111 protein-coding genes, 1 tRNA gene, 1 pseudogene and 1 riboswitch are annotated in these 113,320 nt (G+C 58.7%); of the genes and pseudogenes, 79 read left to right on the forward strand and 34 right to left on the reverse strand.

Annotation, left to right across the window (positions count from 1 at the left end; all coding sequences use genetic code 11):
- Nucleotides 1-41: 41 nt before the first annotated feature.
- Nucleotides 42-2,228 (forward strand): thiamine pyrophosphate-dependent enzyme, encoded by a 2,187-nt coding sequence (locus tag RGAI101_RS16650; protein WP_008227816.1) that lies wholly within the window; start codon nt 42-44, stop codon nt 2,226-2,228.
- Here the strand turns inward: RGAI101_RS16650 and RGAI101_RS16655 are convergent.
- From RGAI101_RS16655 to RGAI101_RS16690, 8 genes are read right to left on the reverse strand one after another with little or no spacing between them, the layout of a single operon-like run.
- On the reverse strand, nt 2,218-3,450 hold the full coding sequence (locus RGAI101_RS16655; protein ID WP_008225014.1) for a mandelate racemase/muconate lactonizing enzyme family protein: 1,233 nt from the start codon (nt 3,448-3,450) through the stop codon (nt 2,218-2,220). The two genes, RGAI101_RS16650 and RGAI101_RS16655, sit on opposite strands and share 11 nt — an antisense overlap.
- A gap of 60 nt (nt 3,451-3,510) precedes the next feature.
- Entirely contained in the window at nt 3,511-4,749 is a 1,239-nt protein-coding gene (locus tag RGAI101_RS16660) for a TCR/Tet family MFS transporter (RefSeq protein WP_008228737.1), read from the reverse strand.
- 5 nt (nt 4,750-4,754) lie between these two features.
- Entirely contained in the window at nt 4,755-6,080 is a 1,326-nt protein-coding gene (locus RGAI101_RS16665) for a lyase family protein (protein WP_008225842.1), read from the reverse strand.
- A gap of 3 nt (nt 6,081-6,083) precedes the next feature.
- Nucleotides 6,084-6,794: an alpha/beta fold hydrolase gene (locus tag RGAI101_RS16670; protein ID WP_008229175.1), complete on the reverse strand. Its 711-nt coding sequence runs from the start codon at nt 6,792-6,794 to the stop codon at nt 6,084-6,086.
- The gene (pcaD, locus tag RGAI101_RS16675) at nt 6,787-7,575 is read right to left on the reverse strand and encodes a 3-oxoadipate enol-lactonase (RefSeq protein ID WP_008229011.1); all 789 of its coding nucleotides are present in this window, start codon (nt 7,573-7,575) and stop codon (nt 6,787-6,789) included. The genes RGAI101_RS16670 and pcaD overlap by 8 nt, the downstream gene beginning before the upstream one ends.
- Nucleotides 7,576-7,596: 21 nt before the next feature.
- A complete protein-coding gene (locus tag RGAI101_RS16680; protein ID WP_008228523.1) occupies nt 7,597-8,568 on the reverse strand; it encodes a threonine ammonia-lyase in 972 nt (323 codons plus the stop codon).
- A complete protein-coding gene (locus tag RGAI101_RS16685) occupies nt 8,565-9,389 on the reverse strand; it encodes an alpha/beta fold hydrolase (RefSeq protein WP_008225054.1) in 825 nt (274 codons plus the stop codon). Before RGAI101_RS16685 ends, RGAI101_RS16680 begins: the two co-directional genes overlap by 4 nt.
- Nucleotides 9,389-10,075 (reverse strand): haloacid dehalogenase type II, encoded by a 687-nt coding sequence (locus RGAI101_RS16690; protein ID WP_037229740.1) that lies wholly within the window; start codon nt 10,073-10,075, stop codon nt 9,389-9,391. The genes RGAI101_RS16685 and RGAI101_RS16690 overlap by 1 nt, the downstream gene beginning before the upstream one ends.
- A 186-nt stretch (nt 10,076-10,261) precedes the next feature.
- On the opposite strand from RGAI101_RS16690, the gene RGAI101_RS16695 reads away from it, so the two are divergent.
- Nucleotides 10,262-10,690, forward strand: a complete 429-nt coding sequence (locus RGAI101_RS16695; protein ID WP_008228536.1) for an FKBP-type peptidyl-prolyl cis-trans isomerase — start codon at nt 10,262-10,264, stop codon at nt 10,688-10,690.
- Nucleotides 10,691-10,828: 138 nt separating this feature from the next.
- The gene (locus RGAI101_RS16700) at nt 10,829-11,941 is read left to right on the forward strand and encodes a THUMP domain-containing class I SAM-dependent RNA methyltransferase (RefSeq protein WP_008224972.1); all 1,113 of its coding nucleotides are present in this window, start codon (nt 10,829-10,831) and stop codon (nt 11,939-11,941) included.
- A gap of 68 nt (nt 11,942-12,009) precedes the next feature.
- Here RGAI101_RS16700 and RGAI101_RS16705 read toward each other — a convergent pair whose 3' ends face one another.
- The 3 genes from RGAI101_RS16705 to fabA all read right to left on the reverse strand — a co-directional run bounded on the left by RGAI101_RS16705 (nt 12,010) and on the right by fabA (nt 14,682).
- Nucleotides 12,010-12,801, reverse strand: a complete 792-nt coding sequence (locus tag RGAI101_RS16705) for an enoyl-ACP reductase FabI (protein WP_008228585.1) — start codon at nt 12,799-12,801, stop codon at nt 12,010-12,012.
- A 9-nt stretch (nt 12,802-12,810) separates the two neighbouring features.
- Nucleotides 12,811-14,040 (reverse strand): beta-ketoacyl-ACP synthase I, encoded by a 1,230-nt coding sequence (gene fabB / locus RGAI101_RS16710; protein ID WP_037228601.1) that lies wholly within the window; start codon nt 14,038-14,040, stop codon nt 12,811-12,813.
- A gap of 132 nt (nt 14,041-14,172) precedes the next feature.
- Nucleotides 14,173-14,682: a bifunctional 3-hydroxydecanoyl-ACP dehydratase/trans-2-decenoyl-ACP isomerase gene (gene fabA / locus RGAI101_RS16715; RefSeq protein WP_008226152.1), complete on the reverse strand. Its 510-nt coding sequence runs from the start codon at nt 14,680-14,682 to the stop codon at nt 14,173-14,175.
- Between the two features lie 160 nt (nt 14,683-14,842).
- On the opposite strand from fabA, the gene irrA reads away from it, so the two are divergent.
- The 3 genes from irrA (at nt 14,843) to parA (ending at nt 16,935) form a co-directional block, all read left to right on the forward strand.
- Nucleotides 14,843-15,262: an iron response transcriptional regulator IrrA gene (gene irrA, locus RGAI101_RS16720; protein ID WP_008228397.1), complete on the forward strand. Its 420-nt coding sequence runs from the start codon at nt 14,843-14,845 to the stop codon at nt 15,260-15,262.
- Nucleotides 15,263-15,350: 88 nt separating this feature from the next.
- Nucleotides 15,351-16,139: a phytanoyl-CoA dioxygenase family protein gene (locus RGAI101_RS16725; RefSeq protein WP_008229369.1), complete on the forward strand. Its 789-nt coding sequence runs from the start codon at nt 15,351-15,353 to the stop codon at nt 16,137-16,139.
- A 157-nt stretch (nt 16,140-16,296) separates the two neighbouring features.
- Complete coding sequence (gene parA, locus RGAI101_RS16730; protein WP_008227899.1) at nt 16,297-16,935, forward strand: ParA family partition ATPase; 639 nt, start codon at nt 16,297-16,299, stop codon at nt 16,933-16,935.
- Nucleotides 16,936-17,122: 187 nt separating this feature from the next.
- Here parA and RGAI101_RS16735 read toward each other — a convergent pair whose 3' ends face one another.
- The gene (locus RGAI101_RS16735) at nt 17,123-17,992 is read right to left on the reverse strand and encodes a hypothetical protein (protein ID WP_008224989.1); all 870 of its coding nucleotides are present in this window, start codon (nt 17,990-17,992) and stop codon (nt 17,123-17,125) included.
- Between the two features lie 115 nt (nt 17,993-18,107).
- Here RGAI101_RS16735 and miaB point away from each other — a divergent pair, with 115 nt between their 5' ends.
- From miaB to metK, 8 genes are all read left to right on the forward strand, one after another.
- Nucleotides 18,108-19,427, forward strand: a complete 1,320-nt coding sequence (miaB, locus tag RGAI101_RS16740) for a tRNA (N6-isopentenyl adenosine(37)-C2)-methylthiotransferase MiaB (RefSeq protein WP_037228603.1) — start codon at nt 18,108-18,110, stop codon at nt 19,425-19,427.
- A 222-nt stretch (nt 19,428-19,649) separates the two neighbouring features.
- Nucleotides 19,650-20,225 (forward strand): OmpA family protein, encoded by a 576-nt coding sequence (locus RGAI101_RS16745; RefSeq protein ID WP_008226900.1) that lies wholly within the window; start codon nt 19,650-19,652, stop codon nt 20,223-20,225.
- A 33-nt stretch (nt 20,226-20,258) separates the two neighbouring features.
- A complete protein-coding gene (locus RGAI101_RS16750; RefSeq protein WP_037228605.1) occupies nt 20,259-20,555 on the forward strand; it encodes a hypothetical protein in 297 nt (98 codons plus the stop codon).
- A 150-nt stretch (nt 20,556-20,705) separates the two neighbouring features.
- Nucleotides 20,706-21,695: a PhoH family protein gene (locus RGAI101_RS16755; protein WP_008225513.1), complete on the forward strand. Its 990-nt coding sequence runs from the start codon at nt 20,706-20,708 to the stop codon at nt 21,693-21,695.
- 145 nt (nt 21,696-21,840) lie between these two features.
- Nucleotides 21,841-22,356, forward strand: a complete 516-nt coding sequence (ybeY, locus tag RGAI101_RS16760) for an rRNA maturation RNase YbeY (protein ID WP_008226332.1) — start codon at nt 21,841-21,843, stop codon at nt 22,354-22,356.
- Nucleotides 22,357-22,386: 30 nt separating this feature from the next.
- On the forward strand, nt 22,387-23,292 hold the full coding sequence (locus tag RGAI101_RS16765) for a hemolysin family protein (protein WP_008226136.1): 906 nt from the start codon (nt 22,387-22,389) through the stop codon (nt 23,290-23,292).
- The gene (lnt, locus tag RGAI101_RS16770; RefSeq protein ID WP_008225159.1) at nt 23,292-24,809 is read left to right on the forward strand and encodes an apolipoprotein N-acyltransferase; all 1,518 of its coding nucleotides are present in this window, start codon (nt 23,292-23,294) and stop codon (nt 24,807-24,809) included. The genes RGAI101_RS16765 and lnt overlap by 1 nt, the downstream gene beginning before the upstream one ends.
- Nucleotides 24,810-24,819: 10 nt before the next feature.
- Nucleotides 24,820-24,865: riboswitch (SAM-SAH riboswitch) on the forward strand.
- Nucleotides 24,866-24,869: 4 nt separating this feature from the next.
- Nucleotides 24,870-26,054, forward strand: a complete 1,185-nt coding sequence (gene metK / locus RGAI101_RS16775; RefSeq protein WP_008228797.1) for a methionine adenosyltransferase — start codon at nt 24,870-24,872, stop codon at nt 26,052-26,054.
- 129 nt (nt 26,055-26,183) lie between these two features.
- On the opposite strand, the gene RGAI101_RS16780 is transcribed toward metK, so the two are convergent.
- A complete protein-coding gene (locus RGAI101_RS16780; protein ID WP_008226973.1) occupies nt 26,184-26,912 on the reverse strand; it encodes a response regulator in 729 nt (242 codons plus the stop codon).
- 111 nt (nt 26,913-27,023) lie between these two features.
- Between RGAI101_RS16780 and trmB the strand changes: the two genes are divergently transcribed.
- From trmB to RGAI101_RS16820, 8 genes are all read left to right on the forward strand, one after another.
- Nucleotides 27,024-27,725 carry a tRNA (guanosine(46)-N7)-methyltransferase TrmB gene (gene trmB / locus RGAI101_RS16785; protein WP_008226533.1) on the forward strand — a complete coding sequence of 234 codons (702 nt, stop codon included), beginning with the start codon at nt 27,024-27,026 and terminating at the stop codon, nt 27,723-27,725.
- Between the two features lie 134 nt (nt 27,726-27,859).
- Nucleotides 27,860-29,212: a 3-phosphoshikimate 1-carboxyvinyltransferase gene (gene aroA, locus RGAI101_RS16790; protein ID WP_008229026.1), complete on the forward strand. Its 1,353-nt coding sequence runs from the start codon at nt 27,860-27,862 to the stop codon at nt 29,210-29,212.
- Complete coding sequence (locus RGAI101_RS16795; RefSeq protein ID WP_008226482.1) at nt 29,212-29,826, forward strand: (d)CMP kinase; 615 nt, start codon at nt 29,212-29,214, stop codon at nt 29,824-29,826. The genes aroA and RGAI101_RS16795 overlap by 1 nt, the downstream gene beginning before the upstream one ends.
- A gap of 139 nt (nt 29,827-29,965) precedes the next feature.
- Nucleotides 29,966-30,343, forward strand: coding sequence for a rhodanese-like domain-containing protein (locus RGAI101_RS16800; RefSeq protein ID WP_008226272.1), 378 nt, complete (start codon nt 29,966-29,968; stop codon nt 30,341-30,343).
- Between the two features lie 451 nt (nt 30,344-30,794).
- Nucleotides 30,795-32,471 (forward strand): 30S ribosomal protein S1, encoded by a 1,677-nt coding sequence (gene rpsA, locus RGAI101_RS16805; RefSeq protein ID WP_050763220.1) that lies wholly within the window; start codon nt 30,795-30,797, stop codon nt 32,469-32,471.
- 275 nt (nt 32,472-32,746) lie between these two features.
- Nucleotides 32,747-33,031 carry an integration host factor subunit beta gene (gene ihfB / locus RGAI101_RS16810; protein WP_008228660.1) on the forward strand — a complete coding sequence of 95 codons (285 nt, stop codon included), beginning with the start codon at nt 32,747-32,749 and terminating at the stop codon, nt 33,029-33,031.
- Complete coding sequence (locus RGAI101_RS16815; RefSeq protein ID WP_008228392.1) at nt 33,031-33,381, forward strand: LapA family protein; 351 nt, start codon at nt 33,031-33,033, stop codon at nt 33,379-33,381. Before ihfB ends, RGAI101_RS16815 begins: the two co-directional genes overlap by 1 nt.
- 38 nt (nt 33,382-33,419) lie before the next feature.
- On the forward strand, nt 33,420-34,064 hold the full coding sequence (locus RGAI101_RS16820; RefSeq protein WP_008225671.1) for a phosphoribosylanthranilate isomerase: 645 nt from the start codon (nt 33,420-33,422) through the stop codon (nt 34,062-34,064).
- Here the strand turns inward: RGAI101_RS16820 and kdsA are convergent.
- From kdsA to RGAI101_RS16845, 5 genes are all read right to left on the reverse strand, one after another.
- Nucleotides 34,061-34,894 (reverse strand): 3-deoxy-8-phosphooctulonate synthase, encoded by an 834-nt coding sequence (kdsA, locus tag RGAI101_RS16825; protein ID WP_008226500.1) that lies wholly within the window; start codon nt 34,892-34,894, stop codon nt 34,061-34,063. The two genes, RGAI101_RS16820 and kdsA, sit on opposite strands and share 4 nt — an antisense overlap.
- Nucleotides 34,891-36,600, reverse strand: coding sequence for a capsule biosynthesis protein (locus tag RGAI101_RS16830; protein WP_037228611.1), 1,710 nt, complete (start codon nt 36,598-36,600; stop codon nt 34,891-34,893). The genes kdsA and RGAI101_RS16830 overlap by 4 nt, the downstream gene beginning before the upstream one ends.
- Nucleotides 36,578-37,237, reverse strand: coding sequence for an ABC transporter ATP-binding protein (locus RGAI101_RS16835; RefSeq protein ID WP_008227769.1), 660 nt, complete (start codon nt 37,235-37,237; stop codon nt 36,578-36,580). Before RGAI101_RS16835 ends, RGAI101_RS16830 begins: the two co-directional genes overlap by 23 nt.
- 163 nt (nt 37,238-37,400) lie before the next feature.
- Nucleotides 37,401-38,300 carry a cation diffusion facilitator family transporter gene (locus tag RGAI101_RS16840; RefSeq protein WP_037228613.1) on the reverse strand — a complete coding sequence of 300 codons (900 nt, stop codon included), beginning with the start codon at nt 38,298-38,300 and terminating at the stop codon, nt 37,401-37,403.
- Between the two features lie 22 nt (nt 38,301-38,322).
- Nucleotides 38,323-38,667 carry an ArsR/SmtB family transcription factor gene (locus tag RGAI101_RS16845; protein ID WP_008228723.1) on the reverse strand — a complete coding sequence of 115 codons (345 nt, stop codon included), beginning with the start codon at nt 38,665-38,667 and terminating at the stop codon, nt 38,323-38,325.
- Nucleotides 38,668-38,777: 110 nt separating this feature from the next.
- Here RGAI101_RS16845 and RGAI101_RS16850 point away from each other — a divergent pair, with 110 nt between their 5' ends.
- A complete protein-coding gene (locus RGAI101_RS16850; RefSeq protein WP_008227647.1) occupies nt 38,778-39,365 on the forward strand; it encodes a uracil-DNA glycosylase family protein in 588 nt (195 codons plus the stop codon).
- On the forward strand, nt 39,358-40,143 hold the full coding sequence (locus RGAI101_RS16855; RefSeq protein ID WP_008226761.1) for an SseB family protein: 786 nt from the start codon (nt 39,358-39,360) through the stop codon (nt 40,141-40,143). Before RGAI101_RS16850 ends, RGAI101_RS16855 begins: the two co-directional genes overlap by 8 nt.
- A gap of 156 nt (nt 40,144-40,299) precedes the next feature.
- Here RGAI101_RS16855 and RGAI101_RS16860 read toward each other — a convergent pair whose 3' ends face one another.
- From RGAI101_RS16860 to ugpB, 4 genes are all read right to left on the reverse strand, one after another.
- A complete protein-coding gene (locus RGAI101_RS16860; RefSeq protein WP_008227109.1) occupies nt 40,300-41,355 on the reverse strand; it encodes an ABC transporter ATP-binding protein in 1,056 nt (351 codons plus the stop codon).
- A gap of 3 nt (nt 41,356-41,358) precedes the next feature.
- Entirely contained in the window at nt 41,359-42,195 is an 837-nt protein-coding gene (ugpE, locus tag RGAI101_RS16865; protein ID WP_037229743.1) for a sn-glycerol-3-phosphate ABC transporter permease UgpE, read from the reverse strand.
- A gap of 32 nt (nt 42,196-42,227) precedes the next feature.
- Nucleotides 42,228-43,109, reverse strand: coding sequence for a sn-glycerol-3-phosphate ABC transporter permease UgpA (gene ugpA, locus RGAI101_RS16870; RefSeq protein ID WP_008226503.1), 882 nt, complete (start codon nt 43,107-43,109; stop codon nt 42,228-42,230).
- A 75-nt stretch (nt 43,110-43,184) separates the two neighbouring features.
- Nucleotides 43,185-44,495: a sn-glycerol-3-phosphate ABC transporter substrate-binding protein UgpB gene (ugpB, locus tag RGAI101_RS16875; RefSeq protein ID WP_037228616.1), complete on the reverse strand. Its 1,311-nt coding sequence runs from the start codon at nt 44,493-44,495 to the stop codon at nt 43,185-43,187.
- Nucleotides 44,496-44,860: 365 nt separating this feature from the next.
- Here ugpB and RGAI101_RS16880 point away from each other — a divergent pair, with 365 nt between their 5' ends.
- Both RGAI101_RS16880 and RGAI101_RS16885 read left to right on the forward strand, forming a co-directional pair.
- Nucleotides 44,861-45,694, forward strand: a complete 834-nt coding sequence (locus RGAI101_RS16880; RefSeq protein ID WP_008225361.1) for an MBL fold metallo-hydrolase — start codon at nt 44,861-44,863, stop codon at nt 45,692-45,694.
- Between the two features lie 40 nt (nt 45,695-45,734).
- A complete protein-coding gene (locus RGAI101_RS16885) occupies nt 45,735-47,156 on the forward strand; it encodes an FAD-binding oxidoreductase (protein ID WP_008228572.1) in 1,422 nt (473 codons plus the stop codon).
- A 64-nt stretch (nt 47,157-47,220) separates the two neighbouring features.
- Here the strand turns inward: RGAI101_RS16885 and RGAI101_RS16890 are convergent, their stop codons facing one another.
- Together RGAI101_RS16890 and RGAI101_RS16895 are read right to left on the reverse strand one after the other, a co-directional pair.
- Complete coding sequence (locus RGAI101_RS16890; RefSeq protein WP_008228154.1) at nt 47,221-47,751, reverse strand: adenine phosphoribosyltransferase; 531 nt, start codon at nt 47,749-47,751, stop codon at nt 47,221-47,223.
- A gap of 127 nt (nt 47,752-47,878) precedes the next feature.
- The gene (locus RGAI101_RS16895; protein ID WP_008227140.1) at nt 47,879-48,751 is read right to left on the reverse strand and encodes an S-methyl-5'-thioadenosine phosphorylase; all 873 of its coding nucleotides are present in this window, start codon (nt 48,749-48,751) and stop codon (nt 47,879-47,881) included.
- Nucleotides 48,752-48,909: 158 nt separating this feature from the next.
- Here RGAI101_RS16895 and RGAI101_RS16900 point away from each other — a divergent pair, with 158 nt between their 5' ends.
- A complete protein-coding gene (locus tag RGAI101_RS16900; RefSeq protein WP_008227848.1) occupies nt 48,910-50,571 on the forward strand; it encodes a SulP family inorganic anion transporter in 1,662 nt (553 codons plus the stop codon).
- Between the two features lie 63 nt (nt 50,572-50,634).
- On the opposite strand, the gene RGAI101_RS16905 is transcribed toward RGAI101_RS16900, so the two are convergent.
- A complete protein-coding gene (locus RGAI101_RS16905; protein WP_037228619.1) occupies nt 50,635-51,240 on the reverse strand; it encodes a flavin reductase family protein in 606 nt (201 codons plus the stop codon).
- 94 nt (nt 51,241-51,334) lie between these two features.
- Between RGAI101_RS16905 and RGAI101_RS16910 the strand changes: the two genes are divergently transcribed.
- Nucleotides 51,335-51,814: a GNAT family N-acetyltransferase gene (locus tag RGAI101_RS16910; RefSeq protein WP_008225579.1), complete on the forward strand. Its 480-nt coding sequence runs from the start codon at nt 51,335-51,337 to the stop codon at nt 51,812-51,814.
- A gap of 64 nt (nt 51,815-51,878) precedes the next feature.
- Entirely contained in the window at nt 51,879-52,643 is a 765-nt protein-coding gene (locus RGAI101_RS16915; RefSeq protein WP_008225112.1) for an EcsC family protein, read from the forward strand.
- A 42-nt stretch (nt 52,644-52,685) separates the two neighbouring features.
- On the opposite strand, the gene modC is transcribed toward RGAI101_RS16915, so the two are convergent.
- Genes modC through modA form a run of 3 tightly spaced genes read right to left on the reverse strand, consistent with a single transcriptional unit; the run spans nt 52,686 to nt 55,185 of the window.
- Complete coding sequence (gene modC / locus RGAI101_RS16920; protein ID WP_008228935.1) at nt 52,686-53,774, reverse strand: molybdenum ABC transporter ATP-binding protein; 1,089 nt, start codon at nt 53,772-53,774, stop codon at nt 52,686-52,688.
- Entirely contained in the window at nt 53,771-54,460 is a 690-nt protein-coding gene (modB, locus tag RGAI101_RS16925; protein ID WP_008226677.1) for a molybdate ABC transporter permease subunit, read from the reverse strand. Before modB ends, modC begins: the two co-directional genes overlap by 4 nt.
- A complete protein-coding gene (modA, locus tag RGAI101_RS16930; protein ID WP_037229746.1) occupies nt 54,457-55,185 on the reverse strand; it encodes a molybdate ABC transporter substrate-binding protein in 729 nt (242 codons plus the stop codon). The genes modB and modA overlap by 4 nt, the downstream gene beginning before the upstream one ends.
- Before the next feature lie 108 nt (nt 55,186-55,293).
- Here modA and RGAI101_RS16935 point away from each other — a divergent pair, with 108 nt between their 5' ends.
- The 14 genes from RGAI101_RS16935 to RGAI101_RS21635 all read left to right on the forward strand — a co-directional run bounded on the left by RGAI101_RS16935 (nt 55,294) and on the right by RGAI101_RS21635 (nt 73,728).
- Entirely contained in the window at nt 55,294-55,779 is a 486-nt protein-coding gene (locus RGAI101_RS16935; RefSeq protein ID WP_008225792.1) for an NUDIX hydrolase, read from the forward strand.
- A 63-nt stretch (nt 55,780-55,842) separates the two neighbouring features.
- Nucleotides 55,843-56,307 (forward strand): DUF1178 family protein, encoded by a 465-nt coding sequence (locus tag RGAI101_RS16940; RefSeq protein ID WP_008225891.1) that lies wholly within the window; start codon nt 55,843-55,845, stop codon nt 56,305-56,307.
- A 50-nt stretch (nt 56,308-56,357) separates the two neighbouring features.
- Nucleotides 56,358-57,002: an SDR family NAD(P)-dependent oxidoreductase gene (locus tag RGAI101_RS16945; RefSeq protein ID WP_008228090.1), complete on the forward strand. Its 645-nt coding sequence runs from the start codon at nt 56,358-56,360 to the stop codon at nt 57,000-57,002.
- Nucleotides 57,003-57,230: 228 nt separating this feature from the next.
- The gene (locus RGAI101_RS16950) at nt 57,231-58,469 is read left to right on the forward strand and encodes an aspartate kinase (protein ID WP_008227292.1); all 1,239 of its coding nucleotides are present in this window, start codon (nt 57,231-57,233) and stop codon (nt 58,467-58,469) included.
- Nucleotides 58,470-58,629: 160 nt separating this feature from the next.
- The gene (gene ptsP, locus RGAI101_RS16955; protein WP_008229164.1) at nt 58,630-60,891 is read left to right on the forward strand and encodes a phosphoenolpyruvate--protein phosphotransferase; all 2,262 of its coding nucleotides are present in this window, start codon (nt 58,630-58,632) and stop codon (nt 60,889-60,891) included.
- Nucleotides 60,892-61,171: 280 nt separating this feature from the next.
- Nucleotides 61,172-62,335, forward strand: coding sequence for an efflux RND transporter periplasmic adaptor subunit (locus tag RGAI101_RS16960; RefSeq protein ID WP_198133710.1), 1,164 nt, complete (start codon nt 61,172-61,174; stop codon nt 62,333-62,335).
- Nucleotides 62,335-65,400 (forward strand): efflux RND transporter permease subunit, encoded by a 3,066-nt coding sequence (locus tag RGAI101_RS16965; protein WP_008228412.1) that lies wholly within the window; start codon nt 62,335-62,337, stop codon nt 65,398-65,400. The genes RGAI101_RS16960 and RGAI101_RS16965 overlap by 1 nt, the downstream gene beginning before the upstream one ends.
- 134 nt (nt 65,401-65,534) lie before the next feature.
- Nucleotides 65,535-66,695 (forward strand): iron-containing alcohol dehydrogenase, encoded by a 1,161-nt coding sequence (locus tag RGAI101_RS16970; RefSeq protein ID WP_008226523.1) that lies wholly within the window; start codon nt 65,535-65,537, stop codon nt 66,693-66,695.
- Nucleotides 66,695-67,135 carry an acyl-CoA thioesterase gene (locus tag RGAI101_RS16975; protein ID WP_008228578.1) on the forward strand — a complete coding sequence of 147 codons (441 nt, stop codon included), beginning with the start codon at nt 66,695-66,697 and terminating at the stop codon, nt 67,133-67,135. Before RGAI101_RS16970 ends, RGAI101_RS16975 begins: the two co-directional genes overlap by 1 nt.
- 240 nt (nt 67,136-67,375) lie before the next feature.
- Nucleotides 67,376-67,449, forward strand: a tRNA-Cys gene (locus RGAI101_RS16980).
- A 354-nt stretch (nt 67,450-67,803) separates the two neighbouring features.
- A complete protein-coding gene (locus RGAI101_RS16985; RefSeq protein ID WP_037228621.1) occupies nt 67,804-70,107 on the forward strand; it encodes a sensor histidine kinase in 2,304 nt (767 codons plus the stop codon).
- The gene (locus RGAI101_RS16990; protein WP_008228992.1) at nt 70,104-71,231 is read left to right on the forward strand and encodes a hypothetical protein; all 1,128 of its coding nucleotides are present in this window, start codon (nt 70,104-70,106) and stop codon (nt 71,229-71,231) included. Before RGAI101_RS16985 ends, RGAI101_RS16990 begins: the two co-directional genes overlap by 4 nt.
- Entirely contained in the window at nt 71,228-71,914 is a 687-nt protein-coding gene (locus tag RGAI101_RS16995) for a hypothetical protein (RefSeq protein ID WP_037228623.1), read from the forward strand. Before RGAI101_RS16990 ends, RGAI101_RS16995 begins: the two co-directional genes overlap by 4 nt.
- 152 nt (nt 71,915-72,066) lie before the next feature.
- The gene (locus RGAI101_RS21635; protein WP_008227089.1) at nt 72,067-73,728 is read left to right on the forward strand and encodes an N-6 DNA methylase; all 1,662 of its coding nucleotides are present in this window, start codon (nt 72,067-72,069) and stop codon (nt 73,726-73,728) included.
- 132 nt (nt 73,729-73,860) lie between these two features.
- On the opposite strand, the gene RGAI101_RS21640 is transcribed toward RGAI101_RS21635, so the two are convergent.
- On the reverse strand, nt 73,861-74,361 hold the full coding sequence (locus RGAI101_RS21640; protein ID WP_083792061.1) for a tyrosine-type recombinase/integrase: 501 nt from the start codon (nt 74,359-74,361) through the stop codon (nt 73,861-73,863).
- A gap of 99 nt (nt 74,362-74,460) precedes the next feature.
- On the opposite strand from RGAI101_RS21640, the pseudogene RGAI101_RS22450 reads away from it, so the two are divergent.
- Nucleotides 74,461-74,649, forward strand: a pseudogene (locus RGAI101_RS22450) (IS21 family transposase); the annotation flags it as partial.
- A gap of 141 nt (nt 74,650-74,790) precedes the next feature.
- Here the strand turns inward: RGAI101_RS22450 and istB are convergent.
- Together istB and istA are read right to left on the reverse strand one after the other, a co-directional pair.
- On the reverse strand, nt 74,791-75,549 hold the full coding sequence (gene istB, locus RGAI101_RS17005; protein WP_008225471.1) for an IS21-like element helper ATPase IstB: 759 nt from the start codon (nt 75,547-75,549) through the stop codon (nt 74,791-74,793).
- Nucleotides 75,546-77,045, reverse strand: coding sequence for an IS21 family transposase (gene istA, locus RGAI101_RS17010; protein ID WP_157044708.1), 1,500 nt, complete (start codon nt 77,043-77,045; stop codon nt 75,546-75,548). The genes istB and istA overlap by 4 nt, the downstream gene beginning before the upstream one ends.
- Nucleotides 77,046-77,125: 80 nt before the next feature.
- On the opposite strand from istA, the gene RGAI101_RS17015 reads away from it, so the two are divergent.
- The 27 genes from RGAI101_RS17015 (at nt 77,126) to RGAI101_RS21655 (ending at nt 100,611) form a co-directional block, all read left to right on the forward strand.
- Complete coding sequence (locus tag RGAI101_RS17015; protein ID WP_008228619.1) at nt 77,126-77,395, forward strand: hypothetical protein; 270 nt, start codon at nt 77,126-77,128, stop codon at nt 77,393-77,395.
- Nucleotides 77,388-77,777, forward strand: a complete 390-nt coding sequence (locus RGAI101_RS17020; protein WP_008228239.1) for a phage baseplate assembly protein — start codon at nt 77,388-77,390, stop codon at nt 77,775-77,777. Before RGAI101_RS17015 ends, RGAI101_RS17020 begins: the two co-directional genes overlap by 8 nt.
- 54 nt (nt 77,778-77,831) lie before the next feature.
- The gene (locus tag RGAI101_RS17025) at nt 77,832-78,170 is read left to right on the forward strand and encodes a GPW/gp25 family protein (protein ID WP_037228625.1); all 339 of its coding nucleotides are present in this window, start codon (nt 77,832-77,834) and stop codon (nt 78,168-78,170) included.
- On the forward strand, nt 78,167-79,069 hold the full coding sequence (locus RGAI101_RS17030; protein WP_008228759.1) for a baseplate assembly protein: 903 nt from the start codon (nt 78,167-78,169) through the stop codon (nt 79,067-79,069). The genes RGAI101_RS17025 and RGAI101_RS17030 overlap by 4 nt, the downstream gene beginning before the upstream one ends.
- Entirely contained in the window at nt 79,062-79,715 is a 654-nt protein-coding gene (locus tag RGAI101_RS21305; RefSeq protein WP_198133712.1) for a phage tail protein I, read from the forward strand. Before RGAI101_RS17030 ends, RGAI101_RS21305 begins: the two co-directional genes overlap by 8 nt.
- Nucleotides 79,715-80,227: a phage tail-collar fiber domain-containing protein gene (locus RGAI101_RS17040; RefSeq protein WP_050763223.1), complete on the forward strand. Its 513-nt coding sequence runs from the start codon at nt 79,715-79,717 to the stop codon at nt 80,225-80,227. The genes RGAI101_RS21305 and RGAI101_RS17040 overlap by 1 nt, the downstream gene beginning before the upstream one ends.
- A gap of 13 nt (nt 80,228-80,240) precedes the next feature.
- On the forward strand, nt 80,241-81,017 hold the full coding sequence (locus RGAI101_RS17045) for a hypothetical protein (protein WP_008228554.1): 777 nt from the start codon (nt 80,241-80,243) through the stop codon (nt 81,015-81,017).
- Between the two features lie 69 nt (nt 81,018-81,086).
- Nucleotides 81,087-81,887, forward strand: coding sequence for a hypothetical protein (locus RGAI101_RS17050; protein ID WP_008227706.1), 801 nt, complete (start codon nt 81,087-81,089; stop codon nt 81,885-81,887).
- Nucleotides 81,888-81,895: 8 nt separating this feature from the next.
- Nucleotides 81,896-82,297: a hypothetical protein gene (locus tag RGAI101_RS17055; protein WP_037228628.1), complete on the forward strand. Its 402-nt coding sequence runs from the start codon at nt 81,896-81,898 to the stop codon at nt 82,295-82,297.
- Nucleotides 82,266-82,793, forward strand: coding sequence for a hypothetical protein (locus RGAI101_RS17060; RefSeq protein WP_008225243.1), 528 nt, complete (start codon nt 82,266-82,268; stop codon nt 82,791-82,793). Before RGAI101_RS17055 ends, RGAI101_RS17060 begins: the two co-directional genes overlap by 32 nt.
- Nucleotides 82,794-82,849: 56 nt before the next feature.
- The gene (locus RGAI101_RS17065; protein ID WP_008225901.1) at nt 82,850-84,031 is read left to right on the forward strand and encodes a phage tail sheath C-terminal domain-containing protein; all 1,182 of its coding nucleotides are present in this window, start codon (nt 82,850-82,852) and stop codon (nt 84,029-84,031) included.
- The gene (locus RGAI101_RS17070) at nt 84,031-84,537 is read left to right on the forward strand and encodes a phage major tail tube protein (RefSeq protein WP_008226786.1); all 507 of its coding nucleotides are present in this window, start codon (nt 84,031-84,033) and stop codon (nt 84,535-84,537) included. Before RGAI101_RS17065 ends, RGAI101_RS17070 begins: the two co-directional genes overlap by 1 nt.
- 9 nt (nt 84,538-84,546) lie before the next feature.
- The gene (locus RGAI101_RS17075; RefSeq protein WP_008229043.1) at nt 84,547-84,837 is read left to right on the forward strand and encodes a phage tail assembly protein; all 291 of its coding nucleotides are present in this window, start codon (nt 84,547-84,549) and stop codon (nt 84,835-84,837) included.
- A 120-nt stretch (nt 84,838-84,957) separates the two neighbouring features.
- Complete coding sequence (locus RGAI101_RS17080; RefSeq protein ID WP_008229428.1) at nt 84,958-87,768, forward strand: hypothetical protein; 2,811 nt, start codon at nt 84,958-84,960, stop codon at nt 87,766-87,768.
- Between the two features lie 2 nt (nt 87,769-87,770).
- Nucleotides 87,771-88,184, forward strand: coding sequence for a phage tail protein (locus tag RGAI101_RS17085; protein WP_008228508.1), 414 nt, complete (start codon nt 87,771-87,773; stop codon nt 88,182-88,184).
- Nucleotides 88,147-88,371, forward strand: a complete 225-nt coding sequence (locus RGAI101_RS17090) for a tail protein X (protein ID WP_037228631.1) — start codon at nt 88,147-88,149, stop codon at nt 88,369-88,371. The genes RGAI101_RS17085 and RGAI101_RS17090 overlap by 38 nt, the downstream gene beginning before the upstream one ends.
- A gap of 23 nt (nt 88,372-88,394) precedes the next feature.
- Nucleotides 88,395-89,369 carry a phage late control D family protein gene (locus RGAI101_RS17095; protein WP_198133713.1) on the forward strand — a complete coding sequence of 325 codons (975 nt, stop codon included), beginning with the start codon at nt 88,395-88,397 and terminating at the stop codon, nt 89,367-89,369.
- Nucleotides 89,370-89,442: 73 nt separating this feature from the next.
- Nucleotides 89,443-90,054, forward strand: a complete 612-nt coding sequence (locus RGAI101_RS17100) for a hypothetical protein (protein ID WP_008225815.1) — start codon at nt 89,443-89,445, stop codon at nt 90,052-90,054.
- A gap of 181 nt (nt 90,055-90,235) precedes the next feature.
- Nucleotides 90,236-90,991: a DUF4145 domain-containing protein gene (locus tag RGAI101_RS21650; protein WP_083792063.1), complete on the forward strand. Its 756-nt coding sequence runs from the start codon at nt 90,236-90,238 to the stop codon at nt 90,989-90,991.
- A gap of 865 nt (nt 90,992-91,856) precedes the next feature.
- Nucleotides 91,857-92,687 (forward strand): hypothetical protein, encoded by an 831-nt coding sequence (locus tag RGAI101_RS17115; protein WP_198133714.1) that lies wholly within the window; start codon nt 91,857-91,859, stop codon nt 92,685-92,687.
- Between the two features lie 71 nt (nt 92,688-92,758).
- Nucleotides 92,759-93,190, forward strand: coding sequence for a hypothetical protein (locus tag RGAI101_RS17120; protein WP_157044691.1), 432 nt, complete (start codon nt 92,759-92,761; stop codon nt 93,188-93,190).
- A gap of 35 nt (nt 93,191-93,225) precedes the next feature.
- Nucleotides 93,226-94,005, forward strand: coding sequence for a sterol desaturase family protein (locus tag RGAI101_RS17125; RefSeq protein WP_050763224.1), 780 nt, complete (start codon nt 93,226-93,228; stop codon nt 94,003-94,005).
- A gap of 928 nt (nt 94,006-94,933) precedes the next feature.
- Nucleotides 94,934-95,794, forward strand: a complete 861-nt coding sequence (locus RGAI101_RS17130) for a MaoC/PaaZ C-terminal domain-containing protein (RefSeq protein ID WP_008228229.1) — start codon at nt 94,934-94,936, stop codon at nt 95,792-95,794.
- 30 nt (nt 95,795-95,824) lie between these two features.
- Nucleotides 95,825-96,235, forward strand: coding sequence for a Zn-ribbon domain-containing OB-fold protein (locus RGAI101_RS17135; RefSeq protein WP_008228481.1), 411 nt, complete (start codon nt 95,825-95,827; stop codon nt 96,233-96,235).
- A complete protein-coding gene (locus tag RGAI101_RS17140) occupies nt 96,232-97,377 on the forward strand; it encodes a thiolase C-terminal domain-containing protein (RefSeq protein ID WP_008227975.1) in 1,146 nt (381 codons plus the stop codon). The genes RGAI101_RS17135 and RGAI101_RS17140 overlap by 4 nt, the downstream gene beginning before the upstream one ends.
- Nucleotides 97,374-98,159, forward strand: a complete 786-nt coding sequence (locus tag RGAI101_RS17145) for an SDR family oxidoreductase (protein WP_008228853.1) — start codon at nt 97,374-97,376, stop codon at nt 98,157-98,159. The genes RGAI101_RS17140 and RGAI101_RS17145 overlap by 4 nt, the downstream gene beginning before the upstream one ends.
- On the forward strand, nt 98,152-100,611 hold the full coding sequence (locus RGAI101_RS21655) for a CaiB/BaiF CoA-transferase family protein (RefSeq protein ID WP_008226100.1): 2,460 nt from the start codon (nt 98,152-98,154) through the stop codon (nt 100,609-100,611). Before RGAI101_RS17145 ends, RGAI101_RS21655 begins: the two co-directional genes overlap by 8 nt.
- A 98-nt stretch (nt 100,612-100,709) precedes the next feature.
- On the opposite strand, the gene RGAI101_RS17160 is transcribed toward RGAI101_RS21655, so the two are convergent.
- From RGAI101_RS17160 to RGAI101_RS17170, 3 genes are read right to left on the reverse strand one after another with little or no spacing between them, the layout of a single operon-like run.
- On the reverse strand, nt 100,710-101,507 hold the full coding sequence (locus RGAI101_RS17160) for an enoyl-CoA hydratase/isomerase family protein (protein WP_008226765.1): 798 nt from the start codon (nt 101,505-101,507) through the stop codon (nt 100,710-100,712).
- Nucleotides 101,504-103,108: a long-chain-fatty-acid--CoA ligase gene (locus tag RGAI101_RS17165; protein WP_008228465.1), complete on the reverse strand. Its 1,605-nt coding sequence runs from the start codon at nt 103,106-103,108 to the stop codon at nt 101,504-101,506. Before RGAI101_RS17165 ends, RGAI101_RS17160 begins: the two co-directional genes overlap by 4 nt.
- The gene (locus RGAI101_RS17170; protein ID WP_008226050.1) at nt 103,105-104,259 is read right to left on the reverse strand and encodes an acyl-CoA dehydrogenase family protein; all 1,155 of its coding nucleotides are present in this window, start codon (nt 104,257-104,259) and stop codon (nt 103,105-103,107) included. The genes RGAI101_RS17165 and RGAI101_RS17170 overlap by 4 nt, the downstream gene beginning before the upstream one ends.
- 121 nt (nt 104,260-104,380) lie before the next feature.
- Between RGAI101_RS17170 and RGAI101_RS17175 the strand changes: the two genes are divergently transcribed.
- From RGAI101_RS17175 to RGAI101_RS17210, 8 genes are all read left to right on the forward strand, one after another.
- The gene (locus RGAI101_RS17175) at nt 104,381-105,283 is read left to right on the forward strand and encodes an SDR family NAD(P)-dependent oxidoreductase (protein WP_008226076.1); all 903 of its coding nucleotides are present in this window, start codon (nt 104,381-104,383) and stop codon (nt 105,281-105,283) included.
- A gap of 70 nt (nt 105,284-105,353) precedes the next feature.
- Nucleotides 105,354-105,833 (forward strand): MarR family winged helix-turn-helix transcriptional regulator, encoded by a 480-nt coding sequence (locus RGAI101_RS17180; protein WP_008228311.1) that lies wholly within the window; start codon nt 105,354-105,356, stop codon nt 105,831-105,833.
- A gap of 56 nt (nt 105,834-105,889) precedes the next feature.
- Complete coding sequence (locus tag RGAI101_RS17185; RefSeq protein WP_008227185.1) at nt 105,890-107,044, forward strand: CaiB/BaiF CoA transferase family protein; 1,155 nt, start codon at nt 105,890-105,892, stop codon at nt 107,042-107,044.
- A gap of 21 nt (nt 107,045-107,065) precedes the next feature.
- Nucleotides 107,066-108,043, forward strand: a complete 978-nt coding sequence (locus tag RGAI101_RS17190; protein WP_008229434.1) for an NAD(P)H-dependent flavin oxidoreductase — start codon at nt 107,066-107,068, stop codon at nt 108,041-108,043.
- A gap of 126 nt (nt 108,044-108,169) precedes the next feature.
- Nucleotides 108,170-109,231: a C4-dicarboxylate TRAP transporter substrate-binding protein gene (locus RGAI101_RS17195; RefSeq protein ID WP_008228877.1), complete on the forward strand. Its 1,062-nt coding sequence runs from the start codon at nt 108,170-108,172 to the stop codon at nt 109,229-109,231.
- Between the two features lie 80 nt (nt 109,232-109,311).
- Nucleotides 109,312-109,806, forward strand: a complete 495-nt coding sequence (locus tag RGAI101_RS17200) for a TRAP transporter small permease (protein ID WP_008226013.1) — start codon at nt 109,312-109,314, stop codon at nt 109,804-109,806.
- A 12-nt stretch (nt 109,807-109,818) separates the two neighbouring features.
- Entirely contained in the window at nt 109,819-111,159 is a 1,341-nt protein-coding gene (locus RGAI101_RS17205; protein ID WP_008229042.1) for a TRAP transporter large permease, read from the forward strand.
- A 10-nt stretch (nt 111,160-111,169) separates the two neighbouring features.
- Nucleotides 111,170-112,693, forward strand: coding sequence for a class I adenylate-forming enzyme family protein (locus tag RGAI101_RS17210; RefSeq protein ID WP_254655286.1), 1,524 nt, complete (start codon nt 111,170-111,172; stop codon nt 112,691-112,693).
- Nucleotides 112,694-113,320: the final 627 nt, after the last annotated feature.

Here is a 113,320-nt window from a genome sequence, read left to right on the forward strand (position 1 = left end):
GCATCTTTTGGTGCTTCCACAGATGAATTCGGAAGGGTGCAATGGACCGGGTACAGATCGTCCATGAGAATTTCCTGCGGCGTGTTGATGCGCAGGATTTTCCTGACGGGGGTGATGTCACCCCCGGTTTGGGTTTTGATGAAGCGACCGATCTGTTTCGGGCCCAGGTCCTGTCCCGTGCATTGGATCTGCAAAGCAGGGTGATGCAGAAGCAGGGTCAGGGTTTTTATACGATCGGTTCCAGCGGTCACGAGGGAATGGCGGCGATCGCTCATGCGCTGCGACCTGACGATATCGCATTTCTGCATTACAGAGACGCGGCCTTTCAGATCGCGCGGGCGGGTCAGGTCGACGGGCAGGATATGTTGCGCGACATGTTGTTGTCTTTCGCCTGTTCAGCCGAAGACCCAACCAGTGGCGGTCGGCACAAGGTGCTTGGCAGCCGGGCGCTGATGATCCCGCCGCAGACCTCGACCATTGCAAGCCATTTGCCCAAGGCAGTCGGTGCGGCTCACGCGATTGGTCTTGCCCGCCGCAATCCCCCCGAACACCGTATTCTGCCGCGTGACGGCATCGCGATGTGCAGCTTTGGCGATGCGTCAGCCAACCATTCGACGGCGCAAGGCGCGATCAACGCCGCATGTTGGACATCCGTTCAGGGCGTCCCGATGCCGCTGTTGTTTGTCTGCGAGGACAACGGCATCGGCATTTCGACCAAGACCCCCTTTGGCTGGATCAAGGCATCGATGTCTGCACGTCCCGGAATGGCCTATTTCGAAGCGGATGGTCTGGATCTCTTTGCGGCCTACGCCGCAGCCAAGGAAGCGGCTGATTTCGTCCGCACTCATCGCAAACCTGCTTTTCTGCATCTGCGTACCGTTCGCCTTTATGGCCATGCGGGGGCTGATGTTGCGACCTCTTATCTGCCCAAGGCCGAGGTCGAGGCGGATGAGGCGAATGATCCCTTGCTGCACAGCGCCCGTCTGCTGGCCGCAGCGGGTGCCTTGAGTGCCAAAGAAGCCTTGTCCATTTACACCCGGACGCTTGAACAAGTGGCGGAAGCCGCGCAAGATATCGTGACCCGCCCGCGTCTGAAGACCGCCCAAGACGTGATGGCCAGCATCGTTCCACCTGAACGGGCCTGTGCCCCGACGAACGGGCCAAGCGCGCAGGATCGGACGGACATGCTGGGGAATGAGATTGCCCAGATGGACAACCCGCAGCCTTTGTCCAAGATAATCAACTGGGCGCTTCACGATGTGATGCTGGCCCACCCCGAGACGTTGCTGATGGGCGAAGATGTCGGCCGCAAGGGGGGCGTCTACGGCGTGACCCAAAAGCTGCAATCGCGCTTTGGCCCCGCACGGGTGATCGATACGCTGCTGGACGAACAAAGCATTCTGGGCTTTGCCATCGGCGCGGCGCATAACGGTTTCATCCCGATGCCGGAAATCCAGTTCCTTGCCTATTTGCACAATGCCGAAGACCAACTGCGCGGCGAGGCGGCAACCTTGCCCTTCTTCAGCAACGGGCAATGGACCAACCCGATGGTGCTGCGTATTGCGGGTCTGGGATACCAGAAAGGGTTCGGCGGGCATTTCCACAATGACAACTCGCTGGCGGTTCTGCGCGATATCCCCGGGATCATCATTGCTTGCCCGTCGACTGGCGCAGATGCTGCGATGATGCTGCGCGAGGCGCATCGCCTTGCCCGCGAAGAGCAGCGTGTGGTGGTGTTCGTCGAGCCTATCGCGCTCTACCCGATGCGCGACTTGCTCGAGCCCGGCGATGGCGCTTGGATGACGACATATCCCGCACCTGACCGCAGGATTTCCCTGCAAGACATCGGCGTGCATGGCGACGGGGGCGACCTGGCGATCCTGACCTATGGCAACGGGCATTACCTCAGCAGGCAGGCGCAGGCCGATCTGTCGGGTCAAGGCATCGATGCGCGTGTGATTGACCTGCGCTGGCTGGCCCCCTTGGCCGAAGACGCGATCATCGACGCCATCGGGGACCGCCCGGTCTTGATCGTCGATGAATGCCGCCGCACGGGCGGGCAGGCCGAGGGGCTGATGGCCTTGCTGGCCGAGCGTGGGATTTCCCGCATCGCGCGGCTCACGGCCGAAGACAGCTTTATCGCCACAGGCCCTGCCTATGCTGCGACCTTGCCCTCACGCGAGGGCATCGTGGCCGCAGCATCGGATTTGCTGAACCCTAGCGTTTGACCGTTGGCGCGCCGCCCTCGAAGGCGTTGCCATTCACGTAATCGCAAGGGGCTTCCTGCATTTGCAGATGCAGGTAGCGCCCGTTGTACGGATGCGAACGCGCCAAAGCCTCGTCGACCTCGATCCCCAAACCCGGTGCCGTCGGTGCGGAAATATACCCGTCTTCCACCCGGATCGCCCCTTTGATCAGCTGATCATGAAACGGCGTTTCGATACATTCGCACATCAGGATATTGGGGATGGAAACGGCCAGATGGACATTCGCGGCCCACTCGACGGGTCCTGCATAAAGATGCGGTGCAATCTGCGCGTTATAGACTTCGGCCATGGCGGCGATCTTCTTGGTCTCCCAGATGCCGCCCGCCCGGCCCAGGGCAGGCTGCAAGATCGCAGCGGCACCGGCACGCAACACGGGTGCGAATTCCGCCTTCGTGGTCAGACGCTCTCCGGTCGCAATTGGAATGCGCACCGCCCTTGCGACGGCCGCCATCTGTTCCACGGCATCCGGCGGGATCGGCTCTTCGTACCAAAGCGGGCCGTAGGGCTCGATCGCCTGGCCCAAGCGGATGGCACCGGCCGTGGTGAACTGCCCATGGGTGCCAAACAGCAAATCGGCCTTGTCCCCGACAGCCGCACGGATGGCTTTGCAAAATGCGACCGACTGGCTGATATCGGTCATCGCAGGCATGTGCCCTCCGCGCATCGTGTAGGGGCCAGCGGGATCAAATTTGATCGCGGTAAACCCGCGCGCGACGCAATCGACCGCGGATTCGGCTGCCATTTCAGGCGACGTCCAAAAGGCACTGATGTCATGATGGGGCAAGGGATACAGATAGGTATAAGCGCGGACACGTTCGTTCATCCGCCCGCCCATCAGCGCATAGACCGGGCGGTCCCGATCCTTGCCCAGAATATCCCAACAGGCGATTTCAAGGCCTGAAAACGCGCCCATAACGGTCAAATCAGGACGTTGGGTAAACCCCGAGGAATAGACCCTGCGGAACATCAGCTCGATGTTCTCGGGGTTCTCGCCGTGCATATGACGGTCGAAAACATCGGCAATAACCGCACGCATCGCCTCCGGCCCGACAGAGGAAGCATAACACTCGCCCCAGCCCACGATGCCCGTGTCGGTCGTTACCTTGACCAATATCCAATAACGCCCGCCCCAGCCCGGAGCAGGCGGAGCCGTCACAATCACCTCAAGATCTTGTAATTTCATCGCACGTCCCTCTTTTCCAAATGGTTCAAAATCCCGGGGGTATGGGGGCTGGCCCCCATTCTACGGTTCGCATGGGGGGAGTCTCCCGTCTTCGGTCCCGCCGCTTGATGGCACCCGCCAGCGCAGGAAAACCGAAAGCGCCGCAAGCGTCAGCAGCATGGATAACAAAAACGGGGCCCCGGGAAAGTAGATCGCGCCTTGGGGCGCAGTGAACGCCGCAAAGGTTCCGGTCATCAGCAACGGCCCCACCACCATCGCAAGTGCTGATGCCGACGTCAGCACGCCTTGCAATTCCCCTTGGGCGTTCTGGGCGACCGCTTGCGACATGATCCCCTGCAAGGCGACAGGGATCACCCCGGCAAGCGCGGCCAAGGGCGTCAGTATCAGGATTGTCATGCTGGATGTGACGGTCGCAATCAGAAGATAGGTGCCGACGCTAAAGGCATAGCCGACCAGGACGGTGCCGCGTTCGCCAAAACACTTCAGGACTGGCCTGATCAGCACCCCCTGGACCAGCGCCATCGCAAGACCGAACAGCGCGAGCGACCCGCCGATCATCGCCGGGGACCAGTCGAACTGCGCCTTGCCAAAAAAGCTCCAGACTGACGGATAGACGGCAAAGGCAAGGTGATAGAGAAAATAAACCAGCAAAAGACGCCTGATGCCGGGCAAATCGCCCAGATGTCTGACCGCGCCGAACGGGTTGGCGCGTCTCAATGAAAGCGGGCGGCGGGTTTCGCGGCGGACGGTTTCCTTCAGCACAAACCAGCCAAAGGCAACGTTGCCGGTGGCCAGCGCCGCTGCGGCCCAAAACGGCGCGCGGGTCCCGAATTCTGCCAGAAATCCGCCGACAACGGGGCCCAGAACAAAGCCCGCTCCGAAACCGGCCCCGATCAACCCGAAGTGCGCGGACCGGTCTTCGGGGGCCGAGATGTCAGCCATATAGGCGCTTGCCGTGGCCCCGGTGGCAGCAGAAACCCCGCCCACGACACGGCCCAGCAACAGCAGCCAGATTGATCCGGCCACGGCCATCACCACATAATCCAACGCCATCACGGTCAAGGACATCAGCAATACCGGGCGGCGGCCAAAGCGGTCGGACAGGCTGCCGACCAGGGGGCTGAACAGGAACTGCATCACAGCGAAGGTCGTCGCCAGAACGCCGCCCCAAAGGGCTGCGCGCGACAGGTTCTTTCCTTGAACCTCAGCGATCAGATCGGGCATCACGGGGATGATCAGTCCAATGCCCATCGCGTCGATCATGACGGTCAGCACGATGAACACAACCGCCGGACGCATCCGGTCTAAAGCGCGTTCGCGCGTGTGATGAACGCCTCGGCGTCTTGGGGGGCATGGCCCATCTGGTGCATCGGGTCGAACAGGTCTTCAGGCAGGTCCGGATAATCGGCCCGTACCAGATCAGCCAAAGGCACCCGCTTATCTTGCGCATCGCGGCATAGCTGTTTGGTCACCTTCTGCGCTTCGGGGCGCGACATCGTCTCGGCCAATGCGAAACTCAGCGCCTCGGCGTGGATCAACCCAAGGCTTGCGGTCAACGCGTGGTGCATCTGTAGCGGATGGGGCGTCACACCGGCGACGAGGGTCTTGGCATGTTGAAGGGCCGCAGCAAGGCAAAGTGCCAGTTGCGGCACCGCCATCCATTCGGCGAACCATGCCGCGCCATCGCGCTGATGCTGATGGGCAGCGGCGGCTTGCAGGGCAGCCCTCTGGCCGGTGAACTGGTGGCCAAGGGCGATGATGGCCGACGGGCCAACGGGGTTTTGTTTTTGCGGCATGGTGGACGATGCGCCGGATGCCCCCAGGGCGATTTCCTCGATCCCCGTCATGGTCAGCCCGACCATGGACTGCCCGATATGCGACAGGGCAGCCATGACGCGACCTTGCCAATCGGCGATGCGCAGGATAGGGGCGCGGTCCACATGCCAGCTGCGTTTCGGGTCATTCAGGCCAAGCGCTTTTGCCAGCTGCGCCCGCGTTTCGGCAGCCTTCGGGCCCAAGGCCGATCCGGTACCGGCCGCCCCGGACAGGGACACAAACAGGGAAGAGGCGCGCAGGGCCTCAAGCTCTTCCACGGCATCACACAAGGGCATGCCCCATTCCGCCAGCGTCGCACCCCAACTGGTGGGGGTGGCGTGCTGCCCATAGGTGCGCGCGGGCAGGGGCAGGGTCTTGTGGTCCGTAGCCGCTGCCGCAAGCGATGCGATGATGGCGCGCAGATCGGCCTCGGCCAGGCCCAAGGCCTGACGCAGCCGCAGCATCAATGCGGTGTCGATGATGTCCTGGCTGGTGGCCCCCCAATGCACGTGCTGCGCAAATTCGGGGGCCTGCATTTCCGCGCGGAACTGCGCCAAAAGCCCCGGTACGCTGACCCCGTTTTCGCCCGTGGCCCTGGCAATCGCGCCGGGGTCGACCTGGATTTCCAGCGATGCACGGTGGATCGCGGCCGCGCTCATTTCCGGGATCACCCCAAGCGCGCCCTGCACCTTGGCCAGCGCCCCTTCAACCAGCAGCATCGCGCGGATAGCGGCGGTGTCTGAAAACAGGCGTCCGGCATCCCCCGTCGGGAAAAGTTGCGCATAAAGGGGGCTGTCGAAAACGCTGGCGGCCATGGCTTACCTCTTGAGGATCGTATCAATAATCTGCGCCAAACCCTTGGGGTCGGCGAAGAAAGGCGAATGTCCGGTGGACATCTCATAGACATCCGCGCTTGGCCAGTCCTTGGTCATTGTCACCTGATAGGCGGGTGGAATGGTCCGGTCGTCCATGCAGCGGATATAGCTGCGCCGCTTGGCGTCGGCGCGGGCAGTATCGGGCAAAGCGGCGGTGGTGGGGGCCACGGCCTGCGCGCACAGTTGCGGATTGGCGAACGCGGCAACGCCATCGGGGCAATCGTTGTAGAACAGCCCTTCGGTCATGGTCGGATCAAGGGTAAAGCTTTTGCCATCCTCTCGCAGCCGAACGGCTGGCATCAACGGCTGGCTGGGGGCCTGTTTGCGCATGTCCGCCAGCGACAGACCGGGGGCGGGAACATAGGCGCATAGATAAATCAGCTGCGCCATGGCATCGGGGTCTTTTTGTGCGGCAGCACTGATCGCAAAGCCGCCCATGGAATGCCCCAGCACAACCGTTTCAGGCGTCGATGCGGCCAGCACCGCATCGGCATAACTGTCCAGCGTGACGTCATTCACCGGCGTCTGATCTGCCCCGTGGCTGGGCAGGTCAATCGCGCGGGGACTGTGCCCAAGTGCAACAAGCGCAGGGATCAGATCGCGCCAACACCAGGCACCATGGCACGAGCCATGAACCAAAAGGATATCAGACATGCCCGACGCTTTTCAGGAAATCGGTCAGAACCTGCGCGTATTCTTCAGGGTTCTCGACGCAGGGCAGGTGGCCGGTCTTGCGGATCACATGGAACTTGGACCCCGGGATCAGATCAACGGTTTCGCGTACCAGGTCGGGCGGCGTCGATCCGTCTTCGGACCCGGCGATGCCTAGACAGGGCAGGCGGAGCGCGGCCGTCGGCGTATAGAAATCCGTGCCCGAAATCGCGGCAGAACATCCGGCATAGCCATTTCTTTCCTGACGGGTGACCATGTTGCGCCACAGCTCAAGCTCGGGCTTGGCGCGGAAATCGGCGGCAAACCAGCGTTCCATGATGGCGTCGGCAAGGCTTTCGATGCCGTCGTTCTGGACGGCCTTGATGCGATCCGCCCACATTTCGGGGGTGCCGATCTTGGCGGCGGTGTTGGACAGAACCATGGCGCGGATCAGGTCCAGACGCTTGGTCGCCAGCCCTTGGGCGATCATGCCGCCAATCGACAGGCCCACAAAGACGCAATCCTTGACCCCCAGAAAATCCATCAGCTTTTCGGTGTCCGTGACCAGCGACCCCATCGAATAGGGCGCAGGCGGGCAGGTGGACAGACCATGCCCGCGTTTATCGAACCGGATGATCCGCAACCCTTCGGGCAGCAGCGGCAGGATCGGATCCCACAGGCGCATGTCGGTGCCAAGCGAGTTGGCAAAGACCACGGGCGCGCCGTCATCGGGGCCATCCACACGGTAATGCAGGCGGACGTCGCCGGTATCAAAAAGCTTCATGGGGCAGGGTCCTTTTCGAGGTTATTTCAGGGTGGCAAGGGCGCGGGTGAACATGTCGGCATCCACATTCCCGCCGGATATCGTGACGATCACATCATCGCCTTCGATCTGGTCGCGCCGGAACAGGGCAGCGGCAAGGGCAATCGCGCCGCCGGGTTCCGCCACGACCTTGAGGCGGTTGAAGGCATGGGCCATGGCGCTTAGCGCTTCGTCATCGGTGGCGACTAACCCCAGCCCGCACAGCCGTTTCATGATCGGAAAGGTCAGGTCACCGGGTTGCGGCGTGACGATCGCATCGCAGATTGATCCGGTCAGCGCGGGATTGCGCGCGATGCTGCCCTGGGCCAGCGACCGCGCGACATCGTCAAACCCCTTCGGTTCTGCGGGACGGGCGCGCAGGCCTGGGGCGTCAGCCTCAAGTGCAAGCGCGATGCCCGAGGTCAGCCCGCCGCCACCGCAACACACGATCACGTCGGCGGATGTGATGCCCTGTTCCGCAGCTTGCTGCGCGATCTCGAGCCCCGTGGTGCCTTGGCCTGCGATCACCTGTGTATCGTCGAAAGGTTTGATCAGGGTCAATCCGCGTTCCGCTGCAAGGCGCGCACCGATGGCGTCGCGGTCTTCGGTCGCGCGGTCGTACAGCACCACCTCGGCCCCAAGGGCGCGGGTGTTTTCGATTTTCAAACGCGGGGCGTCAGCCGGCATGATAATGACCGACGGCACCCCGTGCAGCTTGGCGGCATAGGCCACGCCCTGGGCATGGTTCCCGCTGGAAAAGGCGATCACGCCCTTGGCGCGGGTGTCGGGATCAAGCGCCGATAGTGCCGACCAGCCGCCGCGAAACTTGAAACTGCCGGTGTGTTGCAGGCATTCGGGTTTCACCCAGACCCGGCGGCCTGCGATGTCGTCCAGAAACGGTGAATTCAACAGCGGCGTGCGGCGCACGTGCCCTTCAAGCCTGGCGGCGGCGGCGCGGATCATCTCGATGTTCATGACATTTCCTCGATCCATTTGTGCAACGCAGCGACGGCTTCGGGTTCATCCAGAAACGGGATGTGTCCGCGCCCGGGCACCCGGCCCACGATCATATCCGGGCGACGCCTTTCCATTTCTGCCAGGGTTTCTTCACTCAGCAGGTTGGAGTTCAGTCCCCGAATACAGGCGATCGGCAGCCCTGCAAGCGCATCGAAGAACGGCCAAAGATCGGGGGAAGGCGCGCTGAACGCCTTGGCGACCGCATCGCGCAGATGCTTGTCGTAGGTGATCGTCAGGCCGCTGTCGGTCTGGGTGTAATGCTTTACGGCTTCCTCCATCCAGCGGCTGTCGGGCACGCCTTCGAATTCGGGAAACACACGCGGCATGGCGGCTGCCGCTTCGGCGTGGGTCTTAGCGGCGGGGGTGCGGCCAATGTATTGCATGATGAAATCCAGCCCCTGCGGGTCGATGTATGGCCCTACATCGTTGAAGGCGACGCCCAGCAACCGGTCTTTGGCCCCCATCGCCAGCCCCATCGCGTTCAACCCCCCGCGCGAAGTGCCAAGGATCGCGACCTTGTCCAGCCCCAGATGGGCCAGCAGTTCCAACGCATCACGGCATTCGACGGGCGGGGAATAATGCGACCAGTCGGGGTCGAAATCCGATTGCCCGCGCCCGCGGTAGTCCATCTTGATCAGCCGGTTGCCTGCCAGATGCGGCGTGACATAATCGAAATCGGCGGTGGTGCGGGTCAGACCGGCAAGGCACAGGATCGGTAAACCCGCACCTTCGTCAGTGTAATACAGGTTCAGCCCGTCGGAGGATGTGAAATGTGGCATCAGGCACCTGCCAGCGCTGGAATTTCGGTAAGCTCTTGCAGCGTATGGACGGGCGTCCACGGCAGACGGTCGGTGGGGTCGCCGCTGCGGTTCACCCATGCCGTGGTAAAGCCATATCCCGTGGCCGCAGCGGCGTCCCAACCGTTTGACGACACGAACAGAACCTCGTCCTTGGCACATCCGAAATGCTGGCCGACCAGATCATAGACCCGCGCATCGGGCTTGAAGATTCCCACGCTTTCCACTGACAACAGCGCATCCAGACTGCCCCCGATACCGGCGGACGTCACGGCACCCTCCAACATCTCGGGCGACCCGTTGGACAAGATCGCAGTGTTCAACCCGGCCTCTTTCAAGCTGCGCAGCATTGTGGGAACCTCGGGGAACGCCTGCAATTCCCAATACAGCGCCAGCAGGCGCGCGCGCAGTGCGGGATCGCCGTCATGTCCGGTCTTCTCAAGCGCCCAGTCCAGGGCGTTTTGCGTGACTTCCCAGAAATCGGCATGGGCGTGCGTGACGGCGCGCAGCCAGGAATATCCCAACTGCTTTTGACGCCAGTGGTCGGCCACCTGCGGCCAGCTGTCCTTGAGGGCGGCGAAATCCGGCTCGCTGGCGGCTTGGCGCGCGGCGGCGGCCACGTCAAACAGCGTCCCGTAAGCGTCAAAGACGCAGGTGGTGATCGGCATGGAACCCTCCCAATGGTTGCTGAGGGACAGATTGTCACGGGCAGCGGCAACAGAAAAGGCCGAAAAACTTGCAAGACGGGGGTTTACGCCAGCGTGCTGGCTTGAAACACTGCGCCGCGAACCTTGGAGCACCCGCGCAGATACGTGGCCTCTTTTTATTTATTCCCGAACATACTGGAGATTCTCATGACGCAGGTTAAATCCGGCGATACCGTTGCAATTCATTATACCGGCACATTGCTGGACGGCAGCACCTTTGACAGCTCTGACGGCCGCGAGCCTCTGGAGTTTGTGGTCGGCTCCGGCCAGATCATTCCCGGCCTTGACGTGGCGCTGCCCGGCATGGAAGTCGGCGACAAGAAAGTCGTCAAGATTGGCAGCGAAGACGCCTATGGCCCGCTGAACCCGGAAATGCGCCAGGCCGTGCCACGCGAAGGCATCCCGGCCGATATCCCGCTTGAGATCGGTACGCAGTTGCAGATGCAAACGCCCGACGGCCAGGCCATGCCTGTCATGGTTGTCGAAGTAGACGACGCAACCGTGACGCTGGATGCCAACCACCCGCTGGCCGGCAAGGACCTTCAATTCGACATCGAGCTGATGAAAATCGCCTGATGCACCCAGCCAGTGCGGGGTTTCCCCGCGCTGGCCTACGGAAAATTCGAATTTTCCGAACCAGAGTTTTCGAAAACTCCGGCGACGTCCGACAAGAAAGCGCTCGAATAGCGCGGCGCGGCGCAGTAAGCAGCGTTCATGGACACTCAAAACACATTTGAAATCTTTCTTGTCGCCACACCGGGGCTCGAGGACATGCTGCTGGCCGAAGTCGTTGAAAAAGGCTTCGCCAATCCCACGCTATCGCCCGGTGGCATAGCGGTGCAGGGGGGCTGGTCCGAAGTCTGGCGCGCCAATCTGGAACTGCGCGGTGCCTCGCGTGTGTTGGCGCGGATCGGATCCTTCATGGCCTTCCATCTGGCGCAACTGGATAAACGCGCGCGCAAATTCCCGTGGGGCGATGTTTTGCGGGCCGATGTGCCCTTGCGTGTTCAGGTCACTACGAAATCATCCAAGATCTACCACGCCGGTGCCGCGACCCAGCGGATCGAGACCGCGTTGCGCGAAAGCCTGGGGGCTACACTCTCTCCCGACGCGGCGCTCGTCCTCAAGGTGCGCATCGACGACAACATGGTGACAATGAGCCTCGATACCTCGGGTGACTCCCTGCACAAGCGGGGCCACAAGGAAGCCGTCGGCAAAGCGCCGATGCGCGAAACGTTGGCGTCCATGCTGCTGCGGCAGGCGGGCTACACCGGCACAGAAACGGTCATCGACCCCATGTGCGGTTCGGGCACTTTCGTGATTGAGGCGGCAGAGATCGCCATGGGTCTGAACCCGGGCCGCTCGCGCAGTTTCGCGTTTGAAAGCCTCGCCAGTTTTGATGCGCAGGTGTGGGAAGAACTGCGCACCAAACCTCCACAGGCGACCGACCTGCGGTTTTACGGCTCGGACCGCGATGCCGGTGCCATCAGGATGAGCACGGCCAACGCCGAACGGGCAGGGGTCGCAGAAGCCGTGCATTTCGAAAACCACGCCGCGGGCGAGCTTACCCCGCCAGATGGCCCCCCCGGCCTTGTCATGGTAAACCCGCCTTACGGTGGTCGCATCGGCAATAAGAAACTACTCTACCCGCTCTACGGTACCTTGGGCCAAACGCTCCTGACCCGTTTCAAAGGATGGCGCGTCGGTCTTGTCACCTCAGAACCGCCCTTGGCAAAGGCCACAGGCCTGCCTTGGAAGCCGCAATGCCCTGCAATCGCCCACGGCGGCATGAAGGTCTGGTTCTACCAAACCCCGCCCTTGCGCTAAACTGACCTTCATTCTCTGGCTCTGAAATATCCCGGGGTCCGGGGCAGCGCCCCGGTCCGCGAGAAAAGTCAAAGATGCTCGGCCTGCGGCATGCCCAGCACATGGAAGCCGCCATCAACGCGAATAATCTCGCCCGTCGTGCAAGCCCCTGCATCCGACGCAAGATAAACCGCCGTCCCGCCCACAGCCTCAAGCGTCGCGTTGGCACGCATCGGCGCGTTCTGGTCCGTATGCTTGTAGGTCTTGCGGGCCCCGCCAATCGCGGCTCCGGCAAGGGTCTTCATCGGGCCGGGGCTGATCGCGTTGACGCGGATGCCTTCGGGGCCCAGATCATTCGCCAGATAGCGGGTCGCGGATTCCAGCGCCGCCTTGGCCACACCCATGACATTATAGTTGGGCACGACGCGGTTCGATCCCTGATAGGTCAGGGTGATCAAGGTGCCGCCATTATCCTTCATCAAAGGATACGCGCGACGGGCGATTTCGATGAACGAATACGCCGAGATATCGAGCGAATGTTTGAAATTCGCGCGTGAGGTGTTCAGGAAACGCCCCGTAAGTTCGGACTTGTCCGAAAATGCGATGGCATGGACCACGAAATCAATCGTGGGCCAACGCGCGCCAAGTTGATCGAATGCGGCATCCAGGGACGCATCATCGGTCACATCCACATCGACCATGAAATCCGACCCGACGCTTTCGGCCAGTGGTTTCAGGCGGGTGCCAAAGGCGTCGCCCTGATAGGTAAATGCCAGCTCCGCTCCGGCCTCGGCCATCGCTTTCGCGATGCCCCAGGCGATGGACCGTTCATTCGCGACACCCATGATCAGGCCGCGTTTTCCCTTAAGTAGATCTGACATCTGCTGCCCTTACTCTTTGAATTTGGAAAGGATCATCGACCCGTTGGTGCCGCCAAACCCGAATGAATTGGTCATCACGGAATCAAGCCCTGCGTCATCGACCCGCTCCAGCGCGATTTCGGACGGGTCCAGCTTGGGGTCCAGATCGACCACGTTGATGGATTTCGCGATAAAGTCATGCTTGAGCATCAGCAGGCAGAACACGGCCTCTAGGGCACCAGCGGCCCCTTGGGCATGGCCCGTCATGGATTTGGTCGAACTGACCGGCGGCGTTGTCCCCTGGCCAAAGACGCGGCGGACGGCTTCGATCTCGCCGACGTCGCCCACGGGGGTCGAGGTGCCGTGCGCGTTGATATAGCCGACCTTGCGGCCCTCGGGCAGCGATTGCAGCGCCAGGCGCATGGCCCGTTCGCCGCCTTCGCCCGACGGGGCGACCATGTCGTGACCGTCGGATGTCGCGGCATATCCGGTGACTTCGGCATAAATTGTGGCACCGCGCGCTTTGGCGTGTTCCAGTTCCTCAAGCACCAGCATGCCGCCGCCGCCCGAGATGACGAACCCGTCGCGGTTGGCGTCAAAGGCGCGGCTCGCGGTTTCGGGGGCGTCGTTATATTTGCTGCTCATCGCGCCCATGGCGTCGAACAGGCAGGACAATGTCCAATCCAGTTCTTCGCCGCCGCCGGCAAACATCACGTCCTGTTTGCCCATCATGATCTGTTCGGCTGCGTTGCCGATGCAGTGCAGCGATGTGGAACAGGCGCTTGTGATGGAATAGTTGATACCTTTGATCTTGAACGCCGTGCTCAGGTTGGCACTGACGGTCGAGGACATGCATTTCGGCACGGCGAACGGCCCGATCCGCTTGGTCGCGCCGGTGTCACGCACCACGTTATGCGCGGTGAACAGGGCCGAAGTAGACGGCCCGCCCGATCCTGCGACAAGGCCGGTACGCGGGTTGCTGATCTGCTCTTCGGTCAGGCCGGCATCGGCAATGGCTTGGGCCATCGCGATATAGGCATAGGCCGCACCGCTGCCCATGAACCGCAGGGCGCGTTTGTCGATGTGGTCTGCAACGTCGATCTTGAGCGTGCCCGCGACGCGGCTGCGAAAGCCGTGTTCGGTCATTTCGGGGCTGGCGACGATGCCGCTGGTCCCGGCCTTGAGCGATGCAAGCACTTCTTCAGCGTTGTTTCCGATGGATGAGACGATCCCCAACCCTGTGACGACGACGCGGCGCATGGGCAGCACTCCTTTGAAATTCCGGGGCTTCTGCCCTGTTTGCGGCACCGCCCCGACCCGTCAACAGGCCAAGGCAGCGCATTTATCTTCCGTTTGCCGCCAAAGGGGCGACAAATCAAGTCATCTGTCGGGTCAGCTTTCGCTCAGGGCGACCTTCATGTCCTTGACGATGTAGATCACTTCACCGTCGGCCTCGACGATGCCATCGGCGACGCCCATTGTCAGGCGGCGGGTCTGGATCGCCTTCGTGAAATCAATCTTGTAGGTCAGCATCTTGCGGTCGGGGCGGACCATGCCGGTCAATTTGACCTCTCCGACGCCCAAGGCATAGCCACGGCCCTGCCAGCCGCGCCAGCCCAGATTAAAGCCGGTCAGCTGCCACAGGCCGTCAAGGCCCAGACAGCCCGGCATGATCGGGTTGCCGGGAAAGTGGCAGTCAAAGAACCACAGGTCGGGCGTGATGTCGAATTCAGCCGTGATATGGCCTTTGCCATGGGCACCGCCATCGGCGGAAACGTCGGTGATCCGGTCCATCATCAGCATCGGCGGGGCAGGCAGCTGTGCATTGCCAGGGCCAAAAAGCTCGCCAGCGGCGCATTGCAACAAAGCTTCTTTGTCGAAACTGGTGGGATAATCGGCCATATGTTCGCGGCTCCTGCTCGGTGTGTTCAAGGTCGAGCGAGGTCTAGCATTGTGGCCACCATTCCTGCAAGGGTGCTGGCATGACGGGCGTTTGGGGTTTCCAATTGATAACCGTGCCGTTTGCGCTTTATATAAGGCAACTGAAGACAAAGAGTGTGTGATGACCCAAGCGATGCAACAGATCAGTTCCAAGTGGCTTTCCAGGGCGGGCCTGCGTCCCACGCGCCAGCGCATGACGCTTGCGCAGCTGTTGGTCGGGGATGGTCAGCACCGTCATGTCACCGCCGAAAGCCTGTTTGATGCTGCAAAAGGGCAGGGGGAGGCCGTGTCTCTGGCCACCGTCTACAACACGTTGCGCGCCTTTTGCGATGCGGGTCTGATGCAGGAAGTCACGGTTGACGGCTCGAAAAGCTATTTCGACACCAATACGCACGACCACCCCCATTTCTATTGGGAGGACGAGGCGCGCCTGTCTGATGCGCCCTCTGACCAACTGGTGATTGCGCAATTGCCCGACGCCCCCGAAGGGGCCGAGATCGCGTCGGTCGACGTGGTCATCCGCCTGCGCCGGAAAAGCTGAACCCCAAGGCAGGTGTCCCGCTAAACCGCTGGACCACCGCCGTGACGCTGCTTAGGCTGGGGATAATATCCCTTGCGCGAGCGTTCCAATGCACCCCCTGATTACCCAAGATCATATCGACAGCTACCAGCGTGACGGCGTTGTGCTGGTCAAAGGTCTGTTTGCCGACCATGTCGACACCCTGCGCGCAGGTGTTGCCCGCAACATGGAAACCCCCGGCCCCTATGCGTCGAACAATGACAAGGCAGGCGAGACGGGTCGGTTTTTCGACGACTACTGCAACTGGGACCGGATACCGGAGTTTTCCGAGGTGATCCACGGGTCTGCTGCCGCACGGGTGGCTGCCGATCTGATGCAAAGCCGGACGGTGCAGTTGTTTCACGACCATGTGCTGGTCAAGGAACCGGGCACGTCCATGGCGACGCCGTGGCATCAGGACGGACCGTACTATTTTGTCGAGGGGCAGCAAAACGTCAGCTTCTGGTCGCCGCTTGATCCGGTGACCGATGCGACGCTGCGCTGCGTGGCCGGATCACATCTATGGGAAAAACCGGTGCTGCCCACACGCTGGGTCAAGGGCGATGCCTTCTTTGATCCTGCCCCCTACATGCCGGTCCCTGATCCCGATGCCGAAGGGATGGATGTGCGGGAATGGCCGATGGAGCCGGGCGACGCCGTGGCCTTCAACTACGGCATTCTGCACGGTGCGCGTGGCAACCAATCTGCCGTGCGCCGCCGCGCTTTTTCGCTGCGGTTGCTGGGCGACGATGCGACCTACACGCAACGGCCCGGTCCTACGTCACCGCCATTTCCGGGGCATGACATGGTGCAGGGGCAAAAACTGCGGACCGACTGGTTTCCGATGTTGATTGGGTGAACGGTCGTTGTGCAGGACGAAGCTGCCGTTTGAAGCAGATCTTTTTGCCCGCGAGCCACGGAAGTTGCGACTGGGAAGTTAATCGAGATGACTCTATCGCTTTTCAATCTCAAAAGCGCTATGCTGCACCGCAGAAGGCTTTTTGGAGGCTTGGCATATGACCGGTCAAATCATCTGCGTGGCGCAGCAGAAGGGTGGCGCGGGCAAGACAACGCTTGTGTCCAATTTAGCAATCGCGTTTCTGGCAGAAGGAAAACGTGTTGCCCTGCTAGACACGGACCCCCAAGGCAGTCTTGGAAAATGGCTGGATATTCGCGAAGAAACGCTTGGGGTGAATGCAAACCTCAGGTTCTCTACAGCGACCGCCTACGGTATATCGCGTGCAATCCGAGAGGTCGGTGGTGAGGCCGATGTAATTCTGGTTGATACCCCGCCTAAAGCCGACAGTGATGTTCGCTGGGTCATGCGCGAGTCGAACATTGTGCTGGTGCCGGTCTCGGCCAGTCAGGCTGATGTCTGGGCAACACATGACCTTTTGGAATTGGCGGACCGGGCCGGGAAGCCAACGCATATTGTCATGAACCGTACCCGAGTTGGCACACGCGTCGGCGAACAAGTTGCCAAATCGGTGGCCGAACTTGAGGCAAAGCAGTTGCAGTCATCACTGGCAAACAGAGTGATCTATGCAGAAGCGCTAGGAAGCGGTCTGGGTGTGATAGAAGCGAAAAAGACCGGTTCCGCCTCGGATGAAGTGCGTGCGCTCGCTAAAGAGGTGTCTGCCATTCTGGATTTGTAAGTTGGCATGCGTAATCGCATTTTAACCGACGTGCCATCACGCCGGTGAGGGTGGGCGGCAACGTAGGATAAATTGAGAATTGCATCCGAGGGGACCGGCACAACATCGTCCGCTCAGGGCTTGAACCGGAGATTGAGCGCTGTCTTCATTATTCGACCTCAGACGCCATAATCCCCAAATCAGCAGGTCAGAACCATTGCCCGGGTTCAATCAGTCCCAGATCCAGCAATTGCCGTGAATGCCATTCGAACGGTGCCGAGTTGTGCCATTTGAAGGTCTGAATGTCGAACTTGCTGCCCGGGTTTTTCTTTAGCGCCTTGGCGGTGCGGAACGAACAGATGGCGGCTGTGATGTTGTGGTGCCACGGGCAGGAATAGGTGTTGTATTCTTCTTCGTTGAACGTGTGGTCCTCGCGGATGCGCAGGCCGGGTTTGGCGCGAAACAGTGAAATGCGGTCAATCTTGCGGCGCGCGGCGGGCACATGTTCTTCGAACCGCCACCGCAACCCGCCAAAGAAATCAAGCTGACGGTCCTTGGGGTGGTTTGCTGGCGTCCCGTCAGGGCGCGCCAATGCGTAATAGCCGGACCTGTCCAGATGCGCGCGGTCCAGCGATACCGCGTCAGGATATTGCGTCAGGTCCTCGGCATACAGATCAATCACATAGGTTAGCATGGCACTGCGGCGTTCTTCGGTGTGGAACGCCAGCATCTCCCCGATGGTACGGGTTTCGCAAAACGGATAGAATAAATATTCAGCGTTGTAGCAGTAATAGATCCACAGGTTCGGGGCGGCGTCGATGACCCGGTTGATCGCGGTTTCCATCGCCGCATCGTGGTGCATCTCATAGTCGATGCGGATCACTGTTTCGGCCACGTCCCGCGCCAGATCAAAGCTTTGCGGCATGAAGGCGATCACCTGCGCAAAGCCTGACTGCTGGTGGTGCCGCAAGGTTGTGTCCACCTCGACATCGTCTTCGACCAGAACCAAAGCAATCGGGCCTTTGACAAGCGCATCTTTGCCCTCGTTAAGAAAATGGTCGAGACTGCGATACTGCATGGGCCCTCGTGGATTTCTGTACCTGTCCTAAATCGGTCAAATCGGGATGCATTGCAAGAGAACGCTGGCGCTGTTAGATGGCAGGCTTGCACCTTTGTTATCAACGGACCATGCCATGACCGCGCCAAAAAAGCTGTTCATCAAAACCTACGGCTGCCAGATGAACGTCTATGACAGTGAACGCATGGCGGAAAGCCTGGGCGATGCCTACGTCGAGACGAAGACCGCCGCTGACGCCGACATGATCCTGCTCAATACCTGCCACATCCGCGAGAAGGCAGCGGAAAAGGTGTATTCCGAATTGGGCCGGCTCAAGCCGCTCAAGGCGTTGAACCCCGATCTCAAGATCGGTGTCGCGGGCTGTGTGGCCCAGGCCGAAGGGGCCGAGATCATGCGCCGCCAGCCTGCCGTCGATCTGGTGGTTGGCCCGCAATCCTATCACCGGCTGCCTGCGATGGAGGCCCGCGTCCGCGAGGGCAAGACCGCGCTGGACACGGATTTCCCCGAAGAGGACAAGTTCGAAAAGATGAAAGGGCGCGGCAAGGCGGCCCGTGCGCCCTCGGCGTTTCTGACCGTTCAGGAAGGCTGCGACAAGTTTTGCGCGTTCTGTGTCGTGCCCTACACGCGCGGTGCCGAAGTGTCCCGCCCCGCCACCCGCGTGCTGGCCGAGGCCTGCGAACTGGTCGAACGCGGCGTGCGCGAGGTCACTTTGCTGGGCCAGAACGTCAACGCCTATCACGGCGTGGGGCCAGAGGGCGCGGATTACACACTGGCCCGCCTGATCCGCGAGATTGCCAAAATCGACGGGCTTGAGCGGATCCGCTACACCACCAGCCACCCCAACGACATGGATGACGCCCTGATCGCCGCCCATGGCGAGGTCGACAAACTGATGCCCTATCTGCATTTGCCCGTACAATCCGGGTCAGACCGTATCCTGAAGCGGATGAACCGCAGCCATACCGCCGAAAGCTATCTGCGCCTGATCGAACGTATCCGCGATGCGCGCCCCGATATCGTGATGTCGGGGGATTTCATCGTGGGCTTCCCCGAAGAAACCGATGCCGATTTCGAGGCGACGATGGATCTGGTGCGCGAAGTCAAGTATGGCTACGCCTATTCCTTCAAATACTCGACCCGCCCGGGAACCCCCGCCGCCGAACGTGCCTTGGTCGACGCGGCCGTCGCCGATGACCGCCTGCAACGGTTGCAGGCCCTGATCACCGGCCACCAGCGCGAAATCCAGACATCAATGGTCGGGCGTGATTTGTCCGTATTGGTCGAAAAGTCAGGCCGCGATGCAGGGCAGATGGTTGGCAAGTCGGAATACCTGCATTCGGTCCATATCGACAACGCCACGGCATCTGTCGGCGATGTGGTTCGGGTCAGAATCGTCGATGCGAAAACCAACTCCTTAACGGCGCGGCAAATTTGAACGTCAGACTGGCCCTGAACCCCATTGTTTTCGTTTCTGCCACAATTCTGCTGCAATTGCCTTAAATTTGCCAAACTGTGGTCAGAATAGGGTGTGCGGCACTGTATTCGTACTTCACAGACCCTCAAATACCTCCTAATCTCACTACATATTGCGGGGGGTCAGATGCTTTGGGGCATTGGTAGTTCCCTCAGCGGGGGCATTTTAAAAAGGACGAGGGCTGTGTTGAACACAATTTCCAAAGGGCTCCGACTGTTTGCAGGCACATTGATTGCCGCAACTTTCGTTTTTCAGACATCGGCTGCCGATGCGCAGACAAGATCGCAAGGTGGTCGTGACAAAGGCCAATACATCCCGACCATCTGGGTGGACCCCGACGGGTGCGAACACTGGGTCATGGATGACGGTGCCGAAGGGTACATGACGCCGCATGTCAGCCGTCAGGGCATCCCGGTCTGCCGCCGGGGCAATGTCTGCGGCGTGATGGAAACCGATCAGTTCTTCAAGACCGACAGCTACCGGATTCACCCGCAAGGCAAGGCCCGCCTGGCCGAATTCTTCAAGTCGACCGGTGCCGTATCCTACATCATCAGCGGTCACACGGACAGCCGCGCGTCTGACGCCTATAACATGAAACTGTCGCTGAACCGCGCCAATTCGGTTGCCGCGATCGCCCAGCAGTCCGGTGCGCGGATCGCGGATGTGCGCGGCTACGGCGAACGCATTCCTGCGGCCTCGAACAGTACGGCTGCCGGCATGGCCAAGAACCGCCGCGTCGAAATCATCTGCATTCGCTAAGGGGACGGAAAAGTGTTTAAAACAAAGATATTGATGGCAACAGCCTGTGCCTTGGGCCTGACGGCTTGCGGCGATTTCGAAGGGGGGCGTGGCTACCCTGCGGATAAAACCTTTGACCGGGGCATCGACAAGAAGCACCTCAGCCAGCTGCAGGCTGGCATCTGGGTCGATCCGAACGGCTGCGATCACTGGATCATCGACGATGGCGTCGAAGGCTATCTCAGCCAGCGGCTCGACAAATACGGCAAGCCGGTTTGTTCAGGCGTGGCGCAGCCAACATATACCGCCGGGGACTTCAAAGGTGGTTCGCGTATCTCGGACCCGAACTGACTTTGCTGACCCGCAAGAGAATACCACAGGCCGGGGCGTTTTGCGCTCCGGCCTTTTTTTGTTTAAGGCGGGGTTCTTATCCTCGCCATGTGCCCCATATTCCCTACAGACCCTCCCAAATAGGATTAGGCTTTGACTTCCAGTGAAACCATGACCGCTCCCGCCAATACGACGACACGGTTGGAGTTCCCCGATAACCGGCTGCTGATCGACCTTTGCGGCGCGTATGATGTGAACCTCGCTGCCGTGGAACGCGGGTGCGAGGTGCAGATCGTGAGACGTGGCAACCAGCTTTCCGTCTTGGGTGACGACGATGCGGTCGGGCGCGCGGCCTCGGTGCTTGAATCGCTTTATGCGCGGCTCGAAGGCGGGCGCACGGTTGAACCTGCCGATGTCGACAGCTTGCTGCGCTTGGGAAATTCAGCAGTCGGCACCGGTATCCAGCCCGGGGACCAGATCGAAATGCCCATCCTCGGCGGCGTCGAAATCCAGACGCGCAAGAAACGCGTCGAACCTCGGACAGAGGCGCAAAAAGCCTATGTCCAATCGCTGTTCGACAATGAACTTGCTTTCGGCATCGGCCCGGCGGGTACCGGCAAAACCTATCTGGCCGTCGCCGTTGGCGTTTCGATGTTCATCAGCGGCCATGTCGACAAGATCATCCTGTCGCGCCCGGCCGTCGAGGCGGGCGAAAAGCTGGGCTATCTGCCCGGCGATATGAAGGACAAGGTCGATCCCTACATGCAGCCGCTTTATGACGCGCTGAACGACTTCTTGCCGGGCAAGCAACTGGCAAAGCTGCTGGAAGACAAAAAGATCGAAATCGCCCCTCTGGCCTTCATGCGCGGCCGGACGCTCTCCAACGCCTTCGTGGTGCTGGACGAGGCGCAAAATGCGACCTCCATGCAGATGAAAATGTTCCTGACCCGTCTGGGCCAGGGGTCGCGCATGGTCATCACGGGCGACCGCACCCAGATCGACCTGCCGCGGGGCACGCCATCAGGGCTGCAAGATGCCGAACGTCTGTTGAAAGCCATCCCCAAGATCAGCTTCAACTACTTCACCTCAAAGGATGTCGTGCGCCACCCTCTGGTCGCCGCGATCATCGAAGCCTACGAAGCCGACACCGGTCACGCCTGATGCCGTCTTCCTGCTTCATTTTGCCAAATAAACTCCGGGGGTCCGGGGGCTGGCCCCCGGTTGCCCTCTTGTCTGCGGGCTGGTGCCCTGTGCATCGTCCATCCGCGCGTCGTTCCTCACTGGGCACGCCCCCAGCATGAGACGAATGACAGCACTTGATATCGTGGAGGAGGACCCCCGCTGGGCCGCTCTCGATCTGGAGACCCTTGCGGAAAGCGCCCTCATCACCACGCTAAAACATCTTAACCTTGATCCTGATGTTTCCGAAATCACGATCCTTGCGTGCGACGACGCCCGGATTGCTGATTTGAATGCTGATTTCCGCGGCAAACCCACCCCCACGAATGTCCTCAGCTGGCCTGCCGACGAACGCGGGGCGGCGCAGGATGGCGGGCTCCCGCTGACGGTCACTGCGGATTTTGACGGCATGCTCGAATTGGGCGATATCGCGATTTCGTACGACACATGCGCCAAAGAGGCGCGCGCCGCAGGCAAATCCATGACCGATCATGTGACCCATCTGATCATTCACGGGACGTTGCATCTTTTGGGCTATGACCACGACCGTGACGCGGATGCCACGTTGATGGAAGGCATCGAAGTCGAAATACTTGGCAAACTTGGGTTGGATGACCCATATAGGGAAGATGCAGTGCAATAGCCTGCCTCAAAACAACAAAGACGGGACCCGATGGGCGACACAGACGGATCATCTGACGCGGCGCAAAGCGCGCAGCTGGATAGTGAATTTGACAGAACATATCTCGATGAAGAAGAGGCTCCGAAATCGGGCGGTTTTTTCTCTCGGGTAATGGGCGCGCTCAGCGCCTCCGAGACGGGCGAAGACGATCAGATGTCGGCCCCCCAGACCGATCGGCTTTCGGCGCGGGGGATGATGAACCTGCGCCGGATGCGGGTGGACGATGTCGCGGTGCCCAAGGCGGAAATCACCGCCGTGCCGGTCACATGCAGCCTTGACGAACTGGTTGAGGTCTTCAAGGAAAGCGGCCTGACACGCTTGCCGGTCTATGAGGGCACGCTTGATACGCCGGTGGGCATGGCGCATCTCAAGGATCTGGCCCTGACCTACGGGTTCAATGCCAATACCGACGATTTCGATCTGACCGCGATGCTGCGCCCGCTGCTTTTCGTGCCGCCGTCGATGACGATTGGCGTGTTGCTGACAAAAATGCAGGCGGAACGCCGTCACATGGCGTTGGTCATCGACGAATATGGCGGTGTTGACGGCTTGGTCACAATCGAAGATCTGATCGAACAGGTCATCGGCGAGATCGAAGATGAACATGACGTGGACGAGGGCAAGAACTGGGTCGTCGAAAAACCCGGCTGCTATCTGGCGCTTGCCAAGACCCCGCTCGAGGATTTCGAGGCCGAAATCGGCTATTCCCTCACCGACCATGATGATGTCGACGAAGAGGAAATCGACACGCTTGGCGGGTTGGTCTTCATGCTGTCGGGCCGCGTGCCTGCGCGCGGCGAAGTCGTCGTCCATCCCGATGGACCCGAATTCGAGGTGATCGACGCCGATCCGCGTCGGATCAAACGCCTTCGGGTGCGCGTGTCCGGGATAGCCTAGTGACGTTCCTTTCCAATGGACATCTGCGGTTCGCCGTAGCTGTCGGTGCGGGCGCGTTTGCCGCCTTGGGCCAGGCACCTTACGACATGCCGGTCTTGATGCTGCTGGGCCTGATCTGCGCGATCGACATGTTCCGCCGCAGTGCAAAGCGGTGGCAGGCGGCGGCAATCGGCTGGGGCTTTGGCTTTGGCTATTTCCTGCACGGCTGGACGTGGCTGGTGTCGCCCTTCATGGTTGATCCTGAACGCTACGCCTGGATGGCCCCGTTCGCACTGGTGTTGATGTGCGGCGGGCTGGCGTTGTTTTGGGGGCTGGCCTTTGCTGCGGCGCGCTGGATGTCGCCGCGCATCTGGCCTTTGGTCTTTTGCCTGACGGCGGCTGAACTGCTGCGCGGTTATTTGTTTACGGGCTTTCCCTGGGGAATGTTCAGTCAGGGCTTGGTGAACACGTGGCCGGGGCAGGGGCTGGCTTTTACGGGTCCATACGGCCTCACGCTGGTTTTCATTGCGGCGGCCTGTTGTGTCGTGCATCTGTTCGCGCGGATCAGCACCGGATACATCGTTGGTGCCGGTTTCACAGCGCTCTTGGCGGCTCTTTTAGTGGTTCCGTTCAGTCGCCCCGATGCACCCTTGGGCGAGGCGACGATCCGGATGGTGCAGCCCAATGCCGCGCAGAAGGACAAATGGGATACCTTCATGATCCCGAAGTTCTTTGAACGACAACTGGCTTTTACCCGCGCCGCCCCTGCGTCAGGGGCCGCAGCGCCCGACCTGATCCTTTGGGCGGAAACGGCGATCCCCTGGCCGCTGGACATCGCGGATGGCGCGCTGAGCCAGATCAGCTTTGCTGCAGCTGGCACGCCTGTTGTGCTTGGCGTTCAGCGTCGGGACGGTTTGCAATTCTACAATTCTGCCGTGCTGCTTGGGCCGGTCGGTGAGGTGCTGCAGACCTATGACAAGCACCACCTTGTGCCCTTTGGGGAATATATGCCCTTTGGTGATTTTCTCAGCAACTTCGGCATCCGGAGCCTCGCGTCGCAATTCGGTAACGGCTATTCGTCCGGGTCGGGGGCTGCGTTGATGGATCTGGGTCCGCTTGGTCAGGCCCTGCCGTTGATCTGCTACGAAGCCGTCTTCGCGCGCGATGTGAATGCGGCACCTGCGCGGCCTGCCTTTTTGATGCAGCTGACGAATGATGCGTGGTTCGGCAAGGGGCAGGGGCCACTGCAACACCTTGCCCAAGCGCGGATGCGCGCCATCGAACAAGGCTTGCCGATGGCGCGGGTGGCCAATACCGGCGTGTCCGCGATGATCGACCCCTGGGGGCGGGTGACGCAAAGCCTCGGCTTGAACGAAGCGGGGTTTCTCGACGCGCGCCTGCCACTGCCTCGGGCACCGACGCTGTACAGTCGCTGGGGCGAACTGCCCGTTCTGGCCGTGTTGCTGATTGGTCTTGCGCTTTGCATAATGCGCAGGCCGAAATACTTAGAGTTTGACCCTGGGGGGACAGACAGATAAGCCCGACTAATCTGCCACAACGGCTTCCTGACGTGGCTATTTAATCTATTGGAGCACTACATGTCCCGCAAGAACTATACTTTCACTTCGGAATCCGTTTCCGAAGGGCACCCCGACAAGGTGTGTGACCGCATTTCCGATGCGGTTTTGGACGCATTCCTGACGGAAGAACCCGAAGCGCGCGTTGCGGCCGAAACCTTTGCCACCACAAACCGCGTGGTCATCGGCGGCGAAGTCGGCCTGTCCAACAAGGAAAAACTGACCGAATACATGGGCAAGATCGAAGATATTGCCCGCGCCTGCATCAAAGATATCGGTTATGAGCAGGACAAGTTTCACCACGCGACATGTGAAATCACCAATCTGCTGCACGAACAATCGGCCCATATCGCGCAGGGCGTTGATTCGTCTGGCGAAAAAGACGAAGGGGCCGGCGATCAGGGTATCATGTTCGGCTTCGCGACGACCGAAACGCCCGAGCTGATGCCCGCACCGGTTCACTATGCCCACGCGATCCTGCGCCGTTTGGCCGAAGCGCGCAAAGACGGCTCCGAGCCGACCCTGCGCCCCGACGCCAAAAGCCAGCTGTCCGTACGCTACGAAGATGGCAAACCTGTTGGTGTCTCCTCCATCGTTCTGTCGACACAGCACGCGGACGAAGCGCAAACCAGCGATGACATCCGCGCGATCGTCGAACCCTACATCACCGAAGTGCTGCCCGAAGGCTGGATCACTGCCGACACCGAATGGTGGGTGAACCCGACCGGCACTTTCGTCATCGGCGGCCCGGATGGTGACGCCGGCCTGACCGGTCGCAAGATCATCGTCGACACCTATGGCGGTGCGGCCCCGCACGGCGGCGGCGCGTTCTCGGGTAAAGATCCGACAAAGGTAGACCGTTCGGCAGCTTATGTTGCACGGTATCTGGCGAAAAACGTCGTGGCGGCAGGCCTGGCTGAAAAATGCACGATCCAGCTGAGCTATGCGATCGGGGTGTCCAAGCCCCTGTCGATCTATTGCGACACCTTTGGCGGCGATGCCGATGTGGCGGACGCTGCGATCGAAAAGGCCATTGGCAAGATCATCGACCTGACACCACGCGGCATCCGCGAGCATCTGCAACTGAACCGTCCGATCTATGCCCGCACGGCCGCCTATGGCCACTTCGGCCGCGCGCCCGAAGCCGATGGTGGCTTTAGCTGGGAGAAAACCGATCTGGTGGATGCGCTGAAGGCCGCGCTTTAACCAGCAGCCGGGGTCTTGAGGGGGTGACGCGCGCCCCTGTCGATCGCTGAATTTAACGGACCCTCGATTTTGTCGGGGGTCCGTTTTGCATTCGGGAAGGCGCTGGCTAGACTGTCAGCAGGCCCCACATCAGGGATGCCGCCGGAAGGGGGAGGGCGGTTTGACCGGTTTTCCCACTGCGCTGGCAGCCGCCTTGCTTTCTGCGGCCCATATCACCGGATGACCTTCCATTTCCTGCAGTGCAACAAGGTACTCCCAAATCTGGTTGCAGGACGCTTCCAATTCTTCCGCCGTGCCCCCTGGTTTTCCAGCATCCTCGCGCCGTAAATCGCGGATTTGACGCAGCATGCGGCTGACCATCGGCTTCAGGTCCAAGGCGCATTCGCGGGCAAAGTTGCGCAGCACACCGTCTTGTGCCGGTGCGGCGAGGCCCAGACGTTTTGTTGAGCAGTTCAGCGCGTTGGTGACGGCGCGTTTGAACGCGATCTTGGTCAAGGTCTCTTTCGGGATGTAGTCGCTGCACCCGGCATCCATGGCCGCGATGGCAATATCATCCCGCCCCATGCCGGTGATCAGGATTGTGGCAGCCGTGCAATTGCGCGGCGACAGGCGGATCAGTTCCAGCGCGTCAAGTCCCGTGCCGTCGGGCAGGCCATAATCGACGAAGATCAAATCGAACGTATCGGTTTCAAGGATTGCCACAAGTTCTGCCAGTGAAGCGACATTCGAGACATCGAAGCGGGTTTTCAGCCCGGAACACAAGCGCCCAAGGCGGTGGCGGTCAAACCGTTCGTCGTCCAGAACCAGGGCGCGTGCCTGATCCGGTAGCGGCCCGGTGATCGTTTTATGCTGGAACATGGTCGCTTGGCCTTCATGTGCAATGGATGACGAGACCCTTGCACCGGCAGCTTAAGGTCGGATTAACGCGAGCCGTTGCGCCTGTTCCTGTGTCACGCTAAAGGCAAGTGCATGACAGATCCCATACGCCCCCGCCGCAACTTTTATGGCCGCCTCAAAGGCAAGTCCCTCAAGCAAAGCCAAAAAGGCTATATCGAGGAAGACCTGGAGGCCTTATCCCCCGGTCCCGTGGATTGGGAGGCCAATCCATCGCGCGTGCCGCTTGATCTTGACGGGCTGTTCGATGGCAAGCCCGTATGGCTCGAGATCGGGTTTGGCGGTGGCGAGCATATGGTGCATCAGGCCGCGCAGAATCCGGATGTGGGCATCATTGGCTGCGAACCCTATATCAACGGTGTCGCGATGCTGCTGGGCAAGATCCGCAAAGCCGGCGTCAAGAACGTGGCGATACACCCTGGCGACGCCCGCGATATCTTTGATGTCCTGCCCGAGGCGTCGATCGACCGGGCGTTTCTGCTTTATCCTGATCCATGGCCAAAGACGCGGCACCACCGTCGGCGTTTCGTGACACCCGAACATCTTGAGCCGCTGGTGCGTGTGCTCAAACCCGGTGCGGTTTTTCGGGTGGCCACGGATATCGAGGACTACGTGCGCCAGACACTGGAGCAGGTGCCGCGCCATGGGTTCGACTGGCTGGCCGAGGGTCCGTCGGATTGGAAAGAACCCTGGGGCGACTGGATTTCCACCCGCTACGAGCAAAAGGCCCTGCGCGAAGGCCGGGTCCCGCATTATCTGACGTTTCGAAAGCGCTGACAGGGCTGCGCCGGGGGCTGATTGCCCCCGGACCCCCATGGATATTTATGAGCCAGAGAAGATAGGCCCCTTGTCATGGACGAGGGGCGCGGGCTGGTTTATGAAACGTTTAAGAATTCAGCTTGAGGTTAATCATGTCCAGCCACGCCACGCCCATCCCGATGACTTCCGCCGCTTGTGGGCCCTTGAGCGGCGTGGCGCAGGTGCCGGGGGACAAGTCGATCTCGCACCGGTCCCTGATCCTGGGCGCGATGTGTGTGGGCAAAACCACGATCAGCGGATTGCTTGAAGGTGATGATGTTCTGGATACGGCCCGTGCGATGCGGGCGTTCGGGGCCGAGGTTACGGATCTGGGGGACGGCAACTGGTCGGTGCACGGCGTTGGTGTCGGCGGGTTTGCCGAACCTGACGGTGTGATTGATTGCGGGAACTCCGGCACCGGTGTGCGGTTGATCATGGGGGCGATGGCGACATCGCCGATCACCGCGACCTTTACCGGTGATGCCAGCCTGAACGGCCGGCCCATGGCGCGGGTCACCGATCCGCTGGCTTTGTTCGGAACCCAGTCGGTGGGGCGCAAGGGCGGGCGATTGCCGATGACGATCGTAGGCGCAGCTGATCCCGTGCCGGTGCGCTACGTGGTGCCTGTGCCTTCGGCTCAGGTCAAATCGGCGGTGCTGCTGGCGGGGCTGAATGCGCCGGGGCAGACCGTGGTGATCGAGGCCGAGGCGACGCGCGACCATACAGAACGGATGTTGGCGGGCTTCGGGGCCAAGATTACGGTCAAGGATACGGATGAGGGCCGCATTATCACCTTGACGGGGCAGCCGGAGTTGCAAGCCCAGCATGTGGACGTGCCGCGCGATCCGTCATCGGCGGCGTTTCCCGTCTGTGCGGCATTGATTGTGCCCGGATCGGATGTTCTGGTGCCGGGGATCGGCCTGAACCCGACGCGGGCGGGGCTGTTTACAACGCTGCGCGAGATGGGCGCGGACCTGACCTATGAGAATGAGCGCACTGAGGGCGGCGAGCCAGTCGCCGATCTGCGGGCCAGATTTTCGCCTGATATGAAGGGGATAGAGGTTCCGCCAGCGCGCGCTGCATCTATGATCGACGAATATCCGGTGCTGTCCGTGGTGGCGTCTTTTGCTCAGGGCCAGACCATGATGCGCGGCGTCAAGGAGTTGCGCGTCAAGGAAAGCGACCGCATTGATGCGATGGCCAAGGGGTTGCGCGCCAACGGGGTCGAGGTTGACGAAGGCCCCGATTGGTGGGCCGTTACGGGGTTGGGGCATGGCAACGTGCCGGGCGGTGCGACCTGCGCCAGCCAGTTGGACCACCGGATCGCGATGTCCTTCATGATCATGGGGATGGCCGCGAATGCGCCGGTCAGCGTTGACGACGGTGCGCCAATCACCACGTCTTTCCCGATATTCGAGCCGCTGATGGCGCAGCTTGGGGCAAAGGTCACGCGGGGGGCACTATAATGATGGGGTTTACTGTCGCGATTGACGGGCCTGCAGCCGCTGGTAAGGGCACTGTGTCGCGGGCCGTGGCCCGGCATTTCGGCTTTGCCCATCTGGACACCGGCTTGTTGTACCGCGCGGTCGGGGCGAAAGTCCTTGAAGGGATGACCCCGGAGGAGGCGGCGGAGACGTTGCAGGCCGCTGATCTTGAGAATGAAGACTTGCGCTCCAACGCCGTCGCAGAGGCCGCGAGCCGGGCTGCGGCGATCCCTGCCGTGCGCGCCGCCTTGGTCGATTTCCAGCGCAGCTTTGCCATGCGGGCAGGGGGGGCCGTGCTGGACGGGCGTGACATCGGCACGGTGATCTGCCCTGATGCGCAGGTCAAACTGTTCATCACCGCAACGCCCGAAGTGCGCGCCGCGCGGCGCCATGCGGAGCTGCGGGCAAAGGGTGAAGACGTGACGCTGGGGCAGGTTCTGGCGGACGTCGAAGCGCGCGATGCACGCGACAGTTCGCGGGCCGAAGCCCCCTTGAAACCCGCCCCGGATGCCGAGGAAATGGACACGTCGACGATGGACATCGATGCAGCCGTGGCCCGCGCGATCGCCTTGATCACGCTGCGGCGCGAAGCCTGAGGGCGCAAATAACCGCCGAGAATTTCGGGGGCCTTTTCGCCGCTCGATGGAACCGTATGGACAGCCGCTGCGTTTGTAATTAAGACCGCGCGTTTCCTGACGGGCGGCACTGGCAATTCCTGATAAGAGGATCAATATCGTGAAAACTGCACAAGATTATCTGGACGAAGCAAACGCCGTCGTTCCAAAGATGGACGTAAAAGACGCAATCGAGAAGCATGCCACCAGAAACGGTGTTTTTATCGACGTGCGCGATACGGCTGCGATTGCCGAAAGCGGCACGATCAAGGGCGCACACCGTGTGCCACGCGGCATGATCGAATTCCGTGCCGACCCCAAGGTCGAGGCGATGTACAACCCGATCTTTCAAAAAGACGCCGAAATCTATCTGATTTGCGGCGCGGGCGGTCAGGCCGCACTGTCGGGCAAGACGCTGCACGACATGGGCTATACCAACGTGACGAACATTGGCGGTTTTCCGGGTTGGAAAGATGCGGGTGGCCCGACAGAGGCCTGAGCGGTCCCGTCAGTCTTGATGCTTTGAGAAAAGCACTGAAATGTCCGCTATCTTGAATCTGTTATAAGCGCCTCCAGAGTTTCTCTGGGGGCGTTTTGTTTTGGGCGCTTGGGACATTCGATTTTGCCAGAAAGCCTGTCGGAAAATCGTCGGGCAGTCCGAAACGGTGGCGACGTCGTGACCTAAATTGACCCCACCCGGATGGGACATGCAGCAATCCCGACAGCGTTGGCCTGTCCGTTCGGCCTATTGCGCCGCGCGTTCAAATCCCCTATAGCGACGTCAGTCTAAGGGGCGGATACAGCTTCGGGCGTGATATAACAGGCTGGGTCGGATTCATCCGGCCCTCTTTATTTGCGTACCGATGCCAAGTCCCAGGCGATTTTAATCACAGACCGGCGGAGACAACCGCGCGGCCAGAAACCAAATGCTAAAGGAAACGTGAAGCTACATGGCTATGAACTCAATGGAAGACTTCGAAGCACTTTTGGAAGAAAGCTTTGAAATGGACACGCCCGAAGAGGGCTCAGTTGTCAAAGGTAAGGTTATCGCGATCGAAGCGGGCCAGGCCATTATCGACGTAGGCTACAAGATGGAAGGCCGCGTCGAGTTGAAAGAATTTGCCGAACCAGGCGAAGCTCCTAAAGTTGCAGTAGGCGACGAAGTCGAAGTGTTCCTTCGTCAGGTCGAAAACTCCCGTGGCGAAGCCGTCATCTCCCGCGAGATGGCACGCCGTGAGGAAGCTTGGGACCGTCTGGAAAAAGCCTATGCCGCAGAAGAGCGCGTTGAAGGCGCAATCTTTGGCCGTGTCAAAGGTGGCTTTACCGTTGATCTGGGCGGCGCTGTCGCGTTCCTTCCCGGTTCTCAGGTTGATGTGCGCCCCGTGCGCGATGCCGGCCCGTTGATGGGTCTGAAGCAGCCGTTCCAGGTTCTGAAAATGGACCGTCGTCGTGGCAACATCGTTGTCTCGCGTCGTGCGATCCTTGAAGAATCCCGTGCCGAACAGCGTGCCGAAGTGATTGGCAACCTGACCGAAGGTCAGGAAGTTGACGGCGTGGTCAAGAACATCACCGAATACGGTGCGTTCGTTGATCTGGGCGGCGTTGATGGCTTGCTGCACGTTACCGACATGGCATGGCGTCGTGTGAACCACCCTTCCGAGATCCTGACAATTGGCGAGACCATCAAGGTCCAAGTCATCAAGATCAACAAAGAGACACACCGCATTTCCTTGGGCATGAAGCAGTTGCAGGAAGATCCATGGGATCTGGTTGCCGCCAAGTACCCGCTGGAATCCTCGCACACCGGTCGCGTCACAAACATCACCGATTACGGTGCATTTGTTGAGCTCGAGCCCGGCGTTGAAGGTCTGGTGCACGTGTCCGAGATGTCCTGGACCAAGAAGAACGTACACCCTGGCAAGATCGTTTCCACCAGCCAGGAAGTCGAAGTCATGGTTCTGGAAATCGATGGTGCCAAGCGCCGCGTTTCCCTTGGTCTCAAGCAGACCATGCGCAACCCATGGGAAGTGTTTGCAGAAACACACCCTGAAGGCACTGAAGTCGAAGGCGAAGTCAAAAACATCACCGAATTCGGTCTGTTTGTTGGTCTGCCAGGCGACATCGACGGCATGGTTCACCTGTCCGACCTGTCTTGGGACGAGCGTGGCGAAGACGCCATCCAGAACTACCGCAAGGGCGACATCGTTCAGGCCGTGGTCTCCGAAGTTGACGTTGAGAAAGAGCGCATCAGCCTCTCGATCAAAGGCGTCGGCGGTGACAAGTTCGCCGAAGCAGTGGGCGGCGTTAAGCGCGGTTCCGTTGTGACTGTGACCGTGACATCCATCGAAGACGGTGGCATCGAAGTCGAATATGAAGGCATGAAAGCCTTCATCCGTCGCTCCGATCTGTCGCGTGACCGTGCCGAACAGCGCCCCGAGCGTTTCTCGGTTGGTGACAAGGTCGATGTCCGCATCACCAACGTCGATACCAAAGCGCACCGTCTGGGCGTGTCGATCAAGGCACGTGAAATCGCTGAAGAAAAAGAAGCAGTCGAGCAGTACGGCTCGTCCGACTCCGGCGCATCCTTGGGTGATATCCTTGGTGCCGCACTGAAGGGCGACGACTGAACCTGACCGTTTAGGCAGCTAGATAAGAAGGCCCCGCGGTGCACACTGCGGGGCCTTTTTTGTGCGAATCGTAGGCCCCCAAAGGCCTGCGCAATTTGACGCCGAACAAGTTTTGCCAAGCGAAACAGCGCCGATGCTGGAAAATATGACTGGAAAACAGCGACTTCCCCCGTCTAAAAGTGAGGGATACGGATTTGAATGACTTCCCGTATGCGTTCGACTTGTTATAGTCGTGTAAATAAAACTGTTAAAAACATCTCGGGGGAGAGGTCAGAATGATCCGGTCGGAACTAATCCAGAAGATCGCCGATGATAATCCACATCTTTATCAGCGCGATGTTGAGCGTATCGTAAATACCATCTTCGAAGAGATCACTAGTGCCATGTCTGCTGGTGATCGTGTCGAATTGCGCGGGTTCGGTGCATTTTCCGTCAAGAAACGTGACTCACGGGTGGGCCGGAACCCTCGCACTGGTGAAACAGTTCATGTAGAAGAGAAGCATGTGCCGTTCTTCAAGACCGGTAAATTGCTTCGTGATCGTCTGAACGGGAATTCCTAATGCGTTATGTCCGCTACCTCTGCATCGCTGTTTTCGCTGTGGCATTGATTGCCGTCGCTTTGGCCAACAGGTCCATGGTGTCGCTCAAGATCTTGCCAAACGAGGTGTCGGGCTTTTTCGCATTGAACCCTGAACTACGGATGCCGTTGTTCGTCGTTATCCTGGGCAGCATCATCGCCGGCCTTTTGATCGGTTTCGTCTGGGAATGGATCCGCGAATATGGCCAGCGTGCCGAAGCCGCGCGTCAAGCCCGCGAAATGCGTCGGCTTGAGCGTGAAGTCGCACGGTTGAAGGGCGAAAAGCACAAGGGCCAGGACGAGGTTCTGGCGCTTTTGGACCAAGCCAGCTAAGTACCTGCAGGCAGTCACTGCCCAAGGAACCTTGCCTGATGCCTTCTGACATACATGTGAAATTCTGCGGTTTGCGCAGCATCGCCGACATTGATGCCGCAGCTCAGGCTGGTGCGCGCTACGTCGGATTTGTATTTTTCGCCAAATCCCCTCGTAACGTGACGCTGGAAGAAGCCGCGACACTTGCGCTTGAGGTGCCGCAGGGCATCTGCAAGGTCGCGCTGACAGTGAATGCCGATGATGCGTTTCTGGATGCGCTGACCGCCACCGTGGCAATAGATATGCTGCAATTGCACGGGCACGAGACGCCGGAGCGGGTGGCCGAGGTCAAGGCGCGCTATGGCCTGCCGGTGATGAAGGCCGTGGGCGTTGCAGATGCAAGCGACCTGCCGCAGCTGGAGACCTATATGCGCGTCGCGGATCAAATACTGGTCGATGCCAAGCCGCCCAAGGGCGCTGATCTGCCCGGCGGCAATGGGCTGGCCTTTGACTGGCGGCTGATTGCGGGGCGGCGGTGGCCAAAGCCCTGGATGCTCGCAGGCGGCCTGACCCCCGAGAACGTAGCCGAGGCCGCGCGCATGACAGGCGCGCGTCAGGTCGATGTGTCATCCGGCGTCGAAGCCACAGCGGGCGTCAAGGACGCGGCGCTGATCGCGGCCTTTGGGAAGGCCGCGAAAGCCTAGATCGACATCGGGTATTTCTTGGCCAAGGCATCGAATTCCATCAGCGAAGCAATCAACGCGGGCATTTGATCCAGATGGATCATGTTCGGCCCGTCCGATGGCGCATTGTCGGGGTCCTCGTGGGTTTCGATGAAAACGGCCCCCACGCCAATCGCAACGGCCGCACGTGCCATGACGGGGGCGAATTCACGTTGCCCGCCGCTGGATCCGCCCATGCCACCGGGTTGTTGCACGGAATGGGTCGCGTCCATCACCACGGGATAGCCGGTCTTGGCCATTTGCGGTAGGCTGCGCATGTCGGCCACCAAGGTATTATATCCAAAGGACGTGCCGCGTTCGGTCAGCAAAATGCGCTTGTTGCCGGTTGATTCAATTTTGGACACCACATTGGCCATGTCCCAAGGGGCCAGGAACTGGCCTTTCTTCACGTTCACAACCTTGCCCGTGTTTCCGGCTGCCAGAAGCATGTCGGTTTGGCGGCACAGGAACGCGGGGATTTGGAGAATATCCACTGCCTCGGCGGCAATTGCGCATTGCGCTTCGGTGTGGACGTCGGTCAGCACCGGCACGCCGATGGACTTGCCCACCGATTGCAGCACGGCCAGACCTTCGTCGATGCCAAGACCACGTTTGCCCGACAGCGACGTGCGGTTGGCCTTGTCATAGCTGGCCTTGAACACGAATTGCGCGCCTGCTGCATCGCAGGCTTCCTTCATCTGGCCCGCGATCATCTGCGCGTGGGTTTCGCTTTCCAGCTGGCAGGGGCCCGCGATCACCGTCAACGGACGATCAATTCCGATAACGACATTTCCGACGGCGACTTGGATCATTTTGTTACCTGTTCCTTTAGGATCGACGATGTCAGCGACAACATCAGGTAGATGCCCGCAAAGATCAGGAATGTCAAAATGGTGTTCTCGAACTTGCGGGGATAGGACGGGGCCTGTGATGCGACAGGGCGCACCGCAACGGTCAAATAGCGCACCTGCCGCTGGGCTTCGGTGCGGGCCTGTTCCATCTGGGTTTGCGACGCCTGCAGGGACATGTCCGCCGCCGCAAGGTCGGCCTGCGCAAGCTGCAGGCTGACCGCCTGCTGCGCGAGTGAATTCGTGCCCTCGGTCGCGTTGTTCATCCGTTCGTTCAGGCGGTCAAGCTGCGCCGAAATGCGCCGTACGTCGCCCTGAACGCCGTCCACCTTGGCGCGGTTGGGGCGGGGGTTGTCCAGCAACGCCGCCAGCTCAAGCTCTTTTTCCAGCAGGAGCGTTTCGTAATTCGTGATCTGTCCCCGGATCGAGGCAATGACCGCTTCCGGGTCGACCCCGTTTTCAACCTGAAGCTTGATCAGCGCTTCCTGAGCTTCGCGCCGTTGTTTCACAGTGGTCTCGAACGCAGTGAGGGCATCGCGCATGCCGTCTTCGCGCTTTTGCTGCGACAGGGCGTTCACGCGTTCTTCGGCATATTCCAGAAGATGTTCGGAAAAATCGGCCGAGACGGCGGGGTCGGCGGCGATCACCTCCATCCGGATCATGCCTTCGGTCGGATCATAACCGATCTTCACGTTCTTCTTGTAGAATTTATACGCCACCTCGTTCGAGGCCTCCGGGTCGAGCCGTTGGATCGGGTCGATCTTGGGGTCCGAAAAATGCGAGACGAACCCGACATCCTTGTCCAGTCTCAACATCGCATCCTTGGACTGGAGATAGCTTTGGGTGGCGATGCTGTCGGCCGAGTTTGCAAATTGCGTCGGCAACAGACCCCCAAGCGGGCCCATGCCCCCAGACCCTTCGTTCTGGATGATCAGGAACTGGCTGTCCGTGGCATACATCGGGGTCGCGATATTGTAGAAGTAATACCCGCCCATGATCGTCGGCAGGCCAACGAAAAACAGCAGCCGCACCATAAGCAGGCCCATCTTGCGGCGGCGGCGTTTGGTGATATCGCGCTGGATGTCCGAGATTTCGCGCATCCGGCGGTCCATCGGGGACAGTTCGGTCGAGGGCAGGTTCTTGCCGCCGACAGGGACAGTCTGGGGCAGCTGGATGCGGCCCCTGCCATGCGGGTCGCCACCACCGGACACGCCTTGGGGCACCACCAGTTCCAGCATGTTCGAGCGTTGGAAAGGGTCGATCCCCTCGCTGCGCAACAGCCGTACGGCATCAAAGTCAGAGGTTGGCGCAAGGCCATGTTTTTGGGCGACGCGCCGCGCCATGCGCAACTGGCGACCCGTCAATCCTTCGCGGCGGATCGCATCCATGTCCTGTTCGCCGCTGACTTCGGCAGCGGAGGCGACTTCGCCTTCGCGGGCTTCGGACGCGACGGGAACGTCGGGCGCGTGGTTGGACGGTGCGTCGTCTGGCACGGGGCGCGGCCCTGAGGGCGAGGGGCTGGGGGGCGGACGCAACGCTTGTGCGGGATCACGTGCCGCGCGCGTCGCCGGGTCTGCGGGCGCAGGTCCGGGTCTGGTGGGGGCCGCCGCCGGTTCAATCGGCGTATTGCGTTTGATGCGGAATTTTCTAGCCTTGGGTTTCGTAGTCATAAAGCTGTTTCGCCTCTTCCAAGGTGTCGAATATATGAAGCTTTCCGCCCAGCAAGACGCCGGCGGAACGCGCGAATTGTTGCAACGTCTCGGGCTGGTGCGAAACGATGATGATGGTCGTCGTGCGCAACCGTTCCTGCAGAATTTCGCCTGCTTTCCTGTTGAATTCAACGTCTGTCGTGGTCGGCATGCCTTCGTCGATCAAATAGATATCGAAATCAAGGGCCAGCAGCAGCGCAAAGGAAAACCGTGACCGCATACCGGCCGAATAGGTGCCCAGGGGCTGGTCGAAATATTCGCCAAGCCCACAAAGCCATCTGCAAAAGCTTTCGACGTAATCCGGGTCCAACCCGTACAGCCGCGCGATGTAGCGCGCGTTTTCCATCGCCGACACTTTGCTGACGACGCCGCCCATGAAGCCAAGGGGAAAGCTGATGTTGCACCCCCGCCTGATTTCCCCTTCGTCAGGTTTTTCCAGACCGGCCATCATGTTGATCAGTGTTGATTTTCCGGTGCCGTTGGGGGCCAGAATGCCAAGCGAATTGCCGATCTCCACGCGGAACGACACATGGTCAAGGATGACCTTGTGCTGTGTGCCAGTCCAAAAGGACTTGGAGACGTTATCGAATTCCAGCATGCCTGCTCCGGTGGTGCGCGTTTCGCTTGGACCATCCCCCTTTTGAATGGAGGTATGATTAAATTCTATCCCCTGATATTGGCCACATTATGTCCGATTTCGCGCATAATGTACAACGTCGTCAAGGCTGCTGCACCTATCAGCAAGACAGGCCCCTCTGCGCTTAATGCCCGATCAGGGTGGATTGTGTGCACCCGTCGCTTGCGGTTTCCAGTTCGAAAGTAATGTGGTGCAGGTCGAATTGCGTAACCAGCAGGGATTTGAGGGATTTGCGCAGGCCGCCGTGGTGCACGTCTTCGCTGACCACGACATGCGCCTCGAGGGCGGACCCGTGTTCCTGCATCATCCACAAATGCACATGGTGCACGTCTTCGACGTCGGGATGCGCGCGCATGGCGGCAATGATGCTTTCGGTTTCAAGATGCGGGGGGCTTGCCAGCATCAGGATCCGGGCGACCTGCGGCAATTCGGTCGCGGATTGCCACAGGATATAGCCTGCGATCATCAGCGTCGCCAACGGGTCAACCCATGTCCAGCCAAACAACAGCACCAGCGTGCCCGCAATGATCACCGCGACGGACCCCAAGGCGTCTGCAACATTGTGCAGGAATGCCGCGCGGATATTGACGCTGTTTTTCGAGTCGCGGTAGGTCAGCGCGGCAGTTGCCAGGTCGATCAGCAGCGCAAACCCTGCAACGGCAATCACGATCCATCCCGTCACAGGCGACGGATCGGCAAAGCGCATCACGGCTTCGACGATCAGATACAGGCCGATCACGATCAGCGTGGTATAGTTGATAAGAGCGGCGACAGCCTCGATCCGGCCATAGCCGAATGTCATGTTCGCATTGGCGGGCCGCCGCGCGATCTTGCGGGCGGCATAGGCGATGATCAGGGCGATGGCGTCACTGAAATTATGCAGCGCGTCGGCGATCAGCGACAGGCTGCCCGCGAAAATGCCGCCGATGATCTGGGCCACGGTCAGGCCAAGGTTGATCAGGACCGCGAGGGCGATCTTGAAATCTCCTGAATTCGGATCCACGTGGTGATGAGAGTGTGCCATAGATGATATTCCGTTCAAGGGGTTAGTCGTGCGTGTGGTCAGGGCAGGGCGTGTCTGCATCCGCGCAGCATTCGGTCAGCAGGAACCGTGACAGATCGTGCACGGCGTCATGCGCGACGGCGGCGCAGATGATGCTGCGGCCTTGGCGCTGCTGCTGCACCAGCCCCGCGGCGACCAGCAGTTTGACATGGTGGGTCAGGGTTGATCCGCTGATCCCGGACCGTCTTCCGATCGTACCGATGGTCAAGCCCTCAGGCCCTGCGCGCACCAGAATGCGCAAGACATGCAGGCGCTGTTCGGACCCGAGGGCCGCAAATCGGGCGGCGGCAAGGGTCAGGTCTTGGGGGGGAAGGTCTAATTTTTCCATATTTCTAGAAATATAGTAATAATGGGCGTGGTCAAGCTTATTTCGATAATTGTCGAAATATATATCCGTCACCTGTTTGAAACCGGCGTGGTGCCGCCTATCTGACTGCCATGACCGATATCCGCGACCGCTTGCAGGCCTGTACCCTTTGCGCCGACCGTTTTGCCGCCACGGCGACGGCGCATCGCCCGAACCCGGTGGTCTGGTTCCAACCCGGCGCACGGTTGCTGATCGCGTCTCAGGCACCCGGGCTGCGGGTGCATGAAGCCAACACACCCTTCTGGGATCAATCGGGGAAGCGGCTGCGCGACTGGCTGGGCCTTGACGAAGCAGCGTTCTACGACCGGTCCCGCGTGGCGATCATCCCGATGGCGTTCTGTTTTCCGGGCTACGATACGAAAAGCAGCGATCTGCCACCGCCGCCTGTCTGCGCCAGAACCTGGCGGACAGGGGCATTGGCGACGGTCCCCGATATCCGCCTGACAATCCTGATCGGGGGGCACGCCATGCGGTATCATTTGCCGGATTTCACCACGGTGACCCGCGCTGTCGCCGACTGGCGCGACCATCCGCCGGGCGTCTTTGCCTTGCCACATCCGTCTTGGCGCAATACCGCTTGGCTCAAGAAAAATCCGTGGTTCGAGGAAGACGTGCTTCCCCGGCTGCGCGCCGCCGTAAAGGATGTGATGCATGACTGACCAGACCCCCTTTGATGTTGCCCATGCCGCCATGATGGCGGACGAGACCGACGATGCCGCCCGCCTGCGGTTTTACGAGCGTATGGCGGATGTGGAATTGTTCTTGCTGCTCGAGGACGAGCCTGACGCCGATCAGGTCAGCCCCGTCTTGCTGGACGACGCCTATGTGCTGGTTTTTGACCGGATCGAACGGCTGGCGGCCTATGTCGGCCATGCGGCCCCTTATGTCGCCCTGTCCGGTCGCGCGATCGCGGGGATGCTTGAGGGCCAGCCCCTTGGCATGGCCGTGAACGTGAACGTCGCGCCATCGGCGATCTTGCTGCCGGACAGCGCGGTGGCATGGCTGCGCGACACGCTGGCCCACGCCCCGGGCGAGGTGGAGGCGAAGATCGACCGTGTGATCCCGCCCAAAGGCCTGCCCGAAATATTGATCGCCGCGATTGATGCCAAGCTGGCCACCGCCACGGGCATGGCGGCTGGCGCGTGGCTTGTGGGCGTCGAATACGCGGGCGGCGGGCGCGGGCATCTGCTGGGGTTCGTCGGTGCCATTCCACGGGCGCAAGACGCCTTGGTGCGCGCCGCCTCCGAGGCGTTGACATTTTCGGGGATCGAGGCCGGTGCCATGGACGTGGGTTTCTTTGCGCCCTCCGATCCGACGGTCGAAAAACTGTCGAAGGTCGGTCTGCGGTTCGATCTGCCGCAGATGGAGGCGCTGCAAAAGACCCCTCGGATGGAGGCTCCCGGCTCTGATCCGTCTAAGCCGCCGATTTTGCGATAAGGCCGTCGAAAGGCGGTGGCACTTGGTTTGGCGAGGGGAGTGATCGTGGACAGATGATTTGCGCCGCGCGCTTCCTGGGTTTTGTCAGATTATATGTAAAAAGCGATCGTAAACCGCCTGGCAGGGCTGAAAGACGTTTGGAAGGCTGGACGACCGTTATGCCGTGCGGCGCAAACCGGATGCTGCATCGAACAGGTGGGCTTTGCCGGGGTCTATCGCGAAGCGCAATTCGCGGGTGTCAGGTGTCAGCAGATGCACGCCTTGCATGCTGGCAGTGAACGGCTCTGACGAGCCTGACAACTTGCCGTGCAGCAAAGTGTTCGCGCCCAGCGGTTCCGCCATTTGAACGGTCACGGAAATTGGACCGTTGTCGTCAAAATGCAGGTGCTCCGGTCTGATGCCCAGTTTGACGGGGCCATCGCTGCCGACGGCCGGAGCCACCGGGATACCGCCCAACAGGACGTGCCCGCCCTGCACATGCGCGTCGACGATATTCATCGCGGGGCTGCCGATGAACTGGGCGGCGAACAACGTGCGCGGCGTCTCGTAGACTTCGAGAGGCGTGCCGATCTGTTCCGCCACGCCCGCGTTCATCACGATCATGCGGTCCGCCATCGTCATGGCTTCGACCTGGTCATGGGTCACGTAAAGCGCTGTGATCCCAAGTTTGGATTGCAGTTCCTTTATCTCGAGCCGCATTTGCACCCGCAGTTTTGCATCAAGGTTGGACAGTGGTTCGTCGAACAGGAACACCGCCGGTTCGCGCACGATGGCACGGCCCATCGCCACACGTTGCCGCTGGCCGCCGGACAACTGCCTTGGTTTGCGATCCAGCAGGGGTTCAAGTTGCAGCAGCCGTGCCGCCGCGATGACCTTGGCGTTGATCTCGTTCTTGGGCAGCCGCGCGATCTTCAGCCCGTAGCCCATGTTCTCGCGCACCGACATGTGCGGGTAAAGGGCGTAATTCTGGAACACCATCGCGATGTCGCGGTCCATCGGTTCCTTGTCGTTTGCCCGCTGCCCGCCGATGAACACGTCGCCCGCCGATACGGTTTCCAGCCCTGCGACCATGCGCAACAAGGTTGATTTACCGCAGCCCGAAGGGCCGACGATGACGATGAATTCGCCGTCTTCGATGTCGGTGCTGATGCCATGGATCACGTCTGTCGCACCAAAGCTTTTCTTGACGTCCCGCAGGGAAACCGTTGCCATATGTTATTTCTCGCTATCGACAAGGCCGCGGATAAACAGCCGTTGCATGCTGACCACGACGATCACCGGAGGGATCATCGCAAGGATCGACGTGGCCATGATTACCGGCCATTCCGCCACATCATCGCCCGACGGAAACATCTGTCTGATGCCCATCACGATGGTGTTCATTTCAGGGTCGGTGGTGATCAGCAGCGGCCAGAGGTACTGGTTCCATCCGTAGATGAACAGGATCACGAACAGGGCGGCCACGTTCGTGCGGCTCATCGGGACGACGATATCCCAGAAGAACTGCATTGGGCTGGCACCGTCCACGCGGGCGGCCTCGGCCAGTTCGTCGGGTATGGTCAGGAAGAACTGGCGGAACAGGAACGTGGCGGTGGCCGATGCAATCAGCGGCATGATCAGCCCGCCATAGCTGTTGAGCATGCCAAACCCTGCGACGACCTCGTAGGTGGGCACGATGCGCACCTCGACGGGGAGCATCAGCGTCAGAAAGATCATCCAGAAAAACAGGATTTTGCCGGGAAACCGGAAATAGACGATGGCAAAGGCAGACAGCAGCGAGATGACGATCTTGCCGACGGCAATGCCGATCGCCATCACGAGGCTGTTGAACAGCATCGTTGTCACGGGCACGTTCACGCCGGAAAACAGCGCCTTCGAATAGTTTTCAAGGAACTGGTCCCCGGGCCACAGTGGCATCGGCGGTCTGACGATTTCGGGCTGGGTGACGGTCGACGCGACAAAGGCCAGCCAGATCGGAAAGAAGATCACCAGCACGCCCAGTATCATCACGACATGGGTCAGCCACAGGCCTGCGCCGCGCTTTTCGACCATCCCGTGCGTGTCGCCGGTTTTGAAAAAAGCCATCAGTAATGCACCCGCTTTTCGACGAACTTGAACTGGACGATGGTCAGCACGCCCACGACGAACAGCAAGATCACCGATTGCGCCGAGGACGACCCGAGGTCCTGTCCCACAAATCCGTCGGAGAAGACCTTGTAGACCAGGATCGTCGTGGATTGCTGCGGCCCGCCGGACGTGATCGTGTGGATCACGCCGAAGGTCTCGAAAAAGGCATAGACCACGTTTACCACCAGTAGGAAGAACGTGGTGGGAGACAAAAGCGGCAGCACGATCGTCCAGAATCGCCGCCAGAAACGGGCACCGTCGATCGCGGCGGCTTCGATCACCGAACGCGGCACGGCCTGCAAGGCTGCGAAGAAGAACAGAAAGTTATAGCTGATCCGCCCCCAGGAAGACGCGACCACCACAAGGCCCATTGCCTCGCCTCCGTTCAGGACATGGTTCCAGTCATAGCCAAGGGTGCCCAGATACCACGACACCACGCCGACGCGGGTGTTGAACATGAAAAGCCACAGCACACCGGCAATCGCCGGGGCCACCGCATAGGGCCAGATCAACATGGTGCGGTACACGCCAGACCCTTTGATCAGCCGGTCGGCCATGACGGCCAGAAACAGCGCGGGGATCATCGAACACAGCGTTACGAGGATTGAAAACACCGCTGTCGTCACGAAGGAGGCGCGGTAGAATCTGTCGCCCAGCAGATATTCAAAGTTGCCCAAGCCGACATATTGCGACGACAATCCGAAAGGATCGGGGATGAAGAGCGACTGCCAGATCGCCTGTCCTGCCGGATAGAAAAAGAACACCGCCGAAATCACGACCTGAGGGGCGATCAGAAGCATCGGCAGCAACCAGCCACGAAACGTGACGCGTTTTTCCATGTCTGTGCCCCTTGTTCGTTATCCGCGCGTGAAAGGCAGGCCCAGCATCGGGCCTGCCTTCTTTGTGCTGTTCGCTTAGCGGTTGGCGGCCTCGAAGCGGCGCAGCAAGGCGTCGCCCCGTTCCTTCGCACTGTCCATCGCTTCCTGGGCAGTCTTGTCACCGGACCAGATGCCCTCCAGCTCTTCGTCGATGATCCCGCGGATCTGATCGAAGGACCCAAGGCGCAGACCCTTGGAATTGGCCGTCGGTTCGTTGGTGGTCATCTGGATCACAGCCACGTCCGTGCCGGGGTTCGCGTCATAAAATCCGGACGCGCGCGTGGCTTCGCCGGCTGCGGTCGTGATCGGCAGATAGCCGGTATCCTGATGCCATTGGGCCTGCACGTCCGACGACGACAGGAAGCTCAGGAATTCACCGACGCCTTTGTATTCCGCCTCTTCATGGCCTTCCATGACCCACAAGGATGCCCCGCCGATGATGGTGTTCTGCGGGCTGTTGCCGACGCCTTCCCAGTAGGGCAGCGGGCGCACGTCAAAGTCGAACTTGGCTTCGGATTTGATGCCCGCGTACCCGGCAGAGCTTTCGGTGAACAGCGCGCAATCCCCGGCGCGGAAGTTCGCACCGCCCTCATTGCGACGGCCTGTGTAGATGAACTTGCCATCCTTCGCCCATTGGCCCATCGCCGCCAGGTGTGCGACCTGCGCCTCGCCGTTCAGCATCATTTCGGTGTCCAGCCCGGCAAATCCGTTGTCCTTCGAGGCAAACGGTACGTCATGATAGGCTGACAGATTTTCGAGGTGGATCCAGCTTTGCCATGCGGTCACAAGCGGGCATTCTTCGCCGCCCGCCTTCAGCGCGTCCAGCGCCGCGCCGACGTTCTGCCATGTGGACAGGTCCGTATCGGGGTCGACCCCGGCGGCGGCCATCGCATCGCGGTTCACCCACAAAACCGGTGTGGACGAATTGAAGGGCAGCGACAGCATATCGCCGTTCGTGGACGTGTAATATCCTTTGACCGATCCGATATAGGCATCAGGATCGAATGTCGCGCCGCTTTGGGCCATGACCTCGAACACGGGGCGTACGGCACCGGCAGCGGCCATCATCGTGGCGGTGCCGACTTCGAACACCATCAGGATATGGGGCTGTTCGCCAGCACGAAATGCCGCGATGCCTGCGTTCAGGGTCTCAGAGTAATTGCCTTTGTGGCTTTCCACGACAGTATATTCGCTTTGGCTTGCGTTGAAATCTTCAACTTGCGCCTTGACCAATTCGCCAAGACGACCCGTGAAAGCATGCCAGAATTGCACTTCGGTCTCGGCCATCGCCGCGACTGGCGACAGCATTGTAGATACGGCTAAAGCGCCGAAAATTGACTTTTTCATAGTTCCTCCCATGCACCAAAACGGTGCGGTGTCTTCTTGGTCTCTTGGGAACAGCCCCCGAACCTTATGATTGACCTCGTGACGATACACGGGGCGTATTAAAATTCAAGGCTGCGGTTCGGTCCGGAAAAGCGAATTTTTTCATTTGGTTAGGGCTCTGACAGGGCTTCGCAGTGGCAGTCCGCATTGTCATACTGTCTGCGACTCAGGGTAGTATCCGAAGCCCTTTGACAGATTACAGGTGCCGCCCCATGCGCGGGACATCGTCAAAAGCGGGCTCAGCTTTCGTCACCCGATGCGGCATAACGCCTAACGACAAACGCCCTTTTTGCGGTATTCTTTTCCAGACAAAAGGAGGTTTGCTCATGTTGCTGCGTCTCATCACAGCCCTGTCCCTGCTGGTCCCGATCGCCCCCAAGGCCCAGGCGCAGGTCCAAACCCGCCAGCCCAGCCATTGCATCGCCTTGGCCGATGCCACGCCTGGAATAACGTATCTCACCCTTGCCAGCCTGCCGCAGGTCGCGCCGGACACGGCTCACCTGCATTACATCGCGCACGCCAGTTTCCTGATCCGCAGCCATGGCGGGCTGAACATGGTCACGGATTTCACCGGCTTCACGGGCACGCTGCCGATGATCCCCGATGTGGTCACGATGAACAAGGCCCACGGCAGCCACTTTACGGCTGCGCCCGATCCTGCGATCCCGCATGTGCTGCCCGGGTGGGGGGAATTCGGCCTTGGCATAGACCATAACCTTGATCTGGGCGAGGTGCTGGTGCGCAATGTCTCGACCGATATTCGCTCGGATTTTTCAGGGGTAGAGGTCGAAGGCAATTCGATCTTCATCTTCGAGATGGCAGGCCTGTGCATCGGTCATCTGGGGCATCTGCACCATGAACCCGATGCCGCGCAATACGCCGCCATCGGACGTCTGGACGTTGTGATGGCCCCCGTGGATGGCGGCTATACGCTGGACCAGCCGTCGATGATTCGCGTTCTGAAACGGCTGAAATCGTCGATCGTGATCCCGATGCACTGGTTCTCCGACTTCGGGTTGGATGAATTTCTCACCGGCATGGCCGACGACTTTACGGTGATCAATGTCGAAGGCCCGTCGCTGGATGTCTCTTTGGACAGGCTGCCCTCGCGGCCCACGATCATGGTCCTGCGCCCGCAATATTTGCGCAGCGACGATTAAGCGGCTTGCAAGCGGCAGGACTTGGCGCGATCAATGGCCCATGAAATTGAATCCCGCCGATCCCGCCTTCGAAGCCGCCTTGCGCGCCGATCTTCCATCCGATGTGTTCCGCCCGGTCGAGCCGCGCTATCTTGAAGAACCGCGCGGTCTTTACGCGGGTCAATCGGCGATCCTTGCGCTGCCCCGCGATGTGCAAGAAGTATCGACCCTGATCCGCCACGCCAATGCGGCACGGGTGGGTGTGATCCCTTATGGTGGCGGTACCGGACTGGTGGGCGGGCAGGTGGCCGAAAAAGGGCCTGCACCGTTGATCCTGTCGCTGGAACGCATGAACAAGATCCGCGCCGTCTATCCTGATGAAAACGTGCTGGTGGCCGAAGCAGGCGTGATCCTGTCAGACGTCCAAGATGCGGCCGAACAGGCGGGGCGGCTGTTCCCGCTAAGCTTGGCCGCCCAGGGGTCGGCGCGTATCGGGGGCAATCTGGCGACAAACGCTGGCGGGACGGGCGTGCTGCGCTATGGCAATGCGCGCGATCTGTGTCTCGGTCTCGAGGCGGTTTTGCCCGACGGCCAGATCTGGCACGGGCTGACGCGGTTGCGTAAGAACAACACGGGCTATGACCTGCGCCACCTGCTGATCGGTGCCGAAGGCACGTTGGGGGTGATCACGGCGGCAGCGCTCAAGCTGTTCCCGCGTCCGACGCAATCGGGCACGGCGCTTCTGGTTGTGCCGTCCCCCGCTGCGGCCCTGAAACTTCTGTCACTGGCACGCGACCAACTGGGCGAAATGGTCAGTGCATTCGAGATCATGAACAAGATGGGCTTCGACTTTCTGGCAGAAACCATGCCCGAAGTCCGCCAACCCTTTGCCACGCCGCCCGCTTGGTGCGTTTTGATCGAACTGGGCCTCAGCGGTGATCTGGACCCGGCGGCATCGCTTGAAAAACTGTTCGAAGCAGCCCTCGAAGCCGATCTGGTCACCGACGGCCTGATCGCGCAAAGCCAGCAACAAGCCGATGATTTCTGGGCGATCCGCGAAAACATTCCCCATGCCAACCGGAAGATCGGCTCCGTTTCCAGCCACGATATTTCGGTCCCGCTGGGCGCGATTCCCGATTTCATCGCGCAAGCGGGCGAAAAAATCGCTGGCTTGGGCGATTTCCGCATCAACTGCTTTGGCCATGTCGGCGACGGGAACCTGCATTACAACATCTTCCCGGCCCACGGCAAATCCCGCCAGGACCATCTGACCGAGCGGGATAGGATCAAGACCTGCATTCACGACCTGACCCACGCCATGGGCGGATCCGTCAGCGCCGAACACGGCATCGGCCGCCTCAAGGTTGATGACCTCGAACGCTACAGCGATCCTGCGAAACTCTCGGCAATCCGCGCAATCAAGGCCGCGCTCGATCCGAACGGCATCATGAACCCCGGCGCGATCCTGCCCGCCCCCGGCTAAACGGCTTCTCTGGCTTGAAAATATCCCGGGGGACGTTCCCCAAGGGCGGGGGGCAGCGCCCCCTTTAAATCCCGTCGAATGAACACAGCGCGTTCACTTCCATTCCCATCGCTTCCAGCCGTTTGCGCCCTCCAAGCTCGGGCAGGTCGATGATAAACGCACAAGACACGATCTCGCCGCCCAACCGCTCGATCAGCTTAATGCCGGCTTCCGCTGTCCCGCCGGTCGCCAACAGATCATCCACAACCAGGATCCGCTCGCCGGGCTGAATGGCGTCCTCGTGTATTTCGACGATCGCCTCGCCATATTCCAGCGTATATTCCTGTGAAATCGTCCGGCCCGGCAGCTTGCCCTTCTTGCGGATCGGCACGAAGCCGACGGAAAGCTGATGCGCAATCGCACCGCCCAGAATGAACCCCCGCGCTTCCAGCCCGACAACCTTGTCGATGTCGATGCCGGCATAGGGGTGCAGCATCTGGTCAATCGCCATGCGAAACCCGCGCGGATCGGCAAACAGCGTGGTCACATCGCGAAACATGATCCCCTCATGGGGGAAGTCGACGATTGTGCGAATATAGTCCTGAACCTGTTTCATTTGGCTCTCCTGATTACGATGTGAATGAAAAGAAACGCTTTTTCCCCTTCACCCTTTTACAAATACTCATGCACACGGGGTGCCAAACTCACCAGGTCCGCGACTATACGCCAATCCCCGACCTGCTTCACAAGACACGTCCCGCGACCGCATCAAGCTTTGCCACCAACGCGGGATCGCGGGCCTCAGGCCGTGTCAAAATTGCGAACTCCAGCGCCTTGTCACAGCCATGGGGGCAATCGTGCCGCGCCGCGCCAAGCAAGGCAGGGAGGCGTTTGACCAAATCGCGGCCCTTGTCTGCGTTGCCGGTCAGAATCCGAATGATTTCAGTGACGTCAACCTCCCCGTGATCCGGATGCCAGCTATCATAATCCGTAATCATTGCAACCGACGCGTAGCACAGCTCCGCCTCGCGGGCGAGCTTGGCCTCGGGCATGTTGGTCATGCCGATCACATCTGCGCCCCAGCTTTCCCGGTACATCTTTGATTCCGCCAAGGTTGAAAACTGTGGGCCCTCCATCGCCAGATAGGTGCCGCCACGGTGGACGGTGATGCCCGCGTCTTTGGCAGCCGTTTCGCAGGCGTCGCCCAGGCGCGGACAGGTTGGGTGGGTAACGCTCACATGGGCCACGCAGCCGGTGCCGAAAAAGGATTTCTCGCGGGCAAAGGTCCGGTCGATGAACTGGTCGACGATCACGAAATCGCCCGGGGCCATCGCCTCGCGAAACGACCCGCAGGCCGACATGCTGATCACGTCGGTGCATCCCAGCCGCTTGAGCGCGTCGATGTTGGCGCGGTAGGGCACGGTGGACGGTGCATGGACATGGCCCCGCCCGTGACGGGGCAGGAATGCCATCTCGATGCCGTCCAGCGTGCCGGTCAGGATCGCGTCCGACGGCTTGCCCCACGGGGTGTCCACGGTCTGCCATTTCGCGCCTTCAAGCCCGTCGATCTCATAGATGCCCGAGCCGCCGATCACGGCGATTTTGGTGTGTGTCATGGGAATGCCTCTGGATTGATTTGCGCGCACAGTAGCAAGGCTGGCTGTGATGAAAAGCCTCAATCAGGGTCCCTACGTCCTGCCCCGCTTTCAATCTGGCGTGCTTTGCTCTAGGGAGCGCAAAAGATTCCCCGACCGTTTGATACGAAGGATGCCCCATGGCGCGCACCACATTCCGCAGCTTTACCAAGAATCTTGACGTCACCGACCTGCGCTGGATGCCGGGCGAGGGGTTTTCACCGGCGCGTTTGCGGATTGAACTGCTGTCGGGGCTGACCGTGGCGCTGGCCCTGGTGCCCGAAGCGGTGGCGTTTGCCTTTGTCGCCGGTGTGCACCCGCTGGTCGGTCTTTATGCGGCGTTTCTGGTCGGCCTGATCACGGCCCTGATCGGGGGGCGGCCGGGCATGATCTCGGGGGCGACGGGGGCCCTGGCGGTCGTGATGGTGGCCTTGGTCTCGCAGCACGGTGTTGAATATCTGTTCGCGACGGTCGTCTTGATGGGGCTGTTCCAGATCTTTTTCGGCCTCATGCAATGGGGCAAATTCATGCGGCTTGTACCGCATCCGGTGATGCTGGGCTTTGTGAATGGCCTTGCGATCGTTATTTTCCTGGCACAGATGGGCCAGTTCAAGGTGCCGGGGTCGATGGTTGACACGGGGCATGGCATGTCCGGAGGGGAATGGCTGTCAGGGCAACCGCTGATGCTGATGCTGGCGCTGGTGGCCGTAACCATGGCGATCATCTGGGTAACGCCGCGTATCACCAAGGCGATACCGGCCCCTCTGGCGGGCATCGGGATCGTGGCCATCCTCGTGATCGCGACGGGCATGAACGTGCCCCGCGTGGGCGACCTTGCCTCGATCGAAGGGGGATTGCCGATGCCGCACATGCCGTTCGGCGAAGGGCTAGGGCTGTACGGAACCGCACTTGCGCCCTTCACCCTCGAGACCCTTTATATCATTCTTCCCTATGCGGTGATCCTGGCCGCGATCGGTTTGATCGAATCGCTGCTGACACTGAACCTGGTCAGCGATCTGACGAATACGCGGGGCGGGGCCAGTCAGGAATGTATCGCCCAGGGTGTCGCCAACACGGTCACGGGATTCTTTGGCGGTATGGGCGGCTGCGCCATGATCGGCCAGTCGATGATCAACGTGAAATCGGGCGGTCGGACCCGTGTGGCAGGGATCGCTGCGGCCATCTTTCTGTTGCTGTTCATTCTTGTGGGGTCCCCCCTGATCGAACAGATCCCGCTGGCAGCGCTTGTCGGCGTGATGTTCATGGTGGTGATCGGGACGTTTGCCTGGAACTCGCTGACGATCCTGCGCAAGGTGCCGCTGATGGATGCGTTCGTGATTTTGCTGGTCACTGTCGTCACGGTCTATGAAGACCTTGCCGTTGCGGTGGTCGTGGGCGTGATCGTGTCGGCCTTGGCCTATGCATGGAACAACGCGCGGCGCATCCATGCCAAGACTTACCTGACGCCCGAAGGTGCAAAGGTCTATCAGGTGCAAGGCCCGCTGTTCTTTGGATCATCCGAAGGGTTCTTCGAGCTTTTCAACGTAAGCGAGGACCCCAGTGAGGTGATCGTCGATTTCGCGGACAGCCGGGTGGTTGACCAATCCGCCTTGCAGGCGATCGAGACAATCGCGGGGAAATACCAGGATGCCGGCAAACGTGTGCAACTGCGCCACCTGAGCCGGGATTGCCACCGGTTGCTGACAAAGGCAGGCCACCTGATGATCGACAGCGATGATGATCCGGAATATCAGATCGCGGTCAATTATCAGGTGCGCACAGGTATTCTAGGCGGCCATTAGGAAGGCCGGGCCGTTTTCTGCAAGGAAAACGGCCCGGAATTTTCGCAAATTCCGGGCAGCGCCTCAGTCGTCGGGGCGGATGATTTCGAACACATCCGTGATGCGGGTGTAGTCGCGATAGCCCAGGCGCGACAGCGGCTGGTAGGTGGTCACGTCAAACCGCCCGTCCTTGATGCAATCGTCGCGCATATGCACGCCGACGACTTCGCCGAAAACCACATAGTTGCTTTCGCCCTCGATCTTGACCATCTGCGTCATCCGGCATTCCAGACTGGCCGGGGCGTTGGCAACGCGGGGGCACGCGATCTCGTCGCACTCGGCTTTTTCGATGCCTGCATGGCCGAACTCATCGGTACCATGGGGCAAGGTGGCCGATGATGCATTCATCGCATCGCGCATCGCGTATTCCACGATATTGACGCAGAAAACCCCGGTTTCGCGGATGTTCGCCATGCTGTCCTTGGTCCCGTCCACATCGGCCTTTGTGCCCGTGGATGCGAACATGACCTGGGGCGGAACATACGCCACACCGTTGAAGAAGGAATAGGGCGCAAGGTTGTCGCGGCCTTGGGCATCGCGTGTCGAGATCCAGCCGATGGGGCGGGGTGTCACGATGGCATTGAACGGATTATGGGGCAGCGAATGGCCATCTTTCGGGCGGTAGAACATCAATCTCTCCTCTTGATTTGCACCCATGGCTAGCGCCATGTTAAGGGCTTTGCCACCACAAATACTCAGACAGGCCGCACCCCCCTTGTATCAGATGAAACCAGAGCGCGCAGAGGACCATTGGGAGGTCGAAGCGCTATATGACACCTGTTTTGCGCCAGGCCGCGAGGCGTTGTCGTCCTACCGCTTGCGCGACGGGGTGCCGCCCGTCGCAGGCCTAAGCCATGTGGCGCGGGATGCGGACGGTATTCTGGCCGGCGCGATCCGCTATTGGCCCGTGCGGATCGGCACAGCCGAAGCGTTATTGCTGGGGCCGGTCGCTGTCCATCCGACCCGACAGGGCGAGGGACTGGGCGGGCTGTTGATCGAAGACAGCCTGGTTCACGCCGCCCCCTTGGGTTGGGCGCGGGTCATGCTGGTGGGGGATGCACCCTATTACGAGCGTTTCGGATTCAGCTTGCTGTCGGATGTCGTCATGCCGCCGCCCACGAACCCGGCGCGGGTCTTGGGGCGCGACCTTGTTCCCGATGCGTGGCTGGGTATCGCGGGCGATGTGACGTCATGGTTGCCCTGACGCCACATTGAAACTGGCCCCTGCGCCCCCCACATCCTGTTGGAACAGTCCAAAGGGCATCTCTATGCAAATCGAAAGCAACCTCCCCACCGTCATTGACGTCGAAGCACGGCTGGACCAGATCGCCCGGCGCTATAAGGGCGCAGGCGGCGTGGGCATCAATGTCTTGAACGTTATCGGTGGCAGTGCCGAAGGGCTGATCGACAAGCTGCCGAATGCGGTGCGCAACAACCTAGAGGCCGCCACGGTCAAGGCCTTGGGGCAGGCGATGAAGGCTGCGACTTCTACCCGGTCGATGGTGCCGGATCAGAAAAGCTGGCTTAATCAGGCGGTCAGTGCGGCAATGGGGGCGGCGGGCGGTGCAGGCGGCCTGCCCACGGCGCTGGCGGAATTGCCGGTGACCACGACGCTTTTGTTGCGCGTGATCCAGGGGGTTGCGGTTGAACACGGATTTGACCCTCATGCCGAAAATGTGCAGTTCGACTGCATTCAGGTGTTTTCCGCCTCTGGTCCGCTGTCAGATGACGACGGGGCCGATCTGGGGTTTCTGTCGGCGCGGATCGCGATCAGCGGGCGGGCCATGCAGGCCGTGATTGCCAAGGTTGCGCCGCGGCTGGCTGTGGTGTTGGGCCAAAAGCTGGCGGCACAGGCGGTCCCGGTTTTGGGGGCGGTGGCAGGGGCGGCGACAAACTATGCCTATACCAGCTACTACGAGGACATGGCCCATGTGCATTTCGGCCTGCGCAAACTGGCGATCGACGCCGATGTCCCGCAGGATGAGTTGGTTGAGCGGTTGCGCCTCAAGGTCGGGCACACGCGCGTCTCTTAAGGCGGGGTCATGGTGCGCCGACAACGGGCATCTGACGATTGGCTAGCGCCCGATGCTGCCCGGTGCCACGGTTGTGGCCTTCAGGATTGCATAGCATTGCAATCCCGGCACCAGCCCCAGTTCGGCCACGGCGCGTGCGGTCACCCGGCTTAGCAATCTGTCCGACCCTGCGCGCAAGGCAATGGCCGCCCCCGGACCGTCGCCGGGGTGGATCGTGTCAACCGTGACAGCAAGCACGTTGACAGAACTCAGCCCCTTGGGGCGACTTAATGACAAGATCACATCCTGCGCCAGCACCCGCAACCGGACCCGTGCGCCAATGCTTGCCTGTACGCCCGGCAGCTCGATCTCTCCGGCGCTGACCCGGAGCGTTGAAATGCCGTCGGTACCATGGGCGATCACGTCGGCCTCGATCACGGCACCGGCCTCCCGGACGCCCAGCAAGGGCACGGCGGCAGGGTCTGCCATGACGTCGAACAGCGGTCCTTGGGCCTGAACGCTGCCATTCTGGATCAGGACCAGCGTATCGGCGAGGCGGGCAATTTCATCAACCGCGTGACTGACATAAAGGATCGGCAGGCCAAGCGGGCCGTCGCGCAGGCGCTCGAGAAAGGGGAGAATTTCTTGTTTGCGGGGGCCGTCCAGACTGGCCAGGGGTTCATCCATCAGCAACATCCGTGGATGGCTAAGCAGGGCACGGCCCAAGGCAACCCGCTGCCGTTGACCACCCGACAGGGTCGCAGGCGCACGGCCAAGCAACTCTTCAAGACCCAACAAAGCGACCACATCGTCAAATCCCGGACCGGCGCTGCCCCTTGGGGCGTACCGCGCGCCGAACATCAAATTCTGTGCGACGCTAAGATGGGGGAACAGGCGCGCATCCTGAAATACTGTGCCTAAGTGGCGCTTGTGCGGTGGCACGAAAATGCCTTGGTCTGTGTCCAGCAGGACCTCGTCATCGACCACGATCCGGCCTTGATCGGGGCGCAGAAAACCGCCCACGGCATTGATGACGGTGGTCTTTCCGGCACCCGAACGCCCGAACAGCGCGGTGATGCCCGGCCCGGCATCAAGGGCGATCTCGAGCGTGAAATCGGCAAAGCGGTGGGACAGGGACAGCGACAGTGTCATGTGCCCGCGATCCGTGCAGCGACCCGGCGGGCCAGCAGTTCGGACAGCAGAACGGCGCTGATCGCCACGGCAGTGGCCATGACGACCATGATGACGGCCTGGCTTTCGCCGCCGGGGATTTGCAGCGCCGACCAGATCGCACTGGGCAGGGTCTGGGTCTGGCCGGGGATGTTGGCGACAAAGGTGATCGTGGCCCCGAATTCCCCCATTGCCTTGGCAAAGCCCATCACCGTCCCCGCCAGTATCCCCGGCAGGATCAGGGGCAGGGTGACGCGGGCAAAGACTGACCAGCGCGGGGCACCAAGCGATGAGGCGGCTTCTTCAAGCTTGGGATCGACGGCCTCGATTGCAAGCCGCATGGCGCGCACCATCAAGGGAAAGCCCATGATCATCGCGGCCAGAACGGCACCGGACCAGTGAAATGCCAGCTGCAAGCCGACCGCCTCAAGGGCGCGGCCAAAGGGGGCCGTGCGTCCGAAGGCCATCAACAGCAGGTACCCGGTCACGACGGGGGGCAGCACCAGCGGCAGATGCACGGCCGCATTCAGCAGTGCCTTGCCCCAGAACTCGCGCCGCGCCAGCACCCATGCGACCCAAAGCGCCAGGGGAACCACCAGTACGGTGGCCCAGACGGCCACCCAAAGCGACAGGCGCAGCGCATCCCAGGCGGCGGCGTCTGGCGTCATGGGGTGATCGGCCTAAAGCCGTGGTCGGCAAAGATGCGCAGTGCCTCCGGGGTTTGCAGATACGTCAGGAAAGCCTGACCCGCATCTGTAAGGGCCGCCGCCGGATAGGTGATCGGGCTGTGCAAGCCGTCTGGCACGGCATGGACTACGCGCACCTGATCTTCGGCCAATGCATCGGTGCGGTAAACGATGCCAAGCGGCACCTCGCCGCGCGCCACAAGCGCCAGGGCTGCGCGTACATTGTCGGTCTCGGCAAGATGGGGGGCCAGGGCATCCCACTGGTCTGTCGCCTGCAACCACTCACGCGCGTAAATCCCAGCTGGCACGGCATCACGCTGCCCCATGGCAAGGCGTGTGCCATCAAGGGCTGCAACCAGATGATCGGGGTCCGGCGTGGTGGTGCTGGACGCAGGCGCGATCACCACAAGGCTGTTGCCCAGAAGGTCAACGGCGGCTGCGGTGTCGACCAGACCCTTGCCCTGTAGCCAGCCCATCCAGACCGGATTGGCCAGAATGATCACGTCTGCCGGGGCCCCCGCCGCAACCTGCCGCGCCATCGTGCCCGAACCGCCAAAAGACAACGCCACCCCCGCGCCATAGGTGGCGGCAACGTCGTCCAGCGCGCCGCGCAGGCTGGCGGCGGCAAAAACCGTTACAGGGGCGGTTTGCCCCTGTGCGCCAAAGGGCAGGAAAAGGGCGAGGATTATGGCCAGTCTGAACTTCATATCCGCACTATCCGCCAAGCGCATTGGGCGCGCAAGGGGATCACTGGTGTTGTGAATGACCTGGCGCTAAACTGTTCCGATAGATGGATGACCCGACCCGAGGCAAATATGATCAAGCAGCTGCCCATTTCGATACCCGGAGCCCGCAAGGGCGACGTGCGGTCGCAATTTGCAGCGCTGTGCTATCGCGTCAGGCGGGGCAAGGTGCAGGTTCTATTGATTACGTCACGCGGGTCCAAGCGCTGGATCGTGCCCAAGGGGTGGCCGATGAATGGTCAGACCCCGGCCAAGGCCGCGTTGCAAGAGGCGTGGGAAGAAGCTGGCGTCACAGGGCGTTCCGTGGGCGGATGTCTGGGAGTTTATTCTTATGACAAGACACTTCCCGACAAGCAGGTCATCCCGGTGGTGGTCCTCCTTTATCCTGTCGAGGTTAAGGCTTTGGCAAAGAAATTCCCCGAAGCTGGGCAACGTCGACGTAAATGGGTGTCGCGCAAGAAGGCGATGAAAATGGTAAGTGAGCCTGAGCTTGGCCGCCTGATCCGCGATTTCGACCCGCGCGCCGGCGTGACACCAGACAAGAACGGGGCTGCTTGACGCGGCCTGTTTTGACACCATTTAATTGCCTAAAGGTGTGGAAAAGGGCAAGCTGCCGGTACGATGATTAAATTTACCTTGAAATGTGACCAGGATCACCGGTTTGAAAGCTGGTTCAAATCCGCGTCGGCCTTTGATGCGCTGGCGCAAGGAGGGCATGTAAGCTGTGTCGTCTGCGGGTCGGCGCAGGTTGGCAAGGCGATCATGGCACCGCGGCTGTCGACCCATAAGGCCGACGCACCGCAGGATACCGAAGCGAAGAAGACCACTGAGGCGGCAACACTGCCGGTATTGTCCAAGCCTCAGACGGATATTGAAAAAGCGATCAGTGCGCTGCGCAAACAGGTCGAGACCTCCTCTGATTATGTCGGGGCGGATTTCGTGAAAGAGGCCCGCGCGATGCATGCCGGTGACGCGCCTGAGCGGTCGATTTATGGCGAGGCGCGTCTGGATCAGGCCCGCGCATTGATTGAGGAAGGCGTGCCGCTGATGCCCCTTCCGTTCCGGCCGAAACGATCAACGCAATAGAAACCACGCGGATCAGGGCATGCCCTGAGCCGGACAAGGAACACCTTACCATGACGATTTTGATTACCGGGGCCACCCGCGGCATCGGCGCAGGACTGGCGGCGCATTACAAGGATCAGGGTCACGAGGTGTTTGGCACAGGCCGGTCGACGCTGGCCGATATCCAACTGGACGTGACCCATCCCGAAGATCACAGCGCCATGGCGGCAAGCCTTGGCGATCGCGCGCTGGATTTGCTGGTCTGCAATGCGGGCGTCTATCTGGACAAGGGCGACGATCTGGAAACCGGCTTTGGCGCGGATCTGTGGGCGCAAACCTTCGCGACCAATGTGACCGGCGTCTTTCTGGCCATTCAGGCGCTCTTGCCGCATTTGCGGCGGGCTAAGGCCCCGAAGATTGCGATTATGTCGTCGCAAATGGCGTCGTCCGAACTGGCCCCCGGCGGCAGCTATATCTACCGCGCGTCGAAGGCAGCGGTTTTGAATCTGGGGCGCAACCTTGCGACGGATCTGAAAGGCGACGGGATCGCTGTGGGAATATATCATCCGGGGTGGGTGCAGACCGATATGGGCGGCAGCACCGCCGCGATCACGACGGACGAGGCGGTCAGGGGTCTGGCCGCGCGCTTTGCAGCGCTGGATCTGGGTACCACGGGATGCTTCGAGACGTGGGACGGTCGCGCGCATCCCTTTTGAGCGTGGCACGCGGTTGTTCCAGCTGGTCAGGCCTCGCGGCCTTGCCAGACGTTGAAGCTCCGGGCTTTGCCAAGTGGTCAGGATTCGGGGCTTTGCCAAGTGATCAAGATTCGGGGCTTTGCCCCGGGCCCCAGGATATTTTAAAGCCAGAGAAGCAGCAGGCTGGTTGGGCTTGCTAAGGGTGCGGCTTGCGCGTAAACCGCGCCGGAGTTTTGCAGCGGGGGACCTATGCCTGTTCTGGTGATGAAATTTGGTGGCACATCCGTGGCCACACTGGATCGTATCCGCCGCGCGGCCAAGCGGGTGGGCGTCGAAGTGTCCAAGGGCTATGATGTGATCGTGATCGTGTCGGCCATGTCCGGCAAGACCAATGAATTGGTGGGCTGGGTCGGTGAGACATCGCCGCTGTATGATGCGCGTGAATATGATGCGGTTGTGTCAAGCGGCGAAAACGTTACCGCTGGTTTGATGGCGCTGACCTTGCAGGAAATGGACGTGCCCGCGCGCAGCTGGCAGGGGTGGCAGGTGCCGGTCAAGACGACTTCGGCGCATTCATCGGCACGGATTGAGGAAATCCCGTCCGACAACATCATGGCCAAGTTCGCCGAAGGCATGAGAGTTGCGGTTGTCGCAGGGTTTCAGGGTGTCAGCCCCGAAGGCCGGATCACCACGCTGGGCCGCGGCGGGTCGGACACCACGGCGGTGGCTTTTGCCGCAGCATTCGACGCCGAGCGGTGCGACATCTATACAGATGTGGACGGGGTCTATACCACCGATCCGCGGATCACGTCGAAGGCACGCAAGCTGGACAAGATCGCCTTTGAAGAGATGCTTGAACTTGCCTCGCTTGGGGCGAAAGTCCTGCAGACACGGTCTGTTGAATTGGCGATGCGCTACCGGGTCAAGCTGCGCGTGCTGAGCAGTTTTGAGGAACAATCGGACGAAGCTGGAACGCTGGTCTGCGCTGAGGAGGAAATCATGGAAAGCAATGTTGTATCGGGTGTCGCATTTTCGCGGGACGAAGCAAAGATGACCCTCGTGTCGGTTGCCGACCGGCCGGGGATTGCCGCGGCGATCTTTACGGCGCTGAGCGAAGGCGGCGTGAATGTCGATATGATCGTTCAGAATATCTCGGAGGAGGGGCGCACGGATATGACGTGGTCCTGCCCTGTCGACCAGATCAAGCGCGCCGAAAAGGCGATGGACGAAGCCAAAGCGGCGGGCAGCGTCAATTTCCACGAGCTGATTGCCGATACCGACGTTGCCAAGGTTTCGGTCGTGGGCATCGGCATGCGCAGTCATACCGGTGTGGCCGCCAAGATGTTCCAGGTCCTGTCCAACGAGGGCATCAACATCAAGGTCATCACCACATCGGAGATCAAGATTTCCGTGCTGATCGACCGCAAGTACATGGAGCTGGCCGTACAGGCGCTGCATGATGCTTTTGATCTGGACAAGGCTGCCTGAAGACCGGGCAGCCCCTCTTGCTTTCCGCCGGATGTTTCTCGCCGGAGTTGAGACGCCTCTTTCCTAAATGCGGGCGGCGGTGCTAATGCTTGGCCAGATCAGAGATTTCAATTTTCGGGGATCTGTGATCTAAGCTGGCTTTGCGGAGGAACAAACTGAAATGCCCGATGGGATCGAAACGGAAAGTCGCAAGCTGCTGGGTCGTTTGCGCGATGCCATGGCCAGTGACGAAGCAGGGCAGGCGCGGCTGGACAAGATTACCAGTCTGATTGCCGGTTCGATGGGCTGCGAAGTGTGTTCGATCTATCTGTTTCGCGACGAAGATACGCTCGAGCTTTGTGCCACGGAAGGGTTGAAATCCGATTCGGTGCACGAGACGCGCATGAAGTTGGGCGAGGGGCTGGTGGGCCGCGTGGCCAAGCGCAAGCGTATCATCAATACCCCCAACGCGCCGCAGGCCCCCGGTTTTCGCTTTATGCCGGAAACCGGAGAAGAGATTTATTCAAGCTTTCTAGGCATTCCGGTGCAGCGTCTTGGTGAAATGCTGGGCGTGCTGGTCGTGCAATCCAAGGCGGCGCGCGAATTTTCCTCTGACGAAGTTTACGCTTTGGAAGTGGTAGCCATGGTACTGGCTGAAATGACCGAACTGGGCGCTTTTGTCGGTGAAGGTGCCGCGATGTCTGCCCGCCACAGCCAGCCGGTCCTTGTGCGGGGGACTGTCGGTCAGGAAGGCGTCGCCGAAGGCCATGTCTGGCTGCACGAACCACGCGTTGTCGTATCAAACCCCGTTGCCGATGACCCCGAGCGCGAGACCGAGCGGCTGAATGCGGCCGTGGACGAACTGCGCATCAGCGTCGATCAGATGATGTCGATGGCCGGCGGGGACAAGGAACAGCGGCAGGTGCTGGAAGCCTACCGGATGTTCGCCAACTCCAAAGGCTGGATGCGCCGGATGGAGGAGGACATCAGCCGCGGGCTGTCCGCCGAAGCTGCCGTTGAAAAGGAGCAATCGCTGGCGCGGTCCCGCATCGGCCAGGCCAGCGATGCCTATCTACGGGAACGGCTGTCCGATCTGGACGACCTGAGCAACCGGTTGCTGCGTATTCTGACAGGGCAGGGATCAAACACCGGTGCTGAGATGCCGGTGAACCCCATTCTCGTTGCGCGCAACATCGGTCCTGCGGAATTGTTGGAATATGGCCGGTCCCTGCGCGGGATCGTGCTTGAAGGGGGATCGGTCGGTAGCCACGCGGCGATCGTCGCGCGAGCGCTTGCGATCCCGTTGATCGTCCATGCGTCGCGTATCACCAATGATGCGCTGAATGGCGACCGGATCATGGTGGACGGCGAACAGGGCGTCGTGCACCTGCGGCCCGATGACAACGTGGCCGCAGCGTTTCGTGACAAGATCGCGATGCAGGCCGCGGCACAGGAACGCTATGTCTCGATCAGGGACAAGCAGGCCAAGACCAAATGCGGTCAGGTCATCGGTCTGCACATGAATGCCGGCCTGATGGCGGATCTGCCTTCGCTGGAGGGGTCCGGTGCCGAAGGGGTCGGGCTGTTCCGCACCGAACTGCAATTCCTTGTGCGCAGTCAGATGCCGAAACGGTCCGAATTGTCCGCGCTTTATTCGCGTGTCCTGGATGCCGCCGGTGGCAAGCGCGTGGTGTTTCGCACGCTTGATATCGGGTCGGACAAGGTCCTCCCCTACATGAAACCCAATGATGAACCGAACCCTGCGTTGGGGTGGCGTGCGATCCGCGTCGGGCTCGACAAACCGGGGATCATGCGGATGCAATTGCAGGCATTGATCCGCGCAGCGAAGGGGCGGCCTTTGACGGTGATGTTCCCCTTTGTGGCGCAATTCGAAGAATACCGCGCAGCGCGGGCCGAAATGGACAAGACCCTGGCGCGCGAAGAACGGTTGGGCCATGTGCTGCCGTCAAAGATCGAAATCGGTGCCATGCTCGAGACACCTTCACTGGCTTTCGCGCCGAAGAAGTTCTTTGAAGAGGTCGAGTTTCTGTCGATTGGCGGCAATGACCTCAAGCAGTTTTTCTTTGCGGCGGACCGGGAAAACGAACTGGTGCGCCGTCGCTACGACACGTTGAACGTCAGCTTTTTGACGTTCCTCGAGGGGATCGCAAGCCGTTGTCAGGAAACGCAAACCCCGCTGTCTTTTTGTGGCGAAGATGCGGGCCGCCCCGTCGAAGCGCTGTGTTTTGCCGCCATCGGGATCACGTCGCTGTCGATGCGCCCTGCCTCCATCGGGCCGGTCAAAAGCCTGCTGCGGCGGTCCGATCTGAACGAGGTGCGCGAGGTCATCAATGCCGCGCGTGATCGTGGCGATCAATCGGTCCGGGCCGCCGTGATGGAGTATCTGCGCAACCAGAACTCCGAGCAGCGCAAGCTGCCCTGAGGGATCGCCCGCCGTTGCTGGTGACAAGGTCCAAGCGCAAGGCGGGGGACTATGACTGCTGACCGCCGGCCTTTGATTGTAGGGTCCGATGCGCCGATACGCCTTTGGACATACCTCGTCATTTTGAGGCGATGATTGCCGAAGACGCGATGGTTGACATAAAGATACGCGCAATTTCTTAATCTACACCGGTTAGCTGGGGTGCTCGTTCATTGCCTTTAGGGGGCGGCGGCCCACATGAAGTAATCGTAAAGGCGATGATCGCGGAATGGAGAAATTGATGAAGCTGGCATGTGCAACTCGGATTGCTGCGATGTTTGTGCTCGCGGCCAGCGCTGGATTTGCGCAGGAAACACCTGACCCACAGCCGCGTGTTCCCAGTGTGACCGTGGATACGGCGGCGATCGCTGAAATCGTGAACCGTGTGCCGATTTCAGGCAGTCTTGAGGCATTTCGCGAGGTGCTGGTGTACCCCCAGGTGTCAGGCTTCCCGATTGAGGTAATCATGGTCGATGCCGGGGCACAGGTCGCAAAAGGCGATGTGCTGGCGCTGTTGAACACCGATACATTGACCGTGCAGGTTTCCCAGGCAGAGGCAGAATATGCCCGTGCGCAAGCGGGCGTGCGCCAAGCCCAAAGCCAGATCACATCCGCCGAAGCGTCAGCCGCGCAGGCGCAAAGCGTTCTTGCGCGTAATCAGCAGCTTGAGCGGTCCGGCAACACCACCCAAGCCGCTTTGGATCAGGCCAGTGCCAACGCCCAGACCGCAGATGCCGCCGTGGCCTCGGCGAAAGACGGGCTCGAGGTTGCGCGGGCGCAGGTCTTGCAAGCGCAGGCATCGCTGGATTTGGCACGGCTTAATCTGGACCGCGCAACGATAAAGGCCCCTACAGCAGGAACCGTATCCGCGCGCAATGCGCAGCTGGGGGCGATTGCCACAAGTTCTGGCGAACCGCTGTTTCGGATGATCCAGGACGGCGTGATCGAGGTAAAGGCCGAAATCGTCGAAACCGCCTTGGCGCAGATCGAACCGGGGGATGCGGCGCAGGTCGATATCCCCGGTGTAGGTATGGTGAACGGATCGGTGCGTCTGGTGTCGCCGACGGTCGATCCTGTGAACCGTCTGGGGGATGTGCGCGTGTCGCTCGACGACGGCCGCACCTTGCGAACCGGTGTGTTTGCAGGCGGGTGGATCATCACCGATCGCCATGACGGGCTGACCGTGCCCACGACAGCCGTCTTGACCGATGCCACGGGCGATTACGTTCTTGAGGTTGATGGCGATAGCCTGGTGCGCCGGGACGTGACTGCCGGACTGATCTGGGACGACCGCCGCGAGGTGTTGGCGGGCCTTGAGGAAGGTGCCATTGTGGTCGCCAAGGCCAGTGCGTTCTTTTCCGATGGGGACAAGGTCAACCCTGTCATGGAAGGGGCTGATTCTTAATGAATATGTCCACTTGGGCCATCCGGTCTCCGGTCCCGTCACTGGCTTTGTTTCTGGTGCTGTGCCTGATCGGTCTGGTCGGGTTCTTCCGTTTGCCGGTCACGCAATTCCCCAACATCGACATTCCGATTGTCACCGTGAATATCGCGCAACCCGGTGCGGCACCGACCGAAATCGCGACACAGATCGTCAAACCGGTCGAAGGGGCGGTGTCGGATGTGACGGGGGTCAAACATGTCACGGCTGTCGCCTCGGATGGGTCGGCCAGTCTGACCATCGAATTCGAACTTGAGACCGACAGCGCCACCGCCCTGACCGATATCAAGGACGCGGTCGCAGGCGTGCAGGGCGATCTGCCGGATAACGCGACCGAACCGATCATCAAACGTCTGGATGTGACGGGGCAGGCGATCCTGACCTATGCGGTGTCAGACCCGACGCAATCGATCCAGGATTTGTCCTATTTCGTCGATGAAATCGTTGCGCGTGAACTGCAGGTGGAAAAAGGCGTCGGCAAAGTGACCCGCATCGGGGGCGGCGACCGCGCGATTGAGGTTGAACTGGACCCGGACCGTTTGCTGTCCCTTGGCCTGACGGCGGCGGATGTGAACAGTCAACTGCGGCAGAACAACATCGATCTGGGCGGCGGTTCGGGTGATCTGGGCGGACAGGAGTATTCAATCCGCGCGCTGGGCAGCGCTGATACGGTGGCGCAATTGGCCGCGACGCCGATCATTACCGCACCGGGCCAGACCGTGCGGCTGGATGATCTGGGCAAAGTCTTTGACGGTGCAACCGAAACGTCAAGCTTTGCGATGCTAGACGGTCAGCCCGTCGTGGCCTTTGGTGTGTTCCGGTCGACGGGGGCGAGCGATCTGGCAGCGGGGGACAACGCGAAGGAACGGCTGGCCGAACTGGCCGAGGAATATCCCAATGCAAGCTTCGCGCTGATTGATGATGCCACGGTTTACACCGAGGGCAATTACCACTCCGCGATGGACACGCTGTACGAGGGGGCCGCCCTTGCGATCATCGTGGTGTTCTTGTTCCTGCGCAACTGGCGCGCGACGATCATCACTGCCGTTGCCTTGCCATTGTCGATCATCCCGACATTCATGGTGATGCAGTATCTTGGTTTCTCTCTGAACACCGTCAGCCTGTTGGGCATTACGCTGGTCACGGGCATCCTTGTCGATGACGCGATTGTCGAGATTGAAAATATCGTCCGGCACATTCAGATGGGCAAACCGGCTTACGAGGCTTCAGAGGAAGCTGCCTCCGAAATCGGCCTGACCGTCATCGCGATCAGTTTCACCATCGTTGCGGTCTTTGCGCCGGTCAGTTTCATGTCGGGCATCGCCGGGCAGTATTTCAAGCAATTCGGCCTGACCGTGGCTGTCGCGGTGTTGTTTTCGCTGCTGGTGGCACGGCTGATCACCCCGATGATGGCGGCCTATTTCTTGCGTGACGGCATCGCCCCCGAGGAAGAGGAAAAAGACGGCTTCATCATGCGGCGCTACATGGGCGTTTTGGGGTGGACCTTGCGCAACCGTACGCTGACGCTGTTGTTGGGGCTGGCGATTTTCGCGGGCTCGATCTTTTCCGCAACGCTGCTGCCGACCGAATTCGTGCCCGCCGCGGATCGGGGGCGATCGACCGTATCGCTTGAGCTGCCCCCCGGATCAACGCTGGACCAGACCCGCGCGCAGGGACGTCAAGTGTCCGCCATCCTTGCGCAAATCCCCGAGATCACGAATGTGTTCGTCGAAGGCGGCACATCATCGGATACCAAGGCCAATCTTATCGTGAACTACGGTCAGAAAGACGAACGGGACCGGTCGTCGTTTGTGATCGAAGAACAGATGAAGCAGATATTGCAAGGCATCCCCGACGTTAAGATCAATGTGCTGAAGGACAACGGCCAGCGCGACCTTCAGCTAAATGTGCTGGGCGATACCGAAGCCGCTGCATCCGCCACGGCGATCAGCCTGGCTGCGCAAATGAACGCGCTGCCCCAGATCGTGAATGCGTCCAGTACGGCATCGTTGGTCCGCCCCGAGGTGCAGATTACCCCGCGTCCGCAACTGGCGGCCGAGATGGGGGTGACATCGGCGGCGCTTGCCAGCACGATCCGGATTGCCACGCTTGGCGATACCGACAGCAATGTCGCCAAGTTCAACGCAGGCGATCGCCAGATCCCGATCCTTGTGCGGATCAAGAAAGACGTGCGCGACGACCTGAGCAAACTTGCCGGTTTGCGCGTGCCCTCGACCACCGGTGCGCCGGTGCCGGTCAGTGTGGTGGCCGATGTTCGGCTGTCGTCGGGGCCCAGTACTATTGAACGCTATGACCGGCAGTATCGCACCAGCGTAGAAGCTGATCTGGCCCCCGGTGCCCCCCTTGGACCCGCAACCGAAGCGGTGATGGCGTTGCCGCTGGCCCAATCCATGCCCGAGGGGACCGCGATCCAGAGTGCGGGCGACGCAGAGGTGATGGGCGAGGTCTTTACCCAGTTTGCGTTGGCGATGGGGGCCGGTATCTTGCTGGTCTATGTGGTTCTGGTGTTGCTGTTCAGCAGCTTCATAACGCCCGTGACCATCCTGATGTCCCTGCCGTTGGCAATCGGGGGGGCTATCTTTGCACTCTACCTGAACAATTCCGCCATTGGTCTGTCGGTCGTGATCGGCTTTTTGATGCTGATGGGGATCGTGACGAAAAACGCGATCATGCTGGTGGAATTCGCGATGGAGGCGATGGCCCACGGGGTCACCAAATCAGAAGCGATGCTGCAAGCGGGCCACAAGCGCGCGCGCCCCATCATCATGACAACGGTGGCGATGACGGCGGGTATGGTGCCGTCGGCATTGGCGGTAGGGGCGGGCGGCGAATTCCGCGCGCCAATGGCGATTGCGGTGATCGGCGGTCTGCTGCTTTCGACGCTGCTGTCGCTGTTGTTCGTGCCGTCGCTTTTCAGCGTGATGGACGGGCTCAAGGATCGCATCCGGTGGTCCTTGGTCGCGGTTTTCGGCGCGAACAAACCGCGAGAGGTCCATGGTGACGGATGAAACCACGTTAGTTTCGCCAGGTGGAATAGATTTCCGAAATAACGGCTAGGCGCGCCGTACATTATTCCCTTTAATGTGCGGTGCGCCGATGTGTTCTTGCAGGGGCGCGGAATTTGCAAGAAAGGCCCGTGCCCATGACCCCCTTTGTCTTCAACACCACGAAATCTGTCGTTTTCGAAAATGGTGCAGCAGTCCGGCTGGCAGAGCTTGCGGGCGGTTTGCTGGGCGTAAATTGCCTGTTCGTCACGGACCCCGGCCTGCGCAAGCTGGGCCTGTGCGATCCGGCCATCGCGGCGCTTGAGGCCGCAGGCCATAGTGTCACCGTCTTTGACGCGGTCGAGGCCGACCCGTCGCGCGAAACCCTGATGGCAGCGGTCGAGGCGGGCAGGGCGGCGGGGGCCACTGGCGTGATCGGATTCGGCGGCGGGTCGTCGCAGGACGTGGCCAAGTTGGTGGCGTTGCTGTTGGGATCTGGCGAAGATCTTGATGGTGCATGGGGCGTCGCGCAGGCCAAGGGCCCGCGCCTGCCGCTGGTCCTGATCCCGACCACCGCCGGCACAGGGTCCGAAGTCACGCCTGTCTCGATCATCACCGTCGGGGCCGAGGAAAAACGCGGCGTGTCGTCTGCCGTGATCCTGCCTGACATGGCGATTCTTGACGCGGAACTGACGCTGGGCCTGCCTGCACATATCACGGCTGCGACCGGCATCGATGCGATGGTCCACGCGATCGAGGCCTATGCTTCGAAGAGTGCAAACAACAACCCCTTGTCCAAACTGCTTGCCCGCGAGGCGCTGCGCCTGCTGGGCGCAAACATCGAGGCTGTCGTGGCAGATGGTCGTGACCTTGCCGCGCGCGGTGCCATGCTGCTGGGGTCGATGCTGGCGGGGCAGGCCTTTGCCAACTCTCCTGTCGCGGCGGTGCATGCACTGGCCTATCCCATTGGCGGCACGTTCCATATTCCGCACGGGTTGTCCAACGCCCTGGTTCTGCCCCATGTGCTGCGGTTCAACGCGCCGGATGCAGGCTCGGTCTATGCCGAAATTGCCGCAGATGCCTTCCCCCATCTGGATGCCGTCGAAGGCACGCAGGCGCGGACCGCCGCGTTCATTGATGCCTTGGCGGATTTGTCGGCGCGTGTTGGTTTGCAGACGCGGCTGCGCGATGTGGATATCCCGAAGGATGCGATTGACAAGATGGCGGCTGACGCGATGCTGCAATCGCGCCTGTTGGTGAACAACCCCCGCGCGGTCAGCCAGTCGGATGCCCATACAATCTATACGGCGGCGTGGTGATGGCGGACCGACCCGTTGCCCCCAAACGCGCTGAGTTCTCTGAATTCTACCCCCTGCAAACCCGCTGGAACGACAATGACGCCTATGGCCACATGAACAATGTGGTGCATTACGCGCTGTTCGATACCGCCGTGAACGGTTGGCTGATCGACCGCAGTTTGCTTGATCCCCTGACCAGCCCGGTCTTTGGTCTGGTCGTGGAAACGGGCTGCCGGTATTTCGGCGAAATGCAGTTTCCCGACCGGGTCACGGCGGGGTTGCGGGTGGCAAAACTGGGCCGCAGTTCTGTCAGGATGGAGCTGGGCCTGTTCCGCAATGACGATGAAACCGCATCGGCTGAAGGGTTTTTCGTGCACGTCTATGTCGACCGCCAAAACCATCTCCCGACCGATATACCGGACGCGACGCGCAGGGCATTGGAGGGATTGCAGAGCTCCTGAAAAGAGTGACGTGAAGCGTTTGAGCGCAGATGGCGGCGTTAGGGGGATGCTACTGACTGGCGCGACGTGCAAAACGTCCCGGCGTCTTTCAGCAAGCGGGCCAACCTGCGCGGTGAATAGCAATATTCAATTCCCGTCGCTTTGTCACAAACTGGGCTAGACAAACCCCGAAAAAGTCGGGATAAGCCGACACGCATCCAGGCAAGGGCCTCGGATGCTACGCCGTAGAAATACGGTCGAGGCGAGTTGGCGGAGTGGTTACGCAGCGGATTGCAAATCCGTGTACAGGAGTTCGATTCTCCTACTCGCCTCCATTTGATTTCAAAGACTTAGCCGTCGCCGCCCTAACGCAAAAATGCGGCTGCCACACACTTTGCCGCACATTCTTGTTCCGTTCCTGTTCTGTTTTCTAATAGGTTCTCAACCCTTAGTTAATATGTACCAGCCAGGTGCTTGAGTATTGAGCCAATTGAACGGCAGCGTGAATTTGGATCTTCTGCTAGCTAAAAGGCGCTTTAGATGATGTAGATTCAGCTGTCTTAACTGCATAAGACTTTTAAGGAATTCCGGTTCTGGGCAACGAGTTGGTACTGCTACGGTGTTTTGCAAGCGGGGGATCTTGCGTATAGTCGTAGGGGGGGGTAGCCTAACAAAAATTGAGGTGCAGCTTGCAGAATACCCAGAAATTTAGGGATGAACTGACCCTCGAGCTACAAAAAGAGGTTCCAGATCCCAAAGTAATCGCAGAACTAAGTGACGCCATTCTAAATGAAACAGAGGGCTCAGTCCGCTTTACTGTAGACGCACAACATATAAATCGGTTGGGACTTGAACTAGTTGGCAAGCAAGAGACCGCCTTATCTGAGCTAATAAAGAATGCGTATGACGCCGATGCGACCGAGGTCAACATTACTTTCGCAAATTTCGAGAAGGCTGGCGGCGAACTTATCATAGCTGACAACGGCGTTGGGATGGATATTGATACCATACGCAATTCCTGGATGCGCCTTTCGACAAATGAAAAGGGTGAGAATCCAGTTTCGGAAATTTTCTCACGGCGGAGAGCAGGGAGGAAGGGTATTGGTCGCTTCGCTGTTCAGCGTCTTGGGACTTCGCTTGTTTTAGAAACTGGACAAAAGGGTCAGAAGATTGGACTTCGGGTCGTATTTAGCTGGGATCAAGATTTCAAAGCAGGAATAAGTCTTAATCAAGTTTGGCATAAAATTGAAACCTATGAAAAGGATGAGGTCACCTCTGGGACAGTACTCAAAATTCGGGATTTACGTGATCGCTGGACGAAACCAACGCTAGAAAGAGTTTGGAAATCGGTGCTGTTCTTACAGGTCCCCTTTGAGCCCGGCGGTAATCAATCGAAAGATTCCGAGAATTTTCTTGTGAGCATTAATGGGGCTACTAACCGTCAGCAACGTATTGACCTCAATATGAAGGATAACTTTCTCAACAATGCTGTTGCACAGGTTTCTGGCTGGATCGATGTTTCAGGTATTGCTACTTTCAAAGTCGTTTCGGAAAAGCTGGGGATAGATGAGACATTTCAGTCTGAGGACATTTATGAGTTTGTAGGGCCTTTAACTTTCTCAAGTGCCTACTTTATCTATTTACGTGAGTACATGTCTGGAATTTCGGTGCGAGTTGCTGAGAAAATGGGACATAGTTATGGTGGTATTAGAGTATACCGAAATGGATTTAGAGTACTTCCCTACGGTGAGCAAAATGACGATTGGCTCAAGCTGTCATTTGACTCAGCCAGGCGAAATCTTTTGGTCCCAGCCAATAACTTTAACTTTTTTGGCCAAGTGGATGTTGATGGTCAGTCAAACCCTCTGTTGGAGGAAACAAGTTCAAGAGAAGGCTTCATCGAGAATGAGGCGTTTGAGGAGCTTCAGGTATTTTGCCGGAGATGTATCGAGTGGGCTGCACAGCGGGTTGGAAGCGTTCGAAAGAAGAAAACGTCGACCTCTCAACAAGGTTTTCAACCTACGTATACTCGTAAACCTTCAGAGATCATTCTTGAAAAATTGGCTCAAGAAGAAAGTAAGATCGAGAGAGACGATGACAACCAAATCCCTGAGGATGAACTGAAACCCGAAAATACTGATCGCAATGAGAATTCTGGACACAACACGGAGTTTCTTAAGGAGCTATATTCCAAGCAGAGAGAGTACGAGCAGAAAACAGAGGAGAGGATTGAACTATCGATCGAATACGAAAACATGCTCCGAATCTTGGCTTCGCTCGGTATATCAATTAGCCTATTTGGTCATGAAATAAAAAGTGCCACCACAGCCGTCGACAACAGCTTGGCGGTAGCGGAAATTGATGCGGAACGTCTCAAGGATAGTAGAGAAAGAGCCCAGTTGGAGGCGGACCTTAACTCTTTGAAAACGGCTACCAACCGCATCTTTGATTTGGGTAGTTATGTCGAGGCCCTAGTTTCTAAAACGCGGTCGAGAGAACTCACTGAAGTTCATGTCGATACGGCTGTTCGACGATTTTTGGGTCAGTTCCAATCTTACATGCACAAGAGAAACATCAACTTTGATGTGGATGTCCAGCCTGTGGACCTCTTAACTCCCAAGATGCACGCCTCAGAACTTGATTCCGCACTGTTCAATTTCTTGACAAATTCTGTCAAGGCCATTGAAAAGGCTGGGGTTCCTAATCCGATGATAAGGGTCAGTGGTCGCCAACAGGGTGATTTTGTAATTGTTTCGTTCGAAGATAACGGCACCGGCGTACCCAAAGAAATTGAAGAGAGGGTTTTCGATGCGTTTTTTACAACCACGGAAACTGACGGTGACAGTATTTCGGGTATAGGGACAGGGCTGGGACTCCAGATAGTAGCGGACATAGCATCTGCATATGGAGGGAGTGTTTCCCTTTCTGATGACGTCACTCACGGTTATTCGGCAAGGTTTGATCTGAAATTAAGAAAGAGCAAACAAGAATGAATGGTTTTTTTGTTGACGACAATTCTGAAGAACGCATCCGTATTTCCAGGTTGTTGGAGCAGGAAGAACTGAGAATTGACTCCAATTTCGTGCCAACAGAGCCTACAAAGTTACGCGATGCTATTCTTGCTCAAAATCCTGATCTTGTGGCGTTAGACTTTAGACTAGATGATGAAGATCTTAGAGATGAGAAAGATCTAAAACAAAATAACTACAAGGGCGGAGCGTTAGCTCAAATTTTGAGAGAAGCAGTTTTAGAAACTCCTGATCGTGACTTTCCTATTATCCTTGTATCTACTGAAGAGAATATTAAGCAAATATATAGTATTGATAAAACTTCCCACGACCTTTTTGACCAAAAGTACATGAAAGGCCGACTGAGTGATAAATACTATAGACTTGAGTGCCAGCGTCAAATTCTTAGTCTCGCAAAAGGTTATAAAGAGATTGCGAGTAAAGAAGCAGAGGGCAAGGGCCTTTTCGCTTTATTGGCGCTCGAGCCAGAGGAACTCGAAATAGTACCTCTTCTTGGGCTGGCAACAGACTTGAAAAATGCCAATTCTGTAGTTCACGTTATTTCGAGGCTCATCCTCCGTCAATTAATAGAGCGTCCGGGGCCCCTTCTTGCTGGTAGGGACGTGGCGGCCCGCTTAGGTCTGTCCAACAATAGGGATCAAATCGAACATGTGATGTCGTTTCTATTCAACGAGGGTATGGCTTACGAGGGTGTTTACTCTGATGGCTGGCTGCGAGTTTGGCGTCATCGATTAGATGATTGGGCAAATGAGCACTTTCACGCGCCACTTAGCTCCATACCCGGTTCTGAAAGAGCTGCGAAGATTTCGGAATTGATCGGCTTGGACCTGGAGCCCGCTATTTCGAGGTGGAGTAGCAAGTCAGATGAGCTATTTGCTTTTGCCTGCTCTTTGTGTGCGAACCCCACGGAACGTCGAAACTCTGTTGCACTCTATGATAAGTACCTTCTCCCCTACGCCGAGCGAAAGAGAGTTTGTTTTGATTGTCTGATGAGAGGTCGGCTTGACGAACATCCGCAGTTGTCAGTCGATGAGTCGGATCTGGATATCTTTGCCGATGTTCGTGAAGGCAGGATTACTCGACAATGACAGGCATAACCGGAGCCGATATGGCAAAGGCCTTGGAAGCTTCAGTACGCAGATATGTTGAAGCAGGCATTCTAGAGGGCGAAAGCTGCAACGCGGTCAGTTCAGCGGTAGCAAAGTTGCGGAAAGCTAAATCTAGCAAATCGTGGGATTATAGTGTTTCAAAAGGCGATCCCATACGTTTTACGGAATGTGTAGATCCAAGAGACAATAGCAAGTTTCACCCACTTATTATGGTGGAGAGTATTTCGGTCGATAGCGCGGAAGACTTTCCATATCAAGAATGGGTAACCGTACTAGTACTTGAATACAAAGACCGAGATAGAGAGTGCCCAAGGTGGCACTTCGATCTCGGCAATGCAGGGCAACCTGGGCCAAGGTTGCACCTGCAGTACGGCGGCCATTTCCATGACGATCGAAAGCTTGACGCGTCATTCAAGGTTCCGCGTTGGTCCGCTTTCCCTCTTGATACAGTTTTGCTGATGGAAGTCGTCGCCGCGAATTTCTTTGCGCAGCATTGGAATGACACGCTTCGCGATGACCGGACAATTATGAAGCATGTCAAGACCAGTGAAGGGCTGTGCTATCGTCCATTGGCAGACAGACTGATGGCATACATGAACGATCCGGCAATGGGACGAGAGGCGACCTTCTTGCGCAGTTGCTGGAATGATACCTGGGCATAGACGCATTCTTAGCTGTCGCATGAGAAATACTCGCACTGGAAGATTTTAAGGAACCCCAACTTTCTTGAGATTTGTCTTGTCACTTAGCTTCCAAATAGAGTGGTCTAGAGCTAGGGTATCCGAAAAAAGGTGGGGAAGACGTCTTGACTGTCATGCGAACATTCGACTCCCGTCGGAAAAAAGACTTGGGCGCATTTTATACTCATCAAGGTCTGACAGATTTAATTTGCGCTTGGTCAGTACAAACTCCGGAGACTACAGTTCTAGAACCAAGTTTTGGTGGCTGTGGCTTTCTTCGATCTACGCGGGATCGCCTCGCTAAAATCGGATCTACAAGCTCCATAAGTCAAATTTACGGATGTGACATCGATACTAGAGCGTTTCTGCTTCTGTCAGACGTGTTTGAACAACCAGTAGATCTGGAACGGTATCACGAGGGTGATTTTCTAGATCAACGTTTCCCTTCAAGCTGGCCAAAAACTTTTGACGCAGTCGTGGGCAATCCTCCATATCTCCCATATCGTAAGATTGATGTTTCTCGCAGAGAGCGTGTTCTAGATCAGCTGAAAGATCTTGGGTTGACGCTGGATCGAAGAGCAAGTCTGTGGGCCTACTTCGTTGCACTTTCTATTCCTTTCACGTCAACGGGAGGTAGGGCTGCTTGGGTTTTGCCTAGCAGTTTCCTTTACGCAAATTTTTCCGCTGCACTCCGCTCCTTTATCACTGAAAATTTCGAAGAGGTCCGAGCGTTTGAGCTGAAAGAGCGCCAATTTCTCTTAGAAGGGACGGAAGAGAAAACAGTGGTTTTGCTATGCAAAGGCAAGCTTGAAAAGAGTCGGTTGCCTACACAGTCGGATATTTCGCTAGACCAATGTGCTGGCGTTGAAGAACTGAAAAAGGCGATCAACAGTTGGGAGTTGGGTCAGGCAAAAACTACCTCCTTATGCGGAACGTCAGTTTTTGATAGCCTTTCAGAAGGGTCGCGACGTTTGTTTGTACGACTCCAAAAAAGTCCAGTATGTAAAAAGCTTGGTGACTTCTTAGGGGTAAGAATAGGGCTAGTCACTGGCAACAATGCGTTTTTCCTCTTGAGCGAAACTGAACGCGAAAATCTGAATTTGGATACAACTGAATTGAAAAGGATTTTGCCTAGATTTCAGTTTGCTCAAGGCATGCAATTCAGCCTTTCGGATCACGGCAGGTTGCTCGAAAATGGAGGTAAAGGATACCTTGTAAGCGAAGATGACCCGACTAACGCATCTCCTGAAATGCGGGCATATCTCGCTCAGTATTCTAAGTCAGACATCGATGGATGCTCAACGTTTAAGAAGCGCTCAATCTGGTGTCGGACTGAAGACGAAGCTGCGCCAGATGCGTTTTTTCCTGTTATGCAACATCATGGGCCCAGGTTGGTGCTCAATCAAACCAGTTTTAACTGCACGAATTCCTTGCATCGAGTATATTTTGATAGACAGCTTACGAAAAGCCAACGCCAGTTGGTCTCGCTATCTCTCCTATCAACTTTTTCACAGATTTCCGCGGAGGCGTGCGGTCGGTCATATGGGTCTGGTGCTTTAAAACATGAACCCCGAGAAGCGGAGCAGATCGAAGTTTTGATGCCTGAAATGCATCCTAGAACTGTAAGCGCTTCATTCACTCGTGTTGATCGAATGCTTCGTGAAGGAAACCTCGAGGAAGCTCGTCAGTTTGTAGACCAACTTATTCTTAATGGTATTGGACTAAGTAATTTGCCTTCCAATACTGCGCTTCTTCGTTCGGGCTTGGAGCATCTCCGTTTCCATAGACATCGTTGACTTGTCGCATTTCTCGGCAATAGGTTTGGTCAACTATTAATTGCATTATTTTTCGCGTCTTGGATTATTTTGACAGGGAAGTGCTTGTGAAAATACGGGACTGGGTATCTCCAGCCATCTAAAGATCCATAGTCATAATTTGGATGCCCGCGCGTTGTTTGCAGCCCGGGCTCGCAGCTTCTGCCGTTCTGCACCTGCATAGAGCTGCACCATACGGTGGGTTTTGTGCCCGGTGATAGCCATAATCAGATCGTCGTCCAACCCAACGCGGGCCAGCTCGGCCGTCGCAGTGTAGCGCAGGGAGTGGATATCGTATGCTTCAGCGCCGATCTGCCGTCTCAGCTTCATCATGCCGTCGGCCGCGCCGCGATACGACCAAGGGCCTGTTTCGGCCTGGTTGGTCAAAATGAATACCGAGCTGCGCTGGGCGCTTGCCAAGGCCTGCAGTAGCATCTGAGGCGCTGGGATCCACAGATTGGCTTTGGTCTTGCCCTGGCGGACGCTTATGGCCTCTCCGTCGAAGTCTGACCACCTCATCTTCAGCACATCGCCGATCCGCTGGCCGGTCCCTAGCAGGAGCTCAAACAGCAGGCGGGTACGTGGTGCTGCGTTCTCTGTGATCGGCGGAGCAATACTCGACCACGGTAGCGGCGGCGTAGTGCGGTCGCGGGCGGCTTAAAAGTCGGCCACTTTGGCCCTTTCATTTGATGGGAGGGTTTGGGGATATTCACTGTGGAATTATATTTGAAGGTGCGTCGCGCCCATTTTCAGGATGGGTTGAGCGGGCGGCAGATAGCTCGGGATTTTGGGATCAGCCGGGACAGTGTTGCGAAGATGTTGGCGCATTCTGAGCCGCCTGGATACCGGCGGACGGCGGCGATTAAACGCCCGAAGTTGGATGCATATATCGATCAGATTGATCGGTTGTCAACGGCGGCGTAACAACCTGCCATTGGGGCGGAGCAAAAGTCGGCCACTTGGTTACGCGCCTTGGGGCGTGATGCCATTAAGTAGCAAGCACGTTCCATGGCGCGTTGGCCGTCAGGCCAACCTGATGATGTGTTAAGTTTTGGTACGCTTTGATTTGCTCTGATTGAGCCTGTAGCTTTCACCATTCATTTCCAGAATGTTCACGTGGTGTGTCAGCCGATCCAGTAATGCGCCGGTCAGTCGTTCTGTGCCGAAGGTTTCTGTCCACTCTTCGAACGGCAGGTTGCTGGTGATGAGTGTTGATCCACGCTCGTAGCGTTGCGAGATCAGTTCGAACAGCAGTTCAGCGCCTGTTTTACTGAGCGGCACAAAACCCAGTTCATCGATGATCAACAGGCTGACCTTAGCGAGCTGGCGTTGCAATCGCAGCAGCCGTTTCTCGTCTCGCGCTTCCATCAACTCGTTCACCAGTGAGGCCGCCGTGACAAAAGCGACAGGCATGCCCTTTTGGCAGGCGGCCAGGCCCAACCCGAGGGCGATGTGGGTCTTTCCAGTGCCAGATGGGCCAAGTGCGATGACATTCTCCCGCCGTTCGACCCAATCACACCGCGCCAGATCCAAGACCATCATCTTGTTCAACGACGGGATTGCCTTGAAGTCGAAACTGTCCAGGCTTTTGACGGCTGGGAACTTGGCCGATTTGATCCTGCGCTCGACCATGCGGCGTTCGCGGTCGATCAGTTCAAGCTCGGTCAGCCGGGCCAAATAACGGACATGATCCACGCCCTGCGCGGCACAGATGCGCGCGAGCTTGTCGTGTTCACGCTGGAAGGTCGGTAAGCGCAGGGTTTTGAGATGGTTGGCCAAGAGCAGTTCTGGTGCATCGGTCATGCGCCACCTCCATCCAGCAGGCTCATGTAGGATGCGGCTGATGTCGTCGCGACATGCGTTCTGGGCAGAAACGGATAGAGATCCAAATCCAACCGAGGCTGCCTGCGTTCAACGCGGCATAGCACAAGGTGTTTGATGGCATCAAAGCTGATGGCTCCCATTTGAAGCGCATCTTTGACTGCATTGTGCAGCACCTCCATCTCAAAGCGTTCCAGCAGACGGAGGACCTGCACGTACTCGCGCTTCCCAGCCTTGCCCTGCCGCGCTTCCAACAACCGTTGCAACGTTGAAAATGCATCAGGTAGGTTCCAGTTTTGCAACGGAGCTGCCTGATCAAAGGCCATGATCTTACGCTCAATCAGTCGTAGATAATGCACAGGGTCAAAGGTGATATCGTCTTTGTCGTATGACCTGACATGCTGCGCAATCACCTCAGCAGCGCAGCCAATAACGACCCGATCCACAAATCCCTTTATCCAGACCTCACGGTGACCAAAGGCCACCGGCACTGAGTAATCATTGCCGCGATAGCGCACCACGGATGTCGATGTGACCTGGCCACTGCGCAGGTCGCAAGCTTCAAACGGCGCATCTGGCAAGCCCTGCATCGCAGCCAGATCAGCCTGCAATCGTTCACCGATGCTGATCTTATAGCCGCGCAAGATGTCTGCTTGCCGTTTGCAGCACTGTTCTTCGAGGTAATCGTTGAACGCTGCCCAACTCGCAAAGCGGGGCATTGGTACCATGAAGTTACGACGAGAATAGCCGACGAGACCTTCGACTTTACCTTTATCGTTCCCCTTTCCGGGGCGACCGTATCGGTCTCGGACCACGTAATGCGACAGCATCGCGCTGAACCGCTGTGTTCTCTGACGTTCGCCATTCGGCATGATCTTTGCAACCAAGCAACGGTCATTGTCGTAGAGCACCGACTGTGGCACCGCTCCAAAGAACGCAAACGCGTGAACATGCCCATCCAACCAAGCCTCGGTGTTCGCGGCAGGATAGGCACGGACATAACAGGCATCACTATGCGGCAGATCCAGCGCGAAGAAATAGGCTTTCTGCTCAATGCCACCAATCACAACCAACGCTTCGCCAAAGTCGGCCTGCGCATGTCCGGGCGGATGGCTCAACGGCACGAACATCTCACGCGAACCGCGCTTCTTGTTGCGCACATAATCTTTGACGATGGTGTACCCGCCGTTGAAGCCGCATTCATCACGGAGCCGTTCAAAAATGCGCTTGGATGTGTGTCGCTGCTTACGAGGGCGCATCTTGTCTTCCGCCAACCACCGATCAATCTGATCGATATATGCATCCAACTTCGGGCGTTTAATCGCCGCCGTCCGCCGGTATCCAGGCGGCTCAGAATGCGCCAACATCTTCGCAACACTGTCCCGGCTGATCCCAAAATCCCGAGCTATCTGCCGCCCGCTCAACCCATCCTGAAAATGGGCGCGACGCACCTTCAAATATAATTCCACAGTGAATATCCCCAAACCCTCCCATCAAATGAAAGGGCCAAAGTGGCCGACTTTTAAGCCGCCCGCGACCGCACTACGCCGCCGCTACCGTGGTCGAGTATTGCTCCGCCGATCACAATAACGAGCGCCTCGGGGTCGCGTGGGGTGCTGCCGTTGTCCTGGCTGTTGAGCCAGACGATTTTGCGCCGCAGGCGGATCAGTTTGATATTTGGCGTGTCGAATGGGCCCATTCGGCCGATATCGGTCCGAGCTTCTTTGTCGATGATGGGCTGACGCCGACGCAGGTGCTCAGTTCCTGGTCACCGGATATCGGGCTTGCGTATGAGGACGACTATGTCGCGGAGGCTGGCGATGTCTGAGTTCGCACTGTCGCAGTTGATGCAGGCCGTTGAGCGGCTGATCATGGTCGCTACGGTTACTGCGCGCGACGGCGATCGGGCCAAGGTCAAATGGGCCGATGGGGCCGAGAGCGATTGGCTGAAGATTGCACAGCTCGGGTCGGCAGAGCTAAAGTTCTGGATCCCGCCATCAGTCGGCACTCAGGTGGTGGTGCTGTCGCCTGGTGGCAACACAGCGCATGGCATCATTTATCCTGGTCCGTTCGCGGGCGGTGTGCCCGCTGGCAACTTCGCGGGCACGATCACGGGGGACGGTGATGTCGTTTGTTCGGGGATCAGCCTGGTTTCGCATGTGCATGGTGGCATCCAGCCTGGTCCTGGCGACACCGGTGCACCGAAGTAGGCCAGTGGGGAACCGCCAGAGGATCGGGGCGGGCGTCCTGTCCAATGTGGGCGCATGTATGGGATCAGCGCACTCACCGGCCGGAAACTAGGCGGCATCGACCACCTTCGGCAGTCCATCAGGGACATTCTCACCACGCCAGTTGGGTCGCGGGTGATGCGGCGCGATTATGGTTCGCGCCTGTTTGATTTGATCGATGCGCCCTATTCGTCTGCGACCAAGCTGGCGATCATCGCGGCCACGGTCGAGGCGTTGATGACCTGGGAGCCGCGCATCGATGTGGACACGGTCACCCTGCGCACCTTCGAGCCTGGGAAAATCATCATCGATCTGAGCGGCCGGTATCTGCCCGACGGCCGTGAGGTCACGATTGCGGGGATCGAGGTCGGATGAGCGCGTTTACGGCAATTAACCTCGATCGCCTACCTGCTCCGGCGATCATTGATCGCAAGGACTTTGAGACTATTTTGGCGGAGGTCAAAGCCTGGCTTGTCGATCGGGATCCGGACCTTGGGCCCATCGTCGGTTTGGAAAGCGAGCCGATCACAAAGGTGCTTCAGGCGTGGGCGTACCGCGAGCTTCTTTTGCGCGCCGAAATTGATGATGCTGGCCGTGGCAACATGCTGGCATTTGCGGCTGGCGCGCAGCTGGATCAATTGGCGGCGTTTTACGGTGTTCAGCGGGCAGTGATCCAGGAGGCCGATCCGGTCGCAGTTCCTCCTGTGCCTGAAGTGCTTGAGGACGATGTGCGTTTTCGCTCGCGGGTTCAGTTGGCACTCGAGGGTTTCACCACGGCCGGGCCGCGCGGATCATATGTATTCTGGGGGCTGTCAGCGTCTCCGCAGGTCAAGGACATCAGCGTTGAATCGCCAGCGCCAGGTCAAGTCGTCGTCACCGTTCTGTCCGAGGTAGGAAATGGGGGAGGTGATCCGGCTTTGGTTCAGCTGGTTGCTGACGCCTTGAATGATGAGGATATCCGGCCGTTGACCGATCAAGTGCTTGTCCAAGCGGCCACCATCGTGACGTATCAGCTTGATGCCGTTTTGACCCTGTATGACGGCCCTGACGGGGAAATCGTGCGCGCGGCCGCGCTCGCTTCGGTTACTGCGTTTGTAGAGGATCAGCATCGCCTGGGGCACGATATCAGCATTTCTGGATTGCATGCCGCCTTGCATTTGCCCGGCGTTCAGAAAGTGTCTTTGGTCAGCCCTCTCGCCGACTTGGTTGTTGATGGATCGGAGGCTGCCTACTGCGGCTCGGTTTCCGTAAATGTCGGAGGGCGTGATGTCTGATCTGCTCACAGTTTTGCCGCCAAGCGCACAACAGATCGAGCGTGATCTCGAGCAGCTGTCTGGGCGTTTGCGCGGCTTCGGTGATCCAATTGCCGCGCTTTGGAATGCATCTGTTTGTCCAGAGCATCTGTTGTCGTATCTGGCCTGGGCATTCTCCATCGAGATTTGGGACAGCGCTTGGCCGGTAGAGCAGAAGCGCCGGATCCTCATTGATGCCGTTCAGGTGCACCGAGTGAAGGGCACCGTCGGGTCTGTGCGCCGCGCCTTGGCCGGGATCGGTGTGCCACCCGTGATTTCTGAGTGGTTCGATTATGGTGGCGAGCCGCACACTTTTCGGATCGATTTCTCGAGCACGGATGTGTTTGCGGCAGGGTTGGCAATTGATCCCAGAACGCTTGAAATCATCACGTCAATCCTCGTGAACCTTAAGCCGCAGCGCTCTCATTTCGCGGTGCGCATCGGCGAGGATTTCGGGACGGAAGTCTATATGCGGGCCAGCGCGAGAGGGCGATTGGTTTCTGAAATCGGGCACGATCCGGTCCCTCGGACCCGTGCCTCTGACAGTTCGTTTCATCTGCGCAGCGGTGCCCGACAGCGTCAGTTGAGTGTTTTGACCCATGACGTTCAAAGAAGGGATGCGGCCTGATGCCCACTACAATTCTCACCGATACCGCCGAGGACAAGTTGCTTCTAGCTGCAGGCTCGGGTGCGCAAGTCGCGATTACACAGGTTGCCTTGGGCGATGCGAATGGTGCCAGCTATGTTGGTGATTTCGCGCAGACTGCACTGCGCAATGAGCGGATCCGGGTGCCAATTGAAACACGCCATATTATTGATCCGAATGCCTGGCGTGTTCGGGCAGAGTTCGGGGCTGACACTGTCGCTTTCGACGTCCGTGAGGCGGGCTTTTACGACGAGGACGGCGACCTGATCGCACTTTGTACGTTTCCAGCCGAAGAAGTGCGCCGCACTGGCGGGATCGTTTATTTGATCGACCACGTTTTGAGTTTTAGTCGCGTCGCCGATGGGCTGATCATTGCGGATGCTCCGGATGATGATCTGTTCGATCTTTCAGTCACCGTGGCGCTCGCGCTTGCCAACCTTCAAGTCGAGCAGCTTCGCCAGGCTGACTTGATCGATTCCCTTCTAGATCAATAAGGAGCTGCTTTTCATGGTCACTACCGTTGAAGAAGTTGCGGCGCTCATCGACGCCTACACCGAACTGAAGGCCTATTTTGATGGGCAAAAGTCGCGTTGGGACGGCGAGCTTGATGTGGCGCGGGCATCATACGGCGAGCTACTGGGTGATCTGAACGCGGTTTTCCCTGGTAAGATGTTTTTCAGTGTCACCGTTGACCCAACGCTGCAGGAATATTCCAACGTAAATGGCGGTACATTTGCCACCATTAAGGAGGCCGTGAATGCCTCGCCCGTTGGTAGTTTCGTTCGGATTTATCTTCCTTACGGCACCGAGCATATCATCAATGACAACATTTATGTCTGGGGTCGCACTTTGACCTTCGAGGGAAAAAACAGCGGCTTAGTTGACCGCCCAATCATTCGGCTGGGATTCTCTTCAAGCGCGACCCACACTTATCGGTGTCGTTTTGTAGAGGCGTTCGGCTGTGCCCTAAAATTTAATAATATCGACATTCGTCCAGATGCACACGATCCGACTAATCCGCAACTTCACACCCCTTCAGAAGCCTTAGTTTCATCTGGTGGCCCTGACATTGTCTCTCTCGGCTTTCGGGCGTCTATCTTGAGCGGTGATGGCGGCTTTGCACTTTTGGCCGGACACTATGGCGCATTCCCAACGCTGACAATTCACGCCTCGACACTTGATGGAAACGTTTATGGGGTGCGGGGGTTCAGGGCGGGGGTGGGCAACATAGGCACTTCCGCCCTCACTCTCACCAACGGAGCAGCTTTAACAGACGCCGCTTAATCACGCGCTTCGTGAAGTCTATGAATGTTTCGGCCGAAATCTGGCCACTTAGAAGAAGGGATAGCCGCAATGGCCACCACCATCGAAAAGTTGAATAGCCTTGTCGCAAACTATACCGATTTGAAGGATTACTTCGAAGCGCAGCGGCCGCGTTGGGATGATGACGTCGCAGCTGCCGAAGCTGCCTATGCTGCTCTAAGCGGAAACCTGAAGGGCGTCATTCGAAGCCTTATGGATTTCACCGGCACCGTGGATCCTGACATCGCCAATCCCACCAATCTGGATGGCGGAACCTTCAACGATATTGCCACGCTGGTAGATGCGGCTCCCTATGGGGCATTCATACAGGCAAAACTTGCGGCCGACAAAACGCACGTTCTGACGTCGCTAGTCTCTCTGGCTGGCAAGAACTTGATGATCTTGAAGGAGGGCGAGGGGTTTGACCCCATTTTCGAGCCTGGTTCGTTTGTCTCCTCTAATCAAAATCAGTGCTACCGCTTCACGAATTTGATGGGAGGGTGTCTGACTCTCCAGAATGTTGACATTCGGTTGCCTGCGAAAGCTGACCCGAATTTGGATTGGAATGTGTTTTATCATGTGCTCGTTGACAGCACGACGGCGGCTTCGGTGGATGTGCGGCTGATGAATTGCGCTTTCTCCGGCAGCGATGGTGCGGCCATTGTCACGGTCAACCGCGGATCAATCGTCAATCTTTCACTTTGGGGCACATCTTTTGATGGACCTATTTTTGGCGTCACGCATGTGGGGGGCTGGGGGATCGCACATATCGCATCCCAAGGTTTGACGCTTACAAACGGCGCACTCGCGCAGTCGGGCGGAACGCTCGGCACTGATCTTCTGCAAAATTGAGGTAAACGATGCTTTTTGATATTTCACATAATGGCCGAACCACCCTGTCGGTTGATCGTGCGGGCGCGATTGCGCTTGGGTATCCGGTAGATGCTATCGATGCGGCTGAGGCCGACCTACGCTTGACCAGGATCAAAGGCGAGTGTCGGCGAAGGATCTATGGCGCAGCATCGGCTGAAACTCAGATGAATATGGCAACTGCTGCAGCTGTGGTGTCGGCGAAAACTGCCAGCAACCGTTCGGCCGAGGAGAGCGCCATGCTGGCTGGGCTCGGCCAGGCTATCGATTGGGTCGCGGCCATGCGGGCGCGGGTGGTCGAGTTGGCCGCGGACGCCGATCTGGATTTCCGCGCAGACGAAAACTGGCCGGATTTGCCCGATGGCGCGCGAGACGTCGTCGCCATGTTCTGATCTGCTTGGTGTGATCGTCCTGGCATTCTATAAAGGCCACGGCCGCTTCTTTGATCGGGTGATCCGTTGGGTCACCCGTTCTGCGTTCAGCCACTGCGAAATCCTGCGATTGCAACCAGCGCAGGCTGATGATGCGTTTGAGGCGCGCGCCTGGTCATCGAGTGGCCGGGACGGGGGCGTTCGCGAAAAGGTCATTCTGTTCAAGCCTGGGAATTGGGAGTTTGTCAGCGTTCTCTGGTCGGATGGCGAAGCTGTCGATCGGATCATCGCTGAAATCGGCAACCCCTATGACTATCTGGGCTTGATCGCATCGCAGGCTTTTAATCTGCGACGGCATCGGCGGGATCAGTGGTTTTGCTCCGAAATCTGCGGGCATGCCTTGGGCTTGAGCGCGCCGCAGGAGCTCTCGCCGGGTGGGCTCCACTGCCGGGTGCTTGAGATGAATTCGGCCTATTGCATTGGCTTCGAACACGCGGGGGAACCGCCAGAGGATTGAGCCGCAGCGCGGTGGAATGCTTGGGGCAACAGTTCACATCCGCAAGCGAGGTCACTATGGCATTTCTTCACGGCGTCGAGGTCATCGAGATCGATGCAGGTCCACGTCCCATCCAGACGGTCAAATCGTCTGTCATCGGCATTGTGGGCACTGCGCCCGACGCCGATGCAGATGCATTCCCCTTGAACACGCCGGTCCTGGTCGCCGGTTCGCGCAAAGAAGCCGCAGGCCTGGACACGGTCGGCGATGCGCGCGGCACCTTGCCCACGGCAATGGACGGCATCTTCGATCAGATCGGTGCAGTCGTCATTGTCGTTCGTGTGGAGGAGGGGCTCGATGAGGCCGAAAGCCTCGCCAATGTTATCGGGGGCGTCAACGCGGTTGATGGCAACTTCGAGGGTGTCCATGCCCTGGTCGGCGCGGAGAGCGTCGTCGGGTTTTCGCCGCGCATCCTGATCGCGCCGGGCTTCACTCACCAGCGCCCCGAGGGCAACGCCAACCCGGTGATCGCGGAGCTGCAGGGCATCGGTGACCGGCTGCGGGCCGTGATCATCGCCGACGGGCCCAATACCAACGACGCCGACGCCATCGAGGCAGCCGGTGGCTTCGGCTCCGATCGCATCTACCTGATCGATCCCTGGCACAAGGTCACCGTCGGCTCCGATATCGTGGATGTTCCGCCATCGTCCCGCGTTGCAGGCTTGATCGCCACGGTGGACAACGACACCGGCTTCTGGGCGTCGCCGTCGAACCACCTGATTGGCGGAATCATCGGTACCAGCCGTCCGGTCGATTTCAAGCTCGGGGGCGCGAGCGCGCGTGCCAATCTATTGAACGAGGCGAAAGTCGCCACGACCATCCGCCAGAATGGCTACCGCCTGTGGGGCAACCGGACGCTGACCGACGACACAAAGTGGATTTTCCTGAGCGTTCGCCGCACGGCCGACATCATCAACGACTCGCTTTTGCGCGCCCACCTTTGGGCTGTCGATCGTGGCATCACAAAAACCTATGTCTCGGACGTCGAGGAAAGCGTGAACGCCTACCTCCGCGATCTGGTCGCTTTGGGCGCGATCCTGGGCGGTCGCTGCTGGGCCGATCCGGATCTGAATTCCGCGGCCAATATCCAGCTCGGCAAGGTGTTTTTCAACTTTGATTTCACGCCGGTCTATCCGGCCGAGCATATCACTTTCCGTTCGCACCTGGTGAAAGATTACATCGAGGAGGTGTTTAACTGATGGCTGCTGAAGATATCCTGAAGTATCTCAATTTGTTCGTTGATGGCCGTGGCCATGCGGGCAAGATCGAGGAGTACAGCGCTCCCGATCTAACGGTTTCGACCGAAGAATTCCGCGGGGGCGGCATGGACGCGCCCATCGATCTCGACATGGGTCAGGAAAAAATGACCACGTCGTTCGTCCTGACGTCCTACGATCGGGATGTGCTATCCCTCTGGGGCATCAAGGACGGATCGTTGGTCCAGCTGACGGCGCGCGGGTCGCTTGAAAGCCTGGATGGCACCAAGACGGCCGTCGCGCATCACATGCAGGGCAAGATCATCTCGGTGGCGCGCGGCACCTGGGGTTCAGGGGCCAAGCCGTCGCTGACCTTCACGGTGAGCCTGCGCTACTACCGCGAGGTCCACGGTGGCGTCGATATCAACGAGATCGATGTCGTCAACATGGTGCGCAAGGTGCGGGGCGTCGATCAGCTCGCCGAGCACCGCGCCAATATCGGCCTGTAAGGAGCGCACATGGAAAACGCAAAAAACCCAGCCTGGTTGGTCGAGAACGAGGACGGCTCGATCACGGTCAACTATGAGACCCGGCCGCCCAAGATCGACGGGACCGACGTCAAAAGCCTGAAGATGCGCGAGCCCTTCGTGGAGGATCAGCTGGCTGCCGATCGGGCGAGCTCGAACAGCGCCGAGGCTGAAATCACCTTGATCTCGAACCTCTGCGAAATCTCGCCCGAGGCGGTGCGCGGTCTGACGATGCGCCAGTACAGCAGGCTGCAGACGGCTCTCTCCGTTTTTATTGGCTGACCAGTGATCAAGTCCGGGCGGGGTCACTTCGGCTCGCCCGGCACACCGGATGGGCCGAGCGTGAAATCATGGCCATGCCGGTCAGTCGTTTCATCTGGTGGATAGAGGGCCTTCCAAAGAATGAGCAAAAACCAACGCCTTAATGCGACGATCACGATCGGTTCGGTTCTCGAGCAGTCGGTCAAGCGCAACGTCAGCTTCCTGAAAACGGGGCTTGCCCAGGTTGGCGATGCGATCAAGGGCGTCGAGCGCCGTCAAAAGGGGCTCGATCGCCAGCGCGACGTCTTGCGCAAGCAGGGCTTGTCGGTTGAGCACCACGATCGCGAGTATGAGAAACTCGAGCGGACCCTGGTGGATCTGCGCCGGGCCCAGGAACGCTGGAACCGCGCGGCCGCAGCATCGAGGCGTGTCGGCTCCACCTTCAGTAACATGGCATCTGGCATCGGCCGAAATGTGCGCCAGATTGCGATCGGGGCCAGCTTGGCCGGTGGTGCCATCTTCGGGATCGCCAATTCGACGGCTGACCTGGGCGATAATGTTGCCAAGACGGCCGATAAGCTGGGCATCGGGCTCGGCGTGCTGCAGGAGCTGCGCTACGCGGCCGAGCGGTCTGGTGTTGCCACAGCGACCTTCGATGGCGCGCTGGAAAAAATGACCAAGAACATTGGTCTGGCGATGGAGGGCACCGGCGCGCAGAAGGATGCCCTGGACGCCCTGGGGCTTTCGGCCGCTGACCTTGCCTCCAAGCTGCCGGAGGACGCCCTGGCGATGATCGCCGACAGGCTGCAGGGCGTGGAGACGCAGGCGGAAAAGGCAGCGCTGGCAAACGATCTGTTTGGCCGGTCGGGCATCGGCCTGCTGAACATGCTGAAGGACGGCTCCAAGGGGCTGACGCAGCTGCGCGAGGACGCGCGGCGCACCGGCTATGTCCTGTCCGACCAGGCTGCCCGGGACGCCGAAGTGTTCAAGGACACGCTGCTCGATACGCAGTTGGTGATGAAGGGCCTGAAAAACACGGTGGGCTCCGCGCTGATGCCGGTCGTGACGCGGTCCATGCGCCGGATCGGTGACGCCCTGATCGGCAATCGCGATGACGTCGAGCGGTGGGCCGAGGGTTTCGCGGCCAGTGCGGAGCGCGCGCTTCCGATCATCGGCGAGATTGCCTCGGGTATCGGTTCGATCGGCTCCATCGTTTTTGAAGTGACCGAGCGGACGGCTGAAATGGTCGGGGGCTGGGAAAACTTCGGCATGATCGTCGGGGCTGTCCTGGCGTCGCGCACGATTGTGCGGGTCGGCAAGTTTGCCGGTGCCGTGTTCAGCCTCGGCCGCGCCATGCTGTCCCTGGTCAGCGCGTCGCCGATCGTGGTCGGGGCGATCCGCGCCATCGGTACCGCGTTGATGATGAACCCCATCGGGGCTGCGATCGGGGTCATCGCGGGCGGGGCGTATTTGATCTATCGAAACTGGGAGACGGTCGGTCCCTGGTTCCGCGGGCTTTGGTCCGATACGAAAACCTACTTTGCGGGCTTCGGCAACTTCGTGGGCGGCGTGTTCTCCGGTGACATGCGGCGCGCAGAGCGCGGGGTTCGGGCGATGTGGTCTGGCACCACCTCATTCTTTGACCGGACCTTGAGCGGGATCGGTGCGGTATTCTCTGCCACCTATGAGAACCTGATCAAGCCTGCGACCGACGCGATGGGGATCACGGCTCCGATTGAGGCCGCCTGGCGCAAAGCCGGGGATGTCCTGGCTCCAGTGCTGTCTGATATCGGTTCGTACTACACCGGGCTCGGTGACGTCGTCGCGGGCGTGTTCACCGGGGATATGGAGCGCGCTGCCCTTGGCGTCGGCCGGATGTGGCGCTCGGCCGCTTCGATGTTTGACCGTGTCTTGGGCCGCATCGGGGATCGCTTCGTCTGGGTCTATGACACTCTGATCAAGCCGGTGACGGACGCGCTCGGGCTGACGGCTCCGATCGAGCGCGCCTGGTCGGCATTTTCAGGTGCCATAGACGCGACGTTCAGCTCGATCGGGGCTGTGTTTGATGCGCTCTGGACGGGATCTGCCGAGCCGGTGATCGAGGGGCTGAAGAACACGGCCGGAATCGGTGCGGCCTGGGACGCCGTTAAGTCTGCCCTGGATCCTGTGCTGACTTGGATCGGGGATAAGTTCACCACACTGATGGGTTTGATCAAGCCGGTTATCGAGGCGTTGAAGTGGGGCTACGAGAACGCGCAGCGGGCCGGGAACGCCATCGGCTCGGCCGTAGGCTCTGCAGCTGCTGCGCATGTGAAACCTGGCAAGGTTTCGGGCCTGGGCAATACCGCATCTAATGCCAATGCCGCGCCCATGAGCGATTCGGATGCGCAGAAGCTCTACGGCATCAAGCCGCAGAAGAACGCGCTGGGTGGGCCGTTCCGTCCTGGCTGGCATCTGACGGGCGAGCTCGGGCCGGAGCTGAAGTTCGAGAACCGCTCGGGCTATGTGGCGAACAATCGCGCCATGCGTCAGCTCGCCGGTTATGCCGATCGCGTCGGGTCGGTTATGCGGCCGAATGCGACACGCGCCCAATCGATCGTGCCGGGGGCTCTAAGGCAAGCGCTGCGAAAAGCGCCGGCGCAATCTGTCGGAATGGCAAAACTTGGCAGCGCCAGAAACTCGGACGCTTTGACGGCACACGCGGGCCAAATGGCCGAGGCCGTTCGCTCCCTGAGCATGGATCGGATGGAGGCGGTATTCGCGCAACCGGCTGCGGCCGCCCCAACTGCCGCGCCTGTCGCGGGGCCGCAAACCGTGACCAACCAGTACACGATCCATGCGGCCGGGGCCGATGCCCAGGAGGTCATTCGGCTTCTGCGCGTTGAAGAGCGTCGCAACTCGGGCAACGGTCTGTTCGATCGCGCGCCGACAACTGGTCCGTTTGGGAGGTAGCGATGGCAGAAGTGATGATGCAGCTCGGGTTCTTCCAGTTCTCCCTGGACAACGCGGCGTACCAAAGGCTCAGCCGGTCGACCGAGTATCGCTGGGCACGTCAGGCGCGGATCGGCACCAATGATGCGCTGCAGTTCACCGGGCTTGGTCCAGAGACAGTGGAGGTCGAGGGCGTGATCTATCCCCATTTCCGTGGCGGGCTGAAGCAGATCGATAAAATGCGCACACAGGCCAGTCTTGGCCTGCCGCTGCCCCTGGTGTCTGGCATCGGCAAGGTGCTGGGCCTGTGGGTGGTTGAGGGCGTGACAGAGGGGCAGGAGGTTTTTGCGTCGCAAGGCATCCCGCATCGGCAGGATTTTACAATGAGGATGGCAAGATATGACGGCGGTGCCCGGTCTCTACTTCGTTTCTTCTGACGGCGACGTCCTGGACCAAGTGGTCGCGAGCCATTACGGCGACACTTCAGGCTTGAAGGTGGAGGCGGTGCTCGCAGCTAATCCTGGTCTGGGCGCGCTGGGCGCTGTCCTAAACGCGGGCGTCAGGATCCTGCTGCCGGATCTGGAAACCTCGACACCAATGGAAACGGCACAGCTATGGGGCTGATGGACTTTCGGCCGCTGGTTCAGGTGACTATTAACGGCGTCCCGCTGTCGGGCTTTGTGTTCTCTCAGCTGAGTTCGGTGCGGGTGTCGGACACGGCCGGGTTCATCTCGGACACGGCCGAGATCACTTTTGCCAACACATCGCCGATATCGCGCTTTGCCATGCCGGAGCCAGGGGCCGAGGTTGAGATCGCGCTCGGCTACCTGGGCGCGTTCTTGCGCATGGGTCTGTATATCGCCGACGAGGTGGAGGAGAGCTCTCCCCCTCGCATAATCACGGCCGTGTGCCGCGCGAAGGCGCAAGGCGAGACCCAGAGCGGGTTTGCTCCGATCAATCAGCAAAAGTCGCGGTCTTGGCCTGCAGGCATGACGCTTAAGGCGATCGTGACCACCATCGCGGGCGACAACGGGCTTGAACCGGCCGTGACCGAAGCCGCGGGCTCGATCGTGCCTGGTCACATCGACCAGCTGGATGAAAGTGATCTGTCCGTTCTGACGCGGATCGCGGTGTTGCATGATGTGGTCGCCAAACCGGCCGGGGGCGTTCTTTTTGTCGGCCGCAGGGCCGAAGGTGTCAAAGCGTCGGGTCAGCCGACGCCCGTCGTGCCACTGCTCGAGGCAGACGTAAGCCGCTGGTCCATGCGCCGGGGGCTCAGCGATGCGACGGGTACGATCATTGCCACCTACCGGGATCTCGAAAACGCCGAGGATGTCGAGGTGAAGATCGGGGACGCCGAGCCGGTGCGCCGGTTGCGGCAGCGGTTTCGGTCGGAGGAAGAAGCGCGCGCCGTCGCCGTGGCCGAGTCGCGCCGCGCCAGCCGTGCGAAGGAGACGCTCGATCTTGAGCTGCCTGGCAATCCAACGATCGCTGCCGAGGGGCGCATCGTCCCGATCGGGTTCAGCTCGGCCGCTTCAGGCGAGTGGATCGTGAAAACCGCGACCCATGAAGTGTCTGAGGCGGGCTATCGCACGATGGCCCAATGCGAGCGGCCGGAGTAGGGAACCCGCCAGAGGCAACCAGCCGGGCGCTTGGGCAATTTGGCACCAATGTCTGCCTCTGGAGCCTGTCTGAATGCCTGAAGAAGAAAGCCCGCGCGTGGGTCTGATCAACTGGTCAGAATGGAAAAAAGACGGGGGCAAATTCTTCCGCATCACGGTAATCGGCGCATTCGCCGCGTGGGTCGGTGCCTACGTTCCGGTGATTAACGAGCTGGTATTCTCCCCCTGGCGATTGGGCGACAAGGTCGATGCCAACACCGCAACGCTCGCGCACCTGGTCGAGGACGTGAAGATCCTGCAGCGGCCGGATGTCATCTTTCGGATAACGCGATCGCAGGTTCTGGGGCCACCTTGTGGCGGGGGCCGCAGCTGCGCGATCGAGCTGGAAATTGAGCGCACCGAGCAGGGCCGAACCTGCCAAGTTGTCCCTGGCGAAACGCAATATTCGTTTCGGAATCCGCGCAATGAAGCCAGTCTGTTCGTGAGGCTCGATCGGCCGGTGCAAACCCAGAATGTCGGTTCAAAGCCGGTCACGTTCCAGTATCAGGTGACTGCGCCGTATGGGCTCGAGCCTAACGCTGAGTTCTGTCTGGAGCCTCTCTACATCGGGTGTCCTGGTATGACTGAGGGCGATTCCCCTATCAGGGCGACCCGCAGCTGCACGGCCGTGCCAGTAAAGCCTTAGTAAATAAGAAAATAGCTCTGATAGATTTTCAATTTTAACCCAGCATGACTGGCTTCGGCTCGTCTCGCAGGCGACCAGTGTCTGATCGATGGGCGGTTCGGAGCGATCGCTTCCAAGTAGACTGGCATTCGCCTATCATCGACGATGGTGTATAAGCGCAATTAATCTGGAGTAAAAAAATATGACCTTTAAACGAGCTCTGTGGATAGCGACGTTTCCTCGGGACAAATGTCCTAAATATCCGTGCCCATCCTGTGAAGATGGACGTCTCATAGCTAGAAAAGACAGCATCACAGTAATTGAGCCTCAATACTCCAAGGCCGCCCACTCACACGACAGTTGGGAGCCGGACTGGGATGTCGAGCGTTTTTCTCTGAGGCTACATTGCGATCATGAAGACTGTGGAGAAGTCGTTAACGTTCATGGTAGCACTGTACTGGTTGACGTGCAGGACGATGAATTTGGATGGGGCTTGGCTACTGTATTGCAGCCCAACTCTTTCTCTCCCGCTCCCCCTATAATCGGTTTGCCCAAAAACCTTCCTGCGTCCGTCATTAGGCAGATGCGACAAGTATTTGCTCTGTTCTGGGTTGATATTGGTAGTGCAGGTAATCGATTGCGCACCAGCTTGGAAGGAGTCCTCGATGACCTTCAGGTTCCTCGAGAAGTGTTAAGCAAGAAAAAGGGTGAAATGGTCGATCTTGATCTAAATGGCCGCATTCAACACCTAGAGAAAGAATCTCCCGATCAGGCTCAGACCTTTCATGCTTTAAGGATAATCGGAAACATTGGTTCTCATACTACGGAGCTTTCCCGAGAAGTTCTTTTGGATGCATTAGAGCTGTATGAAGATGCGCTGTTGGAAATTTATTCGAATCGCAAACTTTATCTTGATGCGCTGAAACAGAAGATTATCAAAACGAAAGGCCAATATTAAACTTGTTTTCAAGGAAGCAGTTACCGAGCTCCTCAGGAACACTGGCTGCTATCGGACCGACTTAGATGATAGTTTTCGAACGGGCAGTCTTAGCTAGGAGAGCCCTCAGGAAAACTATCCTCAAAGGGCGCCAACGAAAATAGAAATGGAAGCAGCTGACAGGCGGCTTTGACGTGCATATATCGACGTAAGAGGGTTAGTTGGGTCATATGCGTCGGAAAAGTCCTGATCAGGTATCAATAAAGCGGCTATCCTGGTGCCGCACATTCCTGATACGTTTCTGATATGTTCTACCGGTTTGGTGCACAAAAAACCGTTTAAAATCAGTCAAAAACGTGCGGATTGCAAATCCGTGTACAGGAGTTCGATTCTCCTACTCGCCTCCATATCTTTCAAAGAATTGAGCCCTGCGGCTACGAGGCACGGATGCGGCTGCCACACGCTTTGCCGCACGTCTTTATAAATAGGAGGTATATTTTCATATATATTTCAGTGTTTTAAGGTGGTGGACAGCTTGAGGCCAACAGTTCGTTCATCAGACAATTAGATCTACTTCACGAGGCACAGTCTTGAGAAGATACAAAGTTGCCGGAAAACTGTCAGGGTGATAGGGTTAAGAAATTACCTAAGTAAACAAAAGAAAGTGCTTTAGATGCCAGACAAAATTTTCACTCTCAGTGTCATCGGTCTTATAACAGCTTCTCAAGCTTCCGCCGGGATCGTTCCTGCTCCCTTGCCGATTGCTGGGGCAGCAGGGCCATTGGGTTTGGCCGTAGCTGTCGTCGGGTATGGTGCATACCGGATCCTCTCAAGACGCCAAGATAAATAATTCTCCCCAACAATATTTGAAACGAAAGAGTTTTGGTTGTTAATTCCAGAAATGAAAACACCAAGATTTGATATTCATCTTGGTTTTTTCACTGTTGTATTTATCAATGGAATTATTAGCCAATCATCGGTGAGTGAGATATCCGATATATTTTTGTCGGTGTTAAATTCAAATCTATTCTTTCTTTTTGCTTTTTATGTTTTGTTTGATCTGCTGATCGAAGGCCGAGATGACATTTCTGCGAATAGCCTAGACTATCTGATTTGTGGAGTGGTGATATTGAGCCTCCTCCTTTTCGGTCGAATAGGGGTTTCCCGTGATGTTGGGTTGACGACAGCAGCGCTGGCTGTTTTCTTTTGGTGGCGTCGAGAAACAGGTAATGCAAGATATATAGCCGTCGTATGGTTCGCATTAACTCTTAATTTGCTGATCGCACCGCTATTATTCCAAATTTTTAAGTCTTATATACTTATCGCTGAGGTGGATTTTGTTGCCCTCATGTGGAGATGCCTTGGTTTTAATGTATGGTCTGATGGTCAACTGCTTGTGTTGGAGCATGGTATGAAGATCCGCCTGATTGGTGCATGCTCTGTCTTCACCAATTTATCATTCGGCTTCCTGTGCTACGCTTCGGTAAAAGCCTTTAATCGTCGACGCATGTCTTACTCGGATGTGATTATTGTTGCATCACTGATTTTCTTACTGATTTTGGGGAACACAATCCGGATTGGATTAATGCTGCCGAGTCGCGCTGACTATGAGTTTTGGCATCACGGGTCAGGTGCAACGATATTTGGCCTGGCGCAATTTTTCATAATCGTCGCCGCAAGCTATCTTAGCATTCGGGTCAGGTCATCAAAGTGCTGAGGCGTGCTCTAATTCTTGTATTCTTTCTCTTCCTTGCAGTATTTATCGCGAATGAGCGGATCTATGCTAGAGTGGACAGAGCCAAGTATAACGCAAGCTCCAGCTTTCAGGATGCTTACCTATCAGTTTTAAAAAGTGAGGGGGCGTCAATTATCAAGGTTGTTGAAAACGATAAACGCACAGGAGACAGGAGCGTTGTGTTCAAGGAAAAATCTTGTCCGGAGCCTTATGAGATTTTTGAGCACCGTGTTGCCCTAAGCTTGCCACATCATGCACAGGTGCCGCCACTAAGTGAAATGGATTTGAAGGTTATATACTACGATAAGGTATGGGGAGACTGGGGCCGCCTGCAAAATACGGTAGAAACGATTATGGTGAGCTTTGCTTCGGTGTTTGGACATTCTGATTTGCACGATAATATGAAGGCTCTATTGCTGTTCATCCCTAAGGGTTGCGGCAATTACTTAAGATTAGACTGGTCGCAAGCCTGGATGCGGCGCTGATCTTCCAGTTTTAAGCAGTGAAGGTGCAATAGATCATGTTCCTCCTATCCTTTATTTTCTTCGTAATTGTCGTTGGCTGGATTGAGTATAGTTCATTGGAAGTGGCTTTACGTGACTCAACTAGAAAGCGTTGGCCTGCACACATTGGACTCTTTACCATGTCGCTCGCGATACAGATCAGCCTTCCTATTGGAGCTGTCGTTGCCGCGATGGTGGCAGAGACGAATGCCTATGGTGTATTCAACTGGCTAAATGTTCCCTTTGCGTTAGAGGCCTTGTTCAGTGTGATCACAATGAGCTTTTCGTACTACCTGCTCCATCTTTTGATGCACAAGGTTCCGGTTCTCTGGCGACTGCACCAAGTCCATCACAGCGATTATAAATTAGATATATCTACCGCGTATCGAACGCATCCAATTTCTGCTATTCTCACTCTAGCTATCATCTTTTTAGTTATTAGCCTTTTGGGAGCTGCTCCAGAGGTAGTAATTTTTTACTCGGGGTTTGTTTTAACTGTAGATCTCTTGCACCATTCGAGCCTCAATTGGCCGGCCGCAGTTGAGAGGGTGGTCGGAAAGCTGCTTATTACTCCTTCTCAACACCACATCCATCATTCAGATTTTCAGCCTGAAACAGATACGAATTTCTCTGCAGACTTTTGTCTGTGGGATAAGGTTTTCGGAACTTTTCTAGCGCGGCCGCTGCGTCACCATGCAGACTTCAAATACGGTTTGAAAGAGGTTTCGAGTGACGACGCGGTCGATATCCATGCAATTTTGCTGTCGCCGTTTGTTCGGGGGAATGGCGATCCTTAGGGTGCGGATATGTATACATTCACGCCGACCAGAGGTGGGCATCTGGACGGGATAGCCGCCACACATTCTTGATATGTTTCTCTAATATTCCGCCTGTTTGTTGCACAAATAAACGTTTGAAAACAAAGAAAGACGTGCGGATTGCAAGTCCGTGTGCAGGAGTTCGACTCCGCTACTCGCCTCCATATTTATCAATGACTGGTGGTGGTCGCAGATTGGCTTGGCTTGGCTTTGTGTCGCTGTGGTCATTGATCTGTTATTGAGACGCCTCGTGGAGTGGACGATAAGAATACCAGGACATCCCAGATGGTGACAGACGCGCTGATGAAGGCGATTTGGCGCAGAGGGCGACCAAAGGAACTGCTGCATCACTCCGATCAGGGTCGCCAAATACCAGCGAACCGTCCCAACGGTTAATGAAGGCAGCGGTGCTCCCTATCTTATAAGCTGGCTGGCAAAGTCCGCGACAACGTTGCTGCGGAAAGCTTCGTGTCGACATTCAAGATCGAGCGCGTGAAACGCGAATGCTCCCGACCACGCAGGCCTGTGCCGATGTCTATGATTGCATCCAACGCCTTTGAGATCCCATGCGCTGTCACTCGACCAACGGATATTTAAACCCCATGCAATAGGGGGAGGTCGCGATGAAGGCTTAAGTTGCCGTCCATGAAATCGGCAGAAGCGCACCAAGTCGAAGCCATTTAAAAGGCCCGCGGAAATCAGGTTTGCATGCGTAAAGGGGGAGATCAGGACGCTTCGGGCAAATCTTGAACGCCTTGAAAGCTCGCGCAAAGATGAAGTCAGCCAGTTGAATGGATATAAGCCCTATCGGTATCATCCGCGCGGGAACGATCCTTTTCCATCTATTAATTAGCTTGCAAATCATTATCAAGCTACATAAAATAGCCAAGCAAGAGGAGGACTTGTAATGATCGACTATGACGCTCTGATGGGGCGCACCTTTCCTATTACGGAACATGCCTATACGGAAAAGGACACGATCCTTTATGCGCTTGGGCTTGGCCTTGGAACTGATCCGCTCTCGCAGTCGCATCTGCGTGCAACCTATGAGAATGCAAAGGGGTTCGGGGCTTTGCCTGCCATGGTTAACGTTCTGGCCTATCCCGGTTTCTGGGCGAAGGACCCCAGTACGGGCCTGACATGGCAGAAAATTCTTCACGGAGAGCAAAGCCTGACCTTATACGCGCCGTTGCCTGCGTCCGGTGTACTGCTCGGGGAAACGCGGATTACCGGCATCGTCGACAAAGGGGCGGACAAAGGTGCGCTGATCTATTCCGAACGTATCATCACTGACAAATCGACCGGTGCCAAGATCGCGAAGGTCGTCAGCACATCCTTTGCAAGAGGCGATGGCGGGTTTGGCGGATCACACGATGCGGTCCGTCCGGTCCACCCCATGCCCGAGAGCGCGCCGGATGCCACCTTTGATTTTCAGACGCCCGAAAATGCCGCGCTGGTTTACCGGTTGTCGGGGGACATGAACCCGCTGCACGCGGACCCTGAAATTGCACGGCAAGCCGGTTTCGACAGGCCGATCTTGCACGGGCTCTGCACGCTTGGGGTGGCGTCCTGGTCAATCACCGAAGCCTTGGCGAACGGTGATTTCTCGGCGCTGACGCATCTGCAATTGCGGTTCTCGTCCCCGGTCTATCCCGGCGAAACGATCCGCACCGAGATGTGGCGCGACGGCAATGCGATCAGTTTCCGCGCCCGCGTGGTCGAACGGGATATCGTTGTTCTGAATAACGGCCTTGCGCGGCTTGGCTGATCCGAAAATCGTTTGAAATCAAGGAGAGATATGATGGGTGACCGGCCTCTGCCAACCATTTATCCAGAGACAGAATTCTATTGGAACGGTGCAAAAGAGGGCAAGCTGTTGCTCAACAGCTGCCCGTCCTGTGACAAGGCGTATTTCCCGCCGCGCCCGTTCTGCCCGGTTTGCGGCAATCGCGATGTTGAAATCAAGCAAGCCAGCGGCAAGGGCCGGCTGTATTCCTATATTATCAACCACCTGCCGGCACCCGGTTACGAGCCTCCCTTTACCGTCGCAGTCGTCATGCTGGACGAAGGCGTGAAAATGGTGGCTAACCTCCTCGACTGCCCCCCTGATCCCGAGGCGCTGATCCTTGATATGCCGCTCGAGGTCACCTTTGAGCAGCGCGGCGATGTTGCCATTCCTCAGTTCAAGCCCGCAGGAGGTGTCGCATGACCCGTGCGTCCATAGCCATCGTCGGTGCCGCCGAAACCACGCGTATGGGCAAAGTTCCCGAACTTAGCCAGACAGGACTGCACGCCGATGCTGCGCTGAATGCCTTGGCCGATTGCGGTCTGACCCTGGCGGATATCGACGGGGTTGCGACCGCCGGGCATGATGTGGCCGAGATCATTCAATACCTCGGCATCACACCGACGTGGTACGATGGCACATCGGTGGGGGGCTGTTCCTTTATCACGCTGGTACGTCATGCGGCGGCGGCGATCGAAACGGGGCTGTGCAAGACGGTTCTGATCACCCACGGCGAAAGCGGGCGTTCCAACAACCGCAGCCACCGGCCCTTGTTTCCGTCCATGCAGCAGCAGGAATTTGAATCGATTTACGGCCCGCTGTTCCCGCCATCACGCTTCACGCTTCCGGTGATGCGCAAGATGAAAGACGATGGCCTGACCGTGGAACAGATTGCCATGGTCGCCGTGGTGCAACGCGAATGGGCCGCACTTCACCCGCGCGCAACGGCCCATGATCCGCTTACGGTTGACGATGTTCTGAACTCGAAAATGATCGCATATCCTTTCCGCAAGCTGATGTGTTGTCTGGTCAGCGATGGCGGCGGCGCGTTGATCCTGACCAGCGCGGACCGGGCAAAAGATTTCCCGACCAAACCGGTTTACCTGCGCGGCATGGGCGGCGAAAGCGCCGAAGGGCCGATGATCTCGCAGATGGAAAGCTTTTCGTCCTCCAAGGCCTTCCGTGTCTCTGGCAAAATGGCGTTCGAGAGCGCGGGCATCACCCATTCGGATGTCGACCACCTGATGATCTATGACGCCTTTGCGCATCTGCCGATCTACGGGCTTGAGGATCTTGGCTTTGTTAAACCGGGCGAAGGCGGGGCTTTCATCGCCGAGGGTCATACCCGACCGGGTGGCGCATTGCCGTTGAACACCAATGGCGGCGGGCTGTCATATATGCACTCTGGCATGTACGGGATGTTCGCCTTGCAAGAAAGCGTGCGGCAGATGCGCGGCGTGTCGCCAGCGCAGATCAAAGACGCAAAGCTGTCTTTGGTGCACGGGGTCGGTGGCATGTTCTCGGCCGCGGCAACGGCGGTTCTGACATCGGAGGACCAGTGGTGAGCTTTGCCGAAAAGACGGTCTGCGTATCGGGCGGCACCAGCGGCATCAATCTGGGCATCGCCAGGCATTTCGCGCGGGCAGGGGCCAAGGTCTTTGTCTTTTCGCGCGATCCGGCCAAGGTCGACGCGGCGGTCGTCGAGTTGCGTGGCTTGGGGGCAGAGGCGCAGGGATGTTCGGCTGATGTGCGCAGTGCCGATGCGGTATCGGATGCGATTGGCCAATGTGCTGACGCGTTCGGGCCGATCGATATTCTGGTGTCCGGTGCTGCGGGAAACTTTGTCGCGCGGGCGGCAGATATTTCGTCGAACGGGTTTCGCGCGGTGCTTGAGATCGACGTGCTGGGCACCCATCACGTCATGCACGCCGCATGGCCGCATCTGCGCAAACCGGGGGCGTCGGTGATCAACCTGTCTGCAGGTCAGGCCAGCGTCGCGATGATCGGGCAGGCCCATGTTTGCGCGGCCAAGGCTGGCGTGGACATGCTGACACGGACCCTTGCGCTGGAATGGGGCCCTCATGGTGTGCGGGTGAATTCCATTGTGCCGGGGCCGATTGGCGACACCGAAGGTGTGAAGCGGTTAATGCCAGATGCCGCGTCGCTGGATGCCAAGATACAGTCCATTCCGCTGCGCCGGATGGGATCAACACAAGACGTGGCTGATCTGTGTGATTTTCTATGCTCGGACAGGGCCGGATATATTACGGGCACCGTGATCCCCGTGGATGGGGGCGCGATACTGAACCCCATGCCGACCAGAATGGAGGCGTTTATCGATGGGTAAAGGGTCGCTTGCGGGCCTGCGGGTTCTGGACCTGACCGACCAGCGCGGTGTTCTGACGGGGCGGATGCTGGCCTGTATGGGCGCGGATGTGCTTCAGATTGAACCCGCCACAGGGTCGACTGCCCGCGCCATGGCCCCCTTTGACACGGACGGGGCATCGTTGTTCTGGGCCGCTTATCGCGCAGGGCGGCGGTCGCTTGTGTTGGACCGCGACAGCGACCACGCGCGGCTGATGGCGCTTGCCGCTGTTGCCGACGTGGTTCTGGAAAGCGGGGTGCCCGGACGGGACGTATTCCTCGAGACGGATGCACTGTTGCAGGTCAACGCCGGAGTGGTGCATTCCATCGTGACGCCTTTTGGACTGGACGGCCCGAAAGCGGGCTATGCCGACAGCGATCTGACGCTATGGGCTGCTGGCGGGCCGCTCAAGCCTACCGAAAGTCAGGCGGGCATCCCGACCCGCGTGACCCTGCAGCAAGCCTATCATCATGCGGCGGCAGATGCGCTTTGCGGGATCATGGTCGCCCTTGAGGCGCGCAGGCGCGGCGGGCAGGGCCAGCGGGTTGTCACCAGCGCACAGGCGTCGGCCACGCAATGCACCTTGAGTTTGTCGATGGCGTCGGTGATCGGTCACCCCAATTACGTCTTCCGCGCCGAGGTGAAATCCAAGAAGAAACGCGAGCTTGACCTGTCAGGATCGGGGTCGCGGACGCAGCGGTCGAAATGGCCGGTCAAGGACGGCATCGTTGAAATGCACCTTGCTCTTGGTCCGGCGGCAGGGCGGTTCACCAATGCGCTGTTTGCGCTCATGGCCGCGCGCGGGGCCTGTTCGCCCAAATTCGCCGCATGGGATTGGGTCACGCTGCCCCCCAAGATCGAGAACGATGAAATTACCGACGAGGAGATGGAGCAGGCGCGCACAGAGGTGGCCGATTTCCTTGCCTCCATGACCAAGCTTGAGGCCGTGGAGATGGCGTTGCAGCACCGTCTGATGCTGGCCCCGATCATGACGGTCGCGGATCTGGCCAACAGTCCCCATAGCAAAGCGCGCGGCTTTTTGCAGCAGGTTGGCGCACTGTCCTTACCGGGAAAACTGGCGCTTGGCTTTGACGAAGGGTTTGCCCCGCTGCGCCCCGCGCCCGATCCGGGCGAGGGCGGCGCAGAGGCCGAGGCAGATTGGCTTGCCAATCGTGATGGTGCCAGACCCTTTGCCGCGGCCCGCACTGTGACCAAAGTTGCGCGACCCCTTGAAAATATCACCGTCCTTGATTTGTCCTGGGTGGTCGCAGGCCCGATGATCGGGCGCAATCTGGCTGATTTCGGCGCGCAGGTCATTCGTGTCGAAAGCGCCCGCAAACCCGAGGTTGCACGTTTGACCGGCCCCTATCCCGAAGGAGTTCGCGATCTGAACCGGTCGGGGTTGTATGAAAACTGCAATGCAGGAAAATTGGGTCTGACGCTTGACCTGTCCCAGGATGCAGGGCGGGCGTTGGTCAAGGAACTGGCGGGAAAAGTCGACGTGTTGGTCGAAAGCTTTGCCCCCGGTAAGATGGACAAATGGGGGTTGGACTACGACACCTTGTCCAAAGACAATCCTGGATTGGTCATGCTGTCGACATCACTGATGGGGCAGTCGGGGCCGTGGTCTGCCCTGGCGGGGTTTGGCAATATCGGTGCCGCAATGTCGGGGCTTCAGGTGCTTGCCGGTCGCGATGTATCGGCCCCGATTGGCCCCTATGGACCCTACACAGATTTCGTGGCCCCGCGTTTGGCCTTTCCCGTATTGCTGGCAGCCTTGGAAGTGAAACGCCTGACAGGCAAGGGCAGGCAGTTGGATGTCAGTCAAGCCGAGGCGGGGATGCAGTTCATTGCCGAAGCGTTTGCCGATTATGCCGCCACCGGACGGGTGCCGGTTGCAGACGGTAACCGCGATCCGCACTGCGTCCCGAACGAAGTCTACCCCTGCATCGCACCTGAGGGCGAAACCGCATGGGTAGCCGTATCTGCCACATCAGACGCCGCATGGATCGCCCTGCGTGACGAAACCGGGCTGGCGGCGCTGGCTGATCCGGCGTTCGAGACGCTGGAAGGCCGCCGCGCGGCCGAGGCGGAGATTGATACGATCCTTGCCGATTGGTGTCGGGGTCAAACCCCCGAGGCTGTGGAACAGCGGCTGCAAGCGCGCGGGGTGGCGGCGCATGTTGTCGCGTCGCCTGCGGATCTGGCTGAGGATGCGCAGCTTGGCGCATGGGGACATTTCCAGACCTTGCCCAGAACCGACGGCACGCCCGCCCATCACGAGGCCTGCCGTTTTCAACTGGGTATGACGCCAGCCAAGACGGCGCGTGCGGCACCGGAATACGGGCGGGATAACCACCAAATTCTGGCAGACTATCTGGGGCTGGATGCAGCGCAGATTGATGCGCTGGAAAGGGATGGAGTTCTGACCTGAACGGCCTGACACACGGGGCAGGTTTTCAACCCGATTAACAGTTTTCCCAAAGGGCCACGGGTTTCCCCGTGGCCCTTTCAGCATATGGCAATAACCGCTTACCGAAAGTCAAAGCGTGGCGGTTGCTTCTTGGTAAAGCGGTCGATTGCGTCTTTGTGGTAAGTGCTCGACAGGCATATGGCTTGCGCCTGTGCTTCGAGCTCAAGCAGTGCGTTGCTATCAAGCTCCATCGACCGGGCCGAAATCGCCTTGGTCATCGCAAAGGCTGTGCGCGAGGTGTCGCACATCATGCGGGCAATCGCTTGGGCGCGGGGCAAAAGGTCATCGACGGCCAGCACTTCCATGCAGATGCCAAGACGTTGGGCTTCTTCTGCGTGAACGGTGCGGCCCGTGTAGAACAATTCGCGAGCGCGTTGCAGGCCGATCATCCGTGGCAGCGAATAGAACAGATTGCCATCCGGCACCGCCCCGACTTTGCAGAAGGACGCATTGAAGCTCGCCCTCTCGGACGCCAATATGATGTCCCCGGTCAGCGCCAGACCCAGACCGGCACCATAGGCAGGGCCATCGACCGCGACGATGACAGGCACCTGCAAGTCGCGCAGCAATGTGATCCAGCGATGCAGGTATTTCATCCGGGGCAGTATATCCTCGGCCCCGGTGACCAGTCCGGCCTTGTGGTTCGCCAACATCTTTTTCAGATCACCGCCGGCGCAAAACACGCCGCCCGACCCGGTCAGGATCACCGCCTGAAGATCGGCATCGACCGACAGGTCCTGCATCGCGCTGGACAGGCCTTCGCGCATCGCGTCAGACAAGGCGTTCCGAGAGGCGGGTTCGTTCATGGTCAGCGTCACGACGCCGCCATCGCGGGTGATTTGCAAAGCGTCGGTCATGTCGCAGCTTCCTTTGTGTATTCAGACCCTTGGCTTGCCAGAACCTGGGCCTTGATCGTCATTTTATCGAGCTTGTTGGTCGCGGACAGGGGCAGGGGCCCTTGCCAGATTGTCATGCCACGCGGGGCCTTGTAATGGGCGATGCGTTCGCGACAAAAGGCGATCAGCTCGTCTTCGCTGGCGGGCTTTCCGTCGTGCAGGGCGACGGCGGCATAGACCATTTCACCCCACTTGGCATGCGGCACGCCGAAAACGGCAGCCTGCGCGACTGCGGGGTGTTTGCTCAGGGCATTTTCAGTCTCGATCGGATAGACGTTTTCCCCGCCCGAGATGATCATTTCCTTGGTACGGCCCGCGATGGTCAGATAGCCATCGGCGTCCATCACGCCTGCGTCGCCCGTGTGGAAGAATCCACCGCGCATGGCGTGGGCGGTTTCTTGGGGGCGGTTCCAATAACCGTTCATTACCTGCGGCCCGCGCACTACGATTTCGCCCGGGGTGCCGGTCGGCACAGGATTGTCGTCCGCATCCACGATCCGCAGATCCGAATACAGGATCGGGCGGCCCACCGTGCTGAGCTTGTCCAGCATCGGATTGCCCGGGATATGATCCGCCGGTTCAAGAACTGACAGCACTGGCGATGTTTCGGTCAGCCCATAGCCTTGGCAAAAAGTGATGCCGGGAATGGCTGCAATCGCGCGCTCCATCAGGGTGACGGGCATCGGGGACGCCCCGTATGTCAGCACGCGGATCGACGAAAAATCGAACTCGGGGAAGCGCGGATGGTTCATCACCATGTTCAGCATGGTCGGGACCATCGTCATTGTGGTGATCTTTTGCGCTTCGATCATGCGCAGGGTGTCCACGACTTCGAATTTCGGCTGAACAACCATCGTTGTGCCGTAGGCCAGCGCCGTGAACACACGGCTGCCCGTGCCAAGGTGGAACAGCGGCCCCGACAGCAGCAGAACATCATCCTGCCGATAGCCATACAGATGGCCCGATCCGGTGGCATTCACGAGAAAGTTCGAATGGCTTAGCATGACGCCTTTGGGCTGACCGGTGGTGCCTGACGTATAGAACAGGATCATCGTGTCGTCGGACCGGCTCGCACTCTCGTCAAAAGCATTATCCGCAACGGCGGGGGCCTCGGCGATCAGAGTGTCATAGTGCAGTGTGCCGTCGGGCAGATCGTCGGCGGGTTGATCCCAGTCGGCAAGGATCAGCGTTTGCAGCGACGGGCATTGCGCCAACAGGTCAGCGGCCTGTTCGTGGAAATGACGGTCGAAGATCAAGATAGCGGGGGTTGCATCACCAATCACGCCGACCATTTCCTCGACCGACAGACGGTGATTGATCGGCACGGAAATCGCCCCGATCATCGACGGGACCACGTAGATCTCGACGATCCAATGGGAGTTCAGACCAAGATACGCAACACGGTCGCCGGGTTTGACGCCCAGCTTCTCCAACTGCCAGGCAATGGCATGCACGCGGCGGTTCATTTGTGCCCAGCTGTAATCGCGGCCCTCGAAATGGGTGGCGCGCCAGTCGGGACGTTGATACGCATATTTGCGTATGAAATCGGGGTAACGGATCATTTCCGTCCTCCAAGCACCGAACGGCCAATAATCTCGCGCATGACCTCGCCGGTACCGCCGGCAATGCGCCCAACGCGGGCATCGGCCCATGCACGGGCAATCGGATATTCCCACATATAGCCATAGCCGCCGAACATTTGCAGCAAGTCGTCAAGACACCGGCACAAGGTTTCCGAGGTCAGCATTTTGCCCATCGCGGCATCAACGGCGTCCAATTCCCCCGCCACATGCAGTTCAAGACATTTATCGGTGAACACACGCATCAGAACGGATTGGGCTTTGATCTCGGCCAGTTTGAAACGCGTGTTCTGGAAATCGGCGATGGTCTTGCCGAAAGCCTTGCGTTCGGTGACGTGGTCGATGGTCCACTGCAGCGCAGCTTCAAGCGCTGCGGTGGCGCGAACGCATTGCAACAGACGTTCCTGTGGAAGTTGCTCCATCAGTTGGTAAAAACCACGGCCCTCTGCCCCCAGCAGGTTGGTCGCGGGGACGCGGACGTTGTCAAAGAACAGTTCAGCGGTGTCCTGCGCCTTCCAGCCAATTTTTTCCAACAGCTGGCTGCCCTTGCGAAAGCCCGGCGTGTCAGCGGGAACCAGCAGCAGCGACGTGCCTTTTGCACCCAGTGCCGGATCGGTCTTGCAGGCAAGGACCACAATATCGCAATTGCCGCCGTTGGTAATGAACACCTTTTGACCGTTGATGACGTAATCATCGCCGTCACGGATCGCGGTGGTTTTGATGCCTTGCACATCCGATCCGGCAGCCGGTTCAGTCATGGCAATGGCTCCGATGGCCTCGCCTGCGGCCATCTTGGGCAGCCATTCCTGCTTCACCGCGTCGCTGCCGTAATGCAGGATATAGGGGGCCACGATGTCGGAGTGCAGGGAGAACCCAGGCCCCATCGCGCCAGCGGCGGCCAGTTCTTCCATCACCACCATCGAAAACAGAAAGTCGGCACCGGCACCGCCATATTCTTCGGGCATTGCCGCGCACAAAAGACCGTTTTCCCCGGCCTTGCGCCAGGCGTCGCGGCTGACCCGGCCATCTTTTTCCCACTGCGCGTGGTGCGGCGTGATTTCCTCGGCGACGAAGCGCCGGACCTGGTCGCGGAACATCTCGTGGTCTTCATTAAATACGGTGCGCTTGAACATCGTGCGGTTCCTCCCTCATGTCGTGCGTCAAAAACTTTGACGGTGTCAGGGAACTCTAATTAGCTTGCATATTATAATCAAGCTAATTATAACTGCTGGAAATCATCTGGAGGAGACAGGTATGTTGGAAGGTAAGTCAGTCATTGTAACCGGGGCAGGTCGCGGCATCGGCCGTGATATTGCGCTTATGATGGCCAGCCATGGCGCAAAAGTTGTCGTAAACGATTTGGGTGCTGCATCGGATGGTGCGGGCGCGGATGCGACCCCGGCGCAAGAGGTCGTCAATGAAATCATCGCGGCAGGCGGCGAAGCGGTCACCAACTTTGGTAACGTTGCAAAGCCCGAAGATGCCAAGGCGATGGTCGAGCAGTCCATGGATGTGTTTGGCGGGATCGACGTGATCGTCAACAATGCAGGCATTCTGCGCGACGTGATCTTTCACAAGATGACCGAAGACGATTGGGATTCGGTCATATCGGTCCACCTGAAGGGCAGCTTTAACATGGCGCATGCCGTGGCGGCGCAATTCAAGATGCAGGCGTCGGGCTGCTTTATCAACTTTACCTCGACCTCCGGTTTGATCGGCAACTTTGGCCAGGCCAACTATTCTGCTGCCAAGATGGGGATTGTGGGGCTGTCAAAATCACTGGCGCTCGATATGTCGCGTTTCAATGTGCGCTCCAACTGTATTGCGCCTTTTGCATGGTCGCGCCTGATCGGTACCATTCAAGCCAAGACCGACGCTGAAAAAGCCCGTGTCGAACGCATCAAGGAAATGACGCCGGCCAAGATTGCACCGCTTTGTGTGGCGTTGGCGGACCCGACTTGCGACACGACCGGCCAGGTCTTTTGTATCCGCAACAACGAGATCTTCCTGATGTCCCAGCCGCGCCCGATCCGGTCGGTGCACCGGTCAGAAGGCTGGACGCCCGAGACTGTGCGTGATCATGCGTTGCCAGCGATGAAGGCCGACTTTTACGATCTTGACCGGTCCAGCGATGTGTTTACGTGGGACCCGATTTGATTTGGTTGGCGAGAGCGGTCAAAAGCACTAGAATGGCGTACGGACTTTGGACGCCGATAGACAGAAGGGTATGCTGAGCTTGGAAGATGTTTCGACACCTGTGCACAAACAGACTTCGTTGAGCGAGGATAACAATCCTATTTATCAGGATATTGCGCGCTTTCGTGCGATCTTGTTCGACTCAATGCTGAAGCCCCATGACATGACCATGTCGCAAGGCTGGGTTATGGTGCATCTGGTGCGCGAGAACGGCTTGCGTCAGTCTGAACTGGCCGAACGGCTTGAGGTGGCGACTGTTACCACCTCCAAGTTGATCGACCGGCTCGAGGCGCGCGGCTATGTCGAGCGCCGCGCAGACCCGGAAGATCGCAGGTCGAACCGGATCTATGCAACACCCCAGGCAAAGTCGCTGGTCAAGATTATGACCCGCACCATCTTCGAGGTCGACGAGATCGCAAACGAAGGCATCTCGGAAGCCGAGCTTGAGACGACCCTGAAGGTGCTGCGCAAAATGCGCAACAACCTGCGGCGCGGCTTGAGCAAGCGATAAGAACAAGCAGCGGGGCTTCCCGCGCTTGGTAAAATATTCCTGAAAGGACCCGTGAGATGCAGCAAGAGGCATCCGCACCCCCGCTGGCGGGGCTGCGCATTATTGAATTCGCCGGTATCGGTCCCGGCCCCTTTGCAGGCATGATGCTTGCAGACATGGGGGCCGAAGTGATCCGGATTGAACGCCCCAATGCCGGATCCCCGACGGGGCAAGGCGCACACGAGCTGGATTTCCTTGCCCGTGGGCGCAGGTCGATCGCGCTGAACATGAAGGCACCCGGTGCCGTCGATCTGGCATTGCGTTTGGTCGAAACAGCAGACGGGTTAATCGAAGGGTTCCGGCCCGGTGTGATGGAGCGTCTGGGCCTTGGCCCTGATGTCTGCCGCGCCCGCAATCCGCGTCTGGTCTATGGCCGCATGACAGGATGGGGGCAGAACGGGCCAGTCTCGAAAACCGCCGGTCACGACCTGAATTACATCGCCCTCTCAGGCGCGCTTTGGGCCTCTGGTGAAGCTGGCCGTGCACCAAGTTTTCCGCTGAACCTTTTGGGTGATTTTGGCGGCGGCGGCATGTTTCTGGCCTTTGGTATGGTGACGGGGCTGCTTAAGGCCGCAAGAACCGGTTCGGGCGACGTTGTGGATGCGGCGATTGTTGATGGCACTGCCGCGCTGATGAGCATGATCTACAGCCGGCGCGCCATGGGGTTGTGGCGTGATGAACGTGCGTCCAATGCGTTGGATGGCGGGGTGCCTTGGTATGGCGTTTATGAATGTGCGGATGGCGGATGGGTGACCATCGGTGCCCTTGAGCCACAGTTCTGGGCGGTGTTGCTGGATCGGCTTGGCCTGACGGCGCAGGAAATGGGCGACCGCGCGGATCGGGGTACATGGCCTGCGATGCGTGCCCGGTTGACCGGGGTTTTCAAAAGCCAGCCGCGCGATCACTGGGTTGACCTTTTGCAGGACACCGATGCGTGTTTCGCCCCGGTTCTAAGCCCGGCCGAAGCCCCTGGCCATCCACACAACCAAGCCCGCGGGATATTCTCGGAAGGGGTGGTGCAGCCGATGCCTGCGCCACGTTTTACCGATGCCAGTACCCCGTTGCCCACAACGCCGCCAGCCCCCGGTGCCGACAGCCGCGCCATCCTGACGGATTTGGGATTGGCTGCCGATGAAATCGAAGCGCTCTTTAGCGGGGGCGCGGTGACCTAGATCACATAAGGGAGAAACCTCATGACCTTGCCTGCAATTTTACAAAACCTGCGGCTGCCGCTGATTGCGAGCCCCTTGTTCATCATCTCGAACCCCGATCTTGTGATCGCGCAATGCAAGGCCGGAATTGTCGGATCTTTTCCTGCGCTGAATGCGCGTGAAAAGGACGGGCACAGCCTGGATGCCTGGCTGACGCAGATCAAAGAGGCGCTGGACCGTCACAACCAGGAGAACCCGGATTCCCCTGCCGCACCTTATGCAGTGAACCAGATCGTTCATAAGTCCAACAGCAGGCTCGATCGAGACATCGAGATTTGCGTAAAGCACGAAGTGCCGGTTTGGATCACCTCGCTTGGGGCGCGGGTCGAGGTGAACGAAGCCGCACATTCCGCTGGTGGTGTCGTGTTGCACGATGTGATCAACAACCGCTTTGCCCGTAAAGCCATCGAAAAAGGTGCTGACGGTCTGGTCGCAGTGGCTGCCGGTGCCGGTGGCCATGCCGGAGCGCTGTCGCCTTTTGCGTTGGTTCAGGAAATCCGCAGCTGGTTCGATGGCCCCTTGTTTCTGTCCGGTGCGATTGCGCGGGGTGATTCCATTCTGGCAGCGCTCGCGATGGGGGCGGACGGCGGCTATGCAGGTTCGGCCTTTATCGCCACGGATGAGGCGAATGCGGCTGAGGGGTACAAACGGATGATCGCGGATAGCGGTGCCGACGACATTGTCTATTCAAACCTGTTTACCGGCGTTTGGGGCAACTATCTGAAACCGTCAATTGCGGCGGCGGGGATGGATCCGGACGCGTTGGAACAGTCTGACCCGTCCAAAATGAACTTTGCCGAAGATCGCGAGAAACCCAAAAGCTGGAAAGAGATCTGGGGATCAGGTCAGGGCATTGGTGCGGTTTCGGATGTGGTGCCAACTTCGGAAACGGTCGCACGGCTAAAGCGTGAATTCGATGCGGCACGCCAGCGGTTGGACAAATCGCTTAGCAGTTACTGACACTATTTGACGGGCTTTGCTGGGAGGCGTCCGAACAAATAGATTGCTAGATAATAGTTATCATGCTATTTAATATGTAATGCAAGTCGGGTGAAATCATACCCGCAATATAAGGGAGGAGAGACTATGAAGAAATCTATTCTAGGGGCCGTGATGGCTGCATCCGTTTCGGTTTTGGCCATGGCGGCCCATGCAGAAACGACGCTGATCGCGAACGAACCTGGTCCGAACCGCGGCGTGCGCGCCGAGGCTGTGAATTACATTGCAGATCAGATCGCGGAACGCACGAACGGCGAAGTGAAGGTCGAACAGAACTGGGGGGGAGCCCTGTTCAAGACCGATGCAGCTTTGCAGTCGATTTCGGTTGGTGTGGCGGATATGGGCGTGCTGATCGGGGCCTATGTCGCGTCGGAATTCCCTGAAATTCAAATGGCGGGTCTGCTTTTGAACAAACCCGGTCATCCCTGGGTCATGATGCAGGCGGTCTATGAATTGTTCACGACCAATGAACGCATCCAAGAGCGCCTTGACGAAATGAACCTTGTCTATCTTGCGCCGTTTTCCTTGTCACCGGCCATTCTGGCCTGTCGCGGCGACGGCATCCGGTCGATCGAAGATATCAAGGGGGCCAAGATTGCCCATACCGGTTCTTCCGGTGACGTGCTTGCCGCGCTTGGTGGCAATATGGTGAGCATGCCAATTTATGACGTCTATCAATCCATGGAAACCGGCCTTGTCGATTGCTCGGTTACCTATGCGTATTACGCTGTCGCATCGAAGCTAAGCGAAGAAATCGATACCATGACAGAACTGCGGTATTCGACGATTACCAGCTTGGGTACCGTCATCAACAAGGACACGTTCGAGCGCCTGACGCCCGAACAGCAGGAAGCGATCCTGGGGATCGGGCCTGACATGATGAATTTCTATGGCGAAAAGCTGGAACAGGCCGATGCAAAGGCGCTCGAGGTTCTGTCAGCGGGCGACGATGCCGTTGAATTCGTAAAGCTGTCGGATGCCGACTATGATGCGATGGATGTGGCCGGTGCGCCGATGTTCGACAACTGGCGCGCTGACGCCGCCGCAGTCGGCACAGATGGTGAGGCGTTGTTGGCCGAACTTTACGGGCTGATGGACAAGTGGACAGCGGTCATGCAGACCGAAGGCCTGCCTTGGAACCGCAAGTGATCGTTTACGCGATCGCGTGACGATTGCCCTGTCCTTTCAGGGGCAGGGCAGCGTTTGTCCAAACTCCACTGGAGAACATCATGTTGAAACGTCTTGAGTTTACGCTCGATACGCTTGCAGCGGTGGCCGTGGTGCTGCTTTGCTTGCTTATTACAGCCAACATTATCGCCCGCGAATTTTTGATGGTCGGAATCCCTGACAGCATCATCATGGTCCGCGAGTTGATGGTGCCTGCGATCCTATTTCCGCTGGCCGCAGCCACCGCGAAACGCGCGCATGTCGCCGTTGAATTCATCGCCAATCACTTCCCGGACGGGGTCAACCGCTGGATTGCCGTGCTGGCCACCGTCATCGGTCTGATCATCGTGACAATTCTTCTGACTGCCGGCTGGTTCGAACTGGCCAAGAACTTCTCGAGCGGTACGCATTACGGCGGAGAGCTTTTGCTTCCGAAATGGCCAAGCCGCGCCCTGTTCGTACTGGCGATTGGCGCATTCTGGTTGCGATTGATCCACGTGCTCTGGGTCGATCTCAAAGCCGCAGTGACGGGTACGCCGGCACCGGCAGAACTTTAAGGAACTACCATTATGGATCCGGCAACCATCGGCTATATCGCGTGTGCGATTGTGCTTCTCCTTTTGGCAATACGCATTCCCATTGCCTATGCCATTGGCGGCGTCGCCGTCGTGGCAATATTTATCGTATTCGCAACGCGGACCGGCACTTTCATGCCAGAGCGCGCGATGTGGACCACCTTGTCGCTCGCGTTTTCGTCCAGTTTCGATCTGGTCCACAGCTATGACCTGTCGATGATCCCCTTGTTCATCGCACTGGGTCATGTGGCGTACAAAGCGGGCATCACAACCGAGATTTACGAGGCCGCGCGTGTCTGGCTGGTGCGTTTGCCCGGCGGGGTCGCGATTGCGTCTGTCGCAGGCTGCGGCGGGTTCTCGGCTATTTCGGGATCGTCCATTGCATGCGCTTCCACCATGGGGCGGATCTGCACACCCGAAATGCTGAAGCTGAACTATGACCCGCGTCTTGCCACCGCATCTGTGGCGGCTGGCGGCACGCTGGGGTCGCTGATCCCGCCGTCGGTCCTGTTCATCATCTACGGCATCTTCACGGAAAGCTCGATCAGTGAGTTGTTTATGGCGGGCTTCCTGCCCGGCGTGCTTTCGATGTTTGGCTATGGCTTGGTGATTGTGCTTTGGGTGCGCCGCTCGCCCGAGATCGCACCGGTCCCTGATCAGGTCTTTACGATGAAAGAAAAAATCCATGCCGGTCTGCGGTCATGGCCGGCAGTATTCCTGTTCACAGTCGTCATCGGCGGTATCTATGGCGGCGTCTTTACCGCAACCGAGGCCGCTGCCCTGTCGCTGCTGTTCGCCACGCTTCTTGGCCTCGTGCGGGGCTTTATCAAGGTAAAGGACATCGTACCGATGCTGCGCGAGACGATGGCCACCACTGGCGCGATCTTCTTTATTGCCGCCTGTGCGAAAATTTTCGTTTCGTTGATCGCCTTGACCGGATTGTCCAACAGCCTTGTCTCGGCTCTGGGGGATTCAAGCATCGGACCCTGGATGTTCATCGCACTTGTTTGCCTGATCTATCTTGTGCTGGGGATGTTCCTTGATCCTGTCGGGATCATGGTGCTGACTTTGCCTTTGATGATCCCGATGGTCGAAAGCTATGACATGAACCTGATCTGGTTCGGGGTGGTGATCGTCAAGCTGCTTGAGATCGGGTTGATTACACCTCCGGTCGGGCTGAACGTCTTTGTGCTGGCAAGCGTATTGGAAGGAAAAGTCGAGATCGGCGAGATTTTCGCGGGACTGTGGCGGTTTCTGGCAATCGATATTGTCGTTCTGGCGCTTTTGGTGGCGATCCCGGCCATCTCTCTTATCCTTCCCATGTCGATGAACTGAGGACATCATGATGTATTTCAATCCACCCGTCGTTGACCGTGAAAAGTTCCTGAATTTTGGAGCCGCCCTTCAGGACAACGCTGCAAAACATGGTCAAAAACCCGCTTTGATCGTTGAGGACCGGACCATCAGCTGGGCCGAATTCGGGGCGATAGTGGCGCAGGTCACCGGAAAACTTAGGGCCCAAGGCGTGGGGCAGGGCGATACTGTTGCGTCGCTGTCTGAAAACTCGGTCGAGCATGTTGTGCTTTATTGCGCTGTGGTCGCCAGCGGTGCCTGTATCGTGCCGCTGCCGTTTTCCGCCACGCCCGAAGCGCTGGCCCTGATGATGGCCGATAGCAACGCGGAGCTGCTCTTTGTGTCATCGGCGCATGCCGATACGGGGCGCGGTCTGTCTGTGAAACAGATCGTTGATCTGGACAGATTGATGGCATGGGCGGCCGACGCGGCCCCTGCCGGCCCGGCGCAAGTAAACCCGGATGATCTGTTCAACATCATCTATTCCTCAGGCACTACGGGGACACCCAAGGGGATCATTCATGACCACCGCTTTCGGTCGCGCCAGCTGAACAGAATTACCAATTTCGGTCTGACTGAAGCTGACCGTCTGGTGATCTCAACCCCGATCTATTCCAATACAACGCTTTTCGGGATGCTGCCGACGCTGTCTTTGGGGGCGACGGTGATCGTGATGCCAAAGTTCAACGCCGCAGAGTTTCTGAAGCTCAGCGCAGATCTAAAGCCGACCCACGCGGTTCTGGTGCCGGTGCAGCTGATGCGCCTGATGGCCGAGCCAACGTTCAACGACTATGATCTGACAAGCTACCGGTGCAAATTCTCGACCTCGGCCCCGTTGCCCGGCACGTTGATCGGACAGGTAATGGAACGCTGGCCCGGTAACCTGATCGAGGTGTACGGTATGACCGAAGGCGGCATTTCCACCGCGCTGAATTGCGAAGCATTCCCCGAAAAGTGGGACACGGTCGGCCGTCTGGGAGAGGGCGTGGACATGCGGGTGATCGACGATCAGGGCAAGGAATTGCCCAAAGGTGCCTTTGGCGAATTGATCGGTCGGTCGGCCTCGATGATGCGGAACTATCATAACGCGCCGGAAAAAACCCTGGAACTGCTTTGGACCGACGAGAACGGCAATCAATTCATCCGGTCCGGAGACATGGGGCGGATTGATGAAGACGGGTTCGTGCATCTGATGGACCGCAAGAAAGACATGTTCATCTCTGGGGGCTTCAACATCTATGCCGCCGACCTTGAAGCCGTTCTGCGCCAGCATGGGGATGTGGCCGATGCAGCTGTCATTGCCATCCCCAGCGATGCCTGGGGCGAAACACCGCTTGGCTTTGTCGTGCTGCGCGCGGGGGCAACTGCGGACGCCCAACAGGTGCTTGAGTTCGCCAACGCAAAGCTGGGCAAGACGCAACGCTTGTCCAACATCATTTTGCTGGACGATCTCCCGCGGAGCGAAATCGGCAAAATCTTAAAGAAGGATTTGCGCGGGCCCTATTGGCCCGACTGATACAAGGGCTCGCCAAAAGAGTGTTCGATTTCCGACAAGCCAGTTGCGGTATTTTCGGGGACCAGGACAACTGTTTCGGCGGCCGGAAGTGACGGTTTCCGGTGCAGCCCGGACAGTGCCGTGAACGCTCCTGAATAGTGGTGTGTTGGATGTCGTTGACGATCTGCGCGGAGCTGAGTCCCTCCGGTCAAATTGTGCAGTGATAAATAAGAGATGTTCTGGCCATTCTCGGCATCCCTTCACGTTGGGCCAGGTATCGCTTGGGCGCGCAGCCGCCGGGCCATGGGGCAGTGGACACCAGCGTGCGTGGACTTGTGCTGCTGATCTCGGGGGGATCACTTGGCTCTGTCCAAGATTGGCGCTCTCGACAGCGACTTAGGCGCAAGGCTGGCGGGTCTTGCTCCTATGTCGCAAAGCCCCAGGAAATGGCAGGGAAAGGCCGGCATAGAAGGTGGTCGCCTAAATCTGCGATACGCCACCGTCATGCCAGCGCTCGTCACGATCCTGCACAACTGTGACTTGAACGCCCAGCACGATTAAATTTTTGGCGTAGGGAAAAAAAAGAAGGCCGCCATCAACGCTTTCATGCGCAGGCTGCTTGGCCTCGCCAAAGCCCTACTGCGATCA

The organism is Roseobacter sp. GAI101, assembly GCF_000156335.1.
Taxonomy (GTDB): domain Bacteria; phylum Pseudomonadota; class Alphaproteobacteria; order Rhodobacterales; family Rhodobacteraceae; genus Sulfitobacter.

Coding starts and splice junctions, on each gene's coding strand:
- RGAI101_RS16650 (WP_008227816.1), top strand. CDS start 42: ATGGACCGGGTACAGATCGTCCATGAGAATTTCCTGCGGCGTGTTGAT.
- RGAI101_RS16655 (WP_008225014.1), bottom strand. CDS start 3,450: ATGAAATTACAAGATCTTGAGGTGATTGTGACGGCTCCGCCTGCTCCG.
- RGAI101_RS16660 (WP_008228737.1), bottom strand. CDS start 4,749: ATGCGTCCGGCGGTTGTGTTCATCGTGCTGACCGTCATGATCGACGCG.
- RGAI101_RS16665 (WP_008225842.1), bottom strand. CDS start 6,080: ATGGCCGCCAGCGTTTTCGACAGCCCCCTTTATGCGCAACTTTTCCCG.
- RGAI101_RS16670 (WP_008229175.1), bottom strand. CDS start 6,794: ATGTCTGATATCCTTTTGGTTCATGGCTCGTGCCATGGTGCCTGGTGT.
- pcaD (WP_008229011.1), bottom strand. CDS start 7,575: ATGAAGCTTTTTGATACCGGCGACGTCCGCCTGCATTACCGTGTGGAT.
- RGAI101_RS16680 (WP_008228523.1), bottom strand. CDS start 8,568: ATGAACATCGAGATGATCCGCGCCGCCGCCGCCAGGCTTGAAGGGCAC.
- RGAI101_RS16685 (WP_008225054.1), bottom strand. CDS start 9,389: ATGCCACATTTCACATCCTCCGACGGGCTGAACCTGTATTACACTGAC.
- RGAI101_RS16690 (WP_037229740.1), bottom strand. CDS start 10,075: ATGCCGATCACCACCTGCGTCTTTGACGCTTACGGGACGCTGTTTGAC.
- RGAI101_RS16695 (WP_008228536.1), top strand. CDS start 10,262: ATGACGCAGGTTAAATCCGGCGATACCGTTGCAATTCATTATACCGGC.
- RGAI101_RS16700 (WP_008224972.1), top strand. CDS start 10,829: ATGGACACTCAAAACACATTTGAAATCTTTCTTGTCGCCACACCGGGG.
- RGAI101_RS16705 (WP_008228585.1), bottom strand. CDS start 12,801: ATGTCAGATCTACTTAAGGGAAAACGCGGCCTGATCATGGGTGTCGCG.
- fabB (WP_037228601.1), bottom strand. CDS start 14,040: ATGCGCCGCGTCGTCGTCACAGGGTTGGGGATCGTCTCATCCATCGGA.
- fabA (WP_008226152.1), bottom strand. CDS start 14,682: ATGGCCGATTATCCCACCAGTTTCGACAAAGAAGCTTTGTTGCAATGC.
- irrA (WP_008228397.1), top strand. CDS start 14,843: ATGACCCAAGCGATGCAACAGATCAGTTCCAAGTGGCTTTCCAGGGCG.
- RGAI101_RS16725 (WP_008229369.1), top strand. CDS start 15,351: ATGCACCCCCTGATTACCCAAGATCATATCGACAGCTACCAGCGTGAC.
- parA (WP_008227899.1), top strand. CDS start 16,297: ATGACCGGTCAAATCATCTGCGTGGCGCAGCAGAAGGGTGGCGCGGGC.
- RGAI101_RS16735 (WP_008224989.1), bottom strand. CDS start 17,992: ATGCAGTATCGCAGTCTCGACCATTTTCTTAACGAGGGCAAAGATGCG.
- miaB (WP_037228603.1), top strand. CDS start 18,108: ATGACCGCGCCAAAAAAGCTGTTCATCAAAACCTACGGCTGCCAGATG.
- RGAI101_RS16750 (WP_037228605.1), top strand. CDS start 20,259: ATGGCAACAGCCTGTGCCTTGGGCCTGACGGCTTGCGGCGATTTCGAA.
- RGAI101_RS16755 (WP_008225513.1), top strand. CDS start 20,706: ATGACCGCTCCCGCCAATACGACGACACGGTTGGAGTTCCCCGATAAC.
- ybeY (WP_008226332.1), top strand. CDS start 21,841: ATGACAGCACTTGATATCGTGGAGGAGGACCCCCGCTGGGCCGCTCTC.
- RGAI101_RS16765 (WP_008226136.1), top strand. CDS start 22,387: ATGGGCGACACAGACGGATCATCTGACGCGGCGCAAAGCGCGCAGCTG.
- metK (WP_008228797.1), top strand. CDS start 24,870: ATGTCCCGCAAGAACTATACTTTCACTTCGGAATCCGTTTCCGAAGGG.
- RGAI101_RS16780 (WP_008226973.1), bottom strand. CDS start 26,912: ATGTTCCAGCATAAAACGATCACCGGGCCGCTACCGGATCAGGCACGC.
- trmB (WP_008226533.1), top strand. CDS start 27,024: ATGACAGATCCCATACGCCCCCGCCGCAACTTTTATGGCCGCCTCAAA.
- aroA (WP_008229026.1), top strand. CDS start 27,860: ATGTCCAGCCACGCCACGCCCATCCCGATGACTTCCGCCGCTTGTGGG.
- RGAI101_RS16795 (WP_008226482.1), top strand. CDS start 29,212: ATGATGGGGTTTACTGTCGCGATTGACGGGCCTGCAGCCGCTGGTAAG.
- rpsA (WP_050763220.1), top strand. CDS start 30,795: ATGGCTATGAACTCAATGGAAGACTTCGAAGCACTTTTGGAAGAAAGC.
- ihfB (WP_008228660.1), top strand. CDS start 32,747: ATGATCCGGTCGGAACTAATCCAGAAGATCGCCGATGATAATCCACAT.
- RGAI101_RS16815 (WP_008228392.1), top strand. CDS start 33,031: ATGCGTTATGTCCGCTACCTCTGCATCGCTGTTTTCGCTGTGGCATTG.
- RGAI101_RS16820 (WP_008225671.1), top strand. CDS start 33,420: ATGCCTTCTGACATACATGTGAAATTCTGCGGTTTGCGCAGCATCGCC.
- kdsA (WP_008226500.1), bottom strand. CDS start 34,894: ATGATCCAAGTCGCCGTCGGAAATGTCGTTATCGGAATTGATCGTCCG.
- RGAI101_RS16830 (WP_037228611.1), bottom strand. CDS start 36,600: ATGACTACGAAACCCAAGGCTAGAAAATTCCGCATCAAACGCAATACG.
- RGAI101_RS16835 (WP_008227769.1), bottom strand. CDS start 37,237: ATGCTGGAATTCGATAACGTCTCCAAGTCCTTTTGGACTGGCACACAG.
- RGAI101_RS16840 (WP_037228613.1), bottom strand. CDS start 38,300: ATGGCACACTCTCATCACCACGTGGATCCGAATTCAGGAGATTTCAAG.
- RGAI101_RS16845 (WP_008228723.1), bottom strand. CDS start 38,667: ATGGAAAAATTAGACCTTCCCCCCCAAGACCTGACCCTTGCCGCCGCC.
- RGAI101_RS16850 (WP_008227647.1), top strand. CDS start 38,778: ATGACCGATATCCGCGACCGCTTGCAGGCCTGTACCCTTTGCGCCGAC.
- RGAI101_RS16855 (WP_008226761.1), top strand. CDS start 39,358: ATGACTGACCAGACCCCCTTTGATGTTGCCCATGCCGCCATGATGGCG.
- RGAI101_RS16860 (WP_008227109.1), bottom strand. CDS start 41,355: ATGGCAACGGTTTCCCTGCGGGACGTCAAGAAAAGCTTTGGTGCGACA.
- ugpE (WP_037229743.1), bottom strand. CDS start 42,195: ATGGTCGAAAAGCGCGGCGCAGGCCTGTGGCTGACCCATGTCGTGATG.
- ugpA (WP_008226503.1), bottom strand. CDS start 43,109: ATGGAAAAACGCGTCACGTTTCGTGGCTGGTTGCTGCCGATGCTTCTG.
- ugpB (WP_037228616.1), bottom strand. CDS start 44,495: ATGAAAAAGTCAATTTTCGGCGCTTTAGCCGTATCTACAATGCTGTCG.
- RGAI101_RS16880 (WP_008225361.1), top strand. CDS start 44,861: ATGTTGCTGCGTCTCATCACAGCCCTGTCCCTGCTGGTCCCGATCGCC.
- RGAI101_RS16885 (WP_008228572.1), top strand. CDS start 45,735: ATGAAATTGAATCCCGCCGATCCCGCCTTCGAAGCCGCCTTGCGCGCC.
- RGAI101_RS16890 (WP_008228154.1), bottom strand. CDS start 47,751: ATGAAACAGGTTCAGGACTATATTCGCACAATCGTCGACTTCCCCCAT.
- RGAI101_RS16895 (WP_008227140.1), bottom strand. CDS start 48,751: ATGACACACACCAAAATCGCCGTGATCGGCGGCTCGGGCATCTATGAG.
- RGAI101_RS16900 (WP_008227848.1), top strand. CDS start 48,910: ATGGCGCGCACCACATTCCGCAGCTTTACCAAGAATCTTGACGTCACC.
- RGAI101_RS16905 (WP_037228619.1), bottom strand. CDS start 51,240: ATGTTCTACCGCCCGAAAGATGGCCATTCGCTGCCCCATAATCCGTTC.
- RGAI101_RS16910 (WP_008225579.1), top strand. CDS start 51,335: ATGAAACCAGAGCGCGCAGAGGACCATTGGGAGGTCGAAGCGCTATAT.
- RGAI101_RS16915 (WP_008225112.1), top strand. CDS start 51,879: ATGCAAATCGAAAGCAACCTCCCCACCGTCATTGACGTCGAAGCACGG.
- modC (WP_008228935.1), bottom strand. CDS start 53,774: ATGACACTGTCGCTGTCCCTGTCCCACCGCTTTGCCGATTTCACGCTC.
- modB (WP_008226677.1), bottom strand. CDS start 54,460: ATGACGCCAGACGCCGCCGCCTGGGATGCGCTGCGCCTGTCGCTTTGG.
- modA (WP_037229746.1), bottom strand. CDS start 55,185: ATGAAGTTCAGACTGGCCATAATCCTCGCCCTTTTCCTGCCCTTTGGC.
- RGAI101_RS16935 (WP_008225792.1), top strand. CDS start 55,294: ATGATCAAGCAGCTGCCCATTTCGATACCCGGAGCCCGCAAGGGCGAC.
- RGAI101_RS16940 (WP_008225891.1), top strand. CDS start 55,843: ATGATTAAATTTACCTTGAAATGTGACCAGGATCACCGGTTTGAAAGC.
- RGAI101_RS16945 (WP_008228090.1), top strand. CDS start 56,358: ATGACGATTTTGATTACCGGGGCCACCCGCGGCATCGGCGCAGGACTG.
- RGAI101_RS16950 (WP_008227292.1), top strand. CDS start 57,231: ATGCCTGTTCTGGTGATGAAATTTGGTGGCACATCCGTGGCCACACTG.
- ptsP (WP_008229164.1), top strand. CDS start 58,630: ATGCCCGATGGGATCGAAACGGAAAGTCGCAAGCTGCTGGGTCGTTTG.
- RGAI101_RS16960 (WP_198133710.1), top strand. CDS start 61,172: ATGAAGCTGGCATGTGCAACTCGGATTGCTGCGATGTTTGTGCTCGCG.
- RGAI101_RS16965 (WP_008228412.1), top strand. CDS start 62,335: ATGAATATGTCCACTTGGGCCATCCGGTCTCCGGTCCCGTCACTGGCT.
- RGAI101_RS16970 (WP_008226523.1), top strand. CDS start 65,535: ATGACCCCCTTTGTCTTCAACACCACGAAATCTGTCGTTTTCGAAAAT.
- RGAI101_RS16975 (WP_008228578.1), top strand. CDS start 66,695: ATGGCGGACCGACCCGTTGCCCCCAAACGCGCTGAGTTCTCTGAATTC.
- RGAI101_RS16990 (WP_008228992.1), top strand. CDS start 70,104: ATGAATGGTTTTTTTGTTGACGACAATTCTGAAGAACGCATCCGTATT.
- RGAI101_RS16995 (WP_037228623.1), top strand. CDS start 71,228: ATGACAGGCATAACCGGAGCCGATATGGCAAAGGCCTTGGAAGCTTCA.
- RGAI101_RS21635 (WP_008227089.1), top strand. CDS start 72,067: ATGCGAACATTCGACTCCCGTCGGAAAAAAGACTTGGGCGCATTTTAT.
- istB (WP_008225471.1), bottom strand. CDS start 75,549: ATGACCGATGCACCAGAACTGCTCTTGGCCAACCATCTCAAAACCCTG.
- RGAI101_RS17020 (WP_008228239.1), top strand. CDS start 77,388: ATGTCTGAGTTCGCACTGTCGCAGTTGATGCAGGCCGTTGAGCGGCTG.
- RGAI101_RS17025 (WP_037228625.1), top strand. CDS start 77,832: ATGTATGGGATCAGCGCACTCACCGGCCGGAAACTAGGCGGCATCGAC.
- RGAI101_RS17030 (WP_008228759.1), top strand. CDS start 78,167: ATGAGCGCGTTTACGGCAATTAACCTCGATCGCCTACCTGCTCCGGCG.
- RGAI101_RS21305 (WP_198133712.1), top strand. CDS start 79,062: ATGTCTGATCTGCTCACAGTTTTGCCGCCAAGCGCACAACAGATCGAG.
- RGAI101_RS17040 (WP_050763223.1), top strand. CDS start 79,715: ATGCCCACTACAATTCTCACCGATACCGCCGAGGACAAGTTGCTTCTA.
- RGAI101_RS17045 (WP_008228554.1), top strand. CDS start 80,241: ATGGTCACTACCGTTGAAGAAGTTGCGGCGCTCATCGACGCCTACACC.
- RGAI101_RS17050 (WP_008227706.1), top strand. CDS start 81,087: ATGGCCACCACCATCGAAAAGTTGAATAGCCTTGTCGCAAACTATACC.
- RGAI101_RS17055 (WP_037228628.1), top strand. CDS start 81,896: ATGCTTTTTGATATTTCACATAATGGCCGAACCACCCTGTCGGTTGAT.
- RGAI101_RS17060 (WP_008225243.1), top strand. CDS start 82,266: ATGGCGCGCGAGACGTCGTCGCCATGTTCTGATCTGCTTGGTGTGATC.
- RGAI101_RS17065 (WP_008225901.1), top strand. CDS start 82,850: ATGGCATTTCTTCACGGCGTCGAGGTCATCGAGATCGATGCAGGTCCA.
- RGAI101_RS17070 (WP_008226786.1), top strand. CDS start 84,031: ATGGCTGCTGAAGATATCCTGAAGTATCTCAATTTGTTCGTTGATGGC.
- RGAI101_RS17075 (WP_008229043.1), top strand. CDS start 84,547: ATGGAAAACGCAAAAAACCCAGCCTGGTTGGTCGAGAACGAGGACGGC.
- RGAI101_RS17080 (WP_008229428.1), top strand. CDS start 84,958: ATGAGCAAAAACCAACGCCTTAATGCGACGATCACGATCGGTTCGGTT.
- RGAI101_RS17085 (WP_008228508.1), top strand. CDS start 87,771: ATGGCAGAAGTGATGATGCAGCTCGGGTTCTTCCAGTTCTCCCTGGAC.
- RGAI101_RS17090 (WP_037228631.1), top strand. CDS start 88,147: ATGACGGCGGTGCCCGGTCTCTACTTCGTTTCTTCTGACGGCGACGTC.
- RGAI101_RS17100 (WP_008225815.1), top strand. CDS start 89,443: ATGCCTGAAGAAGAAAGCCCGCGCGTGGGTCTGATCAACTGGTCAGAA.
- RGAI101_RS21650 (WP_083792063.1), top strand. CDS start 90,236: ATGACCTTTAAACGAGCTCTGTGGATAGCGACGTTTCCTCGGGACAAA.
- RGAI101_RS17125 (WP_050763224.1), top strand. CDS start 93,226: ATGTTCCTCCTATCCTTTATTTTCTTCGTAATTGTCGTTGGCTGGATT.
- RGAI101_RS17130 (WP_008228229.1), top strand. CDS start 94,934: ATGATCGACTATGACGCTCTGATGGGGCGCACCTTTCCTATTACGGAA.
- RGAI101_RS17135 (WP_008228481.1), top strand. CDS start 95,825: ATGATGGGTGACCGGCCTCTGCCAACCATTTATCCAGAGACAGAATTC.
- RGAI101_RS17140 (WP_008227975.1), top strand. CDS start 96,232: ATGACCCGTGCGTCCATAGCCATCGTCGGTGCCGCCGAAACCACGCGT.
- RGAI101_RS21655 (WP_008226100.1), top strand. CDS start 98,152: ATGGGTAAAGGGTCGCTTGCGGGCCTGCGGGTTCTGGACCTGACCGAC.
- RGAI101_RS17160 (WP_008226765.1), bottom strand. CDS start 101,507: ATGACCGACGCTTTGCAAATCACCCGCGATGGCGGCGTCGTGACGCTG.
- RGAI101_RS17165 (WP_008228465.1), bottom strand. CDS start 103,108: ATGATCCGTTACCCCGATTTCATACGCAAATATGCGTATCAACGTCCC.
- RGAI101_RS17170 (WP_008226050.1), bottom strand. CDS start 104,259: ATGTTCAAGCGCACCGTATTTAATGAAGACCACGAGATGTTCCGCGAC.
- RGAI101_RS17175 (WP_008226076.1), top strand. CDS start 104,381: ATGTTGGAAGGTAAGTCAGTCATTGTAACCGGGGCAGGTCGCGGCATC.
- RGAI101_RS17180 (WP_008228311.1), top strand. CDS start 105,354: ATGCTGAGCTTGGAAGATGTTTCGACACCTGTGCACAAACAGACTTCG.
- RGAI101_RS17185 (WP_008227185.1), top strand. CDS start 105,890: ATGCAGCAAGAGGCATCCGCACCCCCGCTGGCGGGGCTGCGCATTATT.
- RGAI101_RS17190 (WP_008229434.1), top strand. CDS start 107,066: ATGACCTTGCCTGCAATTTTACAAAACCTGCGGCTGCCGCTGATTGCG.
- RGAI101_RS17195 (WP_008228877.1), top strand. CDS start 108,170: ATGAAGAAATCTATTCTAGGGGCCGTGATGGCTGCATCCGTTTCGGTT.
- RGAI101_RS17200 (WP_008226013.1), top strand. CDS start 109,312: ATGTTGAAACGTCTTGAGTTTACGCTCGATACGCTTGCAGCGGTGGCC.
- RGAI101_RS17205 (WP_008229042.1), top strand. CDS start 109,819: ATGGATCCGGCAACCATCGGCTATATCGCGTGTGCGATTGTGCTTCTC.
- RGAI101_RS17210 (WP_254655286.1), top strand. CDS start 111,170: ATGTATTTCAATCCACCCGTCGTTGACCGTGAAAAGTTCCTGAATTTT.